The 115,343-nt window shown below is 40.1% G+C and carries 118 protein-coding genes (1 of these 118 only partly in view); 43 read left to right on the top strand and 75 right to left on the bottom strand.

Going from position 1 to position 115,343, the window contains the following annotated elements:
• The 3 genes in view from lpxB to H6G68_RS01085 are tightly spaced (at most 27 nt apart) and all read left to right on the top strand, a layout consistent with a single transcriptional unit that may run on beyond the window.
• On the top strand, positions 1 to 188 hold the 3' end of the coding sequence (gene lpxB / locus H6G68_RS01075) for a lipid-A-disaccharide synthase (RefSeq protein ID WP_190904959.1). Its footprint begins 973 nt before the window's first position; 188 of the gene's 1,161 nt are visible here — the last part of the coding sequence; its start codon lies beyond the left edge, outside the window; its stop codon occupies positions 186 to 188.
• A complete protein-coding gene (locus H6G68_RS01080) occupies positions 122 to 1,516 on the top strand; it encodes a DNA cytosine methyltransferase (protein ID WP_242045093.1) in 1,395 nt (464 codons plus the stop codon). Before lpxB ends, H6G68_RS01080 begins: the two co-directional genes overlap by 67 nt.
• Positions 1,517 to 1,543: 27 nt before the next feature.
• Positions 1,544 to 2,104 carry a Uma2 family endonuclease gene (locus H6G68_RS01085; RefSeq protein ID WP_190904960.1) on the top strand — a complete coding sequence of 187 codons (561 nt, stop codon included), beginning with the start codon at positions 1,544 to 1,546 and terminating at the stop codon, positions 2,102 to 2,104.
• 126 nt (positions 2,105 to 2,230) lie between these two features.
• Here the strand turns inward: H6G68_RS01085 and H6G68_RS01090 are convergent, their stop codons facing one another.
• The 3 genes from H6G68_RS01090 to H6G68_RS01100 form a co-directional block, all read right to left on the bottom strand.
• Positions 2,231 to 3,553, bottom strand: coding sequence for a salicylate synthase (locus tag H6G68_RS01090; RefSeq protein ID WP_190904961.1), 1,323 nt, complete (start codon positions 3,551 to 3,553; stop codon positions 2,231 to 2,233).
• 263 nt (positions 3,554 to 3,816) lie between these two features.
• Positions 3,817 to 6,930 carry a thioester reductase domain-containing protein gene (locus H6G68_RS01095; RefSeq protein ID WP_190904962.1) on the bottom strand — a complete coding sequence of 1,038 codons (3,114 nt, stop codon included), beginning with the start codon at positions 6,928 to 6,930 and terminating at the stop codon, positions 3,817 to 3,819.
• A gap of 992 nt (positions 6,931 to 7,922) precedes the next feature.
• Positions 7,923 to 8,768: a prohibitin family protein gene (locus H6G68_RS01100; RefSeq protein WP_190904963.1), complete on the bottom strand. Its 846-nt coding sequence runs from the start codon at positions 8,766 to 8,768 to the stop codon at positions 7,923 to 7,925.
• A gap of 255 nt (positions 8,769 to 9,023) precedes the next feature.
• Between H6G68_RS01100 and nfi the strand changes: the two genes are divergently transcribed.
• The 3 genes from nfi to H6G68_RS01115 all read left to right on the top strand — a co-directional run bounded on the left by nfi (position 9,024) and on the right by H6G68_RS01115 (position 12,589).
• On the top strand, positions 9,024 to 9,689 hold the full coding sequence (gene nfi / locus H6G68_RS01105) for a deoxyribonuclease V (RefSeq protein WP_190904964.1): 666 nt from the start codon (positions 9,024 to 9,026) through the stop codon (positions 9,687 to 9,689).
• A gap of 273 nt (positions 9,690 to 9,962) precedes the next feature.
• Positions 9,963 to 10,517, top strand: a complete 555-nt coding sequence (locus H6G68_RS01110) for an FHA domain-containing protein (protein WP_190904965.1) — start codon at positions 9,963 to 9,965, stop codon at positions 10,515 to 10,517.
• 104 nt (positions 10,518 to 10,621) lie between these two features.
• On the top strand, positions 10,622 to 12,589 hold the full coding sequence (locus H6G68_RS01115) for an FHA domain-containing protein (RefSeq protein ID WP_190904966.1): 1,968 nt from the start codon (positions 10,622 to 10,624) through the stop codon (positions 12,587 to 12,589).
• Positions 12,590 to 12,658: 69 nt separating this feature from the next.
• Here the strand turns inward: H6G68_RS01115 and H6G68_RS01120 are convergent, their stop codons facing one another.
• Positions 12,659 to 13,951: a glycoside hydrolase family 10-like protein gene (locus tag H6G68_RS01120; RefSeq protein WP_199332469.1), complete on the bottom strand. Its 1,293-nt coding sequence runs from the start codon at positions 13,949 to 13,951 to the stop codon at positions 12,659 to 12,661.
• A 525-nt stretch (positions 13,952 to 14,476) separates the two neighbouring features.
• Here H6G68_RS01120 and H6G68_RS01125 point away from each other — a divergent pair.
• Together H6G68_RS01125 and H6G68_RS01130 are read left to right on the top strand one after the other, a co-directional pair.
• Positions 14,477 to 15,220, top strand: a complete 744-nt coding sequence (locus tag H6G68_RS01125) for a GDSL-type esterase/lipase family protein (protein WP_190905097.1) — start codon at positions 14,477 to 14,479, stop codon at positions 15,218 to 15,220.
• Between the two features lie 44 nt (positions 15,221 to 15,264).
• Positions 15,265 to 15,699, top strand: a complete 435-nt coding sequence (locus H6G68_RS01130) for a hypothetical protein (RefSeq protein WP_190904967.1) — start codon at positions 15,265 to 15,267, stop codon at positions 15,697 to 15,699.
• A gap of 51 nt (positions 15,700 to 15,750) precedes the next feature.
• Here the strand turns inward: H6G68_RS01130 and H6G68_RS01135 are convergent, their stop codons facing one another.
• Positions 15,751 to 18,429 (bottom strand): DNA methyltransferase, encoded by a 2,679-nt coding sequence (locus H6G68_RS01135; protein ID WP_190904968.1) that lies wholly within the window; start codon positions 18,427 to 18,429, stop codon positions 15,751 to 15,753.
• A 90-nt stretch (positions 18,430 to 18,519) separates the two neighbouring features.
• Here H6G68_RS01135 and H6G68_RS01140 point away from each other — a divergent pair, with 90 nt between their 5' ends.
• Positions 18,520 to 21,570, top strand: a complete 3,051-nt coding sequence (locus H6G68_RS01140; protein ID WP_190904969.1) for a CHAT domain-containing tetratricopeptide repeat protein — start codon at positions 18,520 to 18,522, stop codon at positions 21,568 to 21,570.
• Between the two features lie 304 nt (positions 21,571 to 21,874).
• Here the strand turns inward: H6G68_RS01140 and prfA are convergent, their stop codons facing one another.
• The 31 genes from prfA to rplC all read right to left on the bottom strand — a co-directional run bounded on the left by prfA (position 21,875) and on the right by rplC (position 40,040).
• On the bottom strand, positions 21,875 to 22,969 hold the full coding sequence (prfA, locus tag H6G68_RS01145) for a peptide chain release factor 1 (RefSeq protein WP_190904970.1): 1,095 nt from the start codon (positions 22,967 to 22,969) through the stop codon (positions 21,875 to 21,877).
• Between the two features lie 106 nt (positions 22,970 to 23,075).
• The gene (gene rpmE / locus H6G68_RS01150; protein WP_016953017.1) at positions 23,076 to 23,318 is read right to left on the bottom strand and encodes a 50S ribosomal protein L31; all 243 of its coding nucleotides are present in this window, start codon (positions 23,316 to 23,318) and stop codon (positions 23,076 to 23,078) included.
• A 121-nt stretch (positions 23,319 to 23,439) separates the two neighbouring features.
• Positions 23,440 to 23,856, bottom strand: a complete 417-nt coding sequence (gene rpsI, locus H6G68_RS01155) for a 30S ribosomal protein S9 (protein ID WP_071191607.1) — start codon at positions 23,854 to 23,856, stop codon at positions 23,440 to 23,442.
• Complete coding sequence (gene rplM, locus H6G68_RS01160) at positions 23,856 to 24,311, bottom strand: 50S ribosomal protein L13 (RefSeq protein ID WP_016953015.1); 456 nt, start codon at positions 24,309 to 24,311, stop codon at positions 23,856 to 23,858. The genes rpsI and rplM overlap by 1 nt, the downstream gene beginning before the upstream one ends.
• A 117-nt stretch (positions 24,312 to 24,428) precedes the next feature.
• A complete protein-coding gene (gene truA / locus H6G68_RS01165; RefSeq protein WP_071191658.1) occupies positions 24,429 to 25,256 on the bottom strand; it encodes a tRNA pseudouridine(38-40) synthase TruA in 828 nt (275 codons plus the stop codon).
• A gap of 75 nt (positions 25,257 to 25,331) precedes the next feature.
• Positions 25,332 to 25,682: a 50S ribosomal protein L17 gene (rplQ, locus tag H6G68_RS01170; RefSeq protein ID WP_190904971.1), complete on the bottom strand. Its 351-nt coding sequence runs from the start codon at positions 25,680 to 25,682 to the stop codon at positions 25,332 to 25,334.
• Positions 25,683 to 25,716: 34 nt separating this feature from the next.
• Positions 25,717 to 26,661 carry a DNA-directed RNA polymerase subunit alpha gene (locus tag H6G68_RS01175; protein WP_127052487.1) on the bottom strand — a complete coding sequence of 315 codons (945 nt, stop codon included), beginning with the start codon at positions 26,659 to 26,661 and terminating at the stop codon, positions 25,717 to 25,719.
• A 349-nt stretch (positions 26,662 to 27,010) separates the two neighbouring features.
• Positions 27,011 to 27,406 (bottom strand): 30S ribosomal protein S11, encoded by a 396-nt coding sequence (gene rpsK / locus H6G68_RS01180; RefSeq protein ID WP_016953011.1) that lies wholly within the window; start codon positions 27,404 to 27,406, stop codon positions 27,011 to 27,013.
• A gap of 54 nt (positions 27,407 to 27,460) precedes the next feature.
• Complete coding sequence (gene rpsM, locus H6G68_RS01185; protein ID WP_071191603.1) at positions 27,461 to 27,841, bottom strand: 30S ribosomal protein S13; 381 nt, start codon at positions 27,839 to 27,841, stop codon at positions 27,461 to 27,463.
• A 111-nt stretch (positions 27,842 to 27,952) separates the two neighbouring features.
• Positions 27,953 to 28,066, bottom strand: coding sequence for a 50S ribosomal protein L36 (gene rpmJ, locus H6G68_RS01190; RefSeq protein ID WP_015129703.1), 114 nt, complete (start codon positions 28,064 to 28,066; stop codon positions 27,953 to 27,955).
• Positions 28,067 to 28,183: 117 nt separating this feature from the next.
• Positions 28,184 to 28,408, bottom strand: coding sequence for a translation initiation factor IF-1 (infA, locus tag H6G68_RS01195; RefSeq protein WP_006276978.1), 225 nt, complete (start codon positions 28,406 to 28,408; stop codon positions 28,184 to 28,186).
• Positions 28,409 to 28,588: 180 nt separating this feature from the next.
• The gene (locus H6G68_RS01200) at positions 28,589 to 29,143 is read right to left on the bottom strand and encodes an adenylate kinase (RefSeq protein WP_190904972.1); all 555 of its coding nucleotides are present in this window, start codon (positions 29,141 to 29,143) and stop codon (positions 28,589 to 28,591) included.
• Positions 29,144 to 29,145: 2 nt separating this feature from the next.
• On the bottom strand, positions 29,146 to 30,456 hold the full coding sequence (secY, locus tag H6G68_RS01205) for a preprotein translocase subunit SecY (RefSeq protein WP_190715797.1): 1,311 nt from the start codon (positions 30,454 to 30,456) through the stop codon (positions 29,146 to 29,148).
• A gap of 71 nt (positions 30,457 to 30,527) precedes the next feature.
• Entirely contained in the window at positions 30,528 to 30,974 is a 447-nt protein-coding gene (rplO, locus tag H6G68_RS01210) for a 50S ribosomal protein L15 (protein WP_071191600.1), read from the bottom strand.
• A 49-nt stretch (positions 30,975 to 31,023) separates the two neighbouring features.
• Complete coding sequence (rpsE, locus tag H6G68_RS01215; protein ID WP_016953007.1) at positions 31,024 to 31,551, bottom strand: 30S ribosomal protein S5; 528 nt, start codon at positions 31,549 to 31,551, stop codon at positions 31,024 to 31,026.
• 185 nt (positions 31,552 to 31,736) lie between these two features.
• A complete protein-coding gene (gene rplR, locus H6G68_RS01220; RefSeq protein WP_071191599.1) occupies positions 31,737 to 32,099 on the bottom strand; it encodes a 50S ribosomal protein L18 in 363 nt (120 codons plus the stop codon).
• 2 nt (positions 32,100 to 32,101) lie between these two features.
• On the bottom strand, positions 32,102 to 32,650 hold the full coding sequence (gene rplF, locus H6G68_RS01225; protein ID WP_071191598.1) for a 50S ribosomal protein L6: 549 nt from the start codon (positions 32,648 to 32,650) through the stop codon (positions 32,102 to 32,104).
• 205 nt (positions 32,651 to 32,855) lie between these two features.
• Positions 32,856 to 33,257, bottom strand: a complete 402-nt coding sequence (rpsH, locus tag H6G68_RS01230; protein WP_071191597.1) for a 30S ribosomal protein S8 — start codon at positions 33,255 to 33,257, stop codon at positions 32,856 to 32,858.
• A 20-nt stretch (positions 33,258 to 33,277) separates the two neighbouring features.
• A complete protein-coding gene (gene rplE, locus H6G68_RS01235) occupies positions 33,278 to 33,826 on the bottom strand; it encodes a 50S ribosomal protein L5 (RefSeq protein WP_071191596.1) in 549 nt (182 codons plus the stop codon).
• Between the two features lie 110 nt (positions 33,827 to 33,936).
• Positions 33,937 to 34,284: a 50S ribosomal protein L24 gene (gene rplX / locus H6G68_RS01240; RefSeq protein ID WP_071191595.1), complete on the bottom strand. Its 348-nt coding sequence runs from the start codon at positions 34,282 to 34,284 to the stop codon at positions 33,937 to 33,939.
• Positions 34,284 to 34,652, bottom strand: coding sequence for a 50S ribosomal protein L14 (gene rplN / locus H6G68_RS01245; RefSeq protein WP_016953001.1), 369 nt, complete (start codon positions 34,650 to 34,652; stop codon positions 34,284 to 34,286). Before rplN ends, rplX begins: the two co-directional genes overlap by 1 nt.
• Positions 34,653 to 34,693: 41 nt before the next feature.
• Positions 34,694 to 34,945 carry a 30S ribosomal protein S17 gene (rpsQ, locus tag H6G68_RS01250; RefSeq protein WP_071191593.1) on the bottom strand — a complete coding sequence of 84 codons (252 nt, stop codon included), beginning with the start codon at positions 34,943 to 34,945 and terminating at the stop codon, positions 34,694 to 34,696.
• A gap of 6 nt (positions 34,946 to 34,951) precedes the next feature.
• Positions 34,952 to 35,179, bottom strand: coding sequence for a 50S ribosomal protein L29 (gene rpmC, locus H6G68_RS01255; RefSeq protein ID WP_016952999.1), 228 nt, complete (start codon positions 35,177 to 35,179; stop codon positions 34,952 to 34,954).
• A gap of 3 nt (positions 35,180 to 35,182) precedes the next feature.
• Complete coding sequence (rplP, locus tag H6G68_RS01260) at positions 35,183 to 35,608, bottom strand: 50S ribosomal protein L16 (RefSeq protein ID WP_127052493.1); 426 nt, start codon at positions 35,606 to 35,608, stop codon at positions 35,183 to 35,185.
• 96 nt (positions 35,609 to 35,704) lie between these two features.
• Complete coding sequence (gene rpsC, locus H6G68_RS01265) at positions 35,705 to 36,472, bottom strand: 30S ribosomal protein S3 (protein WP_127052494.1); 768 nt, start codon at positions 36,470 to 36,472, stop codon at positions 35,705 to 35,707.
• 51 nt (positions 36,473 to 36,523) lie between these two features.
• The gene (rplV, locus tag H6G68_RS01270; protein WP_190715804.1) at positions 36,524 to 36,883 is read right to left on the bottom strand and encodes a 50S ribosomal protein L22; all 360 of its coding nucleotides are present in this window, start codon (positions 36,881 to 36,883) and stop codon (positions 36,524 to 36,526) included.
• A 95-nt stretch (positions 36,884 to 36,978) separates the two neighbouring features.
• Complete coding sequence (gene rpsS / locus H6G68_RS01275) at positions 36,979 to 37,257, bottom strand: 30S ribosomal protein S19 (RefSeq protein WP_016952995.1); 279 nt, start codon at positions 37,255 to 37,257, stop codon at positions 36,979 to 36,981.
• Between the two features lie 142 nt (positions 37,258 to 37,399).
• Complete coding sequence (rplB, locus tag H6G68_RS01280) at positions 37,400 to 38,263, bottom strand: 50S ribosomal protein L2 (RefSeq protein ID WP_016952994.1); 864 nt, start codon at positions 38,261 to 38,263, stop codon at positions 37,400 to 37,402.
• 135 nt (positions 38,264 to 38,398) lie between these two features.
• Positions 38,399 to 38,713 (bottom strand): 50S ribosomal protein L23, encoded by a 315-nt coding sequence (locus H6G68_RS01285; protein ID WP_016952993.1) that lies wholly within the window; start codon positions 38,711 to 38,713, stop codon positions 38,399 to 38,401.
• Positions 38,706 to 39,338, bottom strand: a complete 633-nt coding sequence (gene rplD / locus H6G68_RS01290; protein WP_190904973.1) for a 50S ribosomal protein L4 — start codon at positions 39,336 to 39,338, stop codon at positions 38,706 to 38,708. The genes H6G68_RS01285 and rplD overlap by 8 nt, the downstream gene beginning before the upstream one ends.
• 63 nt (positions 39,339 to 39,401) lie before the next feature.
• Positions 39,402 to 40,040 carry a 50S ribosomal protein L3 gene (rplC, locus tag H6G68_RS01295; RefSeq protein ID WP_071191587.1) on the bottom strand — a complete coding sequence of 213 codons (639 nt, stop codon included), beginning with the start codon at positions 40,038 to 40,040 and terminating at the stop codon, positions 39,402 to 39,404.
• A gap of 868 nt (positions 40,041 to 40,908) precedes the next feature.
• On the opposite strand from rplC, the gene ndhN reads away from it, so the two are divergent.
• Positions 40,909 to 41,385 carry an NAD(P)H-quinone oxidoreductase subunit N gene (gene ndhN, locus H6G68_RS01300; protein WP_190904974.1) on the top strand — a complete coding sequence of 159 codons (477 nt, stop codon included), beginning with the start codon at positions 40,909 to 40,911 and terminating at the stop codon, positions 41,383 to 41,385.
• A 52-nt stretch (positions 41,386 to 41,437) separates the two neighbouring features.
• On the opposite strand, the gene H6G68_RS01305 is transcribed toward ndhN, so the two are convergent.
• A complete protein-coding gene (locus H6G68_RS01305; RefSeq protein ID WP_190904975.1) occupies positions 41,438 to 41,896 on the bottom strand; it encodes a hypothetical protein in 459 nt (152 codons plus the stop codon).
• 326 nt (positions 41,897 to 42,222) lie between these two features.
• Between H6G68_RS01305 and H6G68_RS01310 the strand changes: the two genes are divergently transcribed.
• Positions 42,223 to 42,762, top strand: coding sequence for a DUF3172 domain-containing protein (locus H6G68_RS01310; protein ID WP_190904976.1), 540 nt, complete (start codon positions 42,223 to 42,225; stop codon positions 42,760 to 42,762).
• A 43-nt stretch (positions 42,763 to 42,805) separates the two neighbouring features.
• Here the strand turns inward: H6G68_RS01310 and H6G68_RS01315 are convergent, their stop codons facing one another.
• The 3 genes from H6G68_RS01315 to H6G68_RS01325 all read right to left on the bottom strand — a co-directional run bounded on the left by H6G68_RS01315 (position 42,806) and on the right by H6G68_RS01325 (position 46,460).
• Positions 42,806 to 43,555 carry an AMIN domain-containing protein gene (locus H6G68_RS01315; protein ID WP_422595243.1) on the bottom strand — a complete coding sequence of 250 codons (750 nt, stop codon included), beginning with the start codon at positions 43,553 to 43,555 and terminating at the stop codon, positions 42,806 to 42,808.
• A gap of 33 nt (positions 43,556 to 43,588) precedes the next feature.
• Positions 43,589 to 44,101, bottom strand: a complete 513-nt coding sequence (locus H6G68_RS01320) for a hypothetical protein (protein ID WP_190904978.1) — start codon at positions 44,099 to 44,101, stop codon at positions 43,589 to 43,591.
• A 79-nt stretch (positions 44,102 to 44,180) separates the two neighbouring features.
• Positions 44,181 to 46,460, bottom strand: a complete 2,280-nt coding sequence (locus H6G68_RS01325) for a cation:proton antiporter (RefSeq protein WP_242045097.1) — start codon at positions 46,458 to 46,460, stop codon at positions 44,181 to 44,183.
• Positions 46,461 to 47,189: 729 nt separating this feature from the next.
• Between H6G68_RS01325 and H6G68_RS01330 the strand changes: the two genes are divergently transcribed.
• Positions 47,190 to 48,884 (top strand): ABC-F family ATP-binding cassette domain-containing protein, encoded by a 1,695-nt coding sequence (locus H6G68_RS01330; RefSeq protein WP_190904979.1) that lies wholly within the window; start codon positions 47,190 to 47,192, stop codon positions 48,882 to 48,884.
• A 325-nt stretch (positions 48,885 to 49,209) separates the two neighbouring features.
• On the opposite strand, the gene H6G68_RS01335 is transcribed toward H6G68_RS01330, so the two are convergent.
• Both H6G68_RS01335 and H6G68_RS01340 read right to left on the bottom strand, forming a co-directional pair.
• Positions 49,210 to 49,527 (bottom strand): helix-turn-helix domain-containing protein, encoded by a 318-nt coding sequence (locus H6G68_RS01335; protein ID WP_190904980.1) that lies wholly within the window; start codon positions 49,525 to 49,527, stop codon positions 49,210 to 49,212.
• On the bottom strand, positions 49,499 to 49,894 hold the full coding sequence (locus H6G68_RS01340) for a type II toxin-antitoxin system RelE/ParE family toxin (RefSeq protein ID WP_190904981.1): 396 nt from the start codon (positions 49,892 to 49,894) through the stop codon (positions 49,499 to 49,501). Before H6G68_RS01340 ends, H6G68_RS01335 begins: the two co-directional genes overlap by 29 nt.
• A gap of 82 nt (positions 49,895 to 49,976) precedes the next feature.
• Between H6G68_RS01340 and H6G68_RS01345 the strand changes: the two genes are divergently transcribed.
• The 4 genes from H6G68_RS01345 (at position 49,977) to H6G68_RS01360 (ending at position 54,551) form a co-directional block, all read left to right on the top strand.
• Complete coding sequence (locus tag H6G68_RS01345) at positions 49,977 to 51,449, top strand: hypothetical protein (RefSeq protein WP_190904982.1); 1,473 nt, start codon at positions 49,977 to 49,979, stop codon at positions 51,447 to 51,449.
• Positions 51,450 to 51,639: 190 nt separating this feature from the next.
• Positions 51,640 to 53,238, top strand: coding sequence for a 2,3-bisphosphoglycerate-independent phosphoglycerate mutase (gene gpmI / locus H6G68_RS01350; protein ID WP_190904983.1), 1,599 nt, complete (start codon positions 51,640 to 51,642; stop codon positions 53,236 to 53,238).
• 275 nt (positions 53,239 to 53,513) lie between these two features.
• The gene (secG, locus tag H6G68_RS01355) at positions 53,514 to 53,747 is read left to right on the top strand and encodes a preprotein translocase subunit SecG (protein WP_016952978.1); all 234 of its coding nucleotides are present in this window, start codon (positions 53,514 to 53,516) and stop codon (positions 53,745 to 53,747) included.
• Positions 53,748 to 53,753: 6 nt separating this feature from the next.
• Positions 53,754 to 54,551, top strand: a complete 798-nt coding sequence (locus tag H6G68_RS01360; RefSeq protein ID WP_190904984.1) for a peptidase — start codon at positions 53,754 to 53,756, stop codon at positions 54,549 to 54,551.
• A 402-nt stretch (positions 54,552 to 54,953) separates the two neighbouring features.
• On the opposite strand, the gene H6G68_RS01365 is transcribed toward H6G68_RS01360, so the two are convergent.
• The 7 genes from H6G68_RS01365 to H6G68_RS01395 all read right to left on the bottom strand — a co-directional run bounded on the left by H6G68_RS01365 (position 54,954) and on the right by H6G68_RS01395 (position 63,199).
• A complete protein-coding gene (locus H6G68_RS01365; RefSeq protein WP_190904985.1) occupies positions 54,954 to 55,103 on the bottom strand; it encodes a hypothetical protein in 150 nt (49 codons plus the stop codon).
• A 184-nt stretch (positions 55,104 to 55,287) separates the two neighbouring features.
• Positions 55,288 to 56,256 (bottom strand): orange carotenoid protein N-terminal domain-containing protein, encoded by a 969-nt coding sequence (locus tag H6G68_RS01370; protein WP_190904986.1) that lies wholly within the window; start codon positions 56,254 to 56,256, stop codon positions 55,288 to 55,290.
• Between the two features lie 671 nt (positions 56,257 to 56,927).
• A complete protein-coding gene (locus tag H6G68_RS01375; protein WP_190904987.1) occupies positions 56,928 to 58,082 on the bottom strand; it encodes a glycosyltransferase family 4 protein in 1,155 nt (384 codons plus the stop codon).
• Positions 58,083 to 58,425: 343 nt separating this feature from the next.
• Complete coding sequence (locus H6G68_RS01380; protein ID WP_422595291.1) at positions 58,426 to 60,081, bottom strand: MFS transporter; 1,656 nt, start codon at positions 60,079 to 60,081, stop codon at positions 58,426 to 58,428.
• Positions 60,068 to 60,973: a DNA repair protein RecO gene (recO, locus tag H6G68_RS01385; RefSeq protein ID WP_190904989.1), complete on the bottom strand. Its 906-nt coding sequence runs from the start codon at positions 60,971 to 60,973 to the stop codon at positions 60,068 to 60,070. Before recO ends, H6G68_RS01380 begins: the two co-directional genes overlap by 14 nt.
• Positions 60,974 to 61,214: 241 nt before the next feature.
• Complete coding sequence (gene deoC, locus H6G68_RS01390) at positions 61,215 to 61,901, bottom strand: deoxyribose-phosphate aldolase (RefSeq protein WP_190904990.1); 687 nt, start codon at positions 61,899 to 61,901, stop codon at positions 61,215 to 61,217.
• A 167-nt stretch (positions 61,902 to 62,068) separates the two neighbouring features.
• Entirely contained in the window at positions 62,069 to 63,199 is a 1,131-nt protein-coding gene (locus tag H6G68_RS01395) for a DNA cytosine methyltransferase (protein ID WP_190904991.1), read from the bottom strand.
• 661 nt (positions 63,200 to 63,860) lie between these two features.
• On the opposite strand from H6G68_RS01395, the gene H6G68_RS01400 reads away from it, so the two are divergent.
• Positions 63,861 to 64,112, top strand: coding sequence for a hypothetical protein (locus tag H6G68_RS01400; protein WP_190904992.1), 252 nt, complete (start codon positions 63,861 to 63,863; stop codon positions 64,110 to 64,112).
• A 24-nt stretch (positions 64,113 to 64,136) separates the two neighbouring features.
• Here the strand turns inward: H6G68_RS01400 and H6G68_RS01405 are convergent, their stop codons facing one another.
• Positions 64,137 to 64,361 carry a hypothetical protein gene (locus H6G68_RS01405; RefSeq protein WP_199332471.1) on the bottom strand — a complete coding sequence of 75 codons (225 nt, stop codon included), beginning with the start codon at positions 64,359 to 64,361 and terminating at the stop codon, positions 64,137 to 64,139.
• Positions 64,345 to 64,830, bottom strand: a complete 486-nt coding sequence (locus H6G68_RS01410) for a PIN domain-containing protein (protein WP_190904994.1) — start codon at positions 64,828 to 64,830, stop codon at positions 64,345 to 64,347. The genes H6G68_RS01405 and H6G68_RS01410 overlap by 17 nt, the downstream gene beginning before the upstream one ends.
• 46 nt (positions 64,831 to 64,876) lie before the next feature.
• Here H6G68_RS01410 and H6G68_RS01415 point away from each other — a divergent pair, with 46 nt between their 5' ends.
• On the top strand, positions 64,877 to 65,383 hold the full coding sequence (locus H6G68_RS01415; protein ID WP_190904995.1) for a hypothetical protein: 507 nt from the start codon (positions 64,877 to 64,879) through the stop codon (positions 65,381 to 65,383).
• A gap of 218 nt (positions 65,384 to 65,601) precedes the next feature.
• Here the strand turns inward: H6G68_RS01415 and H6G68_RS01420 are convergent, their stop codons facing one another.
• Both H6G68_RS01420 and H6G68_RS01425 read right to left on the bottom strand, forming a co-directional pair.
• Positions 65,602 to 65,808: a hypothetical protein gene (locus H6G68_RS01420; protein WP_190904996.1), complete on the bottom strand. Its 207-nt coding sequence runs from the start codon at positions 65,806 to 65,808 to the stop codon at positions 65,602 to 65,604.
• Between the two features lie 179 nt (positions 65,809 to 65,987).
• Entirely contained in the window at positions 65,988 to 67,406 is a 1,419-nt protein-coding gene (locus tag H6G68_RS01425) for a YcjF family protein (RefSeq protein WP_190905098.1), read from the bottom strand.
• Positions 67,407 to 67,558: 152 nt separating this feature from the next.
• Between H6G68_RS01425 and H6G68_RS01430 the strand changes: the two genes are divergently transcribed.
• Positions 67,559 to 68,071: a DUF29 family protein gene (locus tag H6G68_RS01430; protein ID WP_190904997.1), complete on the top strand. Its 513-nt coding sequence runs from the start codon at positions 67,559 to 67,561 to the stop codon at positions 68,069 to 68,071.
• A 310-nt stretch (positions 68,072 to 68,381) separates the two neighbouring features.
• On the opposite strand, the gene H6G68_RS01435 is transcribed toward H6G68_RS01430, so the two are convergent.
• The 7 genes from H6G68_RS01435 to H6G68_RS01465 all read right to left on the bottom strand — a co-directional run bounded on the left by H6G68_RS01435 (position 68,382) and on the right by H6G68_RS01465 (position 75,188).
• On the bottom strand, positions 68,382 to 68,807 hold the full coding sequence (locus tag H6G68_RS01435) for a group I intron-associated PD-(D/E)XK endonuclease (RefSeq protein WP_190904998.1): 426 nt from the start codon (positions 68,805 to 68,807) through the stop codon (positions 68,382 to 68,384).
• Between the two features lie 107 nt (positions 68,808 to 68,914).
• The gene (locus tag H6G68_RS01440; RefSeq protein ID WP_190904999.1) at positions 68,915 to 69,388 is read right to left on the bottom strand and encodes an SAM domain-containing protein; all 474 of its coding nucleotides are present in this window, start codon (positions 69,386 to 69,388) and stop codon (positions 68,915 to 68,917) included.
• Positions 69,389 to 69,952: 564 nt separating this feature from the next.
• Positions 69,953 to 70,906, bottom strand: coding sequence for an asparaginase (locus tag H6G68_RS01445; RefSeq protein WP_190905000.1), 954 nt, complete (start codon positions 70,904 to 70,906; stop codon positions 69,953 to 69,955).
• Between the two features lie 124 nt (positions 70,907 to 71,030).
• On the bottom strand, positions 71,031 to 71,531 hold the full coding sequence (locus tag H6G68_RS01450; protein WP_190905001.1) for a CGLD27 family protein: 501 nt from the start codon (positions 71,529 to 71,531) through the stop codon (positions 71,031 to 71,033).
• Positions 71,528 to 71,989, bottom strand: coding sequence for a ribosome silencing factor (gene rsfS, locus H6G68_RS01455; protein ID WP_127052519.1), 462 nt, complete (start codon positions 71,987 to 71,989; stop codon positions 71,528 to 71,530). The genes H6G68_RS01450 and rsfS overlap by 4 nt, the downstream gene beginning before the upstream one ends.
• Before the next feature lie 345 nt (positions 71,990 to 72,334).
• Positions 72,335 to 73,606: a glycosyltransferase family 4 protein gene (locus tag H6G68_RS01460; RefSeq protein ID WP_190905002.1), complete on the bottom strand. Its 1,272-nt coding sequence runs from the start codon at positions 73,604 to 73,606 to the stop codon at positions 72,335 to 72,337.
• Positions 73,607 to 74,138: 532 nt separating this feature from the next.
• Positions 74,139 to 75,188: an anti-sigma factor antagonist gene (locus H6G68_RS01465; RefSeq protein WP_190905003.1), complete on the bottom strand. Its 1,050-nt coding sequence runs from the start codon at positions 75,186 to 75,188 to the stop codon at positions 74,139 to 74,141.
• A 199-nt stretch (positions 75,189 to 75,387) separates the two neighbouring features.
• On the opposite strand from H6G68_RS01465, the gene H6G68_RS01470 reads away from it, so the two are divergent.
• The gene (locus H6G68_RS01470; protein ID WP_190905099.1) at positions 75,388 to 76,185 is read left to right on the top strand and encodes a 7-carboxy-7-deazaguanine synthase QueE; all 798 of its coding nucleotides are present in this window, start codon (positions 75,388 to 75,390) and stop codon (positions 76,183 to 76,185) included.
• A gap of 134 nt (positions 76,186 to 76,319) precedes the next feature.
• Here H6G68_RS01470 and H6G68_RS01475 read toward each other — a convergent pair whose 3' ends face one another.
• Positions 76,320 to 76,964, bottom strand: coding sequence for a DUF3318 domain-containing protein (locus H6G68_RS01475; RefSeq protein WP_071191558.1), 645 nt, complete (start codon positions 76,962 to 76,964; stop codon positions 76,320 to 76,322).
• Between the two features lie 77 nt (positions 76,965 to 77,041).
• Positions 77,042 to 77,599: a hypothetical protein gene (locus H6G68_RS01480; protein WP_071191557.1), complete on the bottom strand. Its 558-nt coding sequence runs from the start codon at positions 77,597 to 77,599 to the stop codon at positions 77,042 to 77,044.
• 492 nt (positions 77,600 to 78,091) lie between these two features.
• Here H6G68_RS01480 and H6G68_RS01485 point away from each other — a divergent pair, with 492 nt between their 5' ends.
• Both H6G68_RS01485 and H6G68_RS01490 read left to right on the top strand, forming a co-directional pair.
• Complete coding sequence (locus H6G68_RS01485; RefSeq protein ID WP_190905004.1) at positions 78,092 to 78,379, top strand: ribbon-helix-helix domain-containing protein; 288 nt, start codon at positions 78,092 to 78,094, stop codon at positions 78,377 to 78,379.
• Positions 78,380 to 78,381: 2 nt separating this feature from the next.
• Positions 78,382 to 78,825, top strand: coding sequence for a PIN domain-containing protein (locus H6G68_RS01490; protein WP_190905005.1), 444 nt, complete (start codon positions 78,382 to 78,384; stop codon positions 78,823 to 78,825).
• A 100-nt stretch (positions 78,826 to 78,925) separates the two neighbouring features.
• Here the strand turns inward: H6G68_RS01490 and H6G68_RS01495 are convergent, their stop codons facing one another.
• The 10 genes from H6G68_RS01495 to H6G68_RS01535 form a co-directional block, all read right to left on the bottom strand.
• A complete protein-coding gene (locus H6G68_RS01495) occupies positions 78,926 to 79,102 on the bottom strand; it encodes a Txe/YoeB family addiction module toxin (RefSeq protein WP_479686157.1) in 177 nt (58 codons plus the stop codon).
• A 63-nt stretch (positions 79,103 to 79,165) separates the two neighbouring features.
• Positions 79,166 to 79,417, bottom strand: a complete 252-nt coding sequence (locus tag H6G68_RS01500) for a type II toxin-antitoxin system Phd/YefM family antitoxin (RefSeq protein ID WP_190905006.1) — start codon at positions 79,415 to 79,417, stop codon at positions 79,166 to 79,168.
• Positions 79,418 to 79,482: 65 nt separating this feature from the next.
• Positions 79,483 to 79,731 carry a hypothetical protein gene (locus H6G68_RS01505; RefSeq protein WP_190905007.1) on the bottom strand — a complete coding sequence of 83 codons (249 nt, stop codon included), beginning with the start codon at positions 79,729 to 79,731 and terminating at the stop codon, positions 79,483 to 79,485.
• On the bottom strand, positions 79,700 to 79,807 hold the full coding sequence (locus H6G68_RS27845) for a DUF6972 family protein (RefSeq protein WP_422595257.1): 108 nt from the start codon (positions 79,805 to 79,807) through the stop codon (positions 79,700 to 79,702). Before H6G68_RS27845 ends, H6G68_RS01505 begins: the two co-directional genes overlap by 32 nt.
• 310 nt (positions 79,808 to 80,117) lie before the next feature.
• Positions 80,118 to 81,380, bottom strand: a complete 1,263-nt coding sequence (locus H6G68_RS01510; protein WP_199332458.1) for a hypothetical protein — start codon at positions 81,378 to 81,380, stop codon at positions 80,118 to 80,120.
• A gap of 186 nt (positions 81,381 to 81,566) precedes the next feature.
• The gene (locus H6G68_RS01515) at positions 81,567 to 82,970 is read right to left on the bottom strand and encodes a ferredoxin:protochlorophyllide reductase (ATP-dependent) subunit N (protein WP_190905008.1); all 1,404 of its coding nucleotides are present in this window, start codon (positions 82,968 to 82,970) and stop codon (positions 81,567 to 81,569) included.
• Positions 82,971 to 83,093: 123 nt separating this feature from the next.
• Positions 83,094 to 83,864, bottom strand: a complete 771-nt coding sequence (locus H6G68_RS01520; RefSeq protein ID WP_190905009.1) for a DUF5331 domain-containing protein — start codon at positions 83,862 to 83,864, stop codon at positions 83,094 to 83,096.
• A 30-nt stretch (positions 83,865 to 83,894) separates the two neighbouring features.
• Positions 83,895 to 84,761 (bottom strand): ferredoxin:protochlorophyllide reductase (ATP-dependent) iron-sulfur ATP-binding protein, encoded by an 867-nt coding sequence (gene bchL / locus H6G68_RS01525; RefSeq protein WP_015216056.1) that lies wholly within the window; start codon positions 84,759 to 84,761, stop codon positions 83,895 to 83,897.
• A 602-nt stretch (positions 84,762 to 85,363) separates the two neighbouring features.
• Positions 85,364 to 85,612: a TIGR02450 family Trp-rich protein gene (locus H6G68_RS01530; protein WP_071191651.1), complete on the bottom strand. Its 249-nt coding sequence runs from the start codon at positions 85,610 to 85,612 to the stop codon at positions 85,364 to 85,366.
• Positions 85,613 to 85,823: 211 nt separating this feature from the next.
• Positions 85,824 to 86,201: a hypothetical protein gene (locus tag H6G68_RS01535; RefSeq protein ID WP_190905011.1), complete on the bottom strand. Its 378-nt coding sequence runs from the start codon at positions 86,199 to 86,201 to the stop codon at positions 85,824 to 85,826.
• A 367-nt stretch (positions 86,202 to 86,568) separates the two neighbouring features.
• Here H6G68_RS01535 and clpB point away from each other — a divergent pair, with 367 nt between their 5' ends.
• Together clpB and H6G68_RS01545 are read left to right on the top strand one after the other, a co-directional pair.
• On the top strand, positions 86,569 to 89,187 hold the full coding sequence (gene clpB, locus H6G68_RS01540) for an ATP-dependent chaperone ClpB (RefSeq protein WP_190905012.1): 2,619 nt from the start codon (positions 86,569 to 86,571) through the stop codon (positions 89,185 to 89,187).
• 235 nt (positions 89,188 to 89,422) lie between these two features.
• Entirely contained in the window at positions 89,423 to 89,650 is a 228-nt protein-coding gene (locus H6G68_RS01545) for a Nif11-like leader peptide family natural product precursor (protein ID WP_190905013.1), read from the top strand.
• Positions 89,651 to 89,702: 52 nt separating this feature from the next.
• On the opposite strand, the gene H6G68_RS01550 is transcribed toward H6G68_RS01545, so the two are convergent.
• Positions 89,703 to 90,278 (bottom strand): DUF924 family protein, encoded by a 576-nt coding sequence (locus H6G68_RS01550; protein ID WP_190905014.1) that lies wholly within the window; start codon positions 90,276 to 90,278, stop codon positions 89,703 to 89,705.
• Between the two features lie 5 nt (positions 90,279 to 90,283).
• Positions 90,284 to 90,841, bottom strand: a complete 558-nt coding sequence (locus H6G68_RS01555) for an SRPBCC family protein (protein WP_190905015.1) — start codon at positions 90,839 to 90,841, stop codon at positions 90,284 to 90,286.
• A gap of 638 nt (positions 90,842 to 91,479) precedes the next feature.
• Between H6G68_RS01555 and H6G68_RS01560 the strand changes: the two genes are divergently transcribed.
• The 16 genes from H6G68_RS01560 (at position 91,480) to H6G68_RS01635 (ending at position 109,519) form a co-directional block, all read left to right on the top strand.
• Positions 91,480 to 91,674 carry a hypothetical protein gene (locus H6G68_RS01560; RefSeq protein ID WP_190905016.1) on the top strand — a complete coding sequence of 65 codons (195 nt, stop codon included), beginning with the start codon at positions 91,480 to 91,482 and terminating at the stop codon, positions 91,672 to 91,674.
• A 228-nt stretch (positions 91,675 to 91,902) separates the two neighbouring features.
• On the top strand, positions 91,903 to 92,067 hold the full coding sequence (rd, locus tag H6G68_RS01565) for a rubredoxin (protein WP_127052541.1): 165 nt from the start codon (positions 91,903 to 91,905) through the stop codon (positions 92,065 to 92,067).
• Positions 92,068 to 92,116: 49 nt separating this feature from the next.
• Positions 92,117 to 93,343 carry a BaiN/RdsA family NAD(P)/FAD-dependent oxidoreductase gene (locus H6G68_RS01570; protein WP_190905101.1) on the top strand — a complete coding sequence of 409 codons (1,227 nt, stop codon included), beginning with the start codon at positions 92,117 to 92,119 and terminating at the stop codon, positions 93,341 to 93,343.
• Positions 93,344 to 93,904: 561 nt separating this feature from the next.
• Positions 93,905 to 95,329 carry a sugar transferase gene (locus H6G68_RS01575; protein ID WP_190905017.1) on the top strand — a complete coding sequence of 475 codons (1,425 nt, stop codon included), beginning with the start codon at positions 93,905 to 93,907 and terminating at the stop codon, positions 95,327 to 95,329.
• A 41-nt stretch (positions 95,330 to 95,370) separates the two neighbouring features.
• On the top strand, positions 95,371 to 96,378 hold the full coding sequence (locus H6G68_RS01580) for a glycosyltransferase family 2 protein (protein WP_190905018.1): 1,008 nt from the start codon (positions 95,371 to 95,373) through the stop codon (positions 96,376 to 96,378).
• Between the two features lie 3 nt (positions 96,379 to 96,381).
• Positions 96,382 to 97,812, top strand: a complete 1,431-nt coding sequence (locus H6G68_RS01585) for an oligosaccharide flippase family protein (protein WP_190905019.1) — start codon at positions 96,382 to 96,384, stop codon at positions 97,810 to 97,812.
• Positions 97,813 to 97,877: 65 nt separating this feature from the next.
• Complete coding sequence (locus H6G68_RS01590; RefSeq protein WP_190905020.1) at positions 97,878 to 98,993, top strand: glycosyltransferase family 4 protein; 1,116 nt, start codon at positions 97,878 to 97,880, stop codon at positions 98,991 to 98,993.
• Between the two features lie 6 nt (positions 98,994 to 98,999).
• Positions 99,000 to 100,319 carry an O-antigen ligase family protein gene (locus H6G68_RS01595; protein ID WP_190905021.1) on the top strand — a complete coding sequence of 440 codons (1,320 nt, stop codon included), beginning with the start codon at positions 99,000 to 99,002 and terminating at the stop codon, positions 100,317 to 100,319.
• Complete coding sequence (locus H6G68_RS01600) at positions 100,294 to 101,358, top strand: glycosyltransferase family 4 protein (protein ID WP_190905022.1); 1,065 nt, start codon at positions 100,294 to 100,296, stop codon at positions 101,356 to 101,358. Before H6G68_RS01595 ends, H6G68_RS01600 begins: the two co-directional genes overlap by 26 nt.
• A gap of 14 nt (positions 101,359 to 101,372) precedes the next feature.
• Positions 101,373 to 102,152: a WecB/TagA/CpsF family glycosyltransferase gene (locus H6G68_RS01605; RefSeq protein WP_190905023.1), complete on the top strand. Its 780-nt coding sequence runs from the start codon at positions 101,373 to 101,375 to the stop codon at positions 102,150 to 102,152.
• Positions 102,149 to 103,237 (top strand): glycosyltransferase family 2 protein, encoded by a 1,089-nt coding sequence (locus H6G68_RS01610; protein ID WP_190905024.1) that lies wholly within the window; start codon positions 102,149 to 102,151, stop codon positions 103,235 to 103,237. Before H6G68_RS01605 ends, H6G68_RS01610 begins: the two co-directional genes overlap by 4 nt.
• A 14-nt stretch (positions 103,238 to 103,251) precedes the next feature.
• Positions 103,252 to 104,415 (top strand): endo-1,4-beta-xylanase, encoded by a 1,164-nt coding sequence (locus H6G68_RS01615; RefSeq protein WP_190905025.1) that lies wholly within the window; start codon positions 103,252 to 103,254, stop codon positions 104,413 to 104,415.
• A 221-nt stretch (positions 104,416 to 104,636) separates the two neighbouring features.
• The gene (locus H6G68_RS01620) at positions 104,637 to 106,835 is read left to right on the top strand and encodes a GumC family protein (RefSeq protein ID WP_190905026.1); all 2,199 of its coding nucleotides are present in this window, start codon (positions 104,637 to 104,639) and stop codon (positions 106,833 to 106,835) included.
• A gap of 36 nt (positions 106,836 to 106,871) precedes the next feature.
• Positions 106,872 to 107,918, top strand: a complete 1,047-nt coding sequence (gene lpxD / locus H6G68_RS01625) for a UDP-3-O-(3-hydroxymyristoyl)glucosamine N-acyltransferase (protein ID WP_190905027.1) — start codon at positions 106,872 to 106,874, stop codon at positions 107,916 to 107,918.
• A gap of 324 nt (positions 107,919 to 108,242) precedes the next feature.
• Entirely contained in the window at positions 108,243 to 109,130 is an 888-nt protein-coding gene (locus H6G68_RS01630; RefSeq protein ID WP_339327826.1) for a TIGR02587 family membrane protein, read from the top strand.
• Positions 109,127 to 109,519 (top strand): TIGR02588 family protein, encoded by a 393-nt coding sequence (locus tag H6G68_RS01635; RefSeq protein WP_190905029.1) that lies wholly within the window; start codon positions 109,127 to 109,129, stop codon positions 109,517 to 109,519. Before H6G68_RS01630 ends, H6G68_RS01635 begins: the two co-directional genes overlap by 4 nt.
• Positions 109,520 to 109,725: 206 nt before the next feature.
• Here H6G68_RS01635 and H6G68_RS01640 read toward each other — a convergent pair whose 3' ends face one another.
• Positions 109,726 to 110,631, bottom strand: a complete 906-nt coding sequence (locus H6G68_RS01640; protein WP_190905030.1) for a CoB--CoM heterodisulfide reductase iron-sulfur subunit B family protein — start codon at positions 110,629 to 110,631, stop codon at positions 109,726 to 109,728.
• A 510-nt stretch (positions 110,632 to 111,141) separates the two neighbouring features.
• Here H6G68_RS01640 and acpP point away from each other — a divergent pair.
• From acpP to tkt, 3 genes are all read left to right on the top strand, one after another.
• Positions 111,142 to 111,393 carry an acyl carrier protein gene (acpP, locus tag H6G68_RS01645; protein WP_190905031.1) on the top strand — a complete coding sequence of 84 codons (252 nt, stop codon included), beginning with the start codon at positions 111,142 to 111,144 and terminating at the stop codon, positions 111,391 to 111,393.
• 263 nt (positions 111,394 to 111,656) lie between these two features.
• Positions 111,657 to 112,907, top strand: coding sequence for a beta-ketoacyl-ACP synthase II (gene fabF, locus H6G68_RS01650; RefSeq protein WP_190905032.1), 1,251 nt, complete (start codon positions 111,657 to 111,659; stop codon positions 112,905 to 112,907).
• 315 nt (positions 112,908 to 113,222) lie between these two features.
• Positions 113,223 to 115,235 (top strand): transketolase, encoded by a 2,013-nt coding sequence (gene tkt / locus H6G68_RS01655; RefSeq protein WP_190905033.1) that lies wholly within the window; start codon positions 113,223 to 113,225, stop codon positions 115,233 to 115,235.
• Positions 115,236 to 115,343: the final 108 nt, after the last annotated feature.

The raw sequence follows: 115,343 nt of genomic DNA on the forward strand, positions 1-115,343 counted from the left end.
TTGTGCCAGAATTGTTACAGGAGCAAGCCACAGCCGAGAATATTACTCAAGCGGCGATGGAATTGTTATTAAATCCTGAGCGTAGACAGCAAACTTTGGCAGATTATCAGGAAATGCGGCGATGTTTGGGAGAAGTGGGAGTATGCGATCGCGCCGCCAAGGAAATTCTACAAATGCTACCCAATTAGAACTTTTTGACGGGGAATCAGTCGGAGAAAATAAATATAAAAGACCAATAGCTGTTGATTTATTTGCTGGTGCTGGGGGAATGACTCTGGGTTTTGAACAAGCAGGTTTTGATGTTCTCGCAGCAGTAGAAATTGACCCTGTTCATTGTGCAACTCACGAATTTAATTTCCCTTTTTGGCAAATTTTTTGTAAAAGTGTTGTTGAAATTACAGGAGAAGAAATTAGGAAACTCTCTAAAATTGGTAATCAAGAAATTGATGTCATTTTTGGTGGTCCACCCTGTCAAGGCTTTTCTTTAATTGGTAAACGGCTGTTAGATGATCCGCGAAATAGTTTGGTTTTTCATTATATTCGTTTGGTTCTAGAGTTACAGCCTAAGTTTGTAGTTCTAGAAAATGTCAAAGGAATGACCATAGGAAAACACCAGAATTTTCTTTTAGAAATTATCTCCGAGTTTGAAAAAAATAATTATAGAGTTCGTCAAGATTATCAAGTTTTAAATGCGGCTAATTATGGAGTACCACAAAATCGAGAAAGATTGTTTTTGTTAGCTTGTCGTCAAGATTTAGATTTACTGAATTATCCCCAACCAATTACCACACCTATTAAAAAACAGAAAAATATTAATAATCAGCTTTTATTAACACCGACTGTAAAAAAAGCACTACAAGATTTACCAATAATTGAAAATTATCCAGAACTATATGAACAAGATTGGATATTAGGTGAGTTTGGTAAAAGCAGCAGATATGTTAAACGACTAAATGGATTTAATTCTAAGTTTCAGAACTATGGTTATAAACGTATTTATGATCCAAAAATGCTCACTTCTAGTTTAAGAACAAAACATACAGAAGCATCAATTCAAAGATTTGCAGATACTTTACCAGGAAAAATTGAACCCATTAGCCGCTTTTATAAACTTGATTATAAGGGTATTTGCAATACATTAAGAGCCGGAACTGCAAGGAATTTAGGTGCATTTACTTCTCCCCGTCCCATTCACCCATTGATTCCTAGATGTATCACTGTGCGAGAAGCAGCACGTTTACATTCTTATCCTGATTGGTTTAGATTTCATGTGACAAAATGGCATGGTTTTAGACAAATTGGTAATTCTGTGCCTCCTTTATTAGCGAAAGCTATAGCATCAGAAATTATCAATGCTTTAAATGTAGTACCATATAGACCTAGAAGTATTAAAAATTTGGGAAATGAGAATTTATTACATTTTAATATGTCGGAAGCAGCTAAATATTATGATGTGAATGCAGATATTATTGAACCTAGAACTCAAAAGGCAATTAACAAACTTTTGATCCAATGAATTTAGCAGTTAATAGGAACAAATATAATGACTGTTACCAAACCTGCATCATTAACACTAGAGGAATTTCTCAAATTACCAGAAACTAAACCACCTAGTGAATATATCAACGGTGAAATTATTCAGAAACCAATGCCAAAAACTCGTCATTCTAGACTTCAGGGTAAATTAATTAATGGCATTAATCAAGTCACAGAGACGAGTAAAATTGCTTATGCTTTTCCAGAGTTACGCTGTTCATTTGCAGGTAGATCAATTATTCCAGATATAGCAGTTATTCGCTGGGAAAATATCGCATTTGATCATCATGGTGAACCTGTGGATGATGTGTTAACTCCTCCTGATTGGACAATAGAAATTCTTTCTCCAGATCAAAGTTCAAACAGAGTGACAGGAAACATCTTACACTGTATTAAGTATGGTTGTAAACTGGGATGGTTAATTGACCCAGATGACCGTTCGATTTTGATTTTTCAGCCTCAAAAAGAGCCGGAATTAAAATATGGAAAAGATGATTTAATTGTATTAGCTGGAATTGAATTAGAGTTGACAGTAGAAGAAGTATTTGGTTGGTTGAAAATGAGTTAGAGTGCGATTTGATTTTATTTAAGCAGGGGAGCAGGGAGAAAAGGGTGTGAGCCTTATTTATTTTTCTTCACACACTTCACACATTTTACTTATCTCATGCCCACCTACTTAACCTCGAATATCTATTTAAGCCTCCAAAACTAAGTTATTCAGCATAGTATTCATCTTATTAACTGACTCGATATACTCGTTTTCAGGAACAGATTCTGCCACAATTCCCGCGCCAGCATTTAAGTGAATTCTATTCCCGTATTGGTAAACCGAGCGAATAGCGATCGCAATATCCGCTGCACCATTACTATCTACCCAACCAATACCACCAGCATAAATACCTCTTGGCTCATCTTCTAAACGGTCAATCCATGCTAAGGCTTGTGCTTTATCAATCCCAGAAACAGTAATTCCTGGGAATAAAACTTTTAACGCATCCCACAAGCTGTTTCCAGGTAGAAGTTTACCACCTACTCGTGATGATAAATGTTGTACACATCGATACTTTTTCACTTCCATGAAATCAAAAACTCGTACCGTTTCTGGTGAACAAAGTGAGGTAATCTCATTTTGTGCTAACCAAGCTGACAGTGCGTGTTCTTTCACTTCTTTGGCATCTGTAAATAGTTCACCGCTTAATCGTGTGTCTTCCTCTAGGTCTGCACCACGGGGTCGAGTTCCTGCTAGTGGATTAGTCACTACAAAACCGTCTTCGTTTACCTGCATAAGAATTTCCGGACTAAAACCAACAGCGCGGATATCTTCTAAATTGAGACAATAGGAACGTGCAGAGTCGTTTGTTTTTGAGGCAGCCACATAAGTTCCTAAAATATCTAAATTACCTGTTACTTTAACAGAACGGGAAATAATTGCTTTTTGCAAATTTCCTTGTTTAATTGCTGTAACTAGAGTCTCAACACGGTTTTTGTAATTTTGGCGATCATTAAAATCAACTACTACTGAAGATAACTCATAATTTGGTAATTCATTCTCAAGCAATAATTGTTCTAGAATCTGGTCTAATGACTTAGTAGTCTTGATATGTATCCCTGTTTCTGTAAAGCGCAGTTCAGTTTCAGGAATCAAAAAATAGAGTAGTTCTTGGGAAATTGCTTGAGAATATGCCGAGTAGAATCGAGCTATATCAAATGCAACATAGCCATAAGCTGTCCAATTTTCAATATTCAAAGAATTGAACAAAGCCTCTACCTGTTTCAAGGGATCACTCACTGGTTCAGAGTAGGATTTTCCTAAACCATTAATTAATACAGAGTCTTGGGTTACTGACACCCTCACAAGCTCATTACCAGCAATACGAACCTCATTATTGCCTTCATACATGACATAGTTAGAAAAAATTCCAGCTTGTAGCAAGTTATTTAAGACAATAATCGGATCTTTTTGTCCTGGTACAAATGCTTCATTATATTTAATCTGAGTCTTTATTTCCGCTACCATGAATTTGACCTGTTTTGATAATTTATGAATGATGCCAATTTTCTCAACCTAGGCAATAGATACCAACTAAAAATCAAGATAGTATCTGACTTGCTCAATTACGAATTACGAACAACATGATGTTATTTCAGTAATTAATTGCGATGGATTTTTCAACGCAAATATACAATAATCCCAAGGAGGAAAATTGGACACGATAGAACCATTTGATGTTTTCATTAATGCTATTTTGGCGGCAGCTTTTCTGAAGATGTTTAAATATGCTATGAGTCAAGCCAACCACTACGAATAAAATAAGAAAAATAGGTATTTAGTAATTCCTTATTCACAGGAGGGCAAGATATAGAACTACCATTCAGCGCCCTCAGTGTTGCAGAACAACTAAGTTGAGGGTCTATTAATGGCTGATGCTTGTGGGAAATAGCTGGTTGTTCTTGAGGCAACTTTTTGAGAAAAAAGGGCAAGAGATGATATAAAGGATTTTCTCTGGAACGGACAGCATTATTCAGTTGTATTTGCCAATCTTGATAAGCAATGTGCTGAATAGGATAGCCAAATGAGCCGATAAAATCTGTCAATTCACTCCAAGAACCAGGTTGAGGATTATTTAAATGGAAAGCCTTTCCTACAGAATCTTTTTGCTGTGATAAATAAACAATGCTTTGACTTAAATAGTCAACGGGAGCTAAATCTAATCTATCGGTGATATCTGTCATGCTTCCCATTTGTATACAGCCTTTGATGGTACGGCAGATCACATCATCTTTATACCAAGCACCTGTTTGACTATGACCGGAAATAAATGGTGGTCTATATATCGAAACTGGAATTCCTCGCTTATTTGCTATCATCATTAACTTTTCTGCCACCCATTTACTCTGGGAGTAAGCAAGTTTCATTCCCTCACTATGAGCAAGTGGATCTGATTCAGTGACGACTTTTCCCCAATAAACAGGTGATTCAAAAACCGCAATTGTGGAAATGTAATGTACCGGCTTGGTTTTAGTTTGACTAGCTAATCTGAGAATTTCTTGAGTTCCCAAAACATTGCTAGGCTTTAATGCTGAGTATGGGTAAACATAATTTATCCATGCAGCATTATGATAAATCACATCGATCAGGCTGCTCATCTTTTGAAAATCTGCCGATGACAAACCTAATAGCGGTTGAGATAAATCACCCAATACGGGAATAATTCTGGTAGATAAATCCTCGTTCCAAATGCCATAGGATTCTAAGTTCTTTTGAATCCTCATCTTCCCTGATTCAGAATCAGCAGAACGGACTAAACAATAAATATTTGCCTGGGTTTTTAGCAGCAGTTCTTGAAGTAAAAAAGCTCCTAAAAAGCCTGTTGCTCCCGTCAAAAAAATAGCCGTAGGATCAGATACAAATAAATCAGATGGATATTCAGGAAAGATAGTAGAATCCAAAACAGCTTCTGAATTTAAATCCGTCGCTAAATCAGTTGAGGAAGATTCTGAGACAAATGTATTTTTCGTTGCTAGTTGCTGAAGTAATAAATTGGCTAATTGGCTAATATTAAAGTTACTAAGAAATATCTCTATTGGTATGTTGACTCCTAATTCAGTATCAATGCGGTTCTTCAAGTCAATATTCATTAAAGAATCAAGCCTCAGTTCATTTAAAGGCTTCTCTGGATCTGGATGTTGAGATGAATCAATTTCTAAAACTTTGACAATTTGCTCTTGAATGTAAGTAATTAGTAGTTCTTGACGTTGAGTTGCAGAAGTATCATCTAATTGTTGTAAAAACTCAACTCGTTGTGTCAATGGCTGTTCATTTTTACTTTGTTCTTCAATTTTGAGCAGTTCTTGTTCTACTAACAGCCGACGTAAAATTTTGCCTGTGGTTGATTTAGGTATTTTGTCTACAATTTCTAGCCGACGAATTCTTTTATAAGATGCAACTTGTCCCGCAACAAATTCCATGATTTGCTCTGGTGTCGCTGCACTTTTGAGGACAACAAAAGCTTTGGGAACTTCACCACTAGTTGGATGAGGACTTTTGATTACACAGGCATCAACAACAGATGGATGAGTTAGCAATACGGCTTCTAGTTCTGCTGGCGCTACTCCGTAGCCATTGCACTTAATCAACTCCTTAATGCGATCAACGATGTAAATGTAACCGTCTTCGTCAGCATAGACAATATCACCGCTGTGATACCAACCATCTTGATCAATTGCTTTAAGAGTTGCTTCGGGATTATTTAAATACCCTGTCATTACCTGTGAACCACGTATCCACAGTTCTCCTGATTGATTGGCAGTTAATGGTTTTTGGCTATCAACATCTACTATTTGACATTCCACTCCAGAAATGCTTTTACCGACTGAACCAGGCTTACTCTTGTAAGATTCATCTGGAGCATTCAGACTCACACAGGTTTCTGTTGTTCCATATATTTGCTTGATGATGCAATGGGGAAGACGTTGTTCACATTCTGCGATTAATTCACGACTCAGGGGTGCAGCGGCTGAAGTGAGTACCTGCAAGCTGGAAAGATCGTATTTTTCTACTAATGATTGCTTGGCTAGTGCCAGCAGCATTGGTGGTACTACATGAATCCGAGTAATTTGATGTTGCTGAATCAGGCTGAGAAATGTTTCTAAATCAAAGCCTTGCATGGTGACAATAGTTGCACCGCGAGCAAGGCAGTAATTCATCATCAGCATCCCGTAAGCATGAAAAAACGGTAAAACTCCGATAAGTCGATCATCTTCGGTGATTAGTTCGCAGTTTTGAAATTGGTAAAAGTTTGCACCAAAGGTATAGTGGGTGTGCATTACACCTTTAGGCAAACCAGTTGTACCACCAGAGTACAGCAATACCATCAAATCTTCTTTGGGATTGATTTGGACTGGCGGTGCTTCCCCTTCACTTTGTAAAAGCACGGAAAATGAAGTAGCACCAATCGCATCACCAAATACGAATACTTCTTTTACTTGTGACTGCTCAACTGCTTCTAATGCTTGATTTAAAAGACCAGGTGTGGTGAGGATGTATTTTGCACCAGTGTCATTCAGTTGGTATATAAGCTCTTGTGTTGTATAGGATGGGTTGACTGTAGCGACTACCCCGCCCAAACTGACGACGGCATGAAAAGCGATCGCATATTCGGGAAGATTAGGACTGTAAATAGCGAAAATATCACCTTTGGAGAAGCCGCGCGCAGTCAGGCCAGCAGCTACTCGACGGATTGAGTCTGCCAATTCTCCATAAGTTATTATGCGATCGCTCTGTCCTTCAATAAAAGCTGCTTTGTCTGCTAATTCTACTGCTCGTTGCAATACAAATTTTGTCAACGGCTGCTCAGGGATACGAGTGTCAGGATATGGACTGTCAAAGATCATAAAATTTCTTTTTCGAGTAAATTTCGAGCAAATATTTATAGGACAAAACTTTTCATACCAAATTGCAACAAGCGGAACTAACAAATACTTGCTCAAGTTTTCCAGCTGCTTGCTGCCACTTGTAGGTAGAATTTGCTTTGCTTGTTGTTGTGGTTGTCATTGTTTAAACTCTCCAAATTCCTTGGAAAGCATAACACCACACTTAATACTTCTTAATGTCTCAGACTTTTAATAACAATGCAAGGACAGTTAAGACTGTTAAGTAAGAAAGTTAAGATGATTAATAATCCATGTATATTGCTTACTGACTTTTATATAAAGCTTACTTATAAAAGTATTTCGTGAAGTATTTCGTGGCCTTGGCATCGAAATAGCTGCTGAATCTGCTATAAATTTGTAATGATGGAATTGACAAGGTCTTGAGTTGTTTAATTTGTTGGTTGTAATGGCAGACTTACAAGCGTGTTATCTCTTATAAAGATATTTTAGTGCAATATAACCGCCTTCTAAATCTCCTTGACTTAACCCTTACTTGCAGGAAAAATTAAGAAACAAAAGCCATTATCCACAGCGATTGAAGCTTTGAGCTAATCAACAAGATACATGATTGCCTTTCTTTGATTGGAAGTGCGATACGTGTTGTCGCACAGGCTAACGCCAATATCCCACCCGAAACCCGCAAAAATAGTCAAGCAACTCGGAGTTTTCCAAGAAATCGTCTCGATAGCAAAACTAAGCGAGCGCAGATTAAATAAAACAGAAGGAAAGTATCAGATGAATAATTTAGAAATTAGGTTTTGTCATAACCAATAAACCTGGTCTTGACAGGATTTTCATCCATAACATTAAAATATCATTTTTCAGACAAAAAATCTCTAAAATAGCAAAAAACCCCCAATTGAACGGAAGTTTTAATTAAGAATATTCTATTTGCTAGAGAATATTATCATCTGGTAATATCCATTAATTCTACCTCTCCCACTTTACCAAAACTAATTCTTCTTTTGTCCACCTGTTAAATCATTAGGATTAATATTAATCAAAGGAACCGCACCATTACCACCCATAACCATTGGGAAACGTCCATCCCATTTTTCTATCGCTTGCTTTTGCAATAACTCCGGTGTTAAAGTTAGCCGTTGTAATCTTTGCGCTTCAGCTTGACCTTTCGCACGGTTAACATCGGCTTGAGCTTCTTGAGTAGCTTTCTGAGCAATAAAACTTGCTTGTTTTGCTTCTTGTTCAGCTATTTGTTTAGATTCAATCGCTCTACTAAACTCTGGAGAAAATGAAAAATTCACCAGAGAGACATCATCTATAATCACACCATAAGGTTCTAGACGATTTTTAAGATTATTATCAATCTCTTGTTTAAGTTCCGTTCTTTTAGTGATAATTTCTTCTGCTGTTTTTTTCGCTGTAGCTGCTTTCAACACCTCTGATACTGCGGGTGTCATAATACCATTGATAATTAAATTCTCATCTCCAACTTGTTGATAAACTTTGTTTACCTTGAGTGGATCAATATGCCAATTAACAGCAAGTTCAGTTGTGATTGTTTGCAAGTCTTTAGAAGCAGCACCAGCATTAAAGCTATTTTGTTGAACCCTGACATTCAGCCTTTTAACTGATGTCACTACTGGCATAATCGGGTGAATTCCTTCATCTAAAATTGTATCTTGGACTTTACCAAACCGCATAATCACACCACGTTCACCAGCATTCACAATGGCAAAAGGGCGTAAAAATATTGAAACAAACAGTAATAAACCTAGTCCCCCACCAAGATACAAAATGAATGGGAAATTATTGCCAGTATTTCTGATAGAGTTATGCATAATTTTTGGGTAAAGTAAATGATATATTTTGTTTTTGACTGATATAGCGCTCCTAAAGAAATGATGAAAACATATTTCCTTGTGGATGTTAGGTTATGACGTAGTTTGATGATTTATCTGTGAGCGTTATCAGTTAATTACCGCATCTAACCCGACTTACAAGGTGTTCACAACCTCTGCAAGGATTACTATATATGGATACACTAAGAGAATTCACAATTTCGGAATATCAACATTTTCATTCCCAATTTAAATATGAAAATTCAACAAATTCATTCTTGGCCTACCACAGTTGAAGAAGCTATAACCATTCAAGAAACCCTGCAAAATCAAGTAATTACTAAAGACTTACTCCAGGAACCTATCAAGTACGTTGCAGGTGTGGATATGGGTTTTCTCGAAGATGGTACAATTAGCCGTGCAGCAGTTGCAGTACTGAGTTTTCCTGATTTGCAAGTAGTCGAAACGAGTTTAGCATACCGTCCCACAAGCTTTCCTTACATACCTGGTTTCCTCTCTTTTCGGGAAATCCCCGCCCTTCTCGATGCCTTAGAAAAGATTCAAACTATACCTGATATAATATTGTGTGATGGTCAGGGAATTGCTCACCCTCGAAGATTAGGAATAGCTTGCCATTTAGGAGTAATCGTGGATATACCGACAATTGGTGTAGCGAAATCTCTGTTGATTGGTAAACATGAAGAATTACCAGAAACCAAAGGAAGTTGGCAACCATTAATACATAAAAAAGAAACTATTGGCGCAGTTTTACGCACACGCACAGGAGTAAAACCTCTCTATATATCTAGTGGACATCGCATTAGCTTACCAACAGCAATTGACTATGTATTACGCTGCACGCCAAAATATCGGTTGCCAGAAACTACCCGCATTGCTGATAAATTAGCATCTGATAGATAAAGTGTAGATTTTGCAGATAAGTCCTTAAGGAAACACCAAAAATAAATTACCCAAAACAAAAATTGTAGGGTGGTTTAAGACCGTAGTCTGTAACCCACCAAAAATTTAAGGGATAATTGGTGGGTTACGCTGCGTAACCCACCCTACAAATTGGAGCTTTTTTATTTGGAAGTTCTGAAAGTTGATTTTCAAGACTTGCTTACTAACACCCAATCATGTTAGGAATCGCACAGCACGAACTTGAAGTAGCTAAATAAAAGTTACCTAAGAAAAATGAACGCACTAACTTTACAGTGGTACGATGCAGGACAGAGTAAAACTCAACAAATTTATGAGCAACAGTCCAGCAAAAATACTGGTACTTTCCGCATTGGTCGTGACCCTTTACGGTGCGATATTATTTTAACTCACCCGACTGTCTCTGGTTTACACGTTGAAATATTTTTTCATTCTCAACAAAAACGTTTTTATATTAGAAATTTGCGGGAATCAAACCCTCCTCAAATAGATGGTAAATTACTCATGCAAGGTGAAATGCCGTTAAATGAAGGGAGCATAATTTATTTAGGACAGCAACAACTTCAAGTTACTGCAATTGATATTAACAGCATTCCCGCAACAATTTTAGTCCCACCTCAACAACCACCAGCGCCACCAGGATATCACCATCATAAACAGTCACCCCTAACCCAACCAAAACCTGTCTATGGTTTGCAATGTTCCAGATGTCATAAAGTTTCCCCACCAGAAAATCTACAAGTAGGTTGTTCTTGGTGTGGGACATCTTTAGCCGCAGCTGTAAGTGTCCTAGTAGCACCGAAGAATTGAGTGCTGGGTCAATTTCTCTAATGACTAATGACTAATGACCAATGACTAATGACTAATGACTAATGACCAATGACCAATGACTAATGACTAATGACTAATGACCAATGACTAATTTACAAATTCAATTAAGTTGGGAAGATCCAGCGACGGGAGAACGACGAGAACCTAAGTTAAGTTTACCTATCGCTTTTGGTAGAGAATTTGCCCGTTTACCAACAGAAATTAGGGGTCAACGTGTCTCGCGGATGCTGCTAAATAGCAATGAAGTTTCTCGCTATCACGCCCTCATTGATTGGGAACAAGATTGGGAACAAAATCATTTTTTAGTAATTGACCAAAATAGTGTTAATGGTGTGTTAGTCAATGGTCAACGCCAAACACGCTGTCAGTTAGCTAATGGGGATACTTTGCAAATTGGTCCCTATATAATGACTGTGCAGTTTGGGATCAATACTGTTATTCCCACTCCTAATAATCCTTCTACAATTATATTTAATCATAATACTAATCTCCCTGACCCTAGTTTATCACCAGTCCGTCCTGTCACACCTTTAGGAAGTAATTTTCCGCCCCCAGCATTTCAAGATGCAAAAGTTGATTTACAGGCGCTTCATGCTACGGGTTTACCTGTTGATGAATGTGATTATCTAGCGATTGGTGCGGGTTTGGGTAGTTTTGTTTGGGTTGATTTACTCAGAATTAGTGGTGTCAAGGCTGAAAAAATTATCGCTGTCGGACTAGAAGCGGAACCCTATGCTCGTTATAAACGGCTTTGTCTGAATTCTCAAATTCCTTTACATGAAAGATTGCGCTCTAATTCTGATTCTTGTCCTGATAATATTTGGGGTTGGCCTAGTTATGCGTTAAGGGAATATTGGCATGATTTAACTAAAGGTCAGCTAAAATCGGCGTTTAAATATTTATGGCAGGTTTTTGGTGAACCAACTTTTGCGGAAACTTATACTCCCCGTTCTGGTAATGTTTTTGATTCTATAGATAGAGAAGCAAAGCGTATTGGTTGGAATCAAATTTATCGTTATGGACGAGTTAGGTCAATTCGTAAAACTGAAGATGGTAGGTATTGTGTTGCTTATTCTCGCAGTCCGGGAAATTATGCTTTTTTAGTTTGTCGTTATTTACATTTGGCTACTGGATATCCAGCGATTCAGTTTCTCCCAGATTTGCAAGCTTATAGAGAAAAATATCAAGATTTTAAGTCTGTGGTAAATGCTTATGAAGCACACGATCATGTATATGAACAGTTAGAACGCCAAGGTGGGACTGTTTTGATTCGGGGGCGGGGTATTGTGGCTTCGCGGATTTTACAGCGCATTTATGAGGCGAGAAAGCAAAATCGCAATATTACAGTTTTGCATTTAATGCGATCGCCTAAACCCCAAGGTAACAAATTCCAAAAAGCCCAGCGTACTGTCAAAAATCACTACGAATTTCAACCTTTTAACTGGCCAAAAGCCTGTTGGGGTGGTGAACTACGAGTTATGTTAGAAAAAGCCACCCCAGAAGAACGTCAGCGTCTATTAGCAGACTGGGGTGGAACTACTACCGCAGACCGTCAAGATTGGCAAAATATCACCGAACAAGGTATTAAAGAAGGTTGGTATCAAATTACCTTTGGTCAAGTGATAGGTGTAGAACGAGATAACCAAAATCACACCATTACCCAGATCCAAGAAAAAGGTTTTGGGGAAATGAAGCTAACTGCTGACTTTATTATTGATGCTACTGGATTAGATGCCAAAGTTGATGCTAATCCGTTGTTAGAAGATTTGGTTAAGCATTACAATTTACCCCTAAATCATCTAGGGCGCTTGGTAGTAGCAAATAATTTTGAATTAGTAGAAATGCGAAACACCAAAGGTCAAATGTATGCAGCAGGGGCAATAACTTTAGGCGGCCCCTATGCAGCAGTTGATAGTTTCCTGGGTTTGCAGTACGCGGCTTTAGTTGCTGTTGATGGATTATACACAGCCCATGCGCCAGGAGTTGGGCATTTGAACACCTTTAGTTCATTTGGGCAATGGGTAAAATGGATGTCAAATCAATCACCGTAATTCGTAATTCGTAATTTCGTAATTTTACTACAATGACCAATGACCAATGACCAATGACCAATGACCAATTTAATCGGCTGCTAATCGCAATGCAGGATAGGGGAAAAGACTTTGAAATCCAGTTAAACGCTCATTTACTGGCTCTGAGGAGTTATTCCACAGACTTTCATAATAGAAGAAAACTACACCTAATCCGCGCTGTTGGGCGGCTCGTACTTGAGATTTAATTTGTCGCATTGATACAGGTTTTGTTCTTAACCCTGCCATGATTCCAACTCCAGTGGGAATTATTTGCTGTACTTCTTGCATTTCTGGGCGGGAAATTTTGGCGTTAAACTGATCCAGATTCTCTCGATAAACTTGCACAATTAGCTCATCTACTATGCTTAATCGCACCCATTTTAGCCAGTCTTGCAGTTGAAATTTGTAAGCAAAATCGTAGTAATTAGGTGAAACTGAAAAAATTGCTTTTGGTTTTATTTGCTTGACTCTTTCATTAAGTCTGACCATAAAATCTGTGATTTTATTTGCACGCCAGCTTACCCATTCTGGATCTTGAGCATCTGCTGGGGCATTCTTTTTGGTTTCTTGGCGGTACAAGGCAACTGTGTATTTATCATAGCCAAATTCATGAGGTAAACTCATGTGATCATCAAATTGAATGCCATCAATATCATAGTTATTAGCTAGTTCTAAAAGCAGATTAGTAATAAACTGTTGTACTTCTGGATGAAAGGGATTTAACCACATAACTTCACCAGCCGCACTAATGGAAGTTTGGCTACCGTTCCGTTTTTGGGTGAACCATTCTGGTTTATTTAATGCTAGTTCTGAGGTTGGGGGAGCCATAAAACCAAACTCAAACCAAGGAACAACGAGTAAATTTTGGCGATGGGCTTTATCAATTACATCTGCAAGAATATCATGTCCATCTGAACCGCGAAAAACAAATGGTTGAATATCTAAACGTTTGGCTACGACGCTAGGATACATGACATAGCCAGAGTTCCAAACTACGGGATAAAGAGTATTAAAGTTAAGCTGACGCAGTTTTTTGACAGCATCCTGGACTTTTTGACGATCTTTGAAAATGTTAAGATCGTTGTTGGTTATCCACACGCCGCGAATTTCTTGACGGGGTGTTTGGGCGGTAACGGGGGTGAAGCTATTTCCCCATAAAACTGCGACAAAGGAAATTAGAATTAACAGCGGAAATACACTTTTAAGTAATTGATGATGCCAATTAATTCTTTTTCCACGCTGCCAACTTAAAGATAAAATATTAAATTTCGTCCTTTTGAAGGATGTATTAAGTAAAGATTTATGCATCTGCATAAGATTGTGACGGAATCTATGAGTCATGTTATCTACGAGCATGATAGATTTTGCTTGTGCATTGTATTTTGCTGGGATTACCATCCCATCTGATTGAGTAAATTCAGAATTGTTGACGTAGCTATTGAAAATTAGTGCCTGGTTTGACTCTTTTCTCTAGCTGAGATTATGTCAAATTAATTTTTGTTTTTTATGTTCAGCATTGATATATTGCAATGCTGTAAAACTCAAACTCATTTTGATAAATTTGCCAAATTCACAGTTAAATTCCTGAGATTTTGAATATATTTTGATTTGTTAACCAAGTTTAATAATATCTTTATTTTTTACTTTAAACAAGTAATATAATCGGCATTTGCCCCTAAATATATTAAGAAACATACAAGTAACCACAGGTAATAGATAATTAATAGTTATAAGTGGTTCCCTGTAGGGATATGCGATCGCTCTCAGAAAGCCAAGACTTTTAGCCGAAAAGATAAGAAACATACCATAAAATAGTGTAAAAATGTATAGAATCTTGTAAAGATATAAATGACACTGCTGTTTAAGATGCAAACCTTGAAGCCTTCCTCCTCAATGCTGTCTGTAGCACCAAAAGTATGCCAGCCTTTAAAGATTGTCGCCTTGGGAGATAGCTTAGTATATGGATACGGCGACCCAGAAAAAGGCGGTTGGGTGGAACAACTACGACGGTGGTGGATGTTGCCGGATAGTGTCGGTCATGTACTATATAATTTGGGCGTTAGGGGCGATCGCACTCAGCAAGTTTCCCAAAGGCTAGAAATAGAATTTCGCCATCGTGGAGAAATCCGTAACCGTGTCCCTGACTTGATTATTTTATCTGTCGGAGTTAACGACACACCCCGCTTAGGTCGTCCCAACGGCAAAAATTACACAAATTTTACCCAATTTGAAACCGAAATCGCTGCATTATTAGACCAAGCCCAACAACTGTGTCCCGTCCTCTTTGTGGGTATGGTTCCCGTAGATGAAACCAAAATGCCGTTTCTCGATTGTTTATACTACAATCACGTTGACCAATATCGCTACAAAGAAGCCACCCGTCAAGCTTGTCAGCAACGGCAAATACCCTATTTAGACATTTTCGACCAATGGCTAGAAAGAGATGAATCCTGGCGCACTCAACGCATCAGCGCAGACGGACTTCACCCCAACACATTAGGCTATCAAGACCTCCTAGAATCTGTACTCAATTGGCCAGAAATAGCAAAATATCATTGTCAATTAGACTATCAAATAATGACAGAAGTCATAAAGCAGGAAGCAGATTAGAACCAATTCATTTTTAATTGTTAATTGTTAATTTTTAATTGTTTATGACTCCAACTTTATTTGGTCGTTGGCAAACTCGATTATTACTATTAGCAACTGTCGGCGTATTAGTATCTATACCTTTTGCAATTGGTTTAATTGGCAACCGTCCTCACACAGTTTACTTTTGGATTCTTGCCTATGTGACCATTTTTGGTTTAGGTTGGGATGTGCTTTATAGCTATCTACAAAAATCACGTTGGGATAGAGACTGGCCAGCAGCTTATCAAGTTTTTGCAGGTATTTGGGAAATGGTATTTGTCTTTTGTGGAATTAAGATTTTTGGCTTTTTCCCCATACCTATGCCTAAAGAAGAACTACCCATAGGGGTGTTTTTTATGCATTACAGCATTGTTTGGTTTGCTGTTTTTATTATTTCACAAAGTTTAATGAGGATTATTTTTCCTCGGTGGCGTTTTCGGGGTGGAGAGTGGTTTTAAAATAGAGATTTTTTTCTCACGCGGAGACGCAGAGGCACAGAGAGAAATATTCTAATTTGGTGAAGAGAGTCCGATAATTTTTATTCCTTGTGTTTCTTTTTCTGCAAGTTCTATGTTTAAATTGAGGAGTTTTTCTAGAATGTCATCGTTAGTTTGAAAATCATAGGCTTGCATGACTAGTTTATCTAGTTGTTGATGTAGTTGATAAAGTTGGCTGTTAGGTTCGTTGAAGAATTTATTATAAAGTGTGGTAATTCCCCATTGTTTTGACTCCATTTGTTCTGTGCGGTATTGATGAAGTTCTTCGGCTTTGATGCGAATTTGCTGAATTAATTTAGCGTCTGGGGTTTGGGGAAAGGGGAATGTTTCAAAACAGGTATTGTGAGTGTAGGCTATATCTCCTTTTAAGGTTGATTTTTGAGCATTCATCCATTGACGATGTATTTTAGATGTGAGAATACCAAATATATAAAAATCATCAACAGCTACAACAACTGATTTATCACCGGGTAGCCAATTTAAAGGTGCTGGAATAAATATCGCCCATTTAGAAACTCTGGGAACAACAAAATATAATGATAGTGATGAAATAGCATTTCTCATTGCTGGTCTTTTTTCACCATATTTCCACCAATTTATTTTTATTACTTCTCTCCTATTATTCTCTCTTTCAGGCTTAACAAAAGATTTAATATACTCAAAGGGAAAATAATAAGTAATAGCTTTTTCAAAACTCATATCATTAAAATCAATAATCCATCTTTCCGGCTTACCATGAGGATTTTTAGCTAAATTTGCACCCATTGAAAATAATTTTAAAACTTCTTTATTTTTTGCATCTGCTTTTATCCAATCTATTACTTGTTGTTCCGTGACTATAAAACCTTCACCAACTGGAATTACACCCTGAAAGCATTTATTGAGATTTGCTTGTAACCGCACAGCTTGAGAAACATCAATACTAGATTTCAATGAAGAATTGATTTGTGAAACTATCTGATTATCTAAATAATACTTTCCCGGTTTATCCTTACACCAATTGACTATACTTACATGAACTTTAGCAGCACCAGACCAAGGTTGTGTAGCAATTGCTTCATGAATATAACCACCATTTTGAGTAATGTAATCTAAAGCAGCAATTCTACTTTTACCTTGACTTATTGAATTTGTAGCAACTAAACCTACTCTACCTTTTTCATCAATTTTATCGTGCGCTAACCGAAACCAATAAGCACAAAAATCAACTGAATCTTTGACTTTAGGAAAATGTTTAAAAATTTCATCTACATATTCATCACCTAAAGAGATTCTCATATGCTTTCCACCTAAAAAAGGCGGATTTCCAATAATTGCATCTGCTTTTACCCATTCACTAAGTAAAGCATCCTGACAAACAATATTATTATCCAAGCTATCCAAAGGTAAAGCAGGTTCAGTTAAATTCAAATTATCAATTGCAATCTTCCGCGCAATCATCAAAGTTACCCGTGCTAATTCCACCGCAAAAGGATTTGTATCCATTCCATAAAATTGTAATGGTGTCACCAAACCTATTTGCATTTGCTTATCTTCGGATTTTTGTCTTTGTTGCATTTTATCCAAAAGCAAAATCTCAATTCTTTTCAATTCCTGATATGCTATATAGAGAAAATTGCCAGAACCACACGCGGGGTCAAGTACGCGATAACTTTGCAACTCTAATTGCAGTTCCGAAAGTTCCTTAATTGTACTTGCTTCCTCAATTTTTTCTTCCCAATAACGGCTAATAGTTGGGCGGACAATTTTCATAATATCTGCTTCTGAGGTATAGTGAATTCCTCTCGCGTGACGCTCTTTTTTATCCAGCGTTCCTTCAAACAAATTACCAAAAATAGCTGGACGGACTTTACTCCAATTCTCTCGCGCACAGATATCTAAAAAATTTAATTCTTCCCTAGTTAACTCAATTCCATGAATTTGCGAAAATAACCCACCGTTAAAATAATCTACACCTTGATAACGTCCTGCTGGCGTTTTTATCGATTGATTCATTTCCCGAAATAAACCACCCAAAATATCATCAGAACTTGCCCCATTTTTGCAATTCTGCACACAATAAACAAACATATCACGGGTTAAAAGTTGGCGTTTTTCCGCAAACATAGCTAACACACATTGCAAAATAAAACGCTGCGCTGTTAACTTTTCAATTCCCCGCTTTTCCAACTCTAATAATAATTCCCCCATGCGACGGGCAACCCTTACTGTCACCTCTACTTGGTTATTTTGAAAAACAGGAGTTTTTTGCCCTAATTCCATAAATGCCAAAGCTCCCGCCCGTTCTGGCAATTGCTCCAGCGTAATTTTATCTACAGGTGTATCTAACTGAATATCAAAATCAAATATCCAAAACTCATCAAAGTTGCACAAAATTACATATTTAGGACGATTTGGAACTAACCGCGTCCAATAATCAAAAGCCTGAGAATAATGTTTACTCAAATCTTCCCCGCGCTTTTTCATCTCAATCAAAACGCGAGGTTTCCACACTAAATCAGCAAAGTCTTTTTGACTACTCTTGTTAATCGTTTCTTCGTAACTTGCCCCCGCTTCCAGCGCCCCTTCATGTCCAAACGCTCGAAAAAATCGGTCTAAAAACGTTTGTGCTTCCTTCCGTTCCTGTCCCGTGATGTGTTGCTGACAAAAATTGACAAACTTCGCTAAACTTTCCGGTGTCGCTGCAACCATTTTTGTTGGGGAATTATCTTAAGTACCTGCAATAATTCTCATGTTATCTTTACAGTGTGATTTACATAAAATAAAACTACTGTAATTACAATGCTAAAACGTATAAATTATCCGCCATTTATCCTCCTAGGCATATTGCTATTTGCCCCCCTAAATACAACCAGTGCAGAATATAAACCTGTAAAAATCGCCCAACAACCACAGACAAAACGTGCCGCTGCGGAACAAGCATTTCAAGAAGGGATAAAACTTTATGAACAAGGAACAGCGCCATCTTTAAAACAGGCAATTGTTAAATTAGAAACAGCACTGACACTATTTCGAGAAGCTGGTGAAAAACCCTTTCGAGAAGCAGTAGTCCTTCTTCGGATAGGCTATATTTACTCATCCTTGGGAGAGAAAAAACAAGCACTGGAATACTACAAACAGGCTTTGTCCATATATCGGACTGTGGGTAATAAAGGAGGAGAAGCCGCGACTCTCCATAATATTGGTAGTGTCTACGACTCATGGGGACAAAGACAAGAATCACTACAATATTACAACCAGGCTGTATCTCTGTTACGGGCAGTAGGAGACAAAGCTGGAGAAGCCATTACCCTTAATAACATTGGTTTAGTCTATGACTCATTGGGAGAAAAACAGAAAGCACTGGAATACTATCATCAGGCTTTATTCATATATCAGCTTGTGAGTGATAAAGGTGGAGAAGCCACTACTCTCCATAACCTAGGCTTAGTCTATTCCTCGTTGGGAAAAAAACAACAAGCATTAGACTACTATAATCAGTCTTTGCAACTATTACGGGGAGTAGGTAATAAACGTGGGGAAGCCTATAGCCTTAGTAATATTGGCAGTGTTTACGATTCATTAGGAGAGAAGCAACAGGCACTTGATTACTATCACCAAGCACTCACCCTAAGACGTGCAGTGGGTGATAAAGGTGGGGAAGCCTATACTCTCAATAATCTTGGCAGCGTCTACTCTTCTTTGGGAGAGAAACAGCAAGCATTAGATTACTATAACCAAGCTTTACGCCTATTACGATCTGTGGGGGATAGAAGTAAAGAAGCTACTACTCTCAATAATATTGGCACTGTCTACGACTCACAGGCAGAAAAAGAGAAGGCACTAGTTTACTATAACCAAGCTTTACCCCTGTTACGAGCAGTGGGAGATAGATATGGGGAAGCCTCCACTCTGCACAATATGGGCGCTGTCTATTACTCATTGAATAATAATCAGCAAGCACTAAATTACTATAATCAGTCTCTACCCTTAGCACGAGCCGTGGGTGATAAAGATGGTGAGGCCTATACTCTAACTAATCTTGGCAGTGTCTACGATTCATTGGGAGAAAAACAAAAAGCACTCGAATACTATCATCAGGCTTTACCCTTGAGAAGGATGATAGGAGATAGACGTGGGGAGGCTTTTACTCTTTATAATCTCGCTTACCTACAACGCAAACAGGGCAATCTTAATGAAGCCTTGATTCAAATGCAGACTGCTATCAAGATTATTGAAAATTTACGCACCAAAATTACTAATCAAGATTTACGGGCTGCTTACTTTGCCACTTTTCAAAAGTATTACAAGTTCTACATTGACTTATTAATGAAGTTGCACAAACAGCAACCATCAAAAGGTTATGATGCCCAAGCACTACAAGCTGGGGAAAGCGCCCGCGCCCGTGTCCTTTTAGAACTGCTAACAGAAGCTAATGCGGATATTAGAACTGGTGTTGATGCCAAATTATTAGCAGCAGAACGTCAATTACAAGAACAATTGGATAGTAGTGAAAAACGCCGTATTAAATTACTAAGTGCTGAAACCACTCGTCAACAAATTCAAGCTTTAGAAACCGAAAGAACTTCTCTTCTAGAAGAGTACACAGAAATACAAACACAAATTCGCGCTACCAGTCCCCGCTATGCTGCCCTTACCCAACCCCAACCGTTATCACTTACACAAATTCAGCAGCAAGTATTAGATGAAGATACTCTACTTTTAGAATATTCTCTGGGTGAAGAAGGTAGTTATCTGTGGGCAGTCAGCAAAACAGATATGACTAGTTATGAATTACCGAAAACTGCCGAAATAGCAGCCGCAGTTAAGAATTTCCGTCGTGTTTTAACATCATTCACTTCGAGTCCTCAACAAGTCAAGACAGCTGCCGCACCTGTGACGCAAATGCTGTTAGCACCAGTGGCGCAAAAATTGGGCAATAAACGCTTAGTTATTGTTGGTGATGGTGCTTTGTTATATATCCCTTTTGCTGCCTTAACAGCACCAAATTCACAGGGAAAGGAGTATCAGCCATTATTACTCAATCACGAAATTATCACTTTACCATCAGCTTCTACAGTCGCTATTCTGAGAAATGAACAAAAAATCAGGAAAACAGCTTCTAAGACGTTAGCAGTCATCGCAGATCCAGTTTTTACTAGTAATGATCAACGGATTACTAATAAATTACCAATATATGCAAAGTCAGAACCCCAAAATTTAAATAACAATACTTTAAGTAGAGCCGCTAGAGACGCTGGTATTGATTTTGATCGTCTGCCTTTTACCCGCACTGAAGCTAAGATGATTCTGGCGTTAGTTCCTGAAAATCTGCGGTTACAAGCATTTGATTTTGCCGCTACTCGTGATTTTGCGACAAATTTGCAACTTAGTGAATATCGAATTTTACATTTTGCTACTCATGGCATCCTCAATAGTCAACAACCAGAGTTATCTGGTGTGGTGCTGTCGCTGTTTGATAATCAAGGCAAACCCCAAAATGGCTTTTTGCGTTTACATGATATTTTTAACCTCAACCTGTCAGCAGAGTTAGTAGTTCTCAGTGCCTGTAAAACTGGTTTGGGTAAGGAAATCAAGGGAGAAGGATTAATCGGCTTGACAAATGGTTTTATGTATGCTGGTAGTCCTAGGGTAGTGGTAAGTTTATGGAATGTAGATGATCAAGGTACATCTGTACTCATGCAGAAATTCTACCAAAATATGCTGCAACAGGGTTTAAAGCCCATAGCGGCGTTACGAGCCGCACAGTTGCAGATGTTGACAGAGAAAAATAAAAATTTACGGAAACCGTATTATTGGGCGGCGTTTACCTTGCAAGGTGAGTGGCGTTGACACTCTCCGGTACAAAGACGCGGAGATTCTTGGTTTAGCGAGTCCACTGATTAAAATAGGCGAAAAGCCGATGAAACAATTTTTTTAATTTTTAACTATTCTGGGGGTTTAAGTAAAGAGCTTCTACAAGCGGCAAGTATGTTAGGCGGAGTCTAAATCTCCATCACAAAACTTAATTACGAATTACGTATCCCTAGCGGGACCGGAGGCATTATTACGAATTAAGCAGGCATTAGAAAACCGCTTGGATGTATTACAAGAAACATCTGAACAAGCGGTTTTTCAGGATGTTTAACAGGGATGATTAGCTGCCAGAGGTAGCTAATTCTGCTAAACGCTCTTGCTGGTCTTGAGATATACAAGATTGTATCACCGTTTCTAAATCGCCTTCCAGAACAGGGTTGAGTGTGTAATTTTGACCTAAGCGATGATCAGTAACTCGGCTGTCTTTATAGTTATAAGTGCGAATTTTTTCAGAACGGGAACCTGTACCAACTTGCGATCGCCTCATAGAAGTGACAGCCTCTTGTTGTTCCCGTAACTTCATCTCGTACAGTTTCGCCCGCAAAATTTGCATCGCCCGTTCTTTGTTTTGCAACTGGCTGCGTTCTTCTGTACAGAAAATTCTGATTCCCGTGGGTTTGTGGAACAAGTCTGCGGCTGTTTCCACCTTGTTGACGTTTTGTCCACCTGCACCACCAGAACGGGCGGTACTCATTTCAATATCTTTCGGGTCAATATGAATTTCCACATCATCCACTTCTGGCATAATGGCGATAGTGGCTGTAGAAGTGTGAACCCTGCCCCCAGCTTCCGTGGCTGGTACGCGCTGCACCCGATGCACTCCAGCTTCAAACTTCAGCTTGCTGTAAACGCTGTCGCCTTGAATTTCCAGAATCACCTCTTTGAAGCCACCCATCTCACCCAGAGATTCACTGACTAGCTTCACTTTCCAACCCTGAGTATCAGCATAGCGGGAATACATTCGCAGCAAATCACCAGCCCAAATACTCGCTTCATCGCCACCAGTACCAGCGCGAATTTCCAACATGATGTTTTTATCATCATTGGGGTCACGGGGTAGCAGCAACACCTTCAAGCGGCTTTCTAGGTATTCAAGCTTTTCTACTAGCTCATTTACTTCCAAAGCTGCCATTTCTTGCAACTCAGGATCGCTATTTGCCTCTTTCAGTACCTGACGCGCCCCTACCAATTCATCCTGGGCGGTTTTCCAAATTTCATAGGTATTTACTACCTCTTCCAAAGAAGAACGAGACTTGGCAATTTTTTGATACTCATCGGGGTTTTTAGTGGTATCAGGGTCGCCCAGGCGACGTGTTAATTCATTAAAGGTTTGTTCAACAGATTTCAGTTTCTCCAGCAGGTATGATTCAGCCATGATCAGGGCAACGCTCCTTAAAAAATAACTAGTGTGGCTTTCTGCATTAAATGACAATCGACCCTGCATCTATGTAGGGTCGTCGTTAACAGCTACAGCCAACCAGCTACTTTTTATCTTGGTCGTCGCCAGAGGTTTGAGTACTGCTCATACCGTATTTGCGGAGGAAGCGCTCAACTCGACCCTCAGCATCAATCATCTTCTGAGTACCAGTGTAAAAGGGGTGGTTTCCAGACCAAACGTCTACGTGTAGTTCAGGCTTGGTAGAACCGACGGTCATCACAACTTGACCGTTACAGTAGACCTTAGCCTCTGGATACCACTGGGGATGAATATCAGATTTAGCCATTGTTCCTTTTGTGGTGAATCTATATAAATTATAACTGGGACTGGGGACTGGGGACTGGGGACTGGGGATATGGAATTTGAATAACCTTCTGCCTTCTGCCTCCTGCCTCCTGCCTCCTGTCTTACCGCTTGGAATACTGAGGAGCTTTCCGAGCTTTGTGTAAACCGTATTTTTTCCGTTCTTTAGCTCGTGGGTCACGAGTTAAGTAGCCTTCGGTTTTCAAAGGTGGACGGTTATCGGGGTCTAATTGGCACAAAGCACGAGCAACACCCAAGCGAATAGAATCTGCTTGTCCTGTCAAACCGCCGCCTACGGCCTTGACCAAAATGTCATATTCGTTTTCTAGTCCCAAAGTTTCCAAGGGCGCTTTGATGACTCCCAGGTAATTGGCATTGAATTGGAAGTACAAAACTCCATCTTTGCCATTCACAATCAACTTGCCTTCACCTGGAACTAGGCGCACGCTGGCGACTGCGGACTTACGACGGCCAGTACCCCAGTACACGGCGCGACCGCTATTGGTTTCTACTGCGACCATTAATTTTCTCCAGGAATTGTACTAATGTTTAATTCTTTGGGTTGTTGAGCCTCATGGGGATGAGTAGGCCCAGCGTATACTTTCAGTTTGGTAAACAACTGCTTACCCAAGCTATTTTTAGGCAGCATACCTTTAACAGCGTGTTCTAAAATCCGTTCTGGTAGGCGCTGTTGCAGCTTGGCGAAGGTTTCTGTCTTCATCCCGCCGGGACGACCAGAATGGCGACGGTAGAGTTTTTGGGTACGTTTTTTGCCTGTAACTGCTACTTTTTCGGCGTTGATGACAACAACGAAATCACCTGTGTCCATGTGGGGGGTATATTCGGCTTTTCTTTTCCCTCTCAAGACCATAGCGATCTCGCTGGCCAGGCGACCAAGGCGTTTATCGGTGGCATCTACTACGTACCACTCACGCTCAAGGGATGCTTGAGGAGGAAGGTATGTTTTACTACTCATTGTTATTTGTCCTTTGTTTTTGTTCTTGGTCAGTTGTCAGAGGAAGAAGGCAAGAGGCAAAAGGCAAGAATTTTTTAATTGATGTTTTCCCTATTCCCTATTCCCTGTCACCAATGACTAATAACCAAACACTAAATATGGTTGGGTGTCGTACCAAATTTCCGGAGGAAAGGGAAAATCAGGATAGCCTACTCGTAACAAGCATAAACCTTGGGGAGGCGCGGCGTATTTTACTTCTTCTCGGCGTTCTTCTTTCCAGATTTCGGTAAAGTTAGCCAGCGTCCTTTGTCCAGAACCCACTTGTACGAGCATTCCTAACAACAGGCGTACCATGCCATATAAAAATCCATTAGCCTGAATTTCAATATGGATAAACGACCCATTGCGACGACACTCTGCTGCTTGTACCTCTACCCAGGAATGCGATCGCGCTGACCCGGCTCGATGAAAGGCAGCTAAGTGATGTTTTCCCAGCAGTGGTTCAAGGGCAGCTTGGATTAAGGATTCATCCAGGGGTGCATAATAATAATGCCAACTGAAGCGGTTCACGAACAAGTTCGGTAGTGCTTCAGTATAGATTGTGTAGCGATACCGTCGAGAGTCTGCACTAAAGCGAGCGTGCCAACGATCACTTACACCCGCTGAAGCCCTAATTAATATATCTGGAGGCAGATAGCTGTTCAGAACTGTTGCCCATTTGTGAGCCGGGATAAAACCTGTAGCGTCAAAATGGGCTACTTGAGCAGCGGCGTGAACTCCGGCATCGGTTCTCCCTGCGCCGTGAAGTGTCACATGATACCCCAGAATAGTAGCTATAGCTGTTTCTATTTCTTCCTGGACGGTTCGCTGGCGTGATTGCCGTTGCCAGCCATGAAACTGAGTACCTAAGTACTGAATGACCAAGGCTACTCGATGAGTTGCTGTAGGCTCGCGGCTATCTAACATATCAATCAATTTTAGATTTGTGATTTGTGATTTTAGATTTAATCCAAAATCCAAAATCCAAAATCCAAAATATGGTTACACCAGTTCAATGATTGCCATTTCCGCATTGTCACCGCGACGGGGTACTGTATGTAGGATACGAGTATAACCCCCTTGACGGTTGGCATAGCGAGTAGGAGCTTGCTCAAATAGAGCATGAACCAGTGTTTTATCGAAGATGTAGCCTAGGGCTTCCCGGCGTGCTGCTAATGAGCCATTTTTGGCTAGGGTAATCATTTTATCCACTTCACTTCGCAGGACTTTAGCGCGGATTAAAGTGGTGGTGATTCGACCATGACGAATGACTTCTGTGGTTAGCGCTCGCAACAGGGCGCGGCGCTGGTCTGCTGGTTTACTGAGTTTTTTGACTCGACAACGGTGACGCATAATAATGCACTGTGAATTATTAAAGGTGAAAAATTTAAGCGTGTTTAGAGCCTCTTTCTTGGGGTAAAGTTATTCCTAAACGCCGCTGTAAAGCTTCTACTACTTCTTCTGCGGACTTCTGACCGAAGTTTTTAATTTCTAGTAGATCTTCTTGGGTGTAATCCAACAAGTCTGCCACAGAGTTAACTTGCGCTCGTTTGAGACAGTTATATGCCCGTACAGAAAGTTGCAACTCTTCAATTGGAATTTGAGCAGTTGGGTCATCTGGGATATCTGAACCTGTATCAGTTGGTTCCAGGGAGATATCTTTCAATGGGTTGAATAAATCTACCAAAATTCCAGCTGCCGAAGATAGTGCTTCTTGAGGAGAAAGACTGCCATTTGTCCAAACTTCTAATAGCAGTCGGTCTTTAAGCGATCCATCTCCACGCGCTTCTTCAACGCTATAGTTGACTTTTCGCACTGGCATAAATACCGAGTCGATTTGCAGAAAGTCCAAAGATGTTGCTTCTTCCCTTCCTCGCTCGACAGTGCGATATCCTTTGCCTCGTTCAATCCGAAATTCCATTTCCAGTTTGCCGCCATCCGCTAAGGTAGCTACATACTGGGTGGGATCAATGACTTCTACTTCACTGGGTAAATCAAAATGTGCCGCAGTAACTGTTACTGGTCCGTTAACGAGTAACCGACCAATCTGAGGTTGAGAGGAATAACTTTTGAGAATGACTTCCTTCATTCGCATGAGGATTTCCAGCACGTCTTCCCGCACGCCTGGAACTGTGGCAAACTCGTGGCTAACCCCAGCAATCCGCACTGCTGTAACCGCTGTACCCTCTAGATTGGACAGTAAAACCCGCCGCAGCGCGTTGCCAACTGTTGTTCCTTGACCGCGCTCTAGAGGTTCCAGAACAAATTTACTGTAATGGCTTCGACTTTCCTCAGTATTAGATTCTACACATTCAATTTGAAACTGCGCCACGGAGTAGCCTCCCTTTTTAAGGTGCTGCTAGCAGGCAAATTAATTGCCTCTCGAATTTACTTTCTGACCTGAGATTTTCTTGAGGCTGATCAAACTACGAACATTAAGAAAGGTTGTAAAGTTTGATGCCCCAATTTGACCCACAGGCGCTGATAATTTGTGGATGAACCAAAATTTGATCAGTCCTGCCTGTGAGAATACCTGACTTGTTGCACCTGTCACCCAACGGCTCTGAAGTTGACAAGTATTTGCTCTGCCAAAGCAGTTTATACTTTGTACGCTCCAGATGATATTGCAGGTGATTTCCCTTAGCTTTGGCTTCCGTCTAAGCGTAATTAACAAGTTTTGTTTAAACTCGACGGCGCTTGGGCGGACGGCAACCATTGTGAGGAATCGGGGTAATATCCCGAATCAGGGTAATTTCTAATCCTGCCCCTTGAAGTGCGCGGATAGCAGTTTCTCTACCTGCTCCAGGTCCGCTGACCATTACCTCAATTTGGCGCATTCCTTGATCGATGGCTCTACGGGCTGCACTTTCAGCTGCTGTTTGTGCTGCAAAGGGTGTTCCCTTTTTTGCCCCCTTAAATCCACTAGAACCAGCACTTGCCCAGGAGATGACATCTCCATTTTGATCTGTAATAGAGACAATGCTATTGTTAAAAGTAGACTGGATGTAGGCAATACCGTTGGGTACGTTCCGTTTCTGCTTCTTGCTCCCGGATTTTTTAGTTGGTTGTCTGGCCATATTTGTTTAGTGAATTTAAGGTAAAACTTGCTTCCATTAGCAAGTACTGAAAAATTATTTGCCAGGGGCTTTTTTCTTCCCAGCTACTGTCTGCCTTCTACCACGTCTAGTTCTAGCATTGGTACGGGTTCTTTGCCCTCTGACTGGTAATCCCATGCGATGGCGACGACCTCTGTAAGTGCCTATATCAACTAGACGCTTGATATTCATCGCTTCTAAGCGCCGCAAGTCGCCTTCGACTTGATAGTTGCTTTCTATTTCCCCACGCAGGGCGGCAACATCGGCATCACTTAAGTCTTTAACGCGGGTGTCTGGGTTCACACCGGTCGCTGCTAAGATTTCTTGCGACCTTGATAACCCAATTCCGTAAATGTAAGTTAGACCAATTTCGACACGCTTGTCGCGTGGAAGGTCTACTCCGGAGATCCGTGCCACAATTAATCTCTCCCTATTTTTCTGGTAATCGCAGTTTGCAAAACGTGATTAATCGCGTCTTTTCGTTTTGATGGTGATCTGGTATAGTACCAAGCTCTTCTAGTCAGAGCGCTATCCTTGACGTTGTTTGTGCTTGGGGTTAACACAAATCACCATGACGCGACCACGGCGTTTGATCACGTTACATTTTTCACAAATTTTCTTGACTGAGGCTCTGACTTTCATGCCTTTTCTAATTGACTCCAAATAGTAAATTATAGCATTTCTAGAGAAAATAATTCAGTTAAGTAACTGGGAAAACCCCAAAAAAAGCTGCTTTATGGTAATATTTTCTGCATAGATTTACTTTTTCCGCAGTCTATAGGTAATTCTCCCTTTTGTTAAGTCATAGGGCGTTAACTCCACTTTGACGCGATCGCCGGGTAAAATTTTGATGTAATTACGGCGAATCTTGCCAGAAATATGTGCTAGTACGTTAAAGCCATTGTCTAGGTCAACTCGAAACATTGCATTAGGCAATGACTCGGTGACCGTACCTTCCATTTCAATCAAATCTTGCTTAGACAATTTGTTTTTTCCTCAACTCAACAATCTCCTGTGACCAAGCAGTATTTTCATCTGCACAAGAACACAATTTGAGAAATATATCAACAGTTTATTAATATATCTTAGCTAAAAGGGAACTGAGACTGGGATCTGGGGACTGGGAAAATTGCTCCCCCTGCTTCCCCTACCTCCCGGTCATACTTAAGCAGCTATGAGATTTTTCAATGAGTCAGTGACTTCAGCTTGGGACTGATTGCCGTTAACCGTCAGGAGTTTTTGGCGATCGCGGTAATAATCGATCAGGGGGGCAGTTTCCTCGCGGTAAACCTCTAAACGACGACGAATAACTTCTTCGTTATCGTCTTTTCTTCCTCGTCCCAGCAAGCGGGTAATAACAACGTCGTCTGGTGCATCCAAGTTGACTACCCTTTCACCACCTTGGCCTATCTTTTGCAGTAATTCTGCCAAAAAAGCCGCTTGGGTTACTTTACGAGGAAAACCGTCAAGAATCCAACCTGTTTTTGTATCTGGTTGATTAAGACGCTCTTCTACTAAGTCCTGAACTAGTTGATCAGGAACTAACTCACCCTGATCCATGTAGCTTTGTGCTTTTATGCCCAAAGGTGTTTGGTCTTTAATGGCTTGCCGTAATATATCACCAGTAGAAATATGGGGAATCTTCAAGAATTCAGCCAAGGTTATTGCCTGAGTTCCTTTACCAGCACCTGGTGGTCCCAAGAAGATTAAGCGAGTCACTATTATTTCACCATTCCTTCATAGCGCTGAGAAATCACATAAGTTTGGACTTGTTTTGCCGTCTCAATTGCCACACCAACCAGAATTAACAAAGATGTAGCACCCAGCCCCTTAAAAGTTGGCACTTTCAAAGCACTTTCTACAGCTGTGGGAATAATCGCCACCAAACCTAAAAAGATCGCACCCAAAAAAGTGAGTCTATTAGTTACACGCTCAATATACTCGCTTGTAGCTTTACCTGGACGAATACCAGGAATACTAGAACCCATTTTTTTCAAGTTCTGAGCTACATCTACGGGGTTGAGAATCAACGACGAATAGAAGTAACTGAAGAAAACAATGGAAGTTAAATAAACTAGGGCGTATACCCAAGGTGCGGAGCCACCAGGACTGAGATAGGTGTTAACAATGGTTGCTAATTCTGGGTTTTTGGTGAAATTTGCGATTAAAAGTGGCAAACTCAAGATTGCAGCCGCAAAAATAATCGGCATGACACCGCCAGAATTGAGGCGTAGGGGTAGATAACTACGCTGCTCTGCCAAAACTCGTCTACCCACTTGGCGACGAGCAGAAATAATCGGGATGCGGCGCATTCCTTCCTGCACAAAGACAATCCCCACAATTGTTAGCAGGAATACTAAGACTAGAACGATGACGCGACCGACGATTTCCCGTCCCCCAACTTGTACTAAGTCGATGGTGTCGCCTAAAGATTTGGGTAGAGAAGCAACAATGTTGACAAAAATCAACAATGATGCACCATTACCTATGCCGCGTTCTGTAATTAGTTCTGATGCCCACATAACAAACATAGAACCAGCGGTTAGAGCGATCGCTGTTTCAGCCACAAATAGTGGGCCTGGGTTTAAGGCAAACTGTTGCAGGAATAATGCCGAAAAAGCTACGCTTTGTATAATTGCCCAACAGACCGTTACATAGCGGGTTATTTGGGATATTTTCCGCCGACCTGCCTCACCTTCATTTTTCTGTAAATTTTCTAAAGAAGGAATTGCTGCGGTGAGCAATTGGATGATAATGGACGCATTAATGAAAGGCAAAATCCCTAAGGCAAAGACACCTAAAGTAGACAAGCCCCGTCCAGAAAATATATCCAATAAACCAAATACGGAATTATTGCCCGAAATGGCCTCAGCAAACCTAACTCTATTAATTCCTGGTATGGGCAAAAAGATTCCCAGGCGAACCAAAATTAAAATACCGACGGTAACAAGCAGCCTACCTCTGAGTCCGGCTGCTTGAGCCATCTGCATAAAAGTTTCTTGAGCCGTTGGGGCTTTATCTCGACTGATCATAGAGTGCTACCTTTATAGTGAACCAGGCGCGCTGATGCGAGTTGGCTAGCTTTAAATTGCGCTTTCTTGGCTCAGGTTAAGACTTCACAACTCCCACCAGCTGCCTCAATTTTGCTCCGGGCTTGTCCTGTGAAAGCTGCTGCTTGCACCTTGAGCGGAATGCTCAATTCCCCATTACCCAGAATTTTCAATGGACCTTTAGCAGCGGTAAGGATACCTGCTTCTCTTAAAGAGGCTAAAGTTACTTCAGTGTTGGCAGGTAAGGAGGCTAACTTCTCTACATTAATCGTAGTGTAAATTTTACGATTAATAACTGGAAAGCCCTTCAGCTTGGGTAAGCGGCGGTACAATGGCTGTTGACCACCTTCAAACCCAGGTCGAGTACCACTACCAGAACGGGATTTTTGACCCCGCATCCCTAAACCTGCACTAGCGCCTTGTCCGGCAGAAATACCTCTACCTACACGCTTACGGCGTTTTTTTGAGCCTTTTTGAGGCTTAACATCGTTGAGTCTCATGATGTAATTAGTAGTTTTTTAGACTAATACTTAGTAAGAATGTCATCTACTAGATGTAGAGATTCTCAATAGCAATACCCCGATCTTCAGCAACTTCAGCAAAGGTTCGCAGTGTAGATAGGGCATTAACTGCGGCTCTAGCATTGTTGAGAGGATTGTTGGAACCGAGTTGTTTGGCGAGAACGTTACGAACTCCTGCCAACTCTAATACAGTCCTTACTGCTCCACCAGCAATTACCCCTGTACCTGGTGCTGCGGGTCGCATCATCACCTTAGCACCGCCACCAACGCCATCAATGGGGTGGGGGATAGAATTGGATTTGGTAATAGGAATATCGATCAGATGTTTTTTCCCGTCGGCGACGCCTTTTTTCACGGCACCAATTACATCTGAGGCTTTACCTACTCCCACGCCAACTTGACCGCGTTCGTTACCAACGACCACAATCGCCCGGAAGCTTAGTTTTTTACCACCTTTGACGACCTTACTCACTCGTCGGATCTGAATAACTCGCTCTTGCCAAGTGGTTTCTTCTTTTTTGGCACGTTTTGTTCTAGATTTACGCTCTGTTGCCATAATTAATGCTCTGGTGAACGTCAGTTGTGAGTCAGTGCATTTTTGGGGATTTCCCCCATGAGCATCTGACGTATGCCTACGGCACGCTGTGAGAATGCGTAGCGTCAGTTGTCAATTGTCATTTGTCTTTTGTCATTTGTTTTGATAGCTAATGACTAATGACTAATGACTAATGACGCATGATTTTAGAAATCTAAACCAGCCTCCCGTGCTGCATCAGCTAGTGCTTTAATGCGACCGTGATATAGGTTTCCACCGCGATCAAAGACCACTTGAGTAATACCTTTTTCTAGCGATCGCACTGCTATCAATTTACCAACTTGCGCTGATGCATCGCAGTTTGACCCAGAAGCTAAACCAGATTTCAACTCTGGTTCTACAGTTGATGCTGCCACCAGGGTTTGATGCTGTGTATCATCAATTACCTGAACATAAATATGTTCATTAGAACGGAATACAGCCAGCCGTGGACGTTCTGGTGAACCGCTAACTTTGCCACGAACGCGCCGATGGCGACGCTGTTTTGATTCTCTACGAGTAAGTTTCATGTTTACTTCTTACCACCCTTACCAGTCTTACCAGCTTTGCGTCTGACCACTTCACCGGCATAGCGAATGCCTTTACCTTTGTAAGGTTCGGGTGGACGAACTGCACGGACTTTAGCTGCTGTGTTGCCTACAATTTCTTTGTCATAGCCACTGACTATGACATTGGTAGTACCTTCAACTGCAAATTGAATTCCATCTGGTGGTTCTATTTGCACTTGATGGCTGTAACCCATATTTAAAACTAAGTTACGGCCTTGTACTTGGGCGCGGTAACCTACCCCTTGAATTTCCAACCGACGTTGAAAACCAATGGATACTCCCTCAACCATGTTGGCAACTAAAGTCCGGCTTAAACCGTGTAGTTGCCTAGATGTGCGGGTTTCATCCCGACGTGTTACTAATAATGTTTCCCCTTCCTGGGAGACTGTAACATTAGCAGGTAAAGTGCGTGAAAGTTCGCCTTTTGGACCTTTCACGACTACACTAGTGCCATCAATCGCCACTTGTACTTTGGCGGGAACAGTAATTGGACGTTTACCAATTCGAGACATGATTTTTTGTCAGTTGTTCAGTTGTCAGTTCTGAGTCAGCGCTCACAACAGGCGGTTTTCCTATTTAGGTGGAAGTCATTCCGTCTTGGGTGCGACTGAGGTTCACCTAAGCTATGCCGGAGGCATCACTCGTGAGGGTCAGTTGTCAGTTTTCGGTTGAACTGACTATTGACGTTCGCGAATGCGTGCCGGAAGCAATTGACGACTACCAAACGTAGCAAAGCACTTCACCACCTAAATTCTGACGGCGTGCTTCGCGGTCAGTCATAATACCACTGGATGTAGAAATAATGGCGATACCGATACCGCCTAGTACTCTTGGTAATTCTTTTCGATTGGAGTAAACTCGCAAACCGGGCTTACTCACTCGCTTCAAGGCAGTGATTAGGGGTTGGCGATTTTTGCCCTTGTATTTCAGGGAAATCACCAGATTGCGCGTTACCCCTTCTCCTGATTCTCCAAATTCAGCAATAAAGCCTTCGTTCTGTAGAACTTTAGCAATATTACGAGTCATTTTTGTTGCTGGCACTTGTGTAGTTTGATGCCTTGCCAGATTAGCATTGCGGATGCGCGTCAGCATATCTGCAATTGTGTCGTTAGCCGCCATCGTTCCCTCTTTAGATGAACTTATTGATCGCGAAAGGGCATTCCCATTTCTTTAAGTAAGGCGCGACCCTCTTCGTCATTTTTTGCTGTGGTGATGATAGAAATATCGAGACCACGGACTTGATCGATGCTGTCGTACTCGACTTCTGGAAAAATTAGCTGTTCTCTTACACCCAGAGTGTAGTTGCCCCGTCCGTCAAAGCTTTTGGGACTAACGCCGCGAAAGTCGCGTATTCTGGGCAATGAAAGGCTAACAAGTCGGTCAAGAAAGGCATACATCCGTTCGCCTCTCAAAGTCACCATGATACCAACAGGCATACCTTGACGAATTTTGAAGCCAGCGATCGCCTTTTTTGCCCTTGTCACTACTGGTTTTTGACCAGTGATCAGTGCAATTTCGTTTAAAGACGCTTCTAATGCTTTAGCATTTTGAGCAGCTTCTCCCAAACCCCGGTTAATAGTTATTTTTACTACCTTCGGTACTTGATGTACATTGGTGTATTGAAACTGATTAATCAGTTTGGGGACAATTGTCTCTTGGTATAAGTTTTTGAGTCTGGTTGTCGCCATAGTTGTTTGTCCTTATTATCCCTGGGCTTGGTCAGGGTCGCTGCGCTGCAATTAAAAATTAAAAATTCCAAATTAAAAAATTGAAACTATTCATTTTTAATTGTTAATTTTTAATTGTTGAGTATCTCGCCTGTTTTTTTGAGCATCCTGACTTTCTTACCCTCGGCGGTGAAAGTGTAGCAGACGCGACTGGCGACGTTTTGCTTGGTGGAATAAAGCATCACGTTAGAGCTATGAATTGGGAATTCCTGGGTGATGATCTGCCCCGATTCCCCTTCTTGCTGAGGTTTAACGTGTTTGGTTTTAATATTCACACCTTTGATAAGGACTTTGCTGAGTTGGGGTAGTGCTTTGATCACTTCACCAACTTTACCCTTATCTTTACCAGCTATCACTTGTACAGTGTCACCGGTTTTAACGTGCATTTTGTGGAAAACTTTTGGTTGTGGCTTTGCCATTACAGCACCTCTGGAGCCAGAGAAACAATTTTGGTGAAATTTTTATCGCGTAATTCCCGTGCCACTGGGCCAAAGACCCGTGTACCTCTGGGATTACCATCTTTGTTGATGATCACAGCGGCGTTGTCATCAAAACGAATGCTCATACCGCTGTCTCTATTAATACTTTTTCTAGTACGCACAATGACAGCTTCTACAACATCAGACTTTTTTACAGCCATGTTGGGTGTGGACTCTTTGACAACGGCGATAATTTTATCGCCCACGCCACCGTAACGGCGGTTACCTGCACCTAATACGCGGATGCACATTAGCTTTTTGGCACCGCTATTATCTGCGACATTCAGGTAGGTTTGGGGTTGAATCACAATCGGTCTCCCTTAGGAAGTTTGTGGCTTTGGAACAACTATTAAGTTGTAGATTTAGTGTTGAGGATTTCTGTGATTTGCCAGCGTTTGGTTTTACTCAGAGGTCTAGTTTCCCGAATGCGGACGCGATCGCCCACTTTGCAGTTATTTTCCTCATCGTGGACTTTATATCTCTGAGTTTTAACTACAATCTTGCCGTACTTGGGATGAGGAGCGCGGTTTTCTACAGCCACTACCACCGTTTTTTGCATTTTGTCGCTCACTACCAAGCCAACTCGTTCTTTGACTGCCATAATCTCCTACTTTTCTTCTTTAGTCGGCTGACTTGCTGCCCGTTGGCGTTCTCCCTCTACTGTGAGTAATTGGGACAAGCGATGGCGAGCGTGTCTGAACTGGTGAGGTTTCTCTAGTTGTCTAGTGGCTTTCTGCAAGCGCAACTGAAACAGTTGTCTTTTAACAGCGATAATTTCCTCAGCCAGCTTTTCGTCACTCAATTCTCTAGCTTCTGATACTTTGGGAAGAGGCATAACCTACTCCTGCTCCTGTGGTTGAGAGCGTGCAATAAACTTAGTTTTAATTGGTAGTTTGTAGTCAGCCAAGCGCATAGCTTCACGGGCAATTTCTTCGGAAACACCAGCGATTTCAAAAAGAATCCGCCCTGGCTTAACTACAGCTACCCAAAATTCAGGGTTACCCTTACCGGAACCCATCCGGGTTTCAGCGGGACGCATGGTTACAGGTTTATCCGGGAAAATCCGAATCCATATCTTTCCACCCCGACGGATATAACGGGTCATGGCTCGACGAGAAGCTTCGATTTGCCGGGAGGTAATCCAAGCTGGTTCTTGCGCTTGGAGGGCGAAATCACCAAAGTTGAGGGTGCTGCCACGGCTGGCTAGACCCTCCATCCTTCCGCGTTGTTGTTTGCGGAATTTAGTTCTTCTAGGGCTTAACATGATTTGTCAGTTGTCGGTTGTCGGTTGTCGGTTGTCAGTTGTCAGTTGTCAGTCGTCAGCTTGTTTTACCACTGACTATTGACTACTGACCATTGACTATCCTTCATTTGAGCGGTCTTCAAATTGCTGGCGACGACGTTGTTGTTGACGGCGACGAGGATCTCGGTCGCGGTCTCGGTCGCGTGTTGCTGGTGGGGGTGGAATTTCTTCCTGTCCAGGAATAATTTCTCCCTTAAACACCCAAACTTTGATGCCCAAAATGCCGTAAACCGTTTGCGCTGTGCAGTAAGAGTAGTCAATATCAGCCCGTAAGGTATGTAAAGGTACTCTACCTTCCCGTGTCCACTCTGTCCGGGCAATTTCTGCACCGTTAAGCCGACCACTGACTTGCACTTTAATCCCTTGTACACCAGCCCTTTGAGCGCGCTGAATAGCTTGACGTACTACCCGACGGAAGGAAACGCGGCGTTCCAATTGTTGAGCAATGTATTCAGCAATCAAGTAGGCATCAGCATCAACTCGTTGAACTTCAACTACGTTAATGCGAATTTGGCGGTTGCTACCCAACAGTTCTTGGAGTCCGGTACGCAATGATTCTATACCTTGTCCACCGCGACCTACAACTACACCTGGTCTAGCTGTACGCACTTCTAGGTCGATTTGGTCAGCTTTGCGCTCAATCCGTACTTCGGATATTCCGGCGTTGTTTTGAGCGTATCTACCCAGTTTTTGTTCTATGTAATTACGGAGTTTGTGGTCTTCTTGTAATAGTTCTGGATAACGGTCAGGAACGGCAAACCAACGGGATTGATGTTCTTGAGTAATACCCAGACGAAAACCGACTGGATGAATTTTCTGTCCCACAAATGCTTCCTCTAAAATTTCTTACTGTACGCAATTGGTTGTGTCTATTGCTTATTTAGCAGCGGTGCCAGCGCCCACAGCTACAGTAATATGACAGGTTGGTTTGCGAATTTGGTAAGCTCGACCCTGCGCTCTAGGTTGAAACCGTTTCAGCACTGGGCCTTGGTCGGCATATGCCTGAGTAATCACTAGTTCGGCTCTATCTAGCCCTTCATTATGTTCAGCATTAGCGGCAGCACTTCTGAGTACCTTCAATACTGGCTCACAAGCTCGATAGGGCATGAATTCTAGGATAATTAGGGCTTCTCGATATGACCGCCCCCGGATTTGGTCGAGTACTCGACGGACTTTGTAGGCAGAAATGCGGATATAACGAGCGATCGCTTTAACTTCTGTAGTATCAGTTGCCATAATTTTCTCCATCTTTATCAATTAAAAATTTAAATTTAAAAATTTAAAAATGGCAGTTGTTCATTTTTAATTTTTAATTCTGAATTTTTAATTGATTATCTGCCTGATTTCTTGTCACTTTTACCATGACCTCTGTAGGTACGTGTTGGGGCAAATTCTCCCAACTTATGACCCACCATCTGTTCATTTACAAACACTGGAACGTGTTGTCTTCCGTTGTGAACAGCTATTGTATGGCCTACCATCATCGGTAAAATTGTCGAGGCTCTTGACCAAGTTTTGATCACTTGCTTTTCATTTTTTGCGTTCAGCTTTTCCAGCTTACTGAGCAAATGATCGGCAACGAAAGGACCTTTTTTTAGAGAACGACCCATAGTTAGATTTTGGATTTTGGATTTTGGATTTTGAATTTCTAATTTTGGATTTTGGATAATTAAGGTGTCTGAGCAGGCTTCAAAAACTTTGAATGCTTAAAAACAGACCCCATCTAAAATCCAAAATTTAAAATCTCAAATTCTAGGACTGACGACCGCCACGTCCGCGTTTAGAAGATTTACGACGACGACGAACAATTAGTTTTGTACTCGCTTTCTTGCGATTACGTGTCTTTGCACCCAAAGTAGGTTTACCCCAAGGTGTCACAGGACCCGATCTACCGATGGGCGCTCTACCTTCACCACCACCATGTGGGTGGTCTACTGGGTTCATGACGCTACCTCTGACCTTGGGACGACGACCTTTCCAGCGATTTCGTCCGGCTTTACCAGCACTAAGGTTTCTCGCGTCGGTGTTACCTACTTGTCCAATGGTGGCGTAGCATTCACGGCGAATCAGGCGAACTTCACCGGAAGGTAACTTGAGAGTGACATAATTGCCCTCTTTTGCCGCAACTTCGGCTTTTGCACCAGCAGCACGCACGATTTGACCGCCTTTACCTGGAGTCATTTCGACGTTGTGAACTGTAGTACCTAAAGGAATCCTAGACAGAGGTAAGGCATTACCATCTTCAAACGGAGCCTCAGCGCCAGCAATAATTGTTGCGCCAACTTTCAATCCATTAGGATGTAAAATATACCGTTTTTCGCCATCTGCGTACAACACCAGAGCGATGCGCGCATTCCGGTTAGGATCGTATTCAATTGCTGTGACTGTAGCAGCAATATCCCGTTTATCTCTCTTAAAGTCGATAATCCGGTAAAGTTGTTTGTGGCCGCCACCCCGACGACGGCTGGTTATCCGCCCTTGATTGTTCCGTCCTTTGGGACGGTGTACTGACTCAGTTAGTGATTTTTCTGGCTCAGTTTTGGTAATTTCCGCGAAGTCGGAGACTATAACTTGGCGAGTACTGGGGGTATAAGGGCGATAAGAACGAGTACCCATAAGTGATTTTGGATTTCGGATTTTCGATTTTGGATTCAGAATTTTTTGAATTTCGATTTCCGATTTTTAATTGTTTCTTGGCAATTATTTATTAACTAGCCCAATCTAAAATCTAAAATCTAAAATCTAAAATTCTTATACTTCTGGGAATAGAACTTGTCTAATCTTTTCTTCATCCCCAGGTGCGACGGTGACAATAGCTTTCTTGTATTGAGGCTTGTAACCGATAAATTTACCAACACGACGCTGTTTGCGTGGTGGTAATGAGGTATTGACTTTTACAACTTTGACTTGAAATAAGTCCTCAATTGCCGCTTTAATTTCTGGCTTGCTTGATTTTGGAGTTACTTCAAAAGTGTATTTATTTTGCTCCATCAAAATGGTCGCTTTTTCGGTAAGAATAGGGCGACGCACTAAGTCAGCAAGGTTGCGGGGGTCAAAGTTAGGCACTGTAGACCTCCTGAATTTTTTCTAAAGCTGATGATGTAACTACAACTTTGTCAGCGTGCAGTAAATCGTAAACATTTAATTGATCAGCAGCAATTAGCTTTAAATTTTCTATATTGCGGGCTGATAAAAGCACGTTTTCTGCTATTTCCGACAAAATCAATAATGATTTTTGTTCGGGTGCTGCTCCCCAACGAGCCAGTGCTGTCACCAATTCTTTGGTTTTCGGACGTTGTAGCTCGTTGCTAAATTCTTCTACAACTATTAAATCGTCGGCACGGCTGACGAAAGCTGTCCGCAGTGCTAAACGTCGCTCTTTGCGGTTCAATTTCAGGTTAAAATCTCTGGGCTTGGGACCAAAGATCACACCACCACCACGCCACAGTGGTGAACGAATAGAACCTGCACGAGCGCGACCTGTACCTTTCTGCCGCCAGGGTTTGCGACCACCACCTCTAACTTCGGAACGAGTTTTGGTACTGGCATTTCCTTGGCGAGAATTAGTCATTTGTCTGACTAATGCGCGGTGTACTATGTGAGCCGCTGTTTCTTCTTTGGCAACTCGCAAGTCGAAAGTTGTTTGTCCAACTTCCTCTCCTTGCCAATTTTTAACTACACTCTCAACCATCTTTATGTCCTTTGTCAGTTGTCAGTTGTCAGTTGTATTTAGCTAATGACTTATGACTAACGACTATTTACTACCAACTATCTTTGCGGGTACAACATTCACTAAGGCACCTGGCTTACCAGGAATAGCTCCCTTAATGAGAATTAAGTTGCGTTCTGCATCTACTCGCACTACGGTCAGTTTGCGAATTGTGACACGAGTACCTCCTAAACGCCCTGCCATCCGTTTACCGGGATAAACACGACCAGGAGTTGTACCAGCACCGATGGAACCAGGCGCTCTGTGGTTTTTGGAACCATGTGACATGGGACCGCGACCGAAGTTGTTCCGCTTCTGGTTGCCCGCAAAACCGCGACCAATACTTGTACCGACTACATCTACAATTTGACCAGCACTAAAAATATCTGCTTTGATTTCTTGACCTAAAGCATAATCACCAGAGTTATCAATGCGATACTCATTCAAGTGACGCAATGCTGGAGCAGATGATTTAGCCAAATGACCTAACAGTGGTCTATTCAATGCCTTTGGTTTGACTTCGCCATAACCAACTTGAACAGCGAAGTAACCGTCGGTCTGTTTTGTTTTAACTTGTGTAACAGTGCATGGCCCAGCTTGGATTACGGTGACAGGAATAGCTCTTCCTGCATCGTCAAATATTTGGGTCATGCCCAGCTTGGTGCCGAGAATACCTACAGACACAGTAACTGGTTCTCCTTTCTAGTTGCTGACCTTGGAATCGGATTTGCTTTAGACACAGTTTATCAGCGTCATTGGTGGACTAGCCTCCTAAATTTACACTGCTGTTAGACAGTGAAAATTCTTGGTGACGCACAAAATATTGTCTCTACTGCTTGGTGAATCCTTTTGTTTTCACTCTCTTGGTCACCAGAACAGCCATAATTACCTTCTGATTAGGAAGGGATTACCTCTGGAATCAATGCAAGACGTTATTGCTTTGCGCTATGTGCAGCAATGCTTTCGTCCAAGCAATTGCTCTGGCACTCTACCGTTGTAGTAGGACTTAAGCGGTTGATTTCCACCCAGTATCCGTTCCCTGAGACTTTCTATAATGCCATAAAACAAACATTACGGATCAGGTTCTACTTCTATAACTACCTTAAACTATTGTTTGAGGTTTTGCCTGTTTTTTAAGGGGCTACGGGAGTGAACTTGGGAGGGAGCTTTGATTTGGCTTTGGGTTTAAAGCCATGACCTTCTTCAGTTTGACCTAAAAGCTTTTCTAGTTTAGCAGTCTCTTACGCATTTCAACCAGATTATCCTTTAGGAAATTAATTCATCAAATTTTGATGATTATGTTGGTTGGCAAGACTCAAGAAGATGCTATCTACTTTTACTGTTTGGTCACAATCTAAAATAATAAATCATTAATTTGTTTTTGTCTAGTAATTTTTAGGTGGTTGGGGTTGAATTCTGGGAAGATGGGGAAAATTAAAAAATTCCCGCTGCTCTATGCCCAATTTTGCTTAAATTATGCAACTTAATCTAACTTAATCTACCACTAGAGAGTAAATAATAGAGATATCTGAGTGGGATAAAACGAAAATCTATGGCACTACTTACCACTGGCAACGGTTTAATCCGCGATTTGGAAAAATTCGGCGCTTTGGGTGTATACGTTCCTTTGGAAGGGGGATATGAAGGTCGGTATCGCCGTCGATTGCGGGCGGCTGGCTATATCAACCTCCACATGACTGCGAGGGGACTGGGGGACGTTGCAGCCTATCTAACAAAAGTTCATGGAGTCAGACCTCCTCATTTGGGTAAAAAAAGCACTGGTAGCGGTGCAGCAGTGGGTGAAGTATATTATCTACCACCGATAATTAGCTATCAGTTAGAACAGCTTCCACCTAAATCTAAAGGTCTATTGCTATGGATTATTGAGGGACATATTCTTTCTGACCAGGAAGTGGAGTATTTAGCTAATTTGCCCAAGTTAGAACCAAGAGTTAAAGTTGTGATTGAACGGGGAGGCGATCGCTCTTTCCGTTGGACACCGTTAGAAAAAACTCTGTTAGCTAGTTAGTCAGTTGGGCGGGGTTTCCCCGCCCATACAGCATGAGCATTTTCTTACTGCTTCAAAAACTGATAGTGTAGATTAAATCAAATTCTCGATAGATCACCAGACGACAAGAGTGAGCAGGGTTTTCTAGGAGTTCGTAATCTAAACCACCTGTAATTTGTGTAACTGGCCGCCTCAACGGTTTTTCAAACTGATACCACTCACGGTTACTCCACTCAAAAATTGTCGCATCTACGGAATTTTGCAATTCTGATGCCAAAAGTAAGAGTTCTAATTTATCTTTGGCGCTACCAGTAATAAAGCATTTCAGACAAACTGACTGAGTAATCAGAGGTCTAGGTTCGTTGGCGGCGATGGTGTGGCATTTTCTTAGTTCAATATCATAAGGCTCTAAGTGCAGATTTTCTAGTTGCTGCCAGGATTGTTCTATCTCATTGAGGCGATTGTCTAGATAGGGTAGCAGTCCTAGCTTGGCATCAGTCAACAGTTGGCGAATATTAGAAGGCTGGGTCATTACTGAGTTTTTTCTCCACTATCCAGTCAGATTATCGTTTTGTTGACTAGGTGGCAGATAAACTTTGGAAAACTTTGTTTCTGGGTTTCTGGAACTTTTGCTCTGTGCTGTCAAAAAATACATCCAAAACATAAATTATACCTTGTGCAGTGGGCAGGATGCCCAAGTCCCGTATTACATTATTTAGGCGGACAAGATGCCCACCTAAAAGAGTTATGGGAATTAGATTGAAAATAGGAGACAATTTCTGCGAAGACTCGTCATACTGAAGTAGGGAGACAATCAACTACTCCCTGCCAAATTGGCGTGAAGGTGATCAAGCAAAAATGAGACGTAAATCTACTGGTAGATCAGCTACTACTTCTAAACCCTCTATTTTCCAATCCCCTACATTTAACTTCGCCACCATGGCCATTTTGGGAGGTGTGCTGATTTTGGGAATTGGGATTGGGATTGCGTTTAGTTCTACAAGCACGTTGAGTCCATCAAATGTGGCATCCCGTGAATTTATTGATACTAAAGCTCCAAATCCTGATCTTTGTGTACAGTATGGAGCCAGTGCGATGGTAATGGATGCCCGACTGTTTGTAACTCTCAACCCTTTTAATGTCTATGTTGCTCAACCGAATATGCGTCCTGGCTGCGTTCTGAGACAAAATAACTGGGCAATTTTAGAAAATAAAAAACTTGTCACCTCAGATCAGGTAAGAGAATGTAAAAATCGCCTGAATACCTTTGGCTTTACAGGGGACTTAAACAGTGATAAGCCTGATATCCGGTGTATATATCAAAATGAAACTGCTCAAAACTTCTTCTTATCTCAACCAGGAGCCGTTGCACCATCTCAGGATACGGAAAGATTCTAAAAAATAGGAAATAAGTCTTGGTGTACATAGTTCATCAAGACTATTAATTAGAAGGTAGCGGTTGACCAAACTCAATTACAGGAATATTGAGAATTTGATCGGAATAGTTTTCTGAATTAGGAATATTAGGTACAGAATTAGGAACTGTAATGCTATGAGAATTTTCTAAAGAATCAGCAGAATTAGCTGGAAGAATAATCAAATTGGATAGTTGAGAAGGGTCTTGAGAATTGAGAGGGGGTACAGTCACAAAGGGTTGTTGGGAGTTGGTGGTTGTCAAGGGTAAGTTAGTGGATGGTGGTGGTAGGGTGATTAAAGGGGCAGGGGATAGCTGATTACCAGGTGAAGGTGAGGAAATTGGTTGTGTTAAGGTGCTATCATAGGAAATAACGGGGCGTAATACCCAGCGAGTGGGGTTATTTGGGGAAATGGGCTGAAGTTGTACTTGGTTGGAATCGATAAAAGTGCCTGGTTCTAAATCGATGACGATGCGGGTAATGTGAGGGCTAAATTGGGAAACTCGAATTCTCTGAATTGTTCCAGGATAGTTTTTTTGGGTGTCAACCTTGCCTAACTGGGTATTAGGCAAATCTACAACTAAACGCGGTGGTTGGGGAAGGTAGAAATACTCAGGTTTTGTCGCTGCGGAAAGAGTAATTTCTAGTTGCTGTGATTTGGGGTTAAACTGCCATTTATTGAGTTTGGCAACTGTTGTGGCGAGAGTAATGCCCGTATTTAGGGTAATTGCTGCATATAAGCCAAATAAGCTAAACGTAAAAACACATGATGGCAAAAATTTCCTGGTTCTGAGTTTAATTTTCATGTTTTAATGGCTATTTGTTTTGGGAATTTCTTTTTGATCTGTTTGGGCTGAAGCTGTAAATTCTAAAGTTGTGGGAATGTTGTTGATTTTTAGTTGACCGGGAATATGATCGTTTTTCAGTTTTGACATTTGGATTGTGATAGCTTGATCTGGACTGTTTTGAGCAGAAGGAAGTTGACAGAAATTTGAGGTGTCAATTTTTCCCGATAAATGCAATTCTTGATTTTGTAATTTGCCTGAGAGAGGAAACTGTTTTTTGGTATCTGCGTTGGCTTGAGGTGGTAGTAAAGAGGCATTGAGATAAATACCAGATTGTTGAATATTTAAGATCAAAGAGTTGCCCTTTTCACAGTTTGGTAGGTTTTTGGCTAGGGTGAGACGATAACGGCTGTTAATGAGACTCGTAGCGCGGAGATTATTTTCACCATAAGCGGTGACAGTTTTGAATAATACAAGAACTGAAGCGATCGCTATTCCAGAAATCGCTAAAGATTTAAAGTTGAAGTTGTTCCTCATTGATAATTGGTAATTACGAATTATGAATTATTTCAAGTCTGGTTGATTAGTGATAAGTCCCGTATCTGTGCAGAAACTGCTAAACTCTCTCTCCCCCTGCACCCTGCCCCCTGCCCCTCTGCTGCCTTAATGATAAGTCTTTAACCGGACACGATATTATTTCTTGGGTGTTAACTTCCGGGAGTAAGGAACTCAGATGAGAGGTAACTTGACTGTAGCGACGGGTAATGAGTAGTGAAGAACGGCATTTTATTGCGAGTTCATCTGTGTATCGTCCTAGAGTTTGTCTTTCAATACCCCAAGCGCGACTGGTACCAGCAATGGTTAAATCAACATTTTCAGAGGCTGACACTACGGCTGGTATGGGTTCTGGGGCGGTGACGGTTTTGATTTCAATGCGATCGCTGACACTAGTTGGTAATTGCCCAATCATTGCCTGTAGTTCATAACTTAATTCATCTTGGGCGTGATTTCCAGATAAAACTTGTAAAATCTGCAACATACAAGTATCACGATGAATAAGCAGGCGCAGAGCGAGTATGAGGGCTAAATCATCATGGATATTTGCGGAGTAGGGAACTAGTAAACTTTCTAAGCGTTCACTTCCTCTGTCTACAAATACGGCGACATCTACTGGTGCGGTGGTAAGAATTTGTCCAACTCTTCCACCTAAACGATTATTACTAAAAGCTGGACGATGCCATCCCACCAGAATTAAATCTGCTTGTTCGATTTGAGCAATCTGGGCTGTTTCTCTAGCAACATTGCTGGATATGCGAACGATGGGATGTATATAGGAGCGTATTGTTAGCGGTTCTAAGGTATTGATCAATTCTTCTAGCTGCTGGTGACGCTCGGCAATTAATCGGTTAGCCTCAGTTGGGGTACTCTCAAAACCGTAGTCTTCTTCTAATTCAATCAGACTGAGAGGATTGATAATAGCGGGCTGTCGATGGTTGAGAGCGATATCTAGGTTAGGCTGCGCCAACGCTACTGCTAACTGTAGTAAACCTTTTTGTGTACTAGGGTTAGCTACTGGTACTAAGATTCGGTAGGGCTTAACGTAAGATTCGCTACTATCTATAATATCTATATCTGTTTCTTCTTCTATTTCTGGCTCTACTACATCTAATTTGATTAAGCGTTTTGGATATGTCCATTCCAGTAATGGTGAAGTCATAAATGTTGTCACCAAAGCCATAACTACCAGCATGGTAAACAGCAATGGTGTAATTACGCCCAACTCTAAACCAATGTTTAATACGATTAATTCTGTTAAACCACGAGTATTCATTAACCAACCGAGGGCTGACGCTTCTCGTTTGTTAATGCCACTGAGGCGAGCAGCTATATAAGTACCAATATACTTGCCTGCGATCGCTACTCCTAAAACTAATGCACACAGCAGCCATAACTCAGGACGGTTGAGTAAACCAATTTGCGTCCGTAAACCACTGTAGGCGAAAAATATCGGTAGCAGAAAAATTAAGACGAAATCTTCAGTTTTTATGGCTAATTCTCTCACTAATTCGGCATTTTTGGGCATGACTGCGCCTAATAGAAATGCGCCAAAAATGAGGTGAATACCAATAAATTCGGTAATGAGGGCAGAAGCCACAACTCCCATATAAATTAAAGCCAGAACAAATTGGCTCAAACGTCCAGCGCGTTGATAATGAGTAACTAGACGTTTGAGAAACCAACGCCCGACTGTGAACATAAAACCTATGTAGAGTAGGCTTTCAATAATAGTGAGAACAGCTTTTTGATCGATGCTACCATTCCGAACAACTGCGATCGCAACTGCCAAAATACACCATGCTGTCACATCATCGACTGCGGCACAAGTTAAGGCTAATGTCCCTAAACGTGTTCCCTGTAAATTGTTCTCAGTGATAATTCGCGCCAAGACAGGAAAAGCTGTAATTGACATCGCCGCCCCTAAAAATAATGTAAAGGCGGTGAAGGAAACAGTCCCATTGGAAACTAGAGGATAAAGCAGCAAAGATAAAATCGTTGCCAGAGAAAAAGGAACAATAATGCTGATATTGGAAATCAGAACAGCTGCTTGTAAGTTACCGCTGAGATATTTGGGATTTAGCTCTAAACCAATCAAAAACATGAAAAATATCAGTCCTACCTGAGATAAAACATTCAGGAAAGGAATCGTTTCCGGTGGAAAAACACTAGCTGCTACATCAGGAGCAATCAAACCGAATAAAGATGGACCGAGCATAATCCCGGCAACAATCTCACCAATTACCAATGGTTGCTTAATTGACCTAAATGCCAAGCCTACTAACCGTGACATTGCAATGACAATTAGCACCTCAACCAGGACTAGAATAACTGTATGCATAGTTTCCTCTCAACAGACTATCCGGGTTCCCTAAGATAATTCTTTAAACCGTGACAAAATGTCAACCTTGTTCAACATCCTTTGGGTGTATTTCCACACATTTTTTATGTTAATTATTGTTAATAATCCCGGAAAAAGAGTAAAAAATTCTACTAATTTATTGCATAAATAAACGAAAAATGACTTATACCTTAGCTATGCCAAGATAAACTAGTGTATGAGTCTTATATTGCTATTTTTATCTTAATAATGCTTAAATTTTACTCAAAAAAGTTAACTTTTAAATTGAAACAATGTTATACCAAATTAAGATGAAGCTGCATAGAATATTATCTTAATAAGAATTAACCGCATATAGACGCAGTTTAAAATTAAAAAGTAGAAATTAAAAACAGTAGATATCAGAAGCGTTAGATTTGAGAGCAGAACAAGTCAGACAACTGGCATAGAATGAGTCTGAATAGCTATTCAGCAATACTTACAGTGGATTGCAGGAAGTACAAAATTTAAACCAAAAATTCAGGAGTCAGTATGGCTACGCCACGCCAGCTATCGGCTGAAGCTCACTCCGAAGCCTGAATTCTTCTGTATATCTAAATTACAGCCAAACTTTCTCCCTGATGCTCTAAAATTTCTGCTGTAAATTTGTAGTTAAATTTTGTTAAGATTAGAGACGGCGTTAGCTCTTCCTCCCAATTACCTATCCCCTAGCTGAGAGACACTTACTTCATGCTGCGATTAGAACATATAAGTAAAATTTATCCTACAGGCGAAGTTCTTAAAGATATCAACTGGGAAGTCAAACCAGGCGATCGCATTGGCTTAGTCGGTGTTAACGGTGCGGGAAAGTCCACACAACTGAAAATCATCTCTGGGGAAATGGAACCCACCGCCGGTGAAATCATTCGTCCTAACAGCTTACATATAGCTTATCTCAACCAAGAGTTTGAGGTAGACCCCACCCGTACTGTCAGAGAAGAATTTTGGACTGTGTTCAAAGAAGCCAACGAAGTACAAATGGCTTTAACACACATCCCGCAAGAAATGGAAACAGCGAATCCAGAGGAATTGGATGAACTAATCCACAAATTAGATCGCTTACAGCGGCAATTTGAAGCGTTAGATGGCTACAACTTAGATGCTCGCATTGGCAAGATTTTACCAGAAATGGGATTTCAGGTAGAGGATAGCGATCGCTTGGTGAGTGCTTTTTCCGGTGGTTGGCAAATGCGGATGAGTTTGGGTAAAATTCTTTTGCAAAAGCCAGATTTACTACTGCTGGACGAACCGACAAACCATCTGGACTTAGAAACCATTGAGTGGTTGGAAAATTACCTCAGAGGACTAATTACCCCAATGGTGATAGTGTCCCATGACCGGGAGTTTCTTGACCGCCTCTGCAACCAAATAGTCGAAACGGAACGCGGTGTTTCTAGTACATACCTCGGTAATTACTCCTCATATCTACAACAAAAAGCTGAAAATCAATCAGCACAACTGAGCGCCTTTGAACGTCAACAAAAAGAAATAGAAAAACAGCAAACCTTTGTAGACCGATTCCGCGCTAGTGCAACCCGCAGTACCCAAGCAAAAAGCCGGGAAAAACAACTAGACAAAATTGAACGTATCGAAGCACCGATAGCCGGTGTGAGAACTCTACATTTCCGTTTTCCCCCTGCACCTCGCAGCGGTCGGGAAGTGGTGGAAATTAAAGATTTAACCCATATTTATGGGGATAAAATTTTATTTTTGGCAGCAAATCTCTTAATTGAAAGAGGAGATAGAATTGCCTTTCTCGGTCCCAACGGTGCTGGTAAATCCACCTTGTTGAAAATTATTATGGGTGCAGAACCGCCCACAGAAGGAATAGTAAAATTAGGCGATCACAACGTTATTCCTGGCTACTTTGAGCAAAATCAAGCCGAAGCATTAGACTTGAATAAAACCGTCATGGAAACTATCCATGATGAAGTTCCCGACTGGACAAACGAAGAAGTCCGCACGTTGTTGGGAAGATTCTTATTTACTGGTGATACCGTATTTAAGAAAGTTGGGGCATTAAGTGGAGGCGAAAAAGCTCGGTTAGCATTAGCAAAAATGCTATTACGTCCAGCAAATTTAATCATTCTGGATGAGCCTACCAACCACTTAGATATTCCTGCAAAGGAAATGATGGAAGAAGCCTTGCAAAACTATGATGGGACAGCGATTGTAGTTTCTCACGACCGTTATTTTATCTCTCAGGTAGCTAACAAAATCGTGGAAATTCGTGATGGTGAATTCCGGGTTTATTTGGGAGATTACCATTACTATCTCAACAAAATTGCTGAGGAAAAAGAACAAGCTAAGTTAGCAGCCATAGAAGCCGAAAAAGCCGCGAAAAAAGCCGCTAAAGCTGCTAAAGCTGGAGCAAAGCAGAAATAGGTAATATCGGCAAATGGGTATGGGTGACTGATTGTAATTCTGGCTTTCTGTCACCTATTTTTTGATAATGATATTTTAAGAATTATTGAACGCAGATAAACGCAGATAAACACAGATAAATATGGATGATTATTATTCTGTGCAGGTTTACATAAAATTATTATTAATGAAAAAATACGTAGGGTGTGTATAGCCCTGCGGGCATGGCTACGCTAGAGCGACAGCGTAACGCACCATTATCTTAAAATTTTTCAAATATCATTCATGATTTCTATAGAATAATTATGAACCGTACATCTAGCTAGGAATCTATGATGAGATTAGATTAATAAATTAAACTGTCCAAACCTTTTTTACGAACTAAATGTAGTAATTTAAGAGCAGCGCCTGTAGGTCGTTTTTGCCCAATTTCCCATTTTTGAACAGTTGATGAACTGATGTTTAAAATAGCAGCAAACACAGATTGGCTTACATTAAATGATTCACGAAGTTGCTTAATTTGTTGAGGTTCTAGCGGTTCAATTGGAGGTAAACACAAGCTATCAAATTCGCGTAACGTAACTTGACTCATTACACCAGCATTGTGTAGTCCTATAGCAGTTTCGTGAACAGCCTCAAGAATTGCTGACTTCTTCTTCCTCATTACAGATTACCTCTATTAATTCATCTTTCAATTTTGCTGTTTCAATAGCCTCTGCTGTTAAAGACAGCAGTTCTGATGATAGTTTTTTCAAGGCTTCTTTTTCATCCTGATCAATATTGCTACGCTCGTTTTTTGGAAACCCAAACACAAAAAACCAGCTATCTTCTTTGTTAGTAGCAACCAATGTACGGAAACCAGCCCTCTTTCCTTTTCCAGAACTGGCAATGCGTTTTTTAAATAGTCCACCTCCTAGATCCGCGTCGTAAAGACCTGCTGCCATTTCTGCAACAGCATTACAGAGACTAGAATCATTTAATTTCTGATCTTTTGCCCAACGGTTAAACCATCGGGTTTTGTAGATTGCCATATTAGTTTCCTTTAACTAAAGTATAGCACTTGGTGCTATAATAGGCAATTATTAAAAATGTGTATTTAGGCAAATCTTTATTATGCTTGATAACAACGATTTTGCATTAGCTTCCGCTGACGATACCTCGGTTGTAGTGCTTGAACAGCTATCTTCACATCCTCAGCCAGAAGTTCGTGAGGCTGTGGCTAAAAATCCGAATACGCCCACGAAAGTGCTGCTGAAATTAGGTAAAGAGTTTCCAGACGCAATTACTGCGAACCCGGTTTTTAATGTTTTGCTGCTGGAAAATCCTGAAAGCCATTTTGTTAGACTCTCTTTAGCTCGTAGCACAACAACTAGTGAAGAAATGATCGCTCAGTTATCCGAAATCGAGGATGAGGAAATTCTTTGTGCTGTGGCTGGAAATCCAAAGACACCTCTTCACATTCTGGAAGAACTTGTAGAAAACCCGCCTCGTTTCTGGGATCGCGAGAGGAATTCTGACATATATGATTTTGATCGCCTCTTTATCACGATCCATCTAAATCCGAACACTTCTGAATCGTTGTTGCTTAAACTAGCCCAGCGTGGAAGCAGCAATGTCAAACAGGCGATCGCTCAGAACCCCAAAGCACCGTTATCCCTGCTAAATCAGTTTGCAGATTGGAGAGATTATGCGATGCATCTAGCAATTGGTCGAAATCCTCAAGTACCAAGCGCAATATTGGAAAAACTAGCGGGGGAAAATAGGAATGAAATTCGTGAAATGGTCAAGAACCATCCCAATGTTTCCGAAACTGCGATCGCCATCATCAATTTTATCGAGGGAAAACCTGGAACACCCATCGACTTGCTAGAGCGGTTAGCCAGTGATCGACGAGCCTCTGTCCGGCTATTAGTTGCCGCCCATCCCTCAACCCCTGCAAAGGTTTTAGAAAAGCTCGCGCAGGATGCAGATGAAGATGTACCCTTCAAAGCCGTAAGCCATCCCAATGCAACCTCTACCGTTCTGGAGTTTTTTGCAGAGTTCTTGGTTAAGCAACATCAACGAGTCTCGCCATCCAATCAAGCCATGTATAAAAGAAGTGCAGTTCGATTGGTGGAACGTTCTGACATCACGCCAAAAGTGGTAGAAAATCTGTTGCAGATGAATGAGTTTGATGTAGTGTACGCGATCGCATCTTCTTTGAAAACACCACCTATGATGCTGCTTGCACTTACCGAATATCAAGCCCCGTCTAGCGTACACATTATTTTTCTCCTAAGTCTGGCTCAAAACCCCAATACACCATCCGAGGCACTGGAGAAGCTTTATCTAAAAATCAACCCAACGCCCCATTTTATTAAGGTTAATGGTGAACAAGTTTTTACTAATGCTTTACAAGCTATTGCTGCTCATCCCAATACCCCTGTCCATTTGCTAGAACAATTCGCAGTTCATTCCCGCGCTGATCTTCGTGCAAAAGTTGCCACAAATGTCAATACCCCGATTTCAATTTTGGAGCGGTTAAGTAATGATTCACAAGACTGGGTTAGTGCTATTGCAAAACAGGCGCTCAAGGAAAGAGCTTGATTTCAGCACTGTTTTTGTAAAGATTAACACAGTCCATTGAGAATTCTGAGAAAACCCTCAGTGATGATTTAGAACTGTAAATACTTAACAAAATTTTGGATTTTAGATTTTTTCCTTCTTAAATTAACCTCCAGAGTTGGTTAGCAATGGTATCATTCGGTTATTACAAAAAGTAAAGGGCAATTTTACTATGACCAAAGCACCTGTTGCTCCTGTGGTGCTAGTCATTTTAGACGGATGGGGCTACTGTGAGGAAAAGCGAGGAAACGCGATCGCTGCTGCTAAAACACCAATCATGGATAGTTTATGGGCAGCCTATCCCCACACCCTCATTCGCACATCAGGAAAAGCTGTAGGGTTGCCAGAAGGTCAAATGGGCAACTCGGAAGTTGGTCATTTGAATATTGGCGCTGGGCGAGTCGTACCTCAAGAACTGGTACGCATCTCTGATGCAGTAGAAGATGGTTCAATCGCATTAAACCCAGCAATTGTCAAGATTTGCCAGGAAGTTCGCTCATCTAATGGCAAGTTGCATTTAGTAGGGCTTTGTTCTGATGGAGGGGTACATTCTCATCTAACCCATCTATTTGGACTAGTTGACTTAGCCAAAGAACAGCAACTTTCACAAGTTTGTATCCACGCCATTACCGATGGACGTGACACCCCTCCCAGGGAGGGCATCAAAGCAATTACACAGGTGCAAGACTACATAGATCAGGCTGGAATTGGGCAAATAGTAACCGTTAGTGGTCGCTATTATGCAATGGATCGTGACCACCGTTGGGATCGAGTTCAACGCGCCTACGATGTGATGACACAAGATAGCGCGGGTAATGGACTCACGGCTGTAGAAGTCTTACAAGCATCTTACGCGGAAGGCGTAACTGACGAGTTTGTGCTTCCAGTTAGGATTGCCCCTGGCGCAGTAGAACCAGGAGATGGGGTTATCTTTTTCAACTTCCGCCCTGATCGCGCTAGACAACTGACACAAGCCTTTGTCAGTTCCAAATTTAATGGGTTTGAAAGACAGCAAATTAAGCCACTGTCTTTTGTGACTTTTACCCAGTATGATCCTGAATTACCAGTATCTGTGGCTTTTGCTCCCCAGAATCTGAGTAATATTTTAGGGGAAGTCATTGCTAATCATGGCTTAAAACAGTTTCGGACTGCGGAAACGGAAAAATATGCTCACGTCACCTATTTCTTTAATGGGGGATTAGAGGAACCTTGTGATGGAGAAGACCGGGAATTAGTCAGTAGTCCAATGGTGGCAACTTATGACTCAGAGCCGGCAATGTCAGCACAAGCAGTGACAGATGTAGCGATCGCAGCGATAAAAAAGGGCATCTACTCCCTAATGGTAATGAACTATGCCAATCCAGACATGGTAGGGCATACTGGACAAATACCAGCTACAGTTACAGCTATTGAAACAGTTGATCGCTGTTTAGGTCGTCTCCTGGACACCATTGGTAAATTTGGCGGCACAGCAATCATTACTGCTGACCACGGCAATGCTGAGTATATGCTAGATGATCAGGGTAATCCTTGGACGGCTCACACCACTAACCCAGTTCCCTTAATCTTGGTAGAAGGCGAAAAAGTCAAAATACCTGGATATGGTACAAATGTGGAATTGAGAAATGATGGCAAGTTAGCCGACATTGCCCCCACTATTCTAGATATTTTACAGCTTCCCCAACCAACAGAAATGACCGGGCGATCGCTCCTTAAAGCAGCAGAATACGACTTGAAACCTACTCGCACTCCTGCACAAATAGGGTTGTAAAATAGCCAGGAATTCAGAAGTAGGTCTTTAAGTAGGGGTTTAGCAATGCGCTTTACCCCTACACCATTATCTTGTTCCTAGTCTCCGACTCTTAATGCTATCATAGAGGCTCTGACTCTACTGTAACGCCCTGGCAGAGCCTTCTAGAATGCATTTCCATACAGAGTATGGGAAAGAGAGCAGTCTTTAAGGTTTAGCAATGCGCTTTACCACTACAGGATTGATAAATCAAGAACTCATCCATTTTCAAACTTGTTATAAACGACATTTCTAATATGGCAATTACTAACATCGTGCAAGGTATTTGGGCATTTTCCGCTTTAGGATTAATAATCCTCGTGTTGCTGCACAGCCCTAAAGGTGATGGTATTGGTGCAATTGGTGGACAAGCTCAATTGTTCAGCAGTACCAAAAGTGCAGAAAATACATTAAATCGTATTACTTGGGCATTAGTAGTAATTTTTCTGGGTTTAACAGTGGTTTTAAGTGCCAATTGGTTGCCTAAATAAGTAAAAATGGGGAAAATCACCCAAAACCTCATATCTAAAACCCGAACAAACTTAGTTTTGCAGAGGTTACTAGCAGTCCTGACTTTAGCGATAATTACAGGACTGCTAATTATTTGTACTAACTTTCAAACTAGCGCTGTTGTGAACTCTAAATTCGGAGAAGTTGCCCACAACATCTCTACAAGTTACAGTTTAGGGGAAAAGTTCATACAAAAAGTCCATCCTTTGCCGTCAACCCTCGCAAGTTGGGAAAACAAGACGAACAGAGGGGATTATTTTGACAAAATCACACCTACAGAAGTTGGTTATTTAATTTGGTCTCGCTTTCCCGTGCAGGTGAAGATAGAAATACCCACAGGAATAAATACAGAACAGTCACAACTATGGGTTAATAATGTTCTGCAAGCTGTTCAAGAGTGGAGTGTGTATTTACCTTTGGAGGTAGTTGAGAAAGCTGAAATTGCTGATATTAAAATTTTCAGAAAAGCGCCACCTTTACAACTTGAACCTCATAGTAAAATTCCCCGTGCGCGTTCTGCTTTAACTAGCTACGAGACATACACTAATAATAATAATATTTTATTACACCGTTTTACTATCTTGTTGAGTCCTAGTCAAACTGGCGAATATGCGAAAGCTGCTGCACGTCATGAACTCGGCCATGCTTTGGGAATTTGGGGTCATAGTCCCCTGCAAACTGATGTTTTGTATTTTTCCCAAGTTCGCAAACCACCTTCTATTTCGGCGCGAGATGTGAATACTTTAAAGCGTATATATGAACAGCCTACGAGTTTGGGATGGTGAGTAATATCGTGTTCGGTTAAAGACTTATAATTAGGACTGACACGGAGACGCTCAAGACACGGAGAGTTTTTTTGATCAACAATTAAGCGAACATGATATAAACAATTCAAAATTCAATAAAGTTGTGGCGGGTGAATTTTGTCTTGGCTGCTGTTAACTATATTGTCCCTCGTGCAGGCAGAAATAAATTTATATTAAAAGTTGTTAAAAAGTTTGTGTAATCTGCTGTTTCAGTGTATGGATTTTAATTCTACCTTGCGGTACTAGTACACTGTGGCAGGAATCTAGCTACCATTTTAAATAGGTGAAAAGCTGATGAAATAAGCTTTTTTAATGCTTTTTTAATGTTTAAGTTTTAATTTTTAATCCGCTCTGTGGTACTAGTACACTGCGCCTCTGCACTTATGTAGTTTGTAGGTATTGATCTAGTTTCTCTAAAATTTCTACCAAATCTTCTAAAGTCAGAATTTCTTGGGATTCTTCACTGGCATGATTTGCATCGATAGAAGATTGTGTTGATTTTTTGTTGAAATATGAGGTAATGGAAAACATTTTTTTTTGGTTTGCTGGTTGACACTCTCAAATTTAAATGTAAATTGTGGAAAACTTGTGGAGATATTGACTTTTTTTTGATACTCCCCGCTCTCTCATAGACGGGGATTCTTGGATTTCGTCGTCACTCGGCTATCTATCCCCTTCCTGCTTATGCTGAGGAAGGGGAATTCCGGCGAATCTATTAAACCCGACGCAGATTTAATAGTTCTTGAGGAGAAGCCAACATATCGATTGCTACAAAGAAAATCTTACCTTGGGGATTGATTAAAAACCGCCAAGCAATATTCATGCCGACAGTCACACCGAACCAAGGAGTTTGGACTACACCTGTGATTTTCAGTTGCTTGGAACCATCTGGTTGAACTTCACAAATACCCTGTTGGGGCATCATATTCAGTCCTTGAGCTTCCTCACGCATATATTTAGCGATCGCTTCTGGACCAACAATCGGCTTTTGGAATGGAGGTTGTAGCGCACCGTCGGTAGTGAATAGGGCAACAGCCGCATCAAAGTTATCTGCATTCATGGCTTCAATGTAGCCCAATACAGCAGGTTCTGTAATCCCGTCAATTTTGACAGAGGAAATAATTGGTGTTGTACGTTGAAACGCTGGTTCTGCTGGGGCTTTGGGGTAACTACTGGGGCCAAGTTCAGAAGTATCAAATCCCATGTTGACTACGGTATTACGCAGTACTGTGATTTGTTGACCCTGATCAAGTTTCTGGGTGGCTTCTAGCACTACTTTCACACCAGGAGACATTTGATAACCCGCTGGGATAGGAGTGACAAGTCCACTTTTCATCAATTCTCCTAACTCATACCAGAAAGCCAGCTTGGTATTAACACTGAAGAACCCATAGGAACGGCTAATAGGGGTATCAGCACGGCTGGCAAGATCTCGCATTACTTTTGTTTGTTCTTCAGAAGACATCAGCTTAATTTGGGTTAGCAGAGTTTCTGCTAGTTGCAAGCGTGCTGCTCCAGGTGCTGCGGGAGTAATGGTCTTACCCATTTCAGTGTAGGCATACCACAGATATGCTAGTTGGTCATCAACGTTAAGTTGATCGAATAGTGCGATAGTTGCTGGAATCAGACTAGGAACTTGAGTGTTAGAAAAAATACTTTGAGCGGACTGAAGAGTCAAAGCCATGAGAGAAATCTCCAATTATTATTTGTTAATTAGCTGCTTTGAAATTTGCTGAGAAGGAGCTTTACGTTAAGATTTTTTGCTAAAAAACCTCATCAACTCTTCTTATTGCAAGACTTCTATTACTACAAATGAGGTGAGACCAACCCAAAATTCTGGCGGCAACTAAGTCAGTAGACATAGAGACCACAGTTAGTATGGGAACTGTCTTTCAGGTAAATCTTTAGTTGAATAGAAAAGGTATTAATTTACCTTTGGTGATCAATAACAAAACTGTAATTGGTACAGTTTTTTTCTTAGAGGTTTATCTTCTATGTAAAGAACTGTAACTAAATTCTTAAATATTGTAAAGCTATTGATATTACGAATTGACATAAATACTCAAATATGGATCGGAGATTTACTGTACTGTCTTCAGCAAATCTCCAACGACAAATATTCCCGTCTACTTCGTCTACACGTGGCTCCGCTCCAGTTACCCTGTGGGATATTGCTACAGCCAGGGTTGAAATCCCTCACTGTATCCTTTATGTAGAGACTTGGCTCTGTTTTGAATTGTTATAGCAACCGCCAAGGTGGTTAGGACGTGAACTAATGATAAAACCTAGATACAAACAGACTTTTAACTCTGTCACCTGTCACCTGTTAACTGTCACCTGCTATGAGACTTGTTCCTAAGCACCCCGACTTAGGGGTACAGGTCGCTGTGCTAACATTTCTGCATAAAGTTCTTCTAAGTGAGTGATATTTTTACTAAGGGTATAGCGTTCTAATACTCGTTTTGTCGCTTTTTGTCCCAACAGTGTTGTTAACTCTGGGTGGTCTTGGAACAGTGGCAAAATTGTTCTGAGTTGCGATCGCACTGTTTTCGTACTAATAACTACACCAGCACCTTTTTCTAATACTTCCCCATCTGCACCCACATCCGTAGCTATACAAGCCAAACCACAAGCCATTGCTTCTAACAGAGATAAAGACAAACCCTCTACCAAAGAAGGTAAAATAAATACATCTGCTCCCCGTAAAATTTCTATGCGGCGTTCTTCATTGGCGATAAATCCTAGCCAGATGATACCGTATTCCGCGCCATAAAACGGTTCTAAAGATGTTCTCAATGGGCCATCACCCACCATCAGCAACTTGCTATGAACTCCCATCTTGGATTGCCTCCAAGCCCGCAAGAGGGATTCTACATTTTTTTCTGGGGCAATGCGACCTTGATAAACAAATAAGCGTTCCGCGCCAAATTCTGCTTTAACTTGAGAAACACCAGGACAATACTTAGTCGTATCCACACCATTGGGAATTACCGCTATCTTGTGTTCTCCCACACCCATACTTGATAACAATTCACGCTGAATTTGGGAAAAAACAATCACCCGATCATAATTATCTAAAAACGGTGCGTAGAGTTGATAAGCCAAAAATTGTGTCCCAGATATTAGTTTTGCACCTTTACCAGCAAATGGAGTGTGAAAAGTAGCAACTAGGGGCAAATTTAATTCTTGACAAATTTCTGGCAAAACGAAGTCCAGAGTTGATAGAGTCAATGAAGCATGAACTATATCTGGTTTTATTTCCCGCAGAGAGTCTTTCAATACTTTAGTTGCATTGAAAGCGGGAATTGTATAAACCTGGGACTTATAAATAAACGGTAAAGAAACTTCTTTTAAATTTGGCCATTTATCTAGTTCAGATTCTTCTTGAGCAAAGTGAAGAAAACTTACTTTGTGTCCCCGGTCTAGTGAAATTAATGCATTGGTAATTTCTCGACTGTAGGTGACATTGCCACAAAAGGGCGTTTTTTTTCCAATCCAGGCTATGTGCATTCTTTGGTTAGGTGTAAAGTCAAGCGGTTTTAGGTTTGGGTTTAAGTTTAATTTATTTGGTTTCTTATAATTAGCTGTTTTTATCTCGTTATACTTGCTGAATTTTTAGCCATGATGCGTAATATCATATACTAGTTAAATAGAGCCTATATTTAAGTCAATTAAACTAGTGTGGTTGTGGCTTTGTATATGCTGATTATAAGTTACTAATTAACTTACTTGATCACAACTTAATCAACATCATGTCTAGTTCACAGCAAGTATTTCATTGATTTTGGCTGGCTTAAGTTTAGCACGAAACCCAATTGTTTTATTAAGTTATTGATGATCTCAAACCTAATAGCTAATCACGGGAATTATACCAGGTTAATATACCTCCAAAGAAGACGATTGTAGCTAATACCAAAAAGACCGCCTTTAAACCAATAAAGGTTTCTGCTACACCTGCTAAAGCCAACGGTAGGGTGAGGGCAATATTAATCACATTATTCTGCAAACCAAAGACTTTACCCCGCATTTCTGGGGGTGTTTCTGTTTGGATAGCGGTTTGCATGGGAATACCTACCAATGAGCCAAAGACACCAACAAGGGCAACTAACAGTAGTGCTGCCCATAGCTGACTTGTGAAGACGGAAAGACCAACCAAAGATGCTGCCATGCCTAGACAACCCCAGAGACTGAGTTGCCTATAGGAGAAGCGTTGACCAAATTGACCGAGAATCGTCGCCCCTGCCGCGATACCCACCCCAGCAGATGCTAGTAAAAAGCCGAATTGGGAGGCTTTCATGTTGGGAATAATTTCTGCCATGCGAACAGCTAGAACAGTTAGGGCTGCAAAGACAGAGAATAAGATGATCAGTTGTAATAAAGCATTACGAACCCGATGATTTTCTTTGAGGTAAGATAAACCGTCGCGCAAGTCAGAGAAAACATGAGGGAATTCGGTTTCTGGGGGGTGGGGTTGTTCATTGGTCTTGAGTAGGAATAAAATAATTCCTGCGATCGCATAACTGCCACCAACGACAATTTCTTTACCCAGTCCACCACTACCCCCAACTTGTAACCACAATCCATCAGCTATTGCTAACAGCGGTTCCCCCACAGCAAAGCCCACGATTACCGATGCCATCATCGTAGTTGTGTACAGGGAATTAGCCGAAAGCAAATTCTGCTCTTCCACCACCAAGGGAATTGCAGCCTGTTCTGCTGGCGCAAAAAACTGGGTTAGGGTAGAAACTAAAAAAGTAACTGCCAAAATGATCAAAAAACCCACCGGCAAAACTCCTACAGGTTGCCAATCTTGAGTTAACCATAGTAGGAACGGAATTGCTAAAACCAGGATACCGCGCCAAATATTCGTTGCTACCAACACAACTTTTTTTGACCAGCGGTCTACAAACACCCCAGCCACAGAACCAAACAGCACCGCTGGAATGGTAAAAACCATCATTAACGCCGAAACCCAACCACTAATGCTTTGATCACTCTGTTGAAACTGGCTATTAATCAAAGCAATCATTAGCACCAGATATACTTTATCAGCCAGTTGACAGAAAACCTGACCACCCCAAAGAGCCAGGAAATTTGGGTTTTTTAATACAGGTAAAAACCCTTTTTTTTCTACATTTTCTGATGGTGATTCTCCACCTGAACCTGAACCGTTTAATTGTGATGTTTCTGGTTCGCTCGCTACTTGTAAATTTTCCTGAGTAGCATTACCTTTGCCATTACTTTCAGGAGTTGTTACTGATACTTCCGAGCTTGTTTCTGATTGTTTAGGAAGATCAGTTAAGGGAAGTTCTGATCTGCAATTTTGATGCTGAGAAACATCTTTGGGGGACATTTCTTGGCTATTAACTTGGCTATTAGTGTGACTAACCTGAAGTTGGGAAACAGAACTGAGGTCATTGGGTGTTGTACTGTCTGATACCCTATTTTTGTTTTTAGCTTGGCTGGGTGACAGAGGCAGGATTTTTCTATCCAAATCAGACGATTGCATCATGGTTGGTGGCAAAATAGGAATCGATCAAGGTGGCAGAGCGAATAGGGCGACCAAAGTGATATTGGGCATACTGGCGCAAAATTTGCTCAACAGATAACCAGCCAGAATCTGTGGCTGAATCTATTTGTATTATCTCTGGTTGCGACAGATGTTGGAGCATAAACAGTTCTTTCGCATTCAGACGACCAGAAATCACTGGTATATCTTGGTGATGCACAACCGTTTCATAGCTAGGGTTGGGGAGATTGGTGACTGCTGATTGGGGACTGGGTAAATTTCTTCTTTCTTTTTCCCTTTCTTTTCGTAAACCTTCCCAAGCCTGTAAACAAACCGTTCCCCCCGCAGGAACACTAAATCCTACTTTCCAATTAGGGTTTGTCAAGTCGGGGATGAGGGGAAGCTGGGTTAAGCAACAAACTTGGACTTGCGGCGTTAATCCTGCTAAAGATAAAAGATGAAATATTCCCTGAGCTAGATGTGCAATTACATCTAATCCTTCTGTTTTAGGTAAACTTTCCAACCGCTGAAGATGTTCATTAAATAATTCATACAGTTCTTCTTGGGGTTGTTCGCTTAAAGCCTGACACAAGACTATTTCAGCTAAATATTGACTAGCAGCTAATTTTCCTAAGTTTTTAGTTAGACCTGGATAGGTTTTTATAGTTTGCGCTTGAGTAATTGTATCTAAATTTCGTCCTTGGGAAATCAGTAATTCATTGACAATAAACATCCCACTTCTACCACCCAAGCTGGAGTTATGTTTACGCGCCCCTGGAGCAACAGCCCGAATCAAACCGAATTCTTGGGTCAAAATTGTGACTATTTTATCCGACTCGCCGAGCGCCTGAGTTTTGAGATTAATGCCAGTTGCTTTATAAGTTCTACTCATTAGTCATTAGTCATTAGTCATTAGTCATACCAATTCTCTATGAAGATGCGCCAAATTAGATAGGAAACGAACCGCGTTCGCGTAGCGTCTCGAAGAGAAGGCGCGAAGGACGCGTTCGCGGTAGCGTTGCGTAGCAAAGAAAGAAATAAAAGATCAAAAAATTTGGCGCAGGCTCACAAAGAAATGGTATCAGTGGCAAAATAAATGACAAATTACAAAAACAAATTACAAAAACAAATGACTACTCACTCTTTTCCTTTTCCACGTGATTGCGCTGACGGAGTAAATCAATACCACGAGATGTGCCTAATCTTGTCGCACCAGCCATGATTAAATCTAGGGCTTCGTTGTGGGTGCGAATACCCCCTGATGCTTTAATTCCCACCCGTTCCCGTGCTATTTCTTTCAACATCTGCACATCCGCCACCGTTGCTCCGCCATTCCAACCTGTACTAGTTTTTAAGAAAGCTGCACCGGCTTCCATAGCTATTTCCGCAGCTATTCTTTTCTCCGGATCTGTCAGTAAGCTAGTTTCTAAAATTACCTTGACACATTGCCCGGCTACTTCACAAATTGTAGCAATTTCCCGGTGAACTTCCTCAGTTTTTCCAGCTTTTAACCAGCCTAAATTAATCATCAAATCTAACTCCTCAGCGCCATTTTCCAACGCTTCTTGAGCTTCGTAAAACTTGACGGCTGAAGTTGTTGCACCAGTAGGAAAGCCAATCACCGTACAGACTTTGGGGTTTTTGTTGTGGAGAAGTTCAACTGCTTGCTTGACATAACAAGGTTGCAAGCAAACCGTCGCAAAGTTAAACCTGTATGCTTCATCACACCACTGCGCCACCTGTTCTGGGGTAGCAGTTGGTAACAGGAGGGAGTGATCGATAAATGGCGCAATATCAATGTTTGGATAGTCTGCTGCCATCGTTTGTTCTGCCTGTGATAGATTATTAAAGTTTATGAAAAATTAAAACATTTCTTATATATTAAACCACATATATTACGAGTTTATCCTGAAAACAGGCAGTTAACTTAGTTTAGTGTGTCGGATTTCCAAGTGTTTCTCAATTTATAAGGGTATTAAAATTGACATTAAGTAATTTTAGTACCAGTGGCTAAAAAGTCAAGAATATTTTGAGCTAATCCTTGTGCTGCTAAATATGGCACACCATTACCAACTGTTTTAAACATATTCGTAAGTGACATATTTTCTGGAAGTGAAAAATTAGCAGGTAAAGATTGAATAGCTAAAGCTTCCGCTACAGAAATACGTCTAATTTTGTAAGGATGTAAATGTACTTCATTATTCCCATAACAAGCGGTGGGAGAATAACGCCATCTGTGGAGACGTTTAAATGACTTTTTAGAATCATCTCCTTCTTCAATAGTAGCAAATTTAGTTCTACCTGCTCTGGGTTGAAAATAATGTTTGGCGTTGGGATGGTTTAGCACATCATTCTTTCTAAACCAATATTCAACGGTTAATTCTTCAGGAATATTTTCAGGACAAGGAATTATAGAATCTTTTTGAAATGCTTGGCTTTTATTCCAAGGATATGCAAATACTTTATTTTGAGAATATTTAATATATTTTTCCCAAGGAAATGTAAAATCATATTCAATTCCCATATCTTTGAGAAAATTATTTTTAAACCCAATTAAAATAATTCTGTCTCTATCTTGAGGGACACCATATTCAATAGCATTAATTAACCGTTCTGTTAATATATAACCAGATTTTTGTAATTTAATTTTCAAAGATTCATAAAATAAACGATGTTTTGTTGTTCTCCACAAACCTTTGACATTTTCAAATAAAAAGAAATCAGGTAAGTTTTGACAAATCAATTCAACATAAGCAGATGAGAGTTTACCATTATCGCCTAAATGTCCTTTGTTTTTACCACCAATAGAAAAATCTGGACAAGGTGGACCACCGATAAAACCAATTATATTATTTGATTTGCGGGAATCTTTGATTAATTCTTTTAATCGTTGTGCTGGTGTTCCTGCTATTAATTTGCTTACGTCTGCGGCTTCTCCTTGATGATATCCATATTCAGGTTGTGGGAGTTTGAGAATTTCCCGTGAATAGCGATATGCGGACATGAATGGGGGGAAGATTTCGTTGACGTATGCGATTTTATAGTCTGTGTTTTCAAAGCCTAAGTCGAGGAATCCTGAACCGGAGAAAAAGGAGAAGATAAGAGGGCAATTAACCATTTAATTAATATTGACTTTTATGCATATTTTTATCTATAGTTTCAGTAATAATTATTAAAAGATATCATTCATTATTACTTTCTTTGCTATTTTTGGTTAGTGAAAGTAGAGATTCTTCAAATTTCTTACGTTCATCTTCTAGTTTTTGTGAATACACTGGGTTTTTCCACTCATTTCTAGATGTCATGACATAAAGAATCTTTTTACCTTTATACTTAACTTTTTTAAGCAATCCTAAATCGCAAAGATTTTTTAGTGTGCTGAAGGTATAACCCAACAAAGATGATCCATGTTAGTGTTGGGTTTTCTCAACCCAACCTACTATTTTTTTAAAGGTGCGTTATTGAGTGAGAGATAGAGCGACTGTTCTTCACATCTTCTCATTCTCCCACAGTCCGCCAGGGAATAAATTCCCTGTCTAATAGCTCAAGTCTACTAAAGTAGACTAAAGATTGCTTTTCAGTCCACTTTAGTGGACTTTGGCTATTAGCCTGCGATTTCAATCGTAGGCGGTTTAGTTGCGTAGCGTAAGATTTAACTCTTTGCGCCTAACGCACTTCGTGCTAAAGCCTACAGCTCCCGTTAGGGATACGCTTCGCTGGCGCGCCTTTGCGTGATATTATCCCACTATCTAAAATTGGTGTGTTACTAAAATAGAACTATGTATGAAAAATTTATAGATTTTGATGGTATCTTCAATCTTGCATTTAAGCACAGTGAAGAATTGATTGATCTGGGATTTGATATTAGTGATCCTGCTGGTGTAACAGAACTTGAATGGATAGGAAATAAATATCCAGAACTTACAGAACGCTGCAATCAAGCCTTGCTAGAACTCATTGAAAAGCAAGCCAAATCAACTTCTGTGTTTGCTGGTCTTGGATACTCTGATAATAATTTACATAGTTTTTAATCAAACTTACTTCAGAAACTTGACCTAATGAATTATTTCATCATATTGATTGAAATCGTCTTCCGGTAATTGTTTGATATCCCCAAACACATCTGCTAAAGTTTTTTCATCTAGCCATTGATGACGTTCTTTTGTATAGTCTCCTTTACCTGGACTGAAATATTGAATAAACCGAATAGTATCGGCAACTCCCAGAGAATTTATTAATGCATCGTAGCCTTGTTTAATAATTTCATTTTGTGTTTTCATCATTGCTTTCCTCTACTTGTATTACTTCTGCGAGCCATTGCACAGGGTTGTTAATTTTTACGTTAATTAATTGAGAATATTTTTGAGATTTTTTAAGAAGTCTATCATCTGTTGTCAGGAATATATCTGCTTGACTTCTTTCAGCACTTGCAATGTGAGTAGCATCATAGCTGGAGAATCCTAATTTTTGAAGTTCGGTGGCTCTGTTTTCAATGAAGACGCTATTAATAACTTTAATTTTAGCAATCAAGAGTAATTTTTTGACGTTTTGTAGTCTTTCTAAATCAGGTGTTTGATTTAATTCGGAGATTAAAGCACTGCTGTTGATTAATTTCCAATTTTCTGATTGACATTGACTCAGAATTGTCATAACAGCCTGTGCTTCTACATAAATACGAGATTGCATTTGATCATCAAATGGACGATTCAGACAACAAGCGTCAAAATATATTCTATATTGTGTAATCATGATATTTAATCATCTGAATCATAACTATAAAGGGTGAAAACAATAAATGTTTAATTTACAACGAATATTCACCGGATTGGTCTTAAAATCGCTATATATAATATACTGGATCAGTAATTTCTTTGTCGAGATTAAATATTTTTTCCGCAAACGTGCAGCACTGACAAAATCTCAGGAAATTCTCGAATGGGTTAAAACTCAAAATATACCCTTAGATACCAGCGAAGCCTTGAAATTACCTGATCATTTGCTAGGTATTACTCATGATGACTTAGTTCAAGTCCTCCATACATCAGAGGATAGATACTATGTGGCAATCATGATTAATTATAGCTCAGGTATAACAGGTACGACACACAGAGTTAAAGGTATATTTGCTTGTGATGTACCTTTAGAACCCAGATATTTGACCAAAATTCCTAATGTTTGTCACCGAATCAATATATTAGGAGAATATCAAAAACCCTATAAATTTGCTTGGGCGTTTACAAATCTTGAAGTTGACAAACAATACAATGATTGTCTATTTGCAGTTCATCGTCAATTAAACTAATTATTTTATAACTTGATAATAGCTTTTCTGAGTCTACAGAGGTACAAAATTATCTGCATTTATCTGCGTTTATTCTCTTCTATCTGCGGTTAATTCTTTATTCCTGTAATTCACTGAGATGGGAATCAAAATAATAGGTATTTGCGCGAATTTATCCAAAAAAAAATATTATTACTTGATAGGTATCTCTGAAGACAACCTATCGAGTATTGTCTTCATTAATTGCCTTTTTCAGCAAGTGCTTCTAAATGAAAAGCAATATTATTGAGTGCGAACTGAATTTCTGTACTGTGAGGAATACTTCTCCATCGTGGAGTTGTAGCATGATCTAGTGCGGTTGTATCTAAGTATCGTGCAAAAACGATGATTTTTTCTGGATCTGTTGCGGCTGTAGCCAAATTGTCCAAAAATTCTTGAGGTGTCATAGGTTCGCAAATAGTGTAAACATCTGAGAAAATCAGAGATGTTATGAGAATAACTGCTACACCACCATCAATCTGTTCAAAATTGCCTTAAATTTCTCCAATTTGAAAAATAAAACCCGCTTTGTATTTAGGAATAACTCCACTGAAAGCGGGTTTCAAATTTCTGATTTGGTGCGAAATTATCCGACAACTTCAACTGGCTTCGCTTCCGGTAACAACCGTTTCACACCTTGCTTAACAAAAGCTTCCAAAACAGCCATTTTTTGATTTTGCTGGAATACTGTTTGTAGAACTTGGCGTAATTTTTCCAAGTTCAAACCATTTCCTGTTTCTAAAGCTATTTCTTGCTGTTCAAAATACTCAACTAAACTTAACCCAGCAACTCTAGTCAAATAAGCTGCACTCACTCCTTCCACCATTCCTCCAGCAACGAAAGTAACAGCGTTAGTTTTGAGAATACCAGTAACAGCCCTTGTAGAAAGTTCCACTAAACCTAATTTCAACATTAAGCTTCCCATAGTTCTGGCTACTTGTTGCGCTTGTTCTAGGGAAATTTTTTGTTGATAAATATTACCCAAATCCATTACCATTTGAGCATTAATGGCCGCAGTTGCTAAAATATCTAAAGCGGGAATTGGGTTAGCAAAAGCAGCAGCAGCAGCTATCCACTGATTTTGTTCTATGATGGGTGTAGAGCGATCGCGCCGTACCCCATTTAAATAATTTTTCGCCTCAGCTTTCAGCAATAACACTTTCCGTAGAGTAGTCGTACAAACTAGCTGCTTTCCTTGCTGTCCTAAAACTTCCCCTAACTGCTGCGTTAACTGTTGAATGTCTGGTGCTGGTTGTTCCATCCATTCTTGCACAGAACCATCAGCTTCATGTTTCCGCACTTTCACAGAAACGGGAGAAGCCGCAGTTGCGACTACATTACCTTGCATTCTTTGTTTCAATGATTGCAAAACTGTAGCACGTTCATCTACTTGATACTGGTCTTGTTTATTAAAAACCAGCAATGTCGGCTGTTTTACAGCTTTTAGTTGTTGTAAAACTTGAAATTCTGAGTCTGTCAAATCACCGTTTGTCAGGAACAAAACGAAGTCAGATTTTTGCACTTCTGACAAAATAGCTACATTTGAATTTTCACCCAGTTCTGTAAACAAAGGTGCTGTTTCCGAAAAATGTAGAGACGTTGTATCTAACGTCTTGAGAATTTGAATAACTGTACTTTTACCTACAGACTTACCACCAGTGACAGCAACTTGAATTTCTCGTCTGTCTAACTCTAAGGGTAACTTAGCAAGTTGTTGGCGTAGGCTTTCTAAAGCTGGATGGTTTGCGGCTTCTTGTGCGAGTTGATTAATTACAACTCCGGTTTGAGCGATCGCACTTTCTACAGATGCCCTATCTACAACCATATCATTTAGCTGCTCATCAGGGCGATTTTTCTGTAATAACCACAAACCCCCACCCACAGCTAAAGCACTCAGGAGTCCGAATTCTCCCACTTGAACTATTGAATCATGCCAAGTGTCTAACATCCACAGGGAAAAGGACAATCCTAGTCCTCCCACCAATATTGGTTTATGTAACTTCACAATTCTGATTCTCCGCGCTTGGATAGCTTTATCTTCAGAATAGATCAAAACCTGCTTTTGGGAGTGCCACAGGTAAACAGATTTAACTATAAAATACAATTAGGCACTAGTTGAATAAATATTCACTGATTTATAACTTGAGGTTAATACAGATGACACAGGAATTAATCGACCTCAGAAATAGTATTACAGAAGGACGTTACACAGATGCTTTAGCAATTGTGGATGAATTAGAGGGAATGAGTAAAAAGGCTATTTTGCGGCAAATTAAATCTTTTTTAAAGATTCTGTTGATACATTTAATCAAGAATCAAATAGAACAGCGATTAACAAATTCTTGGGCTGCTTCTATTCGTTATGCAATTGTAGAGATTCAAGATGTGAATTTGAAAGATAATAAAAAATCTCATTACATCAATCAAGATGAATGGCAAACTTGGCTTGAGGATGAAGTTACACTAGCAATAGGAGATGCAAGTTTAGAGGTCTTGAATGGTACTTTAAAAAGACAGCAACTTTCGCAAATATTAAATAAACCCCAATTAATATTAAATGCAACTGAGTTATTAGCAATGACATATAACTATCAAAATAGAGAATTACCAGATATTATAGATAATTACCTTGTTCAATTACCAGGGGGAGAAGATTGGAACAATGGCTAGAATTATCAAATAATGCCAAAATAAAATATTAAAATTTAAGGTAAATGAATATGAATACAAAATTGGTTGAATCTCTAGCCCAAATTATTTTATCTTTATCTGAAGAAGAAAGAAAACTATTAGAATTTAAAATTACAAACTTAGCAACATCTCCGACAGTTAACCAATCAAGCAAACAAAATATCTTAGATTTAGAAAATCGTTTAAAACAATTTGAAAAACAATATCACATTTCATCAAGCAGTTTTTACCAGCAATTTAAATCAGGTAAATTAGGAGATGAAATGGACTTTTTTGAGTGGAGTGTCTTCTATGAAATGTGGAATAATTCCCAAGCATTGCGATATTCTACTGAACAAGGTTTGCGCTGTCTTTTTTCAGCCTCTACAAGATGTATTTCACTACCATAGCTAATGAACACATCCACAGGAAAAATATAAAACAGATCAAGATTTTCTACATATACCAACGCAAAATCAAAGTCTGACAGCTGATAAACATCTCTAACCATTATCCGTCTATTTGTTTTCGTGCGGCGATTATCTACCACATAATTACCAGAAGGTTCATCAAACCAAGCATATTTGACTTGTATTTTAATTAAATTTCCCCCAACGTCAAATACTAAATCGTAAGGTAGTCTATCACCAACAGGTTTTAAAACTCCCCAACCACGTTTTAAAGCATGAAGAATAGCAGCTTGTTCTGCTATGTCTCCTCTCAGCTTTGTGTCCATATTAACGTAACTGAATACAATACATACTCTAAACATCTAGCTTGGGAAGCTACAGATAACTTCTCTAGCTAGAATTAGGTAATTTTTGAAGTCAAGAAATTCAAAAATTAAAGCTTGTCTTTAATTTCATTCCAGACATGGATAACACCTTCAATCCAGCTTTGTGTATAAATTTCAGAGTTAAAGTTATATTCCTCCTCATATCTTTCCCAGTTAAAATGCTGAAGCCACATAATTACAGGTGGTTCATCGTTGACTCCGGGAAGACGCTTATGTATATCTCCCCCCTCACCAATATACTTAATTGTTTGATAATCTAGTTCCTCTGCTGCATCTGTTACCCCATCCTTGAAACCTATTTGCTTCCACTTCTCACAGGTTTCTTGTTTCTCTTTTCTCAACCGTGCGATCGCTTTTTCAATTGCTGGAATATCCGTCTTTACCTTAATTTCTTCAATCTGAATTGCTGAATCAATTGCTTGTTGACATATACCAGAAACGTTAAGGTTCTCTTTGAATGTTTGCAACCTTTCATGAAGATTATCAGGAAGAGTGATTGTGATTCGTTGTGCCATGTTCATACATACTTCCTTGTCAAGTATTTACTCAAGATTTTAGTACATACTTTTATTTTTAGTCAATACTATTCATAGTTTTATTTTTTAGTAAATACTTTATGGAGGAGTATTTACTTTTTTTCGATAGGCTTCAAATAGTACATAAAACAAAACCCCGCAATCAATTAAGATTACAGGGTTTGATTTTTTAATTTGGTGGCGGGAAGTGGATTTGAACCACTGACCTTCGGGTTATGCTTACCAACTACAACTTTCGTTGCCTAGTTAAACTAGTTTGTGGTCTGGACTGTCCCTTCACCCTCGTCATTAACGTTAGGGTGTCTGCCTCCCAGTCTCTACACCTTCTCCATTTCTGGAGCTTGGTTCGGGATTACCGCGCTATTGGCTTCCCCGAGTTTGACAGATAAACACATACAAATCTCTTCGTATGCCGCCCAATACAAGACTAACTGATAAGCGTTTAGTTAATCTTAAGTCTTGAGCCCGACGAGCTACCAGGCTGCTCTATCCCGCGTCGCTTTTGTCTCTCGACTTATTCAATATAACTCGAAGTCAAAAGTTTGTCAACTATAAAAACGATAATTCTCCAATTACTTCCAAACGCTTGTATTTTCCAAGGTTCATAAACTTCTCAGATAGGCTCTGGGCAACGCTGGGAGTAATCCAGCCCAGTTGTTGCAGCAGGTGAATGGCTACGGCATATTTTGCCCGTTTGGCTCCATCCATGACTTTTATTGCCAATCCCATGCCTTCACCAAGTCGGCCGATGCACTGCACGCCTTCTGCACCAGCTTTGCTGACAAGTTCGCTGGGAGCTAGGCGCATCAGTTCGGTGTCAAATTCCCCTTCTCCAGCTACCATGTTGGGATGATGGTTCATGGCGCGGACAATGCGTTCCATATCCAAGCTACTGCTGGAGGCAAGCACAGCATATAAAGATGCCATTTGACTGAGTTGCATCAAATATGTGGGTGCGCCACAGTCATCATGGGCGGTGAGAAATTCTTCTGCTGGCATTCGCAGCAATTCTGCCACTTTGGAGATAATTAACTGCTGGACTGGGTGTTTACGATCCAAGTAGCTAGTTAAAGGCCAATGACGTTGTTGACAAACAGCTAACATTCCCGCGTGTTTACCAGAGCAGTTATATTCTAAAGGACTGCTTTTACCTTGAGGAATTGGACATTGGAGCGTAGTGGGGTCAAGATCAGCCCGCCACATAATGTTAAATACCTGCCGTACCTGTTCTATGCTGCCTTTGTGGGAACTGGTGATGATTGCTAAGTCGCGATCGCTGAGTTCATAGCGTTCCAGTGTGCCTGTGGTGGTGACAGCCAGCGCCTGAAATGGTTTGAGGGCAGAACGGACAAAGGCGGCCGTTTCAGCATTGCCAGCGACAGAAAGAGTCCGTCCCCGTTCGTCGCTGACAACAGCCTGGACTATATGCCGAGATTCGATAATACCTTCCCGCAGCAACCGGACTTCCAGTGCTGTGGCTTGAGTTCGTTTTCCCATTGTCATGGGTTTATATTTATAATTTGTGAATTATTCAGTGGTCAGTTGTTAGTCGTCAGTCGTCAGTCGTCAGTTGTCAGTCGTCAGTTGTGTAACACTAATGACCAATGACTAATGACTAATGACTAATTTACGAAAAATGCCAAACTAGAGTACCAATCAGATACATGAGCGCCAAGCCAGCAAAGGTAATTTGTAGGCGTTGGAGGATGGGTTTAATCTCGTAGGAGACAATCAAGCGATCGCGGGAGATGACTTCTTGGGGTTTTGTCCAGGTTTGTCCGTCATACCAGCCTGATTCTTCATAGAAGACCGTAGGACTGTAAAGGCGATCGCGTACATAGTACCAGCCTAAATACAACCGCACCAATACCAACACTACCCCCAAACTGGCTGCTGCGGCTCCACAAAGGAGAAAATGAACAATATACTTATGTGGAGGAAAGCTGGCCGCAGCTACTGGCCCTGCTACTAGCCACGACCAACCCCAAATCCAAAAAATTTTTGTCAGATACCCGCGCCTGCTTAAGATGCTATCTCGAAATAGCCAGGAGTTTTTTAGCTCTTCGTATTCATTGAGCGGTTGTTGCTCTGTAGGAACGGGGCAATTAGAAACCGAGGATCTCATCATCTTGGCTTACCCTCACCGTCATCGGAGTTTGGTAGCGAAATCCGTTCTGCATGAATCCAGAACGCTTCTAAATTATAAAACTCTCGTTCTTTGGGCATCATGATGTGAACGATCACGTCACCATAATCTTGTAGCACCCAACTTCCCTCAGCTTTTCCTTCTGTCCTTAAGGGGCGGCGTTGCAGGTCGCTTTCGACTTTGGCCTCAATTGCTTGAGCGATCGCTCTTACTTGTACTCTAGAGTAGCCAGTCATCATCACAAAGTAATCTGATAGATAAGAGACATCTACTACTCTGAGCAATAAAATCTCTCCTGCTTTGCGTTCCGAGCCTGCTTCGGCGATGGTTCTAGCTAGTTTTCCGCTCACCTCTTCAGTTTCAGCTATTGAACTGCTTACTGTATTCTTTGTCAGAGGGACGGATTGTAATGGGAAATTTCCTTGGAAATAATCAGTCATTCAACCTCAGGTGCTTTTTTCCTTTTATAAGAACTTGTTCAATTTGCTTATTGTTGATAAGCAAACTCACTGCTAATTTATGATTACGTTTTTTTGAATACTAACAAAAAAATCAGTGTTTATGGGAGATGTTTGACAATTAGCCCCTCTGAGCGCCACATTCTACGACAGCGGGGAAACTTCTGCCACAATGCACCAGTAGCGCTTATTTGCGATAGGCTATGTCAATTAAATAGACACGGGGATGGGGAGATGAGGAGACGCGGGGACGCTCAAGACACGGAGACGCGGGGACGCGAGGAAAATTAAGAATTCCCTGTTTACGAATTACGAATTACGAATTAGTTAAACCTCCTGTTTTCTCACGGCTTTGGGACCAATTGCTTTACCGTCTGCGGTTAAAGAGTAACACAACGACTCATAATGATTTAAAGCTTGCTCAAAGGAATAATTTTCCACAGCATATTTACGACTGTTGTCACCTAGGGTTTTCAACTTTTCTTGGTTTTGATAGAGGTCTAAAATTGCCATCGCTAAGGCTTGGGGATCTTCTGGAGGAACGATAACTCCACCACCACTTTGTTTAATCGCTCTAGCGGCTGTACCATTTTCAGGTACAGATCCCACTAACGCGCTGCCGCTGGCAAGTAACACTTGAATTTTGGAGGGCATATTGAAAGATATGACATTTTTCTTCTGCACTACCAAACCTACATCTGCGGCTGCCAACATTTGTGGTAAGTCTTTGCGGGCTTGAAAGGGTAATAATAAAACGTTATCAGCACCCCAGTCTAGACACTGCTGTTGTAAACGTTGTAACCCTTTGGCTTCGCCAACAATCACAAAGGCAATTTCTGTGATATCACGTAGTTTTACCGCAGCTTTAATCACTGTTTCTAAGCCTTGTGTCAGGGCGATGTTCCCTGAATATAAGGCCACAAATTTACCATTTAGGTTATGTGTAGCGCGGAAGGGGTTATCCTCTTTTGGTAATGGGCTGATAAAATTCACGTCAACCCAGTTGGGAATTTGGATAATTTTATCGGCTGCTATACCCTTGGAGAGCAAGTTTTCTACAAACCCATCAGCAATAACGCTAATTTTCGTGGCGGAGGCGTAGGCAAATTTTTCTAATTCTGTAAATATTTTGATCAGTAATTTATTTTTTAGCAAGCCGACGTGGATGGCTGCTTCTGGTAATATATCTTGTAGATTTAAGATAACTGGACAAGCGCGTAACCATCCTAGAAGTGCAGCTGGTACGCACACTGGCAGAGATGGCGATGTGGAAAGAATGACATCTGGCCGCCAGCCGATGATTGCCGGAAAAAAACTGGTGATTACAAAGCTACCATCTAGCATCACCCGATCTAACAGGTTGGGCTGTGGACGAATCCACACATAACTGCGTTGGATTTGAACACCATTTTTATGTTCGGTTACATAAAATTTGCCGCGATATTCTTGGTAAATTTGACGTTCAGGGTAGTTGGGCATAGCTGTAACTACGCGTACTTGATGGCCACGCTTCACCAGTCCCTCTGCTAATTCAGTCATTAGTGGGGCAATACCAATAGGCTCTGGGTGGTAGTTGTAGGAGTAAATTAAAATCCGCATAACAAATTAGTCGGAGTTCCCTGGTTTTTTGTTGAATGACAATAAGTATTTGTCTTCAAAGTCACTTTGGAGCATAATATCTCATTATCTCTTTATACTTCTTTCTTGTCAGTAACTTTTCGTTGAAGATTATGTAAATTTTGATATCAGCTTTTTAAAGAAGATGCAGTTTTTTTAGTAACCATACCATAATGTCAATTTCGGACTTTGTTTTTTTGAGCTTTTACTCTTAAGTCTAAGCATAAAAAGTTTTTATTTATACCAAAAGCTATGTAATAAAGGATACAGTGTATGACAATTAATCGGATCGGCAACTGCTATAAAAGCAAAATTTACCCAGAGCCATAAAATAGACTTGGGTAAATTCAGAAGTTAAATTTGGTAGTTTTAGCTTAAACAGCGAACAGTGAAAAGTTCTGAGGGCAGAAAGGTGGGGTATTTAGACAAGCCACCAAAGCCAGAAAACTAATTTGTGGAGGACTTTAGAAAGTGTAATGAAACTGATAACTGATTAAGTAATAACTGATAACTGTTAAACTGCGCCACTGTTTCTGTTAAACAATATGGTTATGGTTTTGAGAATCAGCCTTAAATCGTAAACTAAAGTCCAATTTTTTTGATACTGTAAATCTAGGCGAATTACATCTTCAAAACTGCGTACTGTCGAGCGACCGTTTACTTGCCATTCGCCGGTCATGCCAGGTTTAACATCTAAACGTTGCCACTCTGGTACTTCATAGCGTTCCACTTCATCAGGGGTAGGTGGCCGAGTACCAACTAAACTCATTTCCCCTTTGAGGACGTTCCAGAATTGAGGTAATTCATCGAGACTTGTGCGTCGTAGAAAGCGACCTACCCTTGTAATTCGGGGATCATTCTCATTTTTAAAGAAAGCACCTTCGACTTGGTTTTTGACTTGAGATTTTTTAGCTTCGGCATCCACGCACATGGAGCGAAATTTCCAAATAGCAAAATGTTTACCCATCCAACCGCAACGGATTTGACGGAAGAAAATCGGACCGGGATCGTTGAGTTGAATGGCGATCGCAATCGGAATGAATAAAAACCCTGTAATTACTAAACCTATCAATGATCCCGCTATATCAATTAGCCTTTTCATCCACGAGGCCACAGAAGGATGAGTTTGGGGTAACGGATCTATTTTCCGAGCAACATTCTTCCGACTATCTCCAGGGTGAATAGATTCTATTGGTTCGACGCTGTTTAGAGACTCAATAGAAAATACCTGATCTAATCCAGTCAGGTTTAGCACTGCCATTACTTGAGGAGTAACATTACGAAGTGCGAATGCGGTTCCTTTTTCCTGAGCATATTTGAAATTACTCACCAAAGCCCCTAATCCACTACTATCCATAAAGGTAGTATTTTGGAAGTCAATGACAACCTGCTGAGGTTTTGAATCACCTTGGATTAAGTTTTGGCAGGTTTGCTTAAAGCCGACAGCTTCAAGCACGGTTAAACGCTTACAGACCTGCACTGTTGCTGTGTCGTTCAGGTAGGTAACTGGGAAATCTGCCTCTGTGGATTGGCTACTCATGAAGCTTTGCACTTTAGTTGCCATCTAAATCTAATCTGCCAAACATTGTTTTGTCCTAGAAAATTACTTAACCAAATTTTTAAACAGTAGGATTAAGGACAAGTGGCTAGTTTTTCGCTCAGAGATGGGAGATCTTCAGCTAGGGTTCACAATAGAACAAGAAGCTAAAAACATACTTGTTGTTGTGCAAAATCAGTGCGATCGCGCTGCTATCTATCATCTCATGATTGCTAAAACTAGAGTTAAACCTACCGCACGCCTGGTTGAAGTTTTTTCTGCTATTCAAGGGGAAGGACTGAATGTCGGGACACGTCAGATTTTTATTCGCTTTGGTCTTTGTGACTTACGTTGTCACTTTTGCGACAGTCCCCATACATGGAATGCACCCTCTATGTGTAAGATAGAGCGTTCACCTGGATTACGAGACTTTGAAATTCATTCTAATCCGGTTCCATTACCCATTTTAATCGAATGGGTGGAAAGGCAAAATCTACCTTCTCTACACGATAGCATCAGCTTAACGGGGGGAGAACCACTTCTTCATGCCCCATTTTTGGCACAATTTCTACCCATCGTGCGATCGCTCACTCATCTACCCATATACTTGGAAACAGGCGGACATCGCCCCGAAGAACTTGGTCTGATTCTTCCTTACCTAGATTCTGTAGGTATGGATTTAAAACTCCCTAGTGTCAGCGGCGAAACTTATTGGACAGAACATAAAAAATTTCTCCAAATTTGTTTTGATGCAAATTTAGAAATTTTTGTCAAAATTATCGTCTCTCAAAAGACAGAGCCAGCGGAATTGGAACGTTCAGCTATGTTGGTCGCTGCGGTCAGTCAGGATATCCCCATCTTTTTACAACCTGTTACGCCTTTGGCAGATCCGGAAAAATTCAGTCAAGTACCGGTTACTGCGCCGACTCCGGATCAAGTCTTAGTATGGCAAGCTTTGATGAAGCAGTTTGTGAAGTCAGTACGAGTGATTCCCCAGACTCATAAAATGCTCAATCAGATGTAAGTTGAGGCAGGGAGCAGGGGGCAGGGGGCAGGGGGCAGGGGGCAGGGGGCAGGGGGCAGGAAGTAATTATTTCTCCCCATCTCCCCATCTCCCCATCTCCCCATCTCCCCATCTGGAGCGTCTCCCCATCTCTTCTACAGTCCACCTTCGTCCATGCTTTTAGATTTGGTTTTGGCTTTGTTGGCGCTGCGTTTAAGGGCAGATAATCTGGCTTCATATCGAGAACGCTGACGCTTGCTAGGGGTGTTTTCAACTAAGGTTTTCAAAGCACTACCTAAACTCTTGTAGGCGTTGGGGAGACTGTAACCAAAACGAGTTGCTAGAGCGATCGCTTTTTCGTCTGCATCGAGTATTTCTTTGAGTTGCTTGTCTCCGTTATTTTTTTGATAGAGTCGCCAACCGGAAACGCCACACAGCGCCAAAGCTAACACCAGCAGCAATCCATCCTGTACCCATAATTCACCCACAGCACCACCTAATCCAATCGCCAGTGCTGCCATTTCCCAACCATCTTTGGGAATCGTGTCATTTTGAACGCGAGCCACTTCGTGCCAGAACAGGAGATTACGCTGATCCATTGCTAGAGCATCCCATTTCACCAAGTCGATTTGAATTTCTACTTGGTCTTTACCAATTTCTTCGCAGCGGACCAGGGGTGGATTAACCTCAGTTGTGCCTTCAACCGTGACCCAACTTTGTAATTCTGGTGGTAGTAAGCTTTTCAACCGACGGAGTTCACTCATTTCCGCTTTGGCTGAGGAGGTTGCATAGGATGTCATAAAATCCAGCCCTAAAAAATTTTAGTATATAGTGAGGGTATCACTTTGGAGTATAGCTATTTCAGTGATAATCCGCCTCACTCATTCGGAAAACTTCCCCGTTTTTTCCGAGCTTCCATTGCTTTTTCTAGCAAATCCAGTAATCCTGGGGCTTCTTCCTGAATACTGAGTAACAGTCTTTCACCGAGTTCTATATTACCTGGGTCGTGACCTGTTACCATCACTTGTTGTAAGCGGGGTAAAGCTATGCTGTCAACAATCTGAATTAATCCACTCAGACAACGGTGAAATTGTCTTTCTGTGAGAATTGAGTCTTCTAGGGGAAACTCAATAATGGCACGAATTTCACCATCGGATGGATCATACTCCCATTGCAGCATTTTGGTTTCCCAGGAAATGGCCAGCATTGTCTGGAGGATAGATGCTTTGTGAGGATGCTCTTTAACTCCTGCCAGAACTTGAGGTGCAAAAACTCGGAAAAATTTTCCCTGTTCATCCAACTGGACAACTATCAGAAAATCTTCTAGGTTTTCAGCTTCTACACCTGTAATAATCCTGTCTTCATCATCATCAAAACGGTATTCCCAGCCAAGGTTGTCTAAGTAATTGGCTATCTGTTTCAGATTAGCTCCCATAAAAGCCTCATAAGGAACGGTGGAGCGGCTGTCACCAGACCTAGTTTAACCTGCTATGGGCATTGATTTAGATTGGTGCAGCTTCTTCTTGAAGAAGTGGATAATTTATCTAGATTCGACCAGTTAAGCCAGAAATACCCTAATTTTACAGGTTAAGGTGAGCATGAGTACCGAAAATTCTCTCAACTCATGTTTGAGCGCAGTTAATCAAGAATTTTCGCCTCACCAATTCCAGTGGTACTGGACAAAATATATCACTTTATTTGCTCATTATCTTGGTGTAGGGAACTAATTTGCTGTTGTTATTTGCTTTTGTTGACAAATGTACTGATGTGATATGGGAAAATCATAGAACTCTGCAAGGGATCATTCCCATAAAAATGAAAAGCCAATACAGTTTAGAACATTTTTACAAAATGAGATTTTTACCTTTTCTTGTAACTCTAAAATGTTAATATATTAAGTAACCTAGTTAAACCTAAGTTGAGAACAATGACCAATATTAATATTTCTGTACCTGAATCACTGAAAAAATTTATTGATCAACAAATTGCTGAAGGTGGTTATAATTCAGCGAGTGAATATTTACAACAGTTAATTATTCAAGAAGCACAGCGGAAAAGTAAAGGAAGTTTCGAGAAATTGCTGATAAATCAGGAAGAATTTGAAACTACTTTAGATGAATTAGCTGATGATTTTGCAGCGTGCGTGGGTGCAACTGTGCCTATTTTGTCTGATTATGCTGTTAGTCGTGAAAGTATTTATGAGGATCATCCTTAACAGTGGAATATTTAGTAGATACGAATATTTTATTGCGCCTTGTGCAGCGCACTGATCCATTAAATACGGTGATTAGAAATGCAGTTAGAAAGCTGAAGAATGATGGGAATATAATGTTAACTACTCCCCAGAATTGTGCTGAGTTTTGGAATGTTGCTACAAGGCCAGCTACAAAAAACGGATTTGGTTTAACACCCAAAGATGCAGATAGACAGTTAAGATTAATTGAGCGGATTTTTCCCTTATTATCTGATATACCTACAGTTTACCCAGAGTGGCGTAAATTAGTTGTAAAATTTGGTGTATCAGGTGTTCAAGTGCATGATGCGCGTCTTGCTGCAACGATGAAGGCTAATAATATTACCTACATTCTGACATTCAATACAGGTGATTTTAACCGTTATACCTCTGAGGGAATTATAGCTATTAATCCAAATACAGTGTAAAGAGCAATACCTTTGGTTAGCTTGGTAGTTTATAATATTTTTCTTATTCATAGCTGAAATAAGCAAAAACAATTTTGTATTTTTCAGTAATCATCTTTTATCAATCATAATGATATTTACAAGATATATTAATTAATAAATCTCCTTCTATCTTGTAAACTAATCTATGTTCATCTGTAATTCGTCTTGACCAGTAACCTTGCAATTCATATTTTAGTGGTTCTGGTTTACCTATCCCAGAAAATGGTTCTCTTTGGATATCTTTAATTAATTCCAAGATTTTTTTAAAGACTTTTTATCTTCCTTTCCCCACTCACCTAATTGTTCAAAAGTTTCGGGTTCAAATGCTACTTTTTTCATATTCATCTAAATCAACATAAATTAAGTTACCTTTGTCTACATTTTCCATAGCTTTGAGCAGATGTTTTTTGTTAACTTCTGATTTGAGAAGATAGGTAGTTTCATCTTCTTCAATAGGTGATTCAACTAGGATAATAACTTCTACAACTGTTCCTGCTGGTATTTCAGTGGTAGATAGTTCAATTTTGCCATCTTTACCGACAATAGCCTTTTGTTTAATTCCACTGAGCATAATTTTTAATTACTCTGATAAAGTCAGATGTTCTTATTCTATTCTAACTCTATTATTTGAATAAATTAAGCTACCTGTTCCGCTAAAACTCGACCTTCCACACGCTCATATTCATCCTCAAGCAACCAAAGTTTTGCTTCTTCATAACTGGAACAAGCAAAAACTATCTTGTAATTTTCTGTGGGATCTAAAATGCAAAAATTATTTTTATCGTCACCAAGCAACATCAAAATATAGGGTGGTACGGAGGTAGGGTCAACCCATATTTCTGTAAACTGCCAGTTATTGGCTAGGTCGGGTGCGGGGAATGACATGATATCTATCTCCAGTGACTTTTATTTCACCATAATGCAGAGGAATTTGACTGCCATTAATATCTATTCCACTCATTTAATTAGTTACAGTTCTTTATCCTTAATTCTATAACTAAATTGCGATCGCTACTTATACCATTTCTTTGTGAGCCAGCGCCAAATTTTTTGATCTTTTATTTCTTTCTTTGCTACGCAACGCTACCGCGAACGCGTCCTTCGCGCCTTCTCTTCGAGACGCTACGCGAACGCGGTTCGTTTCCTATCTAAATTTGGCGCATCTTCATAGAGAATTGGTATTAGAGCTTCGCTAACACTCTTTGTATGTTTTTTATAAAAAATTAGGTTGGGTTAAGTCATAGCAAAACCCAACACAGACATATAATTAATTAACCAGGATGTTTAGCTGATTGTACTGACTTTAAAATCCCAGATTGTAACTCATCAATTGATGCCATGATACCATTTGCAGGGTTTTCAAGTAGTGAAGTCTTGACTTCATGTAAATACTCTAAAATTGAGTTTCGTAAAATTGGTCTATTAACACTTACGGTGTTATTGTAATCCCACAAATCCCAAATTATGATACCTATACCAACAATAGGATCTAAAAGTTCTGCGCCTATCTTACCAGCGATAGCACCACCAGTTTTTGCAGCAATTTTTGCGCCAGCTTTACCCGCAAACTTAGCAGCAATTTGACTTCCAATCTTTACCCCCATAGGAATTGCTGCTTTAACAAATAAGTAGCTACCTCCACCTACTAATGTTTTAAGTGTTAGGTTAGAAATAACCCCTTCACTTTCACTAATTGTAATGGCAATCTCATTGAGATAACGCTCCCATTGTCCTTGAGGTATATTGTAACTACTTTCAATGCTAGAAATATTTTTTTCTAATTGAGAGACATACACCTTTACTGTATCAGTTGTTATCCTCTCAAGTGCAAATTGAGCAATTTTAGGTTTGAGTACACGCTTGGCAAATTCTAGTTGAAAATCCTCAGTTATTTTCTCTGCTACTACTTGATCTGGAGATGGTTTATCGCTATCTACCCAATGAGTTACAGCAGAAGAAGCCCAAACAAAAGGAACGCTGAATTCAAGCTTTTTCTGATTGAAGTAATTAAAATACCAATCTAAAAAACTCTCATCAACATTAATCATCAATTCATCAACCCAATCATCTAATTTTGCTGATGCAAAATTTTCAGCAGTAGTATTTGCATTTTTGATAGCAGCTACAATGGACTCATCAACTTTGTTCCAGTCAGATTGTTTATCAATAATTACTCTCGCAGGTTTACTATTACCCGAAGTCGCTATATCTTGATGGTAGGAATTTGCTATAAAGCCTCTACCTAATAGTGGGATAATAACAACGACAATTATAATAGCCCATAGATAAGGACTTATCGTCTTGATAAACTGACTCAAAGCTCTAATTCTGTCAGTCTTAGCGACATAGGTAGCTGTATTATCTGCTCCTATTTCTGGATTTTGTAGGGTTTTTTGTTCTAATATTACGGACTCCTGAGCAGATTTAGATTCTAATTTATCAACTATCTGAGAAGTTTCCTCAGTTTTTTGTTGTGATATCACGGAATTATGAGTAGATTCAAACTCTGAATCCTGTTGTTGATCTTCTTTCACAGCTATTTAATGGGTAAATTACTCTTAGAATCAAAAATAATTGAATATAAGCACAATTTAAACAGTATATTTACTTAAGACTAATCCACCAACTCTAACATCCCTCTCCGCGCCTCTGCGTCTCTGCGTGAGAAAACAAAAAAAAGGACGAACTAAAAAGCCCGTCCTAAAAATTACCAAAAAAATCTAAATCTTCGCTTCTTCTCTCACCAACTTATCCCAACCCAAATCCTTCAAATTATTATTCCTTCTTAAAGGACGAGTTACCAACTCCAAAACATCACGTGCATTACCAAAACCGTGAATTTGAGCAAAGGTAAACTCCACAGACCACTTAGTATTAATACCTCGTGCTTCCAAAGGATTAGCATGAGCCATACCAGTAATAACCAAATCAGGTTTCAACTCATAAATCCGTTGAAGTTGATTGTAATTATCAGGCTTCTCAACAATCGTTGGTAAAGGTGAATTCATTTCCTGACAAGTCTTTTCTAACAAAGCCAACTCAGCAGCTTGATAGCGTTTATCCATGTAAGGAATACCAATTTCCTGAACAGTCATTCCACAGCGAATCAAGAACCGCGCCATAGAAATTTCCAACAGGTTATCACCCATTAAAAATACAGATTTACCGCGAATTAATTTCACATAATCTTCCACACCAGCCCAAATTTGCGCTTCCCGTTCATCTAAACCCTTGGGAGTAATACCAAACACAGAGCAGATTTTTTCAATCCAAGCGCGAGTTCCGTCGGGACCAATGGGGAATGGTGCGCCAATCAGCTTACACTTGCGGCGACGCATTAAGGTTGTAGCAGTGCGGCTGAGGAAAGGATTCACACCAGCGACATAATACCCTTCCTCAATAACAGGTAATTCTGTAAATCGTTTTGCAGGTAGCCAACCAGAAACTTTGATACCTTGCTTTTTCAGTTCCAAAGTTAACTGAGTCACCACGGGGTCAGGTAAAGAACCAAACAGCACCAAAGGAGGATGATCTACATACTCAGATTCATCTTGGGCGATGTCTTCTTTTTTCTTACCGAAATTCATCAGCTTCTGAATGGCGTTACGCTCGCCTTTTTCAGTTTCCGATACAGGAGACTTTTCAGGACAACGATGAGCCATAGCGGCTAACACAGTGTCCTCTCCTTGGGTAAATGCGTAGTCGAGGCCGTTTGCACGAGCGACAACGATGGGAATACCTAAATCAGCTTCTAACTTGGGTGCTAAACCTTCCAAATCGGTTTTAATAATTTCTGTGGTGCAAGTACCAATCCAGACAATTACACTAGGATTGCGATCGCGCTTAATTTGCTCACACAACCGTTTTAATTCTTCATAATCATTCAACTGTGCGGAAATATCCCCTTCTTCCAACTCTGCCATAGCATAGCGGGGTTCAGCAAAAATCATCACTCCCATAGCATTTTGCAGGAAGTAACCGCAGGTTTTTGTGCCAATTACCAAAAAGAAGCTATCTTCGATTTTTTGATATAACCACGCAACGCAGCTAATAGGGCAAAAAGTGTGATAATTTCCGGTTTCACATTCAAAATTTAAAGCTTCTGGCTGTTGTGCGACAGTCATATTAATATTCTCCCCTTAATTTTTAAAGCTTGTAAGCCAGTGAACAATGAACAGTTATCAGTTATCAGTTATTAACCTGTTTCCTGATAACTGTTGCCTGTTTACTAATAACTGTTCACTGATTTAAGAATTGGGGAACAGACGAGCCATTTCTGATTCATCAAAAACCTCAGATGGCAGTTCTTCCCCCAACAGGTCGTTATTTTCTTCACCCTCTTCCAGGGATGTTTCATCTCCCCAGACATCGGATAACACGTCTCTAAAGGCACTCTCATCAGGTGGATTTAGATCATCGCTGTCTTCGATGAGAGTCATGGAATCAAAGGAAATCTCACCAAACGCATCCTCAGCTTCTAAACTGGATGTTGGTTCGGACTCCTCTGAGAGATTGTTGCTAGATGAGTACATATCATCTAAGCCTTCTTCATTTTCCAGTGACTCATCTTCTACCCAAGATTCTTCAGTGTCCTCTACGATTGTGAACTCTTGAGAAATCGCCACCTCTCCAAAACCATTGAGATCATCCTCTTCTAATGGTTCTTCCTCAGCGGTATCGTCAGTAACCACAGCTGACCCATTTGAGTAAAACGGTGGTTCTACAGTGGGACTGAAGCGATTACCAAGCACGATATCTGGGTCAAAATTCAACTCCAGTACTTCAATCAGAGTGTCAGCGTCTGGATTTAGCTTGGCAAAAGGAAGCATTAACTGAGCTAGTTTGGGTTCTAGCGCATTTACTACTCCCAGGATGAGGTAAGAAGATGGTCGCTTTCCTCCATCAGGGGTGTAAACCGATTCCACCGCCATTTGCAGGGTAATCCAATCACGATTAACTTGAAAGAATTGCAACCACTTTTGTTTGAGCGTGTCCGTAAAATTATCAAAGAAAGCCATATACTCCTCCATCCTGAGAGGTAAAATGTTTTATACAATCATCAAGTCTAATTCCTCTTCTGCATTAGTGGCTTGTGGTTTACTCGGATTTAGATAAAAATCTGACAACAAAGAGAAAAGTTCTCTGTCTGGTGCATCGTTAGGAACGACACCTTCAGGACGCGCTAATATTTGGTCAGCGATGCTTAGGTAATAGTCGCAAACATAGTCCAGTGAAGGATCTGACTCTGCCATTTCAAACAGAGTTTTGCCTTTGACGCGGGAAACACGGATATCTTCAATTAGAGGTAATACTTCCAAAACTGGCATTGGTACTGCTTCGATGTATTTTTCAATCAAGTCGCGCTTGACAGTACGATTACCGATTAACCCAGCTAAACGCAGTGGGTGAGTCCGTGCTTTCTCGCGGACTGAAGCGGCTATTCGGTTGGCAGCAAATAAAGCATCAAAGCCGTTATCAGTAACAATCAGGCAGTAGTCTGCGTAGTTGAGAGGTGCTGCAAAACCGCCACAGACAACGTCACCAAGAACGTCAAATAAAATTACATCATACTCATCAAAGGCATTTAATTCTTTGAGTAGTTTTACAGTTTCGCCAACTACATAACCACCACAGCCTGCCCCAGCTGGTGGTCCACCTGCCTCTACGCAATCAACCCCACCATAGCCTTTATAAATTACATCTTCAGGCCAGACATCTTCGTAGTGATAGTCCTTTTCTTGCAGGGTGTCGATAATTGTGGGAATCAAAAACCCGGTCAGTGTGAAGGTGCTGTCGTGTTTTGGGTCACAGCCAATTTGCAGTACTTTTTTACCGCGTTTGGCTAGCGCCACTGAGATGTTGCAGCTAGTTGTCGATTTGCCGATTCCACCTTTTCCGTAAACTGCTAGTTTCACTTTTGTTTGCCTCTTATAGTTTCTTTTCAAACTCGCGGCTCAAACATTGGCGCTTCACCTAGCTTGGTTCGGCGATGTGTGAGGTCTGTGAATGTCATTATTCTGCAAATTAACTAGAAAGGAAAGGGTCTGATAATCTGTAATTTGGCTTAAATAAGATTTATAAATTTTATATTTAAGTAAATTTATATTTTTATCTATATAAAACCAAAAAATGCCTATTTTAAATTTTATATGCAATTTTAAATCACTTTTTATATAAAAATAGTTACAAAAGACAAAAAACAAATATCGCTGGTTAATAATAGGTTGCATAGGATTTGCTTATGCTTTTGCCACCAAATTAGCCAGCAGATATGCGGTTTATAAATCAGAAGAGAAGTCTTGTCAGTCCTATGGTGGGAATAGCCATCTTAACTTTGGCTAGAAGATATTTGGGGAATTTTGGGTAAAATCTTCAAGACAATCTGATAGAGTTTGATGAGGGATGTTTACGGCTGACTACTATCTGATAATTTTTACTTGTAAATAATTATTAAAGTTGAAAATATCTGTTCTTAAATCAAGAGAATTATGACATTAATAAATTTATTGTATAAATATTAATTTTCATTAATAGCTTTGATTTCTTGCAATGTTTGCCAGCCAGCGTGCCACTGAGAATTATCTTGTAATAATTTAGCATTGAGCCAAAAGCGAACTTGAGGGTCACAAGCAGCAACCATTTCCGCATATACCCATTTACCCTGATTTTTCCGATTAACAACTTGAAAATGTCGCCAACCATCAACTTTTTGCTGTGCTGTCCATTTGGAACCAAGTAAATAAGGAAATTTCTGTTTTTTAGGCATTTTTTCAGTTAATTCAGTGAACAAGAACAAAAGAATCTCATACCCCTAAGCTAATCCGCCTTTAAGTTGCATAATCCCTAGCCTCAGAAAAACACGGAGATGCAATTTGAATGATTATTAGCTTACCTAGGGACTTGCAAATCAAAAATATCACAATCCCTACGGGACGCTACGCGAACGGTTTTAATTTTGAATTTTGAATTTTGAATTTTTAATTTGATATCAAGTCAGCATTACGGTTAAAAGTCTGACAATTTAATTTTCCATCTTGCTGAATACATAGAGAAAAGTATTGGATCTGCCGCCAACAGCCGTAAATATTGTTAATAATTTTGCGCTTTTTCTTGGAAAGGCGTTGACGGACAATTTCATTAGGGCAAAGTATTTCTAAAGTACCTGTACCATCTTCATCATTGACAACACGAAACAAGCAGTCTTGTAACATAGCACGAGTACTGCTGTCAAAAAAGCGTTTAAACCGCTGTAGCTTTTCTCCTTCAGTCATTTTGCTAACGGGATTCATTGTAGTAAATAAATCCTCATTTTCTATGTCGAAGTCATCATCCTCAAAGTCGTAGGGGTTAATCATCTTCAGTATCCACTAAGTACCTTGGCATAATTAAATATAAAACTTTGTTTCTTTTCCTTTTCCCTACCAGGGGATAGGCTTTGACTCTCTCTTAGCTAAGTAGGGTGAAATAACCAAAATGTGTGAATAAAAGTAAATAAGGCTCAAACCCTTTTCCCTTTGCTCCCTGCTCCCTGCTCCCCTGCCTTGCCACAACGATAATTATTCACACCAACCTACTTACCGGGGTAAAATTTCCGTCTATAAACCTAAGTTTGTTGATAACACTACTTTATCAGGATGTGAAGACCGATCCTGGTAAGGGCTTTGGTGTTTTTACAATGACGATATTAGAGACTGCCGCTGAAGTAGTTTATCAAAAAAGCCTATGCAACCTACTAATCCTAACCAATTTACAGAAAAAGCCTGGGAAGCGATCGCTCATACCCCTGATGTCGTCAAGCAATACCAGCAACAGCAGCTAGAAAGTGAACACCTAATGAAAGCGCTGCTAGAACAAGATGGACTAACTACCCCGATTTTAAGTAAAGCAGGTGTCAACCTCCAAAAACTGCGCGATCGCACTGACCAATTTATTCTGCGTCAGCCCAAAGTATCAGGTAGCAGCACTTCTGTATACTTAGGTAAAAGCTTAGACACACTGTTGGACAGGGCTGATGCATATCGTAAAGAATTTAAAGACGAGTATATTTCCGTTGAACACTTATTGCTAGGTTACGCCAAAGATGACCGCTTTGGCAAAAGTCTATTCCAAGAATTTGGTTTAGAAGAAAGCAAATTAAAGAATATCATTAAACAAATTCGGGGGAGCCAGAAAGTGACAGATCAAAGTCCAGAAGGGAAATATCAATCACTGGAAAAATATGGGCGTGACTTGACAGATGCAGCACGCAAAGGTCAATTAGATCCAGTAATTGGGCGTGATGATGAAATTCGCCGTACCATCCAAATTCTCTCCCGTCGGACTAAAAATAATCCGGTGTTAATTGGTGAACCCGGTGTTGGTAAAACCGCCATTGCCGAAGGTTTAGCACAGCGGATAGTGGCTGGTGATGTTCCTCAGTCTCTTAAAGATAGGACATTAATTAGTTTAGATATGGGGGCTTTAATTGCCGGAGCAAAATTCCGAGGTGAATTTGAAGAACGCCTGAAAGCAGTATTAAAAGAAGTTACTGATTCTGGTGGAAATATAGTTTTATTTATCGACGAAATTCATACCGTTGTCGGTGCAGGTGCAACCCAAGGCGCTATGGATGCGGGAAACTTGTTAAAACCAATGTTAGCGCGGGGAGAATTGCGTTGTATTGGGGCGACAACTTTGGATGAATATCGTAAGCACATCGAAAAAGATGCGGCTTTAGAAAGACGCTTCCAACAAGTTTATGTAGATCAACCCACTGTAGAAGATACAGTTTCGATTCTGCGGGGTTTGAGAGAACGCTATGAAAACCACCACGGGGTAAAGATTTCTGATAGTGCGTTGGTTGCAGCTGCCACATTATCTAGTCGTTATATTAGCGATCGCTTTTTACCAGACAAAGCCATCGACTTAGTAGACGAAGCCGCAGCTAGGCTGAAAATGGAGATTACCTCCAAACCCGAAGAACTTGACGAAATCGACCGCAAGATTTTACAACTGGAAATGGAAAAACTTTCCTTGCAAAAAGAAAGTGATGCCGCTTCCAGAGAACGCCTAGAACGACTAGAAAAAGAAATTGCTGACCTCAAAGAAGAACAAAGAACTTTGAGTACACAATGGCAATCGGAAAAAAGCATTATCGACAAAATTCAATCTGTGAAAAAAGAGATTGAAAAAGTTAATCTAGAAATCCAGCAAGCAAAAAGAGAGTATGACCTTAACCGCGCGGCTAAGTTGGAATACGGCGATTTAACGGATTTGCATCGCAAATTAGAAGATGCAGAAACCGAACTAGCAAACACCCAAGGAACTGGTAAATCTTTGCTGCGAGAAGAAGTTACCGAATCGGATATCGCCGAAATTATTTCTAAGTGGACAGGAATTCCCATCAGCAAATTGGTAGAATCAGAAAAAGAAAAACTGCTGCAATTAGAAGATGAACTCCACCACCGCGTTATTGGCCAATCTGAAGCAGTAACAGCGGTAGCAGATGCAATTCAACGTTCTCGCGCTGGACTTTCTGATCCTAATCGTCCCATTGCTAGTTTTATTTTCCTCGGTCCCACCGGTGTAGGTAAAACTGAATTAGCCAAAGCCCTGGCTGCATATATGTTCGACACTGAAGAAGCTTTGGTGCGTATAGATATGTCAGAATATATGGAGAAACACACCGTTTCTCGGCTGATTGGTGCGCCTCCAGGATATGTGGGTTATGAAGAAGGAGGACAATTAACAGAAGCAATTCGCCGTCGTCCTTACGCTGTTATTCTTTTCGATGAAATCGAGAAAGCCCACCCCGATGTATTTAATGTCTTTCTGCAAATTCTGGATGATGGTCGCGTCACCGATGCCCAAGGGCGGACAGTAGACTTTAAGAATTGTATCATTATCATGACTAGTAACATCGGTTCCCAGTACATTCTCGATGTCTCTGGTGATGATTCCCGTTATGATGAAATGCGTCATCGAGTCATGGAAGCAATGCGAAGTAGCTTCCGTCCTGAGTTTCTCAACCGAGTTGATGAATTTATTATTTTCCACAGTTTGCAAAAATTGGAATTACGGCAAATTGTCCAATTGCAAGTAGAAAGACTCAGAGAAAGATTGATCGACAGAAAAATGTCCCTGCGACTCTCAGGCGCGGCACTTGACTTTTTGGCAGAAGTAGGGTATGATCCAGTTTTCGGAGCTAGACCACTGAAACGCGCAATTCAGCGAGAGTTAGAAACGCAAATTGCCAAAGCTATCTTACGCGGTGAATTCCACGACGGCGATACAATTTTTGTGGATGTTCAAAATGAACGTCTCGCTTTTAGTCGCTTACCAGTTGAGGTTTTTACCAGCTAAATAAATCAAATTTATCAACCCGGTTGCTTAAAGCCATCGGGTTTGTTAAAATTTTTGACAAATTAAAATAATTCGTAATTCGTAATTCGTAATTCGTAATTCGTAATTAAGTTTTGTAATGGGGATTTAACCCCAACACAAAACTTGCCGATTATAGAACCGGGGGACTTAAACCCACGGAACTAGTTAAAATTTTTTAAGTCTTGTGTTTAATAAAATTGCAAATATCTGAAATATGTCTTTAGAACAAGTTGAAAGCTTTTATGAGATGTTGAGTTCAGAACCAGAAATTTATAGACAATACCATAAAAATTGCTGTCAGCAAGGATTTTTTAGCAGTTGTCATTGGGATACCAAAAAAATTGTCAATTTTGCCGCAACTCTTGGCTACAGCTTTACGGAAGGTGAATTAGAGGATTTATTTTTTGCAAGTGAACCGATGAAACTAATTCGGAATTCTTAGTAATTAAAAAACGCTTTCCTCAGAGAAGAAAGCGCCTGATGAGCAAACAATTCTAAAAAGATGAACCTGACTCTTGTAAAAACTCTTCTTCCTCTGTGGTAGAAATACGTCCCAAAATTTGGTTACGGTGAGGAAAGCGCCCAAAACGGGAAATTATTTTCATATGCTCAAAAGCATACTCAATCGCACTCAGACTTTCGGGATCATGACTAAGTTGCTGAAATAACTTCACACATTGACGCTGATGAGCTAAGTTTTCACTATGTTCAAAAGGTAAGTAAATAAACCAGCGTTGTACAGGCAATAATTCGCGATCGTAACCTTGTGCAACAGCGTGTTGTGCTGCTGAGAGTGCTTCCCAGTCAGTAGCAAAGGCTTCTGGAGTATCACGAAAAATATTTCGGGGAAATTGATCTAGCAATAAAATCAAAGCTAGACAGGTTTCGGGTGTATTAATCCAATCATCTAAATATCCTGTCGCTGCTTTTTGGTAATCTTCGATAAACCTGGTGCGGATTTCTTCGTCAACATCTGGTTGTTTGCTAAACCAAAATTTCTGGGGTTTACCGTAATTTGGTTCATCAGGATGACCAAACCAAAATTCCAAAATAGTTTTTGCCTTTGACATTGCGATTATTGACTATTACAAAGCACTTGTCGCATTTTACGCATATTTGTAGGTAATTCCAAACTCATTGCTTGTTGAATGAATATTGAAGGGATGGGAATATTCGGTGTGGCTTGGACTGAATAAGCGAGTAAAGTACCATTACCCAAATCTTTCAGGTCTAAATTGGCATGAAAATCTTGAAAACTTCCTTTTTCCATCCTAAATTGAATTTGTTGTCCCAGCACTTCGACGACGTTCAGGTAAATTTCAACTTGGGCTGTAAAAAATAAAAAGGCTTTTTGTGCTGTTTGATACAGAAATTTGACATCACCTTTAGATGTAATTTCGCTTTTGGTAATATCAGGAAAATATTGTACCCAACGAGGGTAATCAGTGATTTGCTGCCATACATTTGATCGCATCAATGGTACATACATACTCGCAGTAACAGCACCACCCCAGGTAGTATGCGATCGCGTTTGCAGCAAAATTTCACCCTGGATTAGCGACTTTTGCTTATCTTGACTCCAAAGCATATCAGAACCTTTAATAGTTAAGTCTGAGATATCAAACGCAGACATATTGACTAGAGTTACTCCTCAACAAACCGTGAACAGTTGTCTTGTTTAGCTTCCATATCGGTCAAATTATCCCATATCTGAAGGTGGCAGGTTTCAGACATCCTCTAAATCCCCATGACGAACTGAGGTTACTTGTAACTGATTGCAAGCATCTACCGAACCGGGAGGGGAAACTGCAAACGATGAGGTTTGATAGATTTCACCACACTCAATTCTAATTACAGTTCAATTTGGATATTTTCTGGACATGATCTAAATTTAAGTTAATTCTGATTGAGTATTTTTTTAACCGTGTTTAATATAACACAATTCCCCAAAATAATACTTAATAAATTTGGTAAAAACAGGCTAGTAACGCTTGCTGGAAATGAAAAATGAAAAAAGCAGATGACACAAGCTTTTCAGGAATTTTCAAACCTAAATGTAGGGCTGAATGCCTGACTACGAGCCAATTTGGAAATTTGTTATTTTACTTAACATAGTTTGATTTCTTTTCGCCTATCAACTTAACAGCTAGAATGACTATCAAGTGGTAATTATTAGGGAACCGAGCGGTGATGCAGAGAGTTTTTTTGATCAACAATTAGCCAGACTCCATATCATATCTCATTTGTAGTTTGATTTAAGAGGAAAATAGGATGAATCAATCTTCCATAAATCGCAAATTAACCCAAATATTTGGCATCCTTCTCGGTATGGGAATAGCTACTTGGATACTTAGAGGCTTTGGTATTCTCACATTTCTTCCCGGTGGTGTGATTTGGCTATTGTTGTTGGGAGCGATCGCAGTAGGGATTTTCAGTTACTTTCAAAGGATATGGTGGCGTTTTTAATATCTGTCGGCAGATATAAGCATAGATGTTGAGCTAAAAATATAATTACTATAAAGAATCTGCTCACAATCTCTTTAAAACTCTTTAAAAGAATTGTGGCTCACCAATATCAAGACTAATTATATCCAGTCCGGTTAATTGCTGATCAAAAAATACTCTGCGTCAGAGCGTCAGTCCTAATAATAAGTAGTCAACCGGACACGATATTATTTATTAAGGCGCACAAAAATGCAAAAGTATGTATGCAGCATTTGTGGATACGAATATGACCCCGAAGTAGGGGATGCTGATGGTGGAATAGAACCAGGAACAGCCTTTGAAGACATTCCAGATGATTGGGTGTGTCCAGTTTGTGGTGCAACAAAAGAAAACTTTGAAGCAGTGGAAGAGTGAAAATAACAGCTAACCTAGTTAAGTAGGTGCTATTGAGATATTTTTGAAGTTGTTACCGTTACAAATTGTAGTTATTGGTGGTGGGGCGGCAGGATTTTTTGGTGCGATCGCTTGCGCTGAATCGAATCCTCAAGCCCAAGTGACTTTAATCGAAGCCAGTCGTCAACCTTTGGCGAAAGTGCTAATTTCTGGTGGAGGACGCTGTAACGTCACTCACGCTTGTTTTGATCCTGAAGAGTTAGCCCTCAATTACCCCAGAGGTGGAAAAGCTTTGCGGGGGGCTTTTACTCGTTTTCAACCCCTAGACACCGTAGACTGGTTTGCTGCTCATGGTGTAAATTTGAAAACTGAAGCGGATGGGCGGATGTTCCCGATTACAGATCGTTCGGAAACCATAGCTGAATGTTTGATTAAAGCTGCGTTTACTGCTGGGTTAGAACTTAGTATTGGTACGCCTGTCGTTTCTGTAACTCGACAAAACGAGGGTTTTGAAATTCTTCTCAAATCAGGAGAAAAGAAATATTGCAACCACTTGCTTTTAGCCACAGGTAGCAGCATCATCGGTCATAAAATCGCTAGAGAATTAGGCCATCACATCGAAACACCCGTTCCTTCTCTATTCACATTTAACATTGCTGATCCTAAATTACAGGCATTAGCGGGAATCAGCGTCACACCTGTAAATCTGCGTTTATCCCTTCCCGGAAAACATCAACTACAACAAACCGGTCCCTTGTTAATTACCCACTGGGGTGTCAGCGGACCAGCAGTGCTGAAACTTTCGGCTTGGGGTGCAAGAATCCTCCAGGAAAATCGCTATCAAGCCAAATTATTGATCAATTGGCTGCCAAACTTGTCACAAGAGGAAGTTATACAAAAGCTTTTATCAATAAAACAGGAATGGGGTAAAAAACCAGTAGCCCTCCATCGTGGAGTAGATTTACCCCACAGGCTTTGGCAATATATAATTGCTCGTATCGGTATTACCACGGAAGACCGCTGGGCAGAAATACCCAACAAAATATTAAATCAGCTAGTCCAAGAAATTTCTCAGGGAGAATACTTAATTAGTGGCAAAGGTGCTTTTAAAGAAGAATTTGTCACCTGTGGGGGAGTTAGCCTCAAAGAAGTAAACTTTAAAACGATGGAAAGTAAGTTAGTACCCGGTTTGTATTTTGCAGGTGAAGTATTAGATATTGATGGAATTACGGGCGGATTTAACTTCCAAAGTGCTTGGACAACCGCTTATTTAGCCGGACAGGCAATGGGTAATTAGAGACTAAATAACATCACTACCAAGCGTAGAATCAAGTCATTTATTTACATTACATCTCTCAATTCTATAAAAGTCATGAGGTGTGGGCATCTTGCCCATCATCTTTATTCGCTAATAAGCCCGTGTTTTTACAGAGTATTTATCTCAATTTTTATTATTGATCATTCTATTCTAGAAGTAAAACAAGTATTCAGTATTTACCCGCCTAACTTTGGTTAAGCATCACAGTCGGTTTTGTTTAATCTAAAATTAAAATAATTAAGCTAATGTAAAAAAAATGGTTATGTTTATTCACTTCATACATATAGTATGATACTATCCATAGATAGAAATATGATAATTTAATACTTTATGCACAAATATAATCCTTTAGATAGGTGCTTAAAGTTAAAAAAATTAATCAGTTTCAACTAGCTAAATCAGAAACCCATTTTTAACAATCGAAAAACTGCTTATGCAATGCTTTGCAAGCAATAAAATTCGGGGTATAAAAAAATAGTTTCATACAGTAGTAATACGTATTAAGACTTAATTGTGAGTGCATTAACAGGGACACTACCAATGGATAATCAAAGCTTACTCAGTAATAGCCTCAGTGAAGCTGAATTAGATTTGCGCGCACCTAGTTTCGCTAGAATCCGTAAAGGAAAATGGTGGCTGCGATCAGTCATACTAACTTCAGTAGATACTACTCTATTATCAATTGCTTGGATATCATCTCAATATCGTTTACCGTGGGTTGGACAGAACAAGTATTCAGCCATGTTGATAGCTATTTTTATTCAAATAGCATCACTATACTTTCAAGGTAATTATGAACCAGGCACAAAACGTGCTAACTATGGGAATATTATCAAAACACTATTTTTTGCCCATAGTGTGATCTTAATGTTCAGCTTTTTATATCAACCAATTGAAGATATGAAACAGCCAACATTAATGATTTTTTGGTTGATGAGTACATCTTTTGTTTGTGCTGGTAGATTAGCAATAAACATTGGTCTTGAATATCTGCGTAAAAAGAAAGGAATTGGTTGTAATCCAGTTTTTATAATTTGTGATGCCCAAGACAAAGAACAAGTTTTTAGCTTTATCAAAAAAGAAAATCGTTACATTATAGCTGGGAGTGATAACTCTAAATGTCTAGATAAAGATAATCGCCAAAAAACTTTAGAGACGCTCAATAAACTGGGAGTCACGGAAGTATTTATTTCTTGGAGTGCTATCCAAGATAGAATGTTTTTGTGTTGGTTATTTCAAGCATCAGGTATTACACTACATCTTTTACCTGTAGAACTAAAAGCAATTTACCGAGATATAGAAATACACAATGTCGGAGGTATGAATTGTTTAAGTTTTATGTGTCCAGTAATTATTGGTAAAGATTTCTGGATTAAGCGTATTTTCGATGTTTGTTTTGCGACTTTATTCCTAATCTTTACGTTTCCTGTGTATTTAACCATTGCTATAGCCATCAAATTAGACTCTCCAGGTTCAGTATTTTATAGACAAACCCGCATAGGTTTACACGGCAAGAAATTTAAAGTTTGGAAATTCCGTACCATGAGACCTGACGCAGACAAACTGCAAAAAGAATTAGAAGCATTAAATGAAGTCAAAGACGGTATTATCTTCAAAATCAAAGATGATCCTCGGATCACCCGTGTAGGTAAATTTCTCCGTCGTTATAGCTTAGACGAACTACCCCAACTATTTAATGTTGTCCTTGGAGAAATGAGTCTAGTCGGTCCTCGTCCTTTACCTATCAGAGACGTAGACAAATTTTCCGAACGCCATTTTATTCGTCAAGAAGTCTTACCAGGAGTAACAGGAATGTGGCAAGTTTCAGGACGTTCTGACATTTTAGACTTTGAACAAATCATTAAGCTTGACCTTAGATACATTGAAAACTGGTCACTGTTGTTAGATTTTCAGATTTTGTTAAAAACAGTGCAGGTAGTTTTGAACAAAGAAGGAGCTTATTAAAAAATGACAAATACTATGGAAATCATCCATGTGGTGGAAATATGAATCCTGAGATATCAGTCATTATTCCTGCCTATAATACAGAAAAATATATAGCCAAAGCTATTAAATCTGTATTACAACAAACCATTGACAACTTAGAAATAATTATAGTAGATGATGCTTCGAGTGATTGGACAGTAGCAATAGCCAAAAGTTTTACTAATTCACGAGTTAAAGTGCTAGTTAATTCAGAAAATCTGGGTGCTGCTGCTGCACGCAACCGCGCTATTAGAGAAGCAACTGGAAAATGGATTGCTGTTTTAGATGCAGATGATTGGTATGCTCCTGAAAGGCTAGAAAAATTAGTGCATATAGCATCCACAGAAAATGCAGACATGATTGCTGATGATTTATATCTGATTAAAGAGGGTGAAGATGATCCCTGGAGTACCCTAATTAAAGAGAGTGGAGAATGTATTCGCAGTACCAAGCAAATAGACTCAGTATATTTTGTCGAAACAGATGTATATGGACAAAGAGGGCTACATTTGGGGATATCAAAACCTTTGTTTAGACGAGAATTTCTGATTCAAAATCATATTCAATATGATCCAAGTGTAAGAATGGGTCAAGATTTTTGGTTATCTTTGACTTGTCTAGTCAGAGGAGCGCGTTTTTTGCTTGTCCCAGAACCATATTATTTTTATCTTTCTCGCTCAGGTTCTTTAGTATATGGCTCTAAAATAGCTCGTCTTACTCAAAGTTGTCATAAACTTGCAGATTTTGTAGAAGAAGAGGATATAGCTACCAAACAACCCCGGTTATACACTGCATTATCCAGGAATTATACAGTGTTTAAAAGGTATTTATCCTACTACAGTGTTATAGAACCACTAAAGAAAAAAAAATGGTTAACGGCTTTGAAGGAAATGCTAAAAAATCCCTATTTTTTTATACATTTGTTGCTTAGAATTCCTGGTATTGTAAATCGTCGAATACAGCGTTATTTGCTTGGCAATGAAGCATCATACGAAATGTTTTACCGTAGTAAAAAAACTAAAACATAGATAATGACAAAGCCAAAGCTGCTTAAAAATTCTCTTTCACTATTAGTAAATAGGTTAACTCAAGGAGTTGCCACCTTTGTCCTCACCACAGTCATAGCTCGTAATTTAGGAGCTGATGAATTAGGGCAATACATACTCGCAATCAGCTATTACTATATCTTTGTAACTTTTGTGGGACAAGGGTTAAAAACCTTATTTACGCGAGAACTAGCAAGGGAAGCAGAAGCAACACCAGTTTATTTGGTGAGTGGTACTTTCTTGCAACTGATTTTAAGTATCATCGGTTATGTGTTATTAGTCTCTGTGGTGTTTATACTCCCCTACAGTCCTGACACCTCAATGGTTTGCTACATCATGGGGTTAGCAGTCATACCCTTTGCGCTTTCCAATATTACAGAAGCAATTTTCCAAGCGCAAGAAAATATGCACTTGATAGCCATCACTACCGTACCAATTTACATACTACGCACAGCAATAATGATATGGATTATCAACCTTAAATATTCAGTCAATCATATTGCCGGAATCATGGTGATTTCCGAAATATTAGTTTTGGTAATACAATGGATTTTCCTAGTACAGACAATTAAACCAGCTTGGCAGATTAATAAAGATTTTATGTTCAAATCTCTATATTCTGTCCGCACATTTTTTGCCATCGATGCATCTGGAATCATTGCTAGTAAAATGGATGTTCTCTTAATCTCCCTGCTAGGAAGTGAGTTTCTGGTTGGTCTTTATGGCATGATTGGACAATTAATGCAGCCCTTCATGATTGTTTCTAATAGTGTTTCTCTAGCAGCCTTTCCAGCCATGTCAAAAGCAGTAGCTATAGGAAAAGAAAAACAAAAAAAAGAAACAGAAAATGTTCTGGAAATTTTACTTGTCATTTCACTTCCCTTTATTATGGGAGTATTATTTTTTGCTGATGAATTACTTGTATTAATTTATAACGATCCTAAATTTCTTCAAGCCAATTTACCTTTACAAATTAATGTATTAACCCTAGTTACGTCGCCATTTATTCGTTCATTTGGCTATCTACTCGTAGCTAATGGACTGGAAAAGTACAATCTATTGGAAGTAATTATCACTACTGTTTCCGGAGGGTTATCAGGTGTAGTGTTAATTTCTCAATACAAGTTAATCGGTGCAGCACTAATGAAAATAGTCATGTCTATTAGTGCTTGCGGGTTACTAACTTATGCCGTGTATAATCGCCTATTTTTACTAAATTTATGGCGAATTATGCGTCGTCCACTGCTTGTGAGTGTTTTCATGTTAATGATATTTTTAGTCTTCAAAAAAATCCAATTAGATTTTTTATTAACTCTCACTGTATCAACTCTTGCTTATATTGTTTTAGTTTCTTTACTATTTATGAGTGATTTTGGAGGATTTAATTCTCTGTTGCAGAAAATATCAAGAAAATAATGACACATCTGATTTTCAGATTATTTACAATCATTCTATTGTCCATAACTCTCTATATAAAGAAAATGAAAATTAAAGTTGCTCTGCTATATTTTTGCTTTGATGACTATACTATTGAACTAGCTAATAGTTTAGTAAATTATGTTGATTTAACTCTAATTCAACAAGAAAAAAGTTCTAACGCTTGCAAAGGTGTCCTTGATCCACGCATTCCTGTACTAACATTTAAAAAACCAGATATGCGCTATCCAAGCAACATCCTAGCTATGGGTGAAATGATGCGCTTGATTGACAAAGTAGCCCCAGATGTACTGCACGTACAAGAAACTAACGATATCTGGTATTTATCCACGCTTTTATTGAATAAGATGCCTCCTTTAGTGACAACTATTCACGATCTTTTTTCCCATCCAGGTGATAAGCAAAAAGTATTTGCTTCTGATTATACTCGACCTATTGCTTTTTACCGTTCCCAACAATTAATTGTTCACACTCACATACATAAAAAAACTCTGAATGAAAAATTTCGTATCCCTAATCATCACATTAATGTTCTCCCACATGGTGAACTAGGTAGTTTGTACAAACGCCGTGTTTCTAACAATGACAATATAGCTAAAGAACCATATACTTTGCTATTTTTTGGACGGATTTGGCCATACAAAGGATTGAAATATCTGATTGAAGCAATGCCATTAATCGCAGAACAAATACCCGAAGTCAAGCTAATTATTGCTGGACGAGGAGAAAATATGGAACAATACTTTCCTGATGGTTATAATTCACAACACTATGAGATCCTCAATCATTTTATTAGTGATCAAGAAGTAGTTAGTTTATTTGCACGTAGTACCATTACGGTTTTGCCCTATATTGAAGCCTCACAAAGTGGTGTAGCTGCTCTTTCCTATGGCATGGGAACCCCAGTTGTTGCATCTGATCTAGGGGGATTAAGTGAAATAGTTAGACATCAACAAGATGGGTTATTAGTTCCACCTCGCGATGTTAATGCACTAGCAGAATCCATCATTTCTCTTTTAAAAGACAATCAATTATACAAAAAGATACAAAATGCAACTATTACCCGCTGTCAAGAAGATTTGAATTGGTCAAATATCGCCGAACAAACTTTGGCAGTTTACCATCAATTAGCACTGACAAAATCAAGTAAATTTTATTAGTAAATTATGAAAATTTCATTAAAAGATTTTGAATATGGATTTACTGTATTTGCCTTAATGATTTATTTAGGAGGAATTGTACTTCTTGTCCTCTCTGGAGGTGCAAATGAAAGTGATGTGGCAGTTAACTACAGTACAGCACCATTGCAAATCATATATTTGTTTATTTATTTTATTACTATCCTATTAATAGCTTCAAGATGGAAAAAAAATATTTTCGTCTTCAGGAAAAACCGTTTTATTTGGCTATTATTAATAGTTGCTGTTATATCAGTTTTTTGGTCTTTCTCACCTGGAGATACAAAAAAAGAGACATTCAAATTGATTTGCTCAAGTTTATTTGGGGTTTACTTGGCTACACGCTACACTTTGAAACAGCAAGTACAAATACTGGGAGTAACTTTTGGGTTAGCTGTTATCCTCAGCTTTCTATTTGCTGTTGGATTACCTAAATATGGAATTATGGGTGGGGTTCATGCTGGTAAATGGCGGGGAATATTTATGCACAAGAATGGTCTTGGGTCAAATATGGTGTTAAGCTGTATCGTATTTTTAAACCTGGCTATGAGTGCAAAGAAAAAAGCTTGGATTTATTGGTGTGGCTGTGGTTTATCTATACTTTTAATTTTACTTGCTGCTTCTACAGCATCCCTAGTCAATTTAGTAATACTAATAGCAATTTTCTTTATTTTAAGAGCTTTATGGTTACCTTATCAACTAATGATACCTACAATCACGGGTATATTCAGTGCAGGTCTAACTTTCTTATTCTGGTTCAAAGAAAACCAAGATTTGATATTTGGCGCGTTGGGCAAAGATTCCAACTTAAGTGGCAGGGGAGATTTGTGGTCTCTTGTCTATGACATGATTTGGAAAGAACCTTGGTTGGGATATGGGTATGGCGGTTTCTGGCAAGGTTGGAATGGAGAGTCTGCTTATATTTGGTTTGCCGAACCCTGGACTCCAACCCATCCCCACAGCGGTTTTCTAGCTTTGTGGCTAGATTTAGGCTTATTAGGACTATCAATATTCTGGATCGCATTTGTGATCAGTTCTATTAGATCATTATTGATAGTGCGGTTATATAGAACAGAAGAATATCTTTTCCCAGCAATAATGATGACTTACATAATATTAGTTAACTTAGCTGAAACTTCATTATTTGATGGTAATAAAACTTGGATAATGTATATATCATTTTCCTGCTCAACAGTTATCACATTAAATGAACATAAAAATAAAAAAATCACAAAGTCAATTACAAACACAGAATTCAGTTACTTGATGGGAGGTGAGAAAAATGCAAATCATCATGCTAGGAGCTAGTTTACAACAAAATGGCGGTATAGCCACAGTGGAAAATCTCATACTAAAACATATTTCTATTGAGATAAAAATTCAGCATATTACCACTCATGATGAGGGATCTATATTGCACAGAATCATAGTCTTTACTAAGGCTGTTGCTAAATTTTTAGGTCAACTTTTCACTCAAAACATAGATGCCATACATATTCACATTTCCGATGGGGGTAGCCTTGTACGCAAAGCTCTTTTAGTAATTCTGGCTTGGCCATTTGGTAAGCCGATAATTATGCACGCACATGGGGCAGAATTTCAAGTAACTTATCAAAAGCTGCCTCAATGGCTACAAAAAGTTTTTGCTGCGATATTTCGGCGCTGTCAAGGCTTTATTGTCCTCTCAGAAACTTGGGAAAATTACTATATTCAGAATCTCGGCTTAAATAAAAAACAAGTTTTTGTTCTGCCTAACCCCACTGAATTACCTACCCAAATTCCCCATAGAAAAAATTCTGATCCAGTTAGTTTGGTTTTTTGTGGGCGAGTGGGTGAACGCAAGGGTACATTTGATTTAATTACCGCATTTTCTCAACTCTCAGAACCACAAAAAAAATCTGCTCAACTAATCTTAGCAGGAGATGGAGAAATAGAAAAAGCACGACAGTTAGCTGTGCAGTTTAATATTGCAGAACAAGTAACTTTTTTGGGGTGGATTAATACACAACAACGAGATAAAATTTTATCACAAGCGGATGTGTTTATTTTACCTTCCTATAATGAAGGGTTGCCAATGGCAATCTTAGAAGCTATGGGTTGGGGTTTACCTATCATCGCTACACCAGTTGGCGGTATTCCTGAGTTAGTGATTAATAACCAAAATGGTTTGATAGTCACCCCAGGGAATATTCAAGAGTTATCAGAGGCGATGGCATTGTTGATTAAAGATGAACAATTGCGACTTTCTTTAGGCACTGCTGCTAGGAAAAATGTTGAACCTTATGATATCACTAATTATTGCCATCTTTTAGTTGATATATATCGTTCACTATCACAATTTAATTAAAGTTGAGGTGCTTGATGAGAATTAATATATGTGGCATAGAAATTGATAGATATAGTTTTGATGAGGTTGTCGAAAAAATCGTGAGTCATTGTCTGGACAAAGGAGTGCCAGAATATGTTGTGACTCCTAATGCCATGCATATTCTGGCATTGCAGAAAGATGCTGATTTCCGTGATATTTATCGCCGATCTTTTTTAGTCGTTCCCGATGGAGTATCTTTATTGTGGGCGGCTAAATTTTTGCAAACCCCCTTAAATGGTAGAGTGAATGGTACAGATTTATTTGAAAGACTCTGTGCGATCGCCTCAGAAAAAGGGTTAAAAATATTTTTGTTGGGAGGTCGTCCAGGGGCAGCCGAAAAAGCCCAGGAGGTACTGCAAAAAAGACATCCTAATTTAGCAATTGTTGGTACTTATTGCCCTGAATATGGTTTTGAAAAACGACCAGAACAATTAGAATTAATCAAGTCGAAAATAAAAGCAACCGCCCCTGATCTTCTGTTTGTCGGGTTAGGCGCACCCAAACAAGAAAAATGGATAGCCAATAATTATTTATCTCTGAAAGTTCCAGTTAGCCTGGGTATTGGTGTGAGCTTTGAACTGGTTGCGGATATGGTGAGAAGAGCGCCAGTTTGGATGCAAAAAACAGGTTTAGAATGGTTATTTCGCTTAATAGTTGAACCTCAGCGTTTATGGAAACGTTATATTTTGGGTAATCCTACTTTTATTTGGTTGGTACTCAAACAACGCTTGGGAATGTCTACATCATTTGAGAATCAGGAGGTAAGGAATTGAAGATTAGTATTGGCATACTTGCTTATAATGAGGTTGAAGAGATTGCTGCTACCTTGCATTCACTATTTCATCAAAGTATATTTCAAGAGGCTCACGCCAACATAGAAATTGAAGTTGTCGTAGTTCCTAACGGCTGTACAGATGATACAGCAGCGATCGCTCAAACTACATTACAAGAGTTGAAAAAGTCCACTCAGAACCCCTCTGTTTCCTGGCGTATTTGCAACGTTGAAGAAGCTGGGAAGCCAAATGCTTGGAATCTTTACGTTCATCAGTTTTCTCGCCCCGATGCTGACTATATGTTTTTAATGGATGCAGATATTCAATTTCTGGAATCCAAAACCCTCTATAAGATGATACAAACTCTAGAACAAACTCCTGACGCTTGGGTATCTGTAGACAAATTAGTCAAGGACGTAGCTTTAAAGCCGAAAAAAAACCTGATGGAGAAATTGTCAGTAGCAGTTTCGGGTGCATCGGGGGCTAAATCAGCTTGGATATGTGGACAACTTTACTGTGGCCGCACCGAAATTTTACGCAAAATTTGGATGCCTAAAGGCATTTTAGTAGAAGACGGCTTTCTATGGACTATGATTGTTACTGACCGTTTAACTTCCCCAGAAGTTCTCAATCGAGTTGTTCTCGCTGACTCTGCTTCCCATGTTTTTGAGGCTTACACTCAAATTAGTAGCTTATTGCGCCATGAGTTACGTCAAGTGATTGGTAATACAATTAACTACTTCATTTACACCAACTTACAGCCAGGTGATAATTCCAGTGCAGATGCTGGTTCTTTAATCAAGCTAAAAAATGAGCAAGATCCACTTTGGTTGGATAAGTTAATTACAGCAAGTGTCAAAAAAAGTGGCTGGTGGGCTATTCCCAATTGGTTACTAATTCGCCGATTACAAAGCCTCAGAAACCGACCTTTTCAGAAAGCAATCTGGTTATTTCCTGTGTTTTTCATCGCATTTTTTGTAGATCTGATACTCTGCTTACAAGCTAATTATCAGTTACACAAATATGAAAACAATTGTGATCATAAAAAACAACCAATAGAAGAATCTATAGAAGTTATAAATTAGAGAGTGTTGATAAAATGAGGCAACAGAAGTTATTAACTAGAAGACGCACTCTTTACTTAGGTTTAGGAACTTTAGCTGGTATCGGTGCTTCAACATCTGGGAAATTAATCAATAAATTTGATAAAAATCAAGTTTTTGCTAATCAAAATAGAAGCTTCAAGGTAGTAGGAAAAAACTCTTTAAAAGAACGTGCGGCTCGTAAAGGATTAATTTATGGCGCAGATTGCGGTACTTTAGATTTGCAGTCTGCTCCAGACTTGCAAACTGCTGTGCTTCAAGAGTGCGCTATGTTAGTACCAGGGTTTCTCAAATGGGATATGTTACGTCCAACTGCTGATAGTTTTAATTTTACTAGAGGTGATTGGTATGTACAGTTTGCTGAACAACACCAGATGCTGTTGCGGGGACATACTTTAGTTTGGCATGATTCTTTACCAAGCTGGTTTAAAGAAACTGTTAATAAGCAAAATGCCCACCAGTTTTTGCAGCAACATATTCAAAAAGTTGCCGGGCGTTATGCAGGGAAAATGCACTCTTGGGATGTGGTTAATGAAGCTATCTTTGTTGAGGACGGACTACCCAACGGATTAAGAAAAACCCCTTGGCTAAATTTATTAGGAACAGATTACATTGACTTGGCTTTTCGGATTGCTGCTCAAGTTGATCCTCAAGCTTTGTTAGTTTATAACGACTATGGATTAGAATATGACACCCCAGAACATGAAGCAAAAAGGAATGCAGTCTTAAAATTACTAGAGCGTTTGAAATCTCAGGGAACACCAGTTCATGCTTTTGGTATACAGTCTCACCTCTCAGGAGATGAAACTCGTTTTCATCCTGAAAAGTTACGTAATTTCCTCAGAAATATTGCTAATCTGGGTTTGAAAATTCTAGTCACAGAAATGGATGTAATAGATAAAAAGCTACCTCTAGATGTGGCTATGCGCGATCGCATTGTCGCTGCTGCTTATGAAGATTATCTTTCAGTCGTGTTAGATGAGCCAGCCGTTACCACAATTATTAATTGGGGATTGAGCGATCGCTATACCTGGCTGTCTGAATTTCACCCCCGTCCTGATCAAGCGCCTGTTCGTCCTCTGCCCTTAGATTCTCAAATGCAGCGCAAGTTAGCTTGGAATGCTATGGCTCGTGCTTTTGATAATGCTCCCAAACGTTAAAAATTAAAAATTAAAACCTGTGATACCTATGGTAAACCGCACGAACCGCTATGACTACTGCCTCATTTAGCCGACATAATTCTGTAATTACAGTATATAATGTTTGTGCATCTTCTCAGTAATGTTAGCATAATATTTTGTCTCAATTGTAGATACATATTGAGCTTCTTGTCTAAAAATTAGAATCTAGAGAATCTTGAATATTTATATAGGAAAAGTATATGGAATCTAGAGAATCTATTGATTTAGACTTTGGTAAATACTTATTGATCGTCAAACGCCAGTGGCTACCTGCTACTACTGTATTTATCGCTACAGTTGCCCTTAGTGCCTTAGCTACTACTCGTCTGAAGCCATCCTACGAAGCTGGAGGAAAATTATTATTCAAAATCCCCTCTTTTAACGTAGTAGGTTCTAATCTCCTCTCTAGCAAATCTGAAGGTTCTGGAGATTTAACATCTCTAGTATCTACTCAAAACCCAATCAGCACTCAAATGGAGGTGATTACTTCCCCATCTATCTTACAAACAACTATAGACAAATTAAAACTCAGAAATGACGAAGGTGAACCCCTAACACCTGACAAGCTAAAATCAGCATTGAAACTAAAAATCATTGGTGGTACAGATGTATTAGAGATTACATATAAAAGCCGTAATCCTAAAGAAACAGCGGCGGTAGTGAATAAAATTATGAATGAATTTTTAGAAAATGATATTCTATCCAATCGGGTTGAAGCGGAAGCGGCTCGTCAATTTATGGATAGACAGCTACCCACAAATCAAAATGCTGTTCGCAGAGCCGAAGCATCTCTCCGCAGATTCAAACAAACCAATAACATCGTAGACCTTTCAGAAGAAATCATATCAGCAGTTAAAGTTATTGGTATTTTAGACGAGCAAATTAATAATGTTAAAGCTGAACTAGCTCAAGTAACAGCCCAAACTCAACAACTTAATCAGCAATTAAATATCACTTCCAAGGAAGCGATGGCTATGAGTGCTATCAGTCAATCTCCTGCCATACAAGGTATTCTGACACAAATTCAAGATACGGAAAGACAATTAGCAATAGAAAGTAGCCGTTTTCAGGATAATAACCCGATAATTACTAGTCTAGAAGCAAAGAAAGTCAATTTAAATAATATCCTCCAACAGCAAATTCTAGCAACTGTTGGTAGTGAGATCAAAGTTTCTCCAGGGCTATTGCAGATTGGAGAATTAAAGCAAACTCTGATCCAAGATTTTATACAATCCGAAGTGCAACGTTTGGGGTTAAATCAAAAATATATCTCTTTATATAAATCCCGCTCTGCCTATCAACAACGACTGAAAGTTGTACCTCAGTTAGCAGAAAATCAGCGCGAGTTAGAAAGGAAAGTTGAAGTTGCCCAATCAACCTATCAAACCCTTTTGAAAAAGGTTCAAGAATTACAGGTAGCAGAAAATAATAATACAGCTAATGCCAGGATTATTGCTCAGGCTAAAGTTCCTGAAAAGCCAGCAGGAGGGAAAAAAGTAATTGTATTAGCCATAGGAGTGTTGTTTGGAGCTTTCCTTGGTACTACTACTATTCTCTTGCTAGAAATGAGAGATAGGTCTTTAAAAACCCTACAAGAAATCAGAGATATATTTGGATATACCTTACTAGGAATTCTCCCCTCATTATCTAAAAAATCTCTTTTCTGGCATCAAAATGCAGACTCTACAACTCCAGAAATTGCTGCTAAAGATGCACCTCAATCTTTAACAAGTGAAATGTACCGAGTTACTCAAGCTAATCTCAGACTATTGAGTTCAGATACAGTAATTAAAAGTATTGTCGTTACTAGTTCTATTTCTAAAGAAGGTAAATCTACAGTGGCAGCTAATTTAGCCACAGTTATATCTCAATTAGGACGCAAAGTTTTACTAATTGACGCAGATCTAAGAGTTCCTACTCAACATCATTTCTGGCAGATAAGTAATTCACCCGGATTAAGTGAGGTTTTAGTTGCCCAGGTTGAATACAGCAATTCTATCTTTAGGGTAATGGATAATCTTGATGTTTTACCTGCCGGTGTTAGACCTCCCAACCCTTTAGCTTTACTAGATTCTAAACGCATGGCTGCACTAATTGAAGAGTTTTCATCGGCATATGATTTTGTAATTATTGACACTCCTCCTTTATTAGTTGGTGCTGATGCAGTGACTGTCAGCCAAATGACAGATGGTATGTTGTTAGTAGCTCGACCTGGGATGATTGATTATCATAATGCTAATACTGCTAAAGAAATGTTAAAACGTTCTAATTATAATGTCTTGGGTTTATTAGTTAATGGCATCATTGAGAAAAATGAGCCTAATAATTATTTCTATAGTCCAGAAGAATATTATTCTGCTTCTAAAACTGTAACCAAAAAAGATCGGATTAAGGCATGATTATTTGGATAGTTATCAGATTTTGAACATTAAATTATGCAATTTAGTGAAATTATCAGTAAATTAAGCGACACGATTACAGGCCACAGCCTGATTATTAACCCAGAACAAAACCCAGAAATTACTGGGGTAGCACCTTTGGATGAATCTAGTAGCGGTACAATCAGCTATGTAGAAGGTGCAAAATTTGCTTCCTTAGTCAGTTCTACGGGTGCTAGTGCTTTAATTTTGCCCCAAAATGAACAATTGCAGATGCAAGCCACAGAAAGGGGTATTGCCTGGTTATCAACCCCAGAACCAAGATTCTTGTTTGCAAAAGCGATCGCACTTTTTTATCAACCATATCGTCCAAATCCAGATATTCACCCTACCGCAGTCATTCACCCCACAGCCAACATCGGTAATGATGTTTATATTGGCGCTCATGCTGTGATTGAATCAGGGGTAGAAATTGGCAACGGTGTAGTTATTCATCCCAATGTGGTAATTTATCCAAATGCGAAAATAGGCGATCGCACTACCTTACACGCTAACTGTACCATTCACGAACGTACCATCATCGGTGCAGATTGCGTAATTCATAGCGGTGCTGTCATCGGTGCAGAGGGTTTTGGCTTTGTTCCCACCCGCACAGGTTGGTTGAAAATGGAACAATCTGGTTACACTGTCTTAGAAGATGGTGTAGAAGTGGGTTGTAACTCTGCTATTGATCGTCCCGCAGTGGGGGAAACCAGAGTCGGACGCAATACCAAAATTGACAACTTAGTGCAGATAGGACATGGCTGTCAAATTGGTGCTGGTTGTGCGATCGCTGGTCAAGCAGGTATGGCTGGGGGCGTGAAGGTGGGAAATCGGGTAATTTTAGCTGGACAGTCAGGGATTGCGAATCAGGTCAAAATTGGAGATGGTGCGATCGCATCTGCTCAAGCTGGCATTCATAATGATATCGCACCAGGAGAGATAGTTTCCGGCTCTCCCGCAATGCCACACAAACTATATCTCAAAGTATCTGCTGTTTATAGTCGTCTGCCAGATATCTATCAATCTTTGAAACAATTGCAACGTCAATTAGGGAAAAAGTAGCCGATTAAATCTACATTCCTAAATAGTTTCTGGGAAGCACTGCTAAATAAAGTAGAGTTTCCCTGCCCGATTACAATACAGATTGACAGATGCGATCGCGCAGCGCCTCCTCAAAAAATTAAAGGTTGGTAGACAATCGTCCGTAGACTTTAGATTTACTTTATCTCTAACTTACCAAAAAGCAATTTCTTGTGTGTCTACCGCAGGAAGTATATAAACATATTTATAAAATAACGTAGGATAGATGTTAAAAATATATATTTCATGAGACATTTTACAACACATGAAAATATTACAAATCAAATAAAGAGGTACATATTAGTAGTGGCTAAAAAACATAATCAAAAAAATACTTGGAGACAAGAAATAAATGATATTGTGCGTGGTACTTGTGGAGGTTTTTTATTTGGTATTCCACTAATATATACTATGGAAGTATGGTGGATTGGATCGCTAGCAAAACCAAGATTGATTGTTATAGCGATTGTCTTAATGTTTATTGTAGTTCTTTTACTCAATTATACAGAGGGTTTTCGTAAACGCAGAAATAACTGGCGAGTTGATGAAGCAGCGATAGATACTGTAGAGGCAATGGCAATTGGATTTGTTTGTTCTGCATTTATGTTGTGGTTATTGCAAGAAATTACGCCAGCAACCTCATTGAAAGAATCCCTGGGTAAAGTTGTATTTGAAGGTGTACCATTTACCCTAGGTGTGGCATTAGCCAACCAGTTTCTTCAAGAAGGTAATCAAAATAATTCCATATCAATCACTCCTCAAGGTAACGGTATCAGCAAACATAAGCAAAATGGTTTACACGCCACATTGGCTGATTTAGGTGCAACTCTCATTGGTGCAATTGTGATTGGTTTTAATATTGCACCAACCGATGAAATTCCTATGTTAGCAGCTGCCATTTCACCCCCTTGGTTATTGGTGCTAATGGCTGCATCTTTAGTGATTTCCTACGCTATTGTCTTTCAAGCTGGTTTTTCAGACCAACAAAAACGCAGACAGCAAAAGGGGATTTTTCAGCGTCCATTAAGTGAAACTACCATATCTTATTTAATATCTTTGCTAGCAAGTGGATTAATGCTATTTTTTTTCCAAAAAGTAACTTTGGCAGATCCCTGGATGATGTGGTTAGAACATACTCTAGTATTGGGATTACCTGCAACTATTGGCGGTGCAGCGGGTAGGTTAGCAATATGATAGAAACAGAACCAGAACGTTCTCTAGCTGAGTGGATAACATTCGGCATTGCTTTATCTATTCTCGCAGTCGTTATTAGCTTAGTAGGGTATATGTGGCTAAATGAAAAAAATCAACCTCCCATTTTGTCGGTGCATAAAAAACAAATGATTCGAGAAATTGATGGGAAATTTTATGTTCCCTTTGAAATAGTTAATACTGGTGGTGAAACTGCTGAATCAGTGCAAATTATTGCTGAGTTACAAATTGCTGATAAAGTTGTTGAAACAGGAGAGCAACAAATTGATTTTTTGTCTGATGGCGAAAAGGAAGAAGGAGCATTTATATTTAGCCAAAATCCGCGTCATGGTCAATTAACTGTGCGAGTTGCTAGCTATAAGTTGCCATAATCCAAATATTTCTCAACATTAAGATTATCGCTGTTGTTGATATTTATTTGTTGGGTTTCATTTTATTCAACCCAACCTACAGCGCTTTAAATAAAACTGTCTGAATCAGGATTTCCAGGATTTAAGGATGAACAGGATGAAGTCAGGGATTTGATCACAAATTACCTTTTTCCCTGCCTCAACTAGATAACTAGCAACTTGGGTTATTAAAATCCCAATTTTTCTAAAACTGGTTTTGTAGAAACAATATGTCTTTCTAAACCCAATTCTTTGGGACTAACTCCTAACGCCAAAGCAATTAATTGAGGTAAATGTAAAACTGGTAAACCTAATTTTTTCTCAATTACCTTTTCTACTTCTGGTTGACGAGAATCTAAATTAAGATGACACAAAGGACAAGGGGTAACAATACAATCAGCACCATTTTCTAAAGCATCTTGAATATGCATTCCCGCCATTTTAAAAGATTCATTCGTAGCATAGCTAGATAAAGGCCAACCACAACATTGAGTACGACCACGATAATATACAGGTGTTGCACCTACTGCCCGAAACATATTTTCCATCGCTTCTGGCTGGAATGGATCATCATAGGGCATAGATTTTTGCGCGCGGAGGAGATAACAGCCATAAAAAGCTGCACATTTTAACCCACTTAACTTGCGGGTGACACGGTTGGTAATTTCCTCTAAACCATAATCTGTGACTAAAGCATAGAGAAGATGTTTAACTTCTGTACTACCGCGATAAGGTGAACAGCCTTCTTTTTGTAACAATCCATTAACTTGATTGAGATAGGCTGGGTTATTGGACTGACATTCTTTCAAACGTTCATCAACATGACCAATTACACCTTGGCAAGTGCTGCAATGAGTCAAAAGAGGGAGATTTAATTCTTCTGCTAAAGCGATATTTCTGGCATTAACTGTATCTTCCAACAATTGGGAATCTTCTTTAAACGTACCCGAACCACAGCAAGCGGCTTTTTTTAATTCAATTAGTTCAATACCCAGTTTTTGGGTGAGTGCCTGCGTTGATAAATATAGTTCCCGACAAGCACCTTGAGCAACACAACCGGGATAGTAAGCGTATTTTAGCGTTTGAGATAGCATAGAATTATGTTTGGGTTAGAGCGATCGCTCTAGATAATTACAAAGATCATTACTGAAAGCCCTACGGCTGTAACCCCCCTCATCATATCGTTGATTGAGAATGGATACTTTATTTACGCCGTATTGTACTAGCAAGGCGCAAAGTTGTGGAAACAGAGAAGAACAATTGGAACCATAACTTAGAAAACAGAAGCTTGAGGGCGCTAGATCTAGTACAAAACGGCAAGCAGTCAACAAATCCTTAAAAATTCCTGAAAAGCTTGTGTAATCTGGTTTTTAAATTTTTAATTTGTAATTTTTAATTCCGCGCAGCGGTACTAGTTGTTTCGGTTCAGCCAATACTGGGACAGCAAGTAGCCAAATCTGACGAGGAACAGCGGCTAGAATTTTCTTTGATGAAAAACCCACAGCGGTATACGGAAGATCACGCTTTCCGATAAGATGTATATGCTCAAAAAAACATTTCCCATAAAGAGCAAATCATAGCAACTGGTTAAGGACTTTATATCTATGAGCCAAGCAGATATTTTTGATAAGGTAAAGAAAGTTGTCATCGAGCAACTAGACGTTGAATCTGAAAAAGTTGTACCTGACGCTAATTTTGTCAACGATTTAGGAGCAGATTCCCTAGATATCGTGGAATTAGTGATGGCTTTGGAAGAAGAATTTGAACTCGAAATTCCCGACGAAGCTGCTGAAAAGATTTTAACGGTACAAGAGGTAGTGGATTACATTAACAGTAACGTTGCTGCCTCAGCCTAAAACTGTACTGAGTCTTGAGGAGCCAGTGCATTGAGTTTTGACAGTACCGTGGGTGGGTTTCCTGACTTGAGGTAACTTTGATCGGCGCTGCTGACTGATAGTAACTGGCATTGCTAAGTGCTGAGTATATAAACTCTAGACTTTTCTTGAGAAAAGAATCGAGTAAAAATGATCAAACCAATAGTAAACTCTTGACTCAGGACTTAGAACTCAGCACTCTTGATTGTTCTGCCTGCTGCTTTTTCGCCACCTTTAACTGAATCATGACAGACTATAAACGTAAACGCGTTGTTGTAACTGGTGTTGGCGCGATTACACCTATTGGTAACACACCATCTGAATATTGGGAAGGATTATTAAGTGGACGCAATGGCATTGACTACATCACTGCTTTTGATGCGTCTAAGCATGATTGCCGCATTGCGGGTGAAGTGAAAAACTTCGATCCACATGACTACATGGAGCGCAAAGAAGCCAAGCGGACGGATCGGTTTGCTCAATTTGCGATCGCGGCTGCTAAACAGGCTGTGCGAGACGCGCAATTAGTTATCAATGACCTGAACGCAGAACATATAGGTGTCATGATCGGCTCAGGCGTTGGTGGGATTAAAGTGTTGGAAGATCAACAAACTATCTACCTAAATCGTGGGCCTGATCGCTGTAGTCCGTTTATGATCCCGATGATGATCGCCAACATGGCAGCCGGGTTAACGGCAATTCATACTGGTGCTAAAGGTCCAAATTCTTGTTCTGTAACAGCCTGTGCTGCTGGTTCCAACGCCATTGGGGATGCTTTTCGCCTGATTCAAGGGGGATATGCCCAAGCAATGATTTGTGGGGGATGTGAAGCAGCAGTTACACCATTATCTGTGGCTGGGTTTGCCGCAGCCAGGGCGCTTTCGACTCGCAATGATGATCCGGCTCATGCTTGTCGTCCTTTTGATCGCGATCGTGACGGCTTTGTCATGGGTGAAGGTTCAGGAATTTTAATTCTCGAAGAACTAGAACAAGCCTTGAGTCGAGGCGCTCGTATTTATGCGGAAATGGTGGGCTATGGTATGACCTGTGACGCTTACCATATGACCTCCCCAGTCCCCGGAGGCTTAGGTGCTGCTAGAGCGATGGAACTGGCACTCAAGGACGCAGAACTCACACCAGAAATGATAAGCTACATCAATGCTCATGGGACTAGCACCCCAGCTAATGATGTTACGGAAACAGCAGCAATTAAGAAGGCTTTGGGCGATTATGCCTATCAGGTAGCAATTAGTTCCACCAAGTCAATGACAGGTCATCTTTTAGGTGGTTCAGGAGGAATTGAAGCAGTGGCTACAGTCCTAGCGATCGCTAATGACCAAATTCCCCCCACCATCAATCTAGAAAATCCTGACGAAGGGTGTGACTTAGATTATGTACCTCACGTGAGCCGCGCTCAAACAGTAGCGGTAGCACTATCCAATTCTTTTGGATTTGGTGGTCATAATGTCACTCTGGCTTTTAAGAAATACCTCTAATAACTTAAGTTGCTAGTAAGGTAACAGGTAACAAGTGACAGGTGACAGGTGACAGGAAGAAATTTACCAATTACCAATTACCAATTACCCTGCCTGAAATAAACGAGCGGAAAGTATCTAAGATATCATTCCCATCGGCACTAAGGGTTTGGCCTGACCAAATTATTAGCTTTATTCATCACCAGAAACTCAGAAGATCCCGCTTGTCCATCGACAAGGGAGAATGGGATGATGAGGATAGTGGGATCGCTTTAAAATGACCCCAGCAAGAGAAAGCTACAAACAATGTTAACCCATCGTTAAAAACAAGAGATTATGGCTGTTGCAACCCAATCCATCCAAGAACTTTGTATTAATTCAATTCGATTTTTGGCTGTTGATGCCATAGAAAAATCCAAATCGGGACACCCTGGACTGCCAATGGGCGCGGCTCCGATGGCTTTTGTCCTTTGGGATAAATTCATGCGGTATAACCCCAAAAATCCCAAATGGTTCAACCGCGATCGCTTTGTCTTGTCCGCTGGTCATGGTTCAATGTTGCAGTATGCCTTGCTGTACTTGACAGGCTACGATAGCGTTACCATAGACGACATCAAGCAATTTCGTCAATGGGGGGCTAAGACCCCAGGCCACCCCGAAAATTTTGTCACAGATGGTGTAGAAGTAACAACAGGACCTTTGGGTCAGGGAATTGCCAATGCAGTTGGTTTAGCCGTAGCAGAAGCACACCTGGCTGCTAAGTTCAACAAACCCGATGCCAAAATTGTTGACCACTACACTTATGTAATTCTTGGTGATGGTTGCAACATGGAAGGGATTTCTGGTGAAGCTGCTTCCATCGCAGGACACTGGGGATTAGGTAAACTCATCGCTCTCTATGACGACAACCACATCTCCATTGATGGTTCTACAGATGTAGCATTCACAGAAGACGTTTCCAAACGATTTGAATCCTACGGTTGGCAAGTTCTGCACGTTAAAGATGGCAACACTGATTTAGAAGGAATTGCCAAAGCCATCGAAGCAGCAAAAGCTGTCACCGACAAACCCACCATGATTAAGGTGACAACCACCATTGGTTACGGTTCTCCCAACAAACAAAATACCGCTGGTATTCACGGTGCTGCTTTGGGTGGAGATGAAACAGCTGCAACCCGCAAAAACTTAGGTTGGGAATATGAGCCTTTTGTAATTCCTCAAGATGCCCTCAACCACACACGCAAAGCAGTGGAACGTGGTGCAGCTTCCGAATCCGAATGGAATAAAACCTTTGCAGACTACAAAGCTAAGTACCCTACAGAAGCAGCGGAATTTGAGCGCTTCGTTAGTGGCAAATTACCAGACGGTTGGGATAAAGTATTACCTACCTATACCCCCGCAGATGCAGCATTACCCACCCGCAAACATTCAGAAATTAGCCTCAACAAACTAGGGGCTGTTTTACCTGAATTAATTGGTGGTTCTGCTGACTTAACCCACTCCAACTTGACCGAACTCAAAGGTTTTGGCGACTTCCAAAAAGGACAATTCCAAAACCGCAACATTCACTTTGGGGTGCGGGAACACGCAATGGGTGCAATCTGTAACGGTATGGCACTGCACGGTTCTGGTTTAATTCCCTACGGTGCAACCTTCCTGATCTTCACAGACTATATGCGGGCTGCTATTCGTTTAGCTGCTTTGTCTGAAGCTGGCTCAATTTGGGTAATGACTCATGATTCCATTGGCCAAGGTGAAGATGGTCCCACACACCAACCCATTGAAACCCTCGCTTCTCTGCGGGCGATTCCTGACTTGACTGTAATTCGTCCCGCAGACGGAAACGAAACCTCTGGTGCTTACAAAATAGCGATCGAGAAGTCTAAGGAAAATGCTTCCACTTTATTGGCGTTCACTCGTCAAAACGTTCCTAACTTGGCAGGTACATCTATTGCAGGTGTGGCTAAAGGCGGATATACAATTGTTGATTGCCAAGGGACACCAGATATCATCTTAATTGGTACTGGTTCAGAATTGAGCCTCTGTGTTAGTGCAGCGGAAAAATTGACTGCTGAAGGTAAGAAAGTTCGTGTTGTTTCTATGCCTTCTTCCACCTTGTTTGATACACAAGATGCAGCTTATAAAGAATCTATTCTACCTAAAGCTGTTACCAAGCGTCTATCTGTAGAAGCTGCTAGTAGCTTCGGTTGGCACAAGTATATCGGTAGTGAAGGCGACACCGTAAGTATTGATACCTTTGGTGCTTCCGCTCCTGGTGGTATTTGTTTGGAGAAGTTTGGCTTCACTGTTGATAATGTGTTAGCTAAAGCCAAAGCATTGTTGGGTTAATAGCAACAGTATATTCTCTGAATGTGTGGGGTGGGCTAAAAAGCTCACCTTTTTTTGATAATTGCTTTTCCCAATTACCAATTCTCCTATCATATAGATGAGTTTTTA

The organism is Anabaena catenula FACHB-362, from assembly GCF_014698735.1.
In the GTDB taxonomy this organism is placed as follows: Bacteria; Cyanobacteriota; Cyanobacteriia; order Cyanobacteriales; family Nostocaceae; genus Anabaena; species Anabaena variabilis_A.

What these genes read in the sequence shown, in the direction of transcription:
- rd (WP_127052541.1), top strand. Translation starts at nt 91,903, where the DNA reads ATGCAAAAGTATGTATGCAGCATTTGTGGATACGAATATGACCCCGAA.
- H6G68_RS01325 (WP_242045097.1), bottom strand. Translation starts at nt 46,460, where the DNA reads ATGCATACAGTTATTCTAGTCCTGGTTGAGGTGCTAATTGTCATTGCA.
- H6G68_RS01365 (WP_190904985.1), bottom strand. Translation starts at nt 55,103, where the DNA reads ATGTTTTCCATTACCTCATATTTCAACAAAAAATCAACACAATCTTCT.
- H6G68_RS01640 (WP_190905030.1), bottom strand. Translation starts at nt 110,631, where the DNA reads ATGCTATCTCAAACGCTAAAATACGCTTACTATCCCGGTTGTGTTGCT.
- H6G68_RS01440 (WP_190904999.1), bottom strand. Translation starts at nt 69,388, where the DNA reads ATGAACATGGCACAACGAATCACAATCACTCTTCCTGATAATCTTCAT.
- H6G68_RS01415 (WP_190904995.1), top strand. Translation starts at nt 64,877, where the DNA reads ATGTTTAATTTACAACGAATATTCACCGGATTGGTCTTAAAATCGCTA.
- H6G68_RS01395 (WP_190904991.1), bottom strand. Translation starts at nt 63,199, where the DNA reads ATGGTTAATTGCCCTCTTATCTTCTCCTTTTTCTCCGGTTCAGGATTC.
- H6G68_RS01360 (WP_190904984.1), top strand. Translation starts at nt 53,754, where the DNA reads ATGGGGAAAATCACCCAAAACCTCATATCTAAAACCCGAACAAACTTA.
- H6G68_RS01140 (WP_190904969.1), top strand. Translation starts at nt 18,520, where the DNA reads ATGCTAAAACGTATAAATTATCCGCCATTTATCCTCCTAGGCATATTG.
- rplD (WP_190904973.1), bottom strand. Translation starts at nt 39,338, where the DNA reads ATGGTTGAGAGTGTAGTTAAAAATTGGCAAGGAGAGGAAGTTGGACAA.
- rpsH (WP_071191597.1), bottom strand. Translation starts at nt 33,257, where the DNA reads ATGGCGGCTAACGACACAATTGCAGATATGCTGACGCGCATCCGCAAT.
- H6G68_RS01335 (WP_190904980.1), bottom strand. Translation starts at nt 49,527, where the DNA reads ATGAGGAAGAAGAAGTCAGCAATTCTTGAGGCTGTTCACGAAACTGCT.
- H6G68_RS01130 (WP_190904967.1), top strand. Translation starts at nt 15,265, where the DNA reads ATGACTCCAACTTTATTTGGTCGTTGGCAAACTCGATTATTACTATTA.
- rpmC (WP_016952999.1), bottom strand. Translation starts at nt 35,179, where the DNA reads ATGCCTCTTCCCAAAGTATCAGAAGCTAGAGAATTGAGTGACGAAAAG.
- rpsK (WP_016953011.1), bottom strand. Translation starts at nt 27,406, where the DNA reads ATGGCCAGACAACCAACTAAAAAATCCGGGAGCAAGAAGCAGAAACGG.
- H6G68_RS01555 (WP_190905015.1), bottom strand. Translation starts at nt 90,841, where the DNA reads ATGTCTGCGTTTGATATCTCAGACTTAACTATTAAAGGTTCTGATATG.
- H6G68_RS01460 (WP_190905002.1), bottom strand. Translation starts at nt 73,606, where the DNA reads ATGCGGATTTTAATTTACTCCTACAACTACCACCCAGAGCCTATTGGT.
- H6G68_RS01520 (WP_190905009.1), bottom strand. Translation starts at nt 83,864, where the DNA reads ATGGCTTTCTTTGATAATTTTACGGACACGCTCAAACAAAAGTGGTTG.
- H6G68_RS01575 (WP_190905017.1), top strand. Translation starts at nt 93,905, where the DNA reads ATGGATAATCAAAGCTTACTCAGTAATAGCCTCAGTGAAGCTGAATTA.
- truA (WP_071191658.1), bottom strand. Translation starts at nt 25,256, where the DNA reads ATGTTAGATAGCCGCGAGCCTACAGCAACTCATCGAGTAGCCTTGGTC.
- H6G68_RS01560 (WP_190905016.1), top strand. Translation starts at nt 91,480, where the DNA reads ATGAATCAATCTTCCATAAATCGCAAATTAACCCAAATATTTGGCATC.
- rplX (WP_071191595.1), bottom strand. Translation starts at nt 34,284, where the DNA reads ATGGCAAAGCCACAACCAAAAGTTTTCCACAAAATGCACGTTAAAACC.
- H6G68_RS01635 (WP_190905029.1), top strand. Translation starts at nt 109,127, where the DNA reads ATGATAGAAACAGAACCAGAACGTTCTCTAGCTGAGTGGATAACATTC.
- H6G68_RS01605 (WP_190905023.1), top strand. Translation starts at nt 101,373, where the DNA reads ATGAGAATTAATATATGTGGCATAGAAATTGATAGATATAGTTTTGAT.
- H6G68_RS01600 (WP_190905022.1), top strand. Translation starts at nt 100,294, where the DNA reads ATGCAAATCATCATGCTAGGAGCTAGTTTACAACAAAATGGCGGTATA.
- rsfS (WP_127052519.1), bottom strand. Translation starts at nt 71,989, where the DNA reads ATGACTGATTATTTCCAAGGAAATTTCCCATTACAATCCGTCCCTCTG.
- H6G68_RS01305 (WP_190904975.1), bottom strand. Translation starts at nt 41,896, where the DNA reads ATGACCCAGCCTTCTAATATTCGCCAACTGTTGACTGATGCCAAGCTA.
- H6G68_RS01445 (WP_190905000.1), bottom strand. Translation starts at nt 70,906, where the DNA reads ATGACAATGGGAAAACGAACTCAAGCCACAGCACTGGAAGTCCGGTTG.
- rplF (WP_071191598.1), bottom strand. Translation starts at nt 32,650, where the DNA reads ATGTCTCGAATTGGTAAACGTCCAATTACTGTTCCCGCCAAAGTACAA.
- H6G68_RS01420 (WP_190904996.1), bottom strand. Translation starts at nt 65,808, where the DNA reads ATGACACCTCAAGAATTTTTGGACAATTTGGCTACAGCCGCAACAGAT.
- rplM (WP_016953015.1), bottom strand. Translation starts at nt 24,311, where the DNA reads ATGAGTAGTAAAACATACCTTCCTCCTCAAGCATCCCTTGAGCGTGAG.
- H6G68_RS01080 (WP_242045093.1), top strand. Translation starts at nt 122, where the DNA reads ATGTTTGGGAGAAGTGGGAGTATGCGATCGCGCCGCCAAGGAAATTCT.
- H6G68_RS01120 (WP_199332469.1), bottom strand. Translation starts at nt 13,951, where the DNA reads ATGACTCATAGATTCCGTCACAATCTTATGCAGATGCATAAATCTTTA.
- H6G68_RS01340 (WP_190904981.1), bottom strand. Translation starts at nt 49,894, where the DNA reads ATGGCAATCTACAAAACCCGATGGTTTAACCGTTGGGCAAAAGATCAG.
- nfi (WP_190904964.1), top strand. Translation starts at nt 9,024, where the DNA reads ATGAAAATTCAACAAATTCATTCTTGGCCTACCACAGTTGAAGAAGCT.
- H6G68_RS27845 (WP_422595257.1), bottom strand. Translation starts at nt 79,807, where the DNA reads ATGAGTGGAATAGATATTAATGGCAGTCAAATTCCTCTGCATTATGGT.
- H6G68_RS01515 (WP_190905008.1), bottom strand. Translation starts at nt 82,970, where the DNA reads ATGACTGTCGCACAACAGCCAGAAGCTTTAAATTTTGAATGTGAAACC.
- H6G68_RS01585 (WP_190905019.1), top strand. Translation starts at nt 96,382, where the DNA reads ATGACAAAGCCAAAGCTGCTTAAAAATTCTCTTTCACTATTAGTAAAT.
- tkt (WP_190905033.1), top strand. Translation starts at nt 113,223, where the DNA reads ATGGCTGTTGCAACCCAATCCATCCAAGAACTTTGTATTAATTCAATT.
- rplQ (WP_190904971.1), bottom strand. Translation starts at nt 25,682, where the DNA reads ATGCGTCACCGTTGTCGAGTCAAAAAACTCAGTAAACCAGCAGACCAG.
- rplB (WP_016952994.1), bottom strand. Translation starts at nt 38,263, where the DNA reads ATGGGTACTCGTTCTTATCGCCCTTATACCCCCAGTACTCGCCAAGTT.
- H6G68_RS01550 (WP_190905014.1), bottom strand. Translation starts at nt 90,278, where the DNA reads ATGTCAAAGGCAAAAACTATTTTGGAATTTTGGTTTGGTCATCCTGAT.
- H6G68_RS01320 (WP_190904978.1), bottom strand. Translation starts at nt 44,101, where the DNA reads ATGAGGAACAACTTCAACTTTAAATCTTTAGCGATTTCTGGAATAGCG.
- rpmJ (WP_015129703.1), bottom strand. Translation starts at nt 28,066, where the DNA reads ATGAAAGTCAGAGCCTCAGTCAAGAAAATTTGTGAAAAATGTAACGTG.
- H6G68_RS01410 (WP_190904994.1), bottom strand. Translation starts at nt 64,830, where the DNA reads ATGATTACACAATATAGAATATATTTTGACGCTTGTTGTCTGAATCGT.
- H6G68_RS01310 (WP_190904976.1), top strand. Translation starts at nt 42,223, where the DNA reads ATGAGACGTAAATCTACTGGTAGATCAGCTACTACTTCTAAACCCTCT.
- H6G68_RS01595 (WP_190905021.1), top strand. Translation starts at nt 99,000, where the DNA reads ATGAAAATTTCATTAAAAGATTTTGAATATGGATTTACTGTATTTGCC.
- H6G68_RS01435 (WP_190904998.1), bottom strand. Translation starts at nt 68,807, where the DNA reads ATGGACACAAAGCTGAGAGGAGACATAGCAGAACAAGCTGCTATTCTT.
- H6G68_RS01110 (WP_190904965.1), top strand. Translation starts at nt 9,963, where the DNA reads ATGAACGCACTAACTTTACAGTGGTACGATGCAGGACAGAGTAAAACT.
- H6G68_RS01380 (WP_422595291.1), bottom strand. Translation starts at nt 60,081, where the DNA reads ATGCAATCGTCTGATTTGGATAGAAAAATCCTGCCTCTGTCACCCAGC.
- H6G68_RS01475 (WP_071191558.1), bottom strand. Translation starts at nt 76,964, where the DNA reads ATGACATCCTATGCAACCTCCTCAGCCAAAGCGGAAATGAGTGAACTC.
- rplO (WP_071191600.1), bottom strand. Translation starts at nt 30,974, where the DNA reads ATGAGACTCAACGATGTTAAGCCTCAAAAAGGCTCAAAAAAACGCCGT.
- rpsE (WP_016953007.1), bottom strand. Translation starts at nt 31,551, where the DNA reads ATGGCAACAGAGCGTAAATCTAGAACAAAACGTGCCAAAAAAGAAGAA.
- secG (WP_016952978.1), top strand. Translation starts at nt 53,514, where the DNA reads ATGGCAATTACTAACATCGTGCAAGGTATTTGGGCATTTTCCGCTTTA.
- fabF (WP_190905032.1), top strand. Translation starts at nt 111,657, where the DNA reads ATGACAGACTATAAACGTAAACGCGTTGTTGTAACTGGTGTTGGCGCG.
- rpsQ (WP_071191593.1), bottom strand. Translation starts at nt 34,945, where the DNA reads ATGGCAGTCAAAGAACGAGTTGGCTTGGTAGTGAGCGACAAAATGCAA.
- H6G68_RS01400 (WP_190904992.1), top strand. Translation starts at nt 63,861, where the DNA reads ATGTATGAAAAATTTATAGATTTTGATGGTATCTTCAATCTTGCATTT.
- H6G68_RS01345 (WP_190904982.1), top strand. Translation starts at nt 49,977, where the DNA reads ATGCTTGATAACAACGATTTTGCATTAGCTTCCGCTGACGATACCTCG.
- H6G68_RS01095 (WP_190904962.1), bottom strand. Translation starts at nt 6,930, where the DNA reads ATGATCTTTGACAGTCCATATCCTGACACTCGTATCCCTGAGCAGCCG.
- H6G68_RS01125 (WP_190905097.1), top strand. Translation starts at nt 14,477, where the DNA reads ATGCAAACCTTGAAGCCTTCCTCCTCAATGCTGTCTGTAGCACCAAAA.
- H6G68_RS01470 (WP_190905099.1), top strand. Translation starts at nt 75,388, where the DNA reads ATGATTGCTAAAACTAGAGTTAAACCTACCGCACGCCTGGTTGAAGTT.
- H6G68_RS01580 (WP_190905018.1), top strand. Translation starts at nt 95,371, where the DNA reads ATGAATCCTGAGATATCAGTCATTATTCCTGCCTATAATACAGAAAAA.
- H6G68_RS01590 (WP_190905020.1), top strand. Translation starts at nt 97,878, where the DNA reads ATGAAAATTAAAGTTGCTCTGCTATATTTTTGCTTTGATGACTATACT.
- rpsI (WP_071191607.1), bottom strand. Translation starts at nt 23,856, where the DNA reads ATGGTCGCAGTAGAAACCAATAGCGGTCGCGCCGTGTACTGGGGTACT.
- rplR (WP_071191599.1), bottom strand. Translation starts at nt 32,099, where the DNA reads ATGAAACTTACTCGTAGAGAATCAAAACAGCGTCGCCATCGGCGCGTT.
- lpxD (WP_190905027.1), top strand. Translation starts at nt 106,872, where the DNA reads ATGCAATTTAGTGAAATTATCAGTAAATTAAGCGACACGATTACAGGC.
- rplP (WP_127052493.1), bottom strand. Translation starts at nt 35,608, where the DNA reads ATGTTAAGCCCTAGAAGAACTAAATTCCGCAAACAACAACGCGGAAGG.
- H6G68_RS01450 (WP_190905001.1), bottom strand. Translation starts at nt 71,531, where the DNA reads ATGATGAGATCCTCGGTTTCTAATTGCCCCGTTCCTACAGAGCAACAA.
- H6G68_RS01545 (WP_190905013.1), top strand. Translation starts at nt 89,423, where the DNA reads ATGTCTTTAGAACAAGTTGAAAGCTTTTATGAGATGTTGAGTTCAGAA.
- H6G68_RS01530 (WP_071191651.1), bottom strand. Translation starts at nt 85,612, where the DNA reads ATGCCTAAAAAACAGAAATTTCCTTATTTACTTGGTTCCAAATGGACA.
- rplV (WP_190715804.1), bottom strand. Translation starts at nt 36,883, where the DNA reads ATGGCAACTGATACTACAGAAGTTAAAGCGATCGCTCGTTATATCCGC.
- H6G68_RS01480 (WP_071191557.1), bottom strand. Translation starts at nt 77,599, where the DNA reads ATGGGAGCTAATCTGAAACAGATAGCCAATTACTTAGACAACCTTGGC.
- rplE (WP_071191596.1), bottom strand. Translation starts at nt 33,826, where the DNA reads ATGGCGACAACCAGACTCAAAAACTTATACCAAGAGACAATTGTCCCC.
- secY (WP_190715797.1), bottom strand. Translation starts at nt 30,456, where the DNA reads ATGATCAGTCGAGATAAAGCCCCAACGGCTCAAGAAACTTTTATGCAG.
- H6G68_RS01405 (WP_199332471.1), bottom strand. Translation starts at nt 64,361, where the DNA reads ATGAAAACACAAAATGAAATTATTAAACAAGGCTACGATGCATTAATA.
- clpB (WP_190905012.1), top strand. Translation starts at nt 86,569, where the DNA reads ATGCAACCTACTAATCCTAACCAATTTACAGAAAAAGCCTGGGAAGCG.
- H6G68_RS01370 (WP_190904986.1), bottom strand. Translation starts at nt 56,256, where the DNA reads ATGGCTTTGACTCTTCAGTCCGCTCAAAGTATTTTTTCTAACACTCAA.
- ndhN (WP_190904974.1), top strand. Translation starts at nt 40,909, where the DNA reads ATGGCACTACTTACCACTGGCAACGGTTTAATCCGCGATTTGGAAAAA.
- H6G68_RS01505 (WP_190905007.1), bottom strand. Translation starts at nt 79,731, where the DNA reads ATGTCATTCCCCGCACCCGACCTAGCCAATAACTGGCAGTTTACAGAA.
- H6G68_RS01485 (WP_190905004.1), top strand. Translation starts at nt 78,092, where the DNA reads ATGACCAATATTAATATTTCTGTACCTGAATCACTGAAAAAATTTATT.
- gpmI (WP_190904983.1), top strand. Translation starts at nt 51,640, where the DNA reads ATGACCAAAGCACCTGTTGCTCCTGTGGTGCTAGTCATTTTAGACGGA.
- rpmE (WP_016953017.1), bottom strand. Translation starts at nt 23,318, where the DNA reads ATGGCTAAATCTGATATTCATCCCCAGTGGTATCCAGAGGCTAAGGTC.
- H6G68_RS01100 (WP_190904963.1), bottom strand. Translation starts at nt 8,768, where the DNA reads ATGCATAACTCTATCAGAAATACTGGCAATAATTTCCCATTCATTTTG.
- H6G68_RS01330 (WP_190904979.1), top strand. Translation starts at nt 47,190, where the DNA reads ATGCTGCGATTAGAACATATAAGTAAAATTTATCCTACAGGCGAAGTT.
- rpsS (WP_016952995.1), bottom strand. Translation starts at nt 37,257, where the DNA reads ATGGGTCGTTCTCTAAAAAAAGGTCCTTTCGTTGCCGATCATTTGCTC.
- H6G68_RS01615 (WP_190905025.1), top strand. Translation starts at nt 103,252, where the DNA reads ATGAGGCAACAGAAGTTATTAACTAGAAGACGCACTCTTTACTTAGGT.
- H6G68_RS01620 (WP_190905026.1), top strand. Translation starts at nt 104,637, where the DNA reads ATGGAATCTAGAGAATCTATTGATTTAGACTTTGGTAAATACTTATTG.
- acpP (WP_190905031.1), top strand. Translation starts at nt 111,142, where the DNA reads ATGAGCCAAGCAGATATTTTTGATAAGGTAAAGAAAGTTGTCATCGAG.
- H6G68_RS01090 (WP_190904961.1), bottom strand. Translation starts at nt 3,553, where the DNA reads ATGGTAGCGGAAATAAAGACTCAGATTAAATATAATGAAGCATTTGTA.
- H6G68_RS01535 (WP_190905011.1), bottom strand. Translation starts at nt 86,201, where the DNA reads ATGATTAACCCCTACGACTTTGAGGATGATGACTTCGACATAGAAAAT.
- H6G68_RS01085 (WP_190904960.1), top strand. Translation starts at nt 1,544, where the DNA reads ATGACTGTTACCAAACCTGCATCATTAACACTAGAGGAATTTCTCAAA.
- recO (WP_190904989.1), bottom strand. Translation starts at nt 60,973, where the DNA reads ATGAGTAGAACTTATAAAGCAACTGGCATTAATCTCAAAACTCAGGCG.
- deoC (WP_190904990.1), bottom strand. Translation starts at nt 61,901, where the DNA reads ATGGCAGCAGACTATCCAAACATTGATATTGCGCCATTTATCGATCAC.
- H6G68_RS01375 (WP_190904987.1), bottom strand. Translation starts at nt 58,082, where the DNA reads ATGCACATAGCCTGGATTGGAAAAAAAACGCCCTTTTGTGGCAATGTC.
- H6G68_RS01430 (WP_190904997.1), top strand. Translation starts at nt 67,559, where the DNA reads ATGACACAGGAATTAATCGACCTCAGAAATAGTATTACAGAAGGACGT.
- H6G68_RS01135 (WP_190904968.1), bottom strand. Translation starts at nt 18,429, where the DNA reads ATGGTTGCAGCGACACCGGAAAGTTTAGCGAAGTTTGTCAATTTTTGT.
- H6G68_RS01500 (WP_190905006.1), bottom strand. Translation starts at nt 79,417, where the DNA reads ATGCTCAGTGGAATTAAACAAAAGGCTATTGTCGGTAAAGATGGCAAA.
- prfA (WP_190904970.1), bottom strand. Translation starts at nt 22,969, where the DNA reads ATGGCTGAATCATACCTGCTGGAGAAACTGAAATCTGTTGAACAAACC.
- H6G68_RS01115 (WP_190904966.1), top strand. Translation starts at nt 10,622, where the DNA reads ATGACTAATTTACAAATTCAATTAAGTTGGGAAGATCCAGCGACGGGA.
- H6G68_RS01465 (WP_190905003.1), bottom strand. Translation starts at nt 75,188, where the DNA reads ATGGCAACTAAAGTGCAAAGCTTCATGAGTAGCCAATCCACAGAGGCA.